Origin of the sequence: Ruminococcus flavefaciens 007c (assembly GCF_000571935.1) — a bacterium.
Classification (GTDB): domain Bacteria; phylum Bacillota; class Clostridia; order Oscillospirales; family Ruminococcaceae; genus Ruminococcus; species Ruminococcus flavefaciens_F.
Window position 1 is genome coordinate 1 of record NZ_ATAX01000025.1, and the last position, 115,343, is coordinate 115,343.

The 115,343-nt window shown below is 41.7% G+C and carries 105 protein-coding genes, 10 tRNA genes and 2 riboswitches (1 of these 117 running past the window's edge); of the genes, 25 read left to right on the forward strand and 90 right to left on the reverse strand.

The features are described 5' to 3' along the window. Window positions 1-27: 27 nt before the first annotated feature. Window positions 28-103 (reverse strand) — tRNA-Pro (locus RF007C_RS08855). 241 nt (window positions 104-344) lie between these two features. Between RF007C_RS08855 and RF007C_RS08860 the strand changes: the two genes are divergently transcribed. The 8 genes from RF007C_RS08860 (at window position 345) to RF007C_RS08895 (ending at window position 6,811) form a co-directional block, all read left to right on the forward strand. Continuing rightward, entirely contained in the window at window positions 345-620 is a 276-nt protein-coding gene (locus RF007C_RS08860) for a hypothetical protein (RefSeq protein ID WP_037299217.1), read from the forward strand. 5 nt (window positions 621-625) lie between these two features. Then, window positions 626-904 carry a hypothetical protein gene (locus RF007C_RS08865; RefSeq protein ID WP_019678736.1) on the forward strand — a complete coding sequence of 93 codons (279 nt, stop codon included), beginning with the start codon at window positions 626-628 and terminating at the stop codon, window positions 902-904. Window positions 905-912: 8 nt separating this feature from the next. After that, on the forward strand, window positions 913-1,890 hold the full coding sequence (locus tag RF007C_RS08870; protein ID WP_037299219.1) for a dockerin type I domain-containing protein: 978 nt from the start codon (window positions 913-915) through the stop codon (window positions 1,888-1,890). 142 nt (window positions 1,891-2,032) lie between these two features. After that, window positions 2,033-3,289 (forward strand): serine hydroxymethyltransferase, encoded by a 1,257-nt coding sequence (gene glyA, locus RF007C_RS08875; protein WP_037299221.1) that lies wholly within the window; start codon window positions 2,033-2,035, stop codon window positions 3,287-3,289. 58 nt (window positions 3,290-3,347) lie between these two features. Beyond that, the gene (locus RF007C_RS08880; RefSeq protein WP_037299223.1) at window positions 3,348-3,668 is read left to right on the forward strand and encodes a hypothetical protein; all 321 of its coding nucleotides are present in this window, start codon (window positions 3,348-3,350) and stop codon (window positions 3,666-3,668) included. Between the two features lie 40 nt (window positions 3,669-3,708). After that, window positions 3,709-4,983, forward strand: coding sequence for a replication-associated recombination protein A (locus RF007C_RS08885; RefSeq protein ID WP_037299225.1), 1,275 nt, complete (start codon window positions 3,709-3,711; stop codon window positions 4,981-4,983). A gap of 170 nt (window positions 4,984-5,153) precedes the next feature. Next, window positions 5,154-5,597, forward strand: coding sequence for an ACT domain-containing protein (locus tag RF007C_RS08890; RefSeq protein WP_019678741.1), 444 nt, complete (start codon window positions 5,154-5,156; stop codon window positions 5,595-5,597). A 20-nt stretch (window positions 5,598-5,617) separates the two neighbouring features. Next, window positions 5,618-6,811, forward strand: a complete 1,194-nt coding sequence (locus tag RF007C_RS08895) for a homoserine dehydrogenase (protein WP_037299227.1) — start codon at window positions 5,618-5,620, stop codon at window positions 6,809-6,811. Between the two features lie 46 nt (window positions 6,812-6,857). Here RF007C_RS08895 and RF007C_RS08900 read toward each other — a convergent pair whose 3' ends face one another. The 15 genes from RF007C_RS08900 to RF007C_RS08970 form a co-directional block, all read right to left on the reverse strand. After that, window positions 6,858-7,415 (reverse strand): HD domain-containing protein, encoded by a 558-nt coding sequence (locus RF007C_RS08900; protein ID WP_037299229.1) that lies wholly within the window; start codon window positions 7,413-7,415, stop codon window positions 6,858-6,860. 60 nt (window positions 7,416-7,475) lie between these two features. Beyond that, on the reverse strand, window positions 7,476-9,014 hold the full coding sequence (locus RF007C_RS08905; RefSeq protein WP_037299231.1) for an asparagine synthetase B family protein: 1,539 nt from the start codon (window positions 9,012-9,014) through the stop codon (window positions 7,476-7,478). Window positions 9,015-9,040: 26 nt separating this feature from the next. After that, window positions 9,041-10,033, reverse strand: coding sequence for an NAD(P)H-dependent glycerol-3-phosphate dehydrogenase (locus tag RF007C_RS08910; RefSeq protein ID WP_037299233.1), 993 nt, complete (start codon window positions 10,031-10,033; stop codon window positions 9,041-9,043). A 29-nt stretch (window positions 10,034-10,062) separates the two neighbouring features. Continuing rightward, window positions 10,063-10,737: a glycerol-3-phosphate 1-O-acyltransferase PlsY gene (plsY, locus tag RF007C_RS08915; protein ID WP_037299235.1), complete on the reverse strand. Its 675-nt coding sequence runs from the start codon at window positions 10,735-10,737 to the stop codon at window positions 10,063-10,065. Then, window positions 10,737-12,065 (reverse strand): ribosome biogenesis GTPase Der, encoded by a 1,329-nt coding sequence (gene der, locus RF007C_RS08920; RefSeq protein ID WP_019678747.1) that lies wholly within the window; start codon window positions 12,063-12,065, stop codon window positions 10,737-10,739. Before der ends, plsY begins: the two co-directional genes overlap by 1 nt. 66 nt (window positions 12,066-12,131) lie before the next feature. Beyond that, complete coding sequence (locus tag RF007C_RS08925; protein WP_037299236.1) at window positions 12,132-13,433, reverse strand: radical SAM protein; 1,302 nt, start codon at window positions 13,431-13,433, stop codon at window positions 12,132-12,134. A gap of 74 nt (window positions 13,434-13,507) precedes the next feature. Then, window positions 13,508-13,693, reverse strand: coding sequence for a 50S ribosomal protein L32 (gene rpmF, locus RF007C_RS08930; protein ID WP_019678749.1), 186 nt, complete (start codon window positions 13,691-13,693; stop codon window positions 13,508-13,510). Window positions 13,694-13,727: 34 nt separating this feature from the next. Next, window positions 13,728-14,177, reverse strand: a complete 450-nt coding sequence (locus tag RF007C_RS08935; RefSeq protein WP_019678750.1) for a YceD family protein — start codon at window positions 14,175-14,177, stop codon at window positions 13,728-13,730. A 95-nt stretch (window positions 14,178-14,272) separates the two neighbouring features. Next, a complete protein-coding gene (locus RF007C_RS08940) occupies window positions 14,273-14,680 on the reverse strand; it encodes a hypothetical protein (RefSeq protein WP_037299237.1) in 408 nt (135 codons plus the stop codon). 70 nt (window positions 14,681-14,750) lie between these two features. Continuing rightward, window positions 14,751-16,085, reverse strand: coding sequence for a glucose-6-phosphate isomerase (locus tag RF007C_RS08945; protein ID WP_037299238.1), 1,335 nt, complete (start codon window positions 16,083-16,085; stop codon window positions 14,751-14,753). 135 nt (window positions 16,086-16,220) lie between these two features. Continuing rightward, on the reverse strand, window positions 16,221-17,360 hold the full coding sequence (locus tag RF007C_RS08950) for a D-alanyl-D-alanine carboxypeptidase family protein (RefSeq protein ID WP_037299239.1): 1,140 nt from the start codon (window positions 17,358-17,360) through the stop codon (window positions 16,221-16,223). A 146-nt stretch (window positions 17,361-17,506) separates the two neighbouring features. After that, complete coding sequence (locus RF007C_RS16495) at window positions 17,507-18,478, reverse strand: M15 family metallopeptidase (protein ID WP_051456605.1); 972 nt, start codon at window positions 18,476-18,478, stop codon at window positions 17,507-17,509. A gap of 587 nt (window positions 18,479-19,065) precedes the next feature. Further along, window positions 19,066-22,719: a helicase-exonuclease AddAB subunit AddA gene (gene addA / locus RF007C_RS08960; RefSeq protein ID WP_037299240.1), complete on the reverse strand. Its 3,654-nt coding sequence runs from the start codon at window positions 22,717-22,719 to the stop codon at window positions 19,066-19,068. Further along, entirely contained in the window at window positions 22,716-26,054 is a 3,339-nt protein-coding gene (locus tag RF007C_RS08965; protein WP_037299241.1) for a PD-(D/E)XK nuclease family protein, read from the reverse strand. The genes addA and RF007C_RS08965 overlap by 4 nt, the downstream gene beginning before the upstream one ends. A gap of 58 nt (window positions 26,055-26,112) precedes the next feature. Beyond that, window positions 26,113-27,735: a glycoside hydrolase family 25 protein gene (locus tag RF007C_RS08970; RefSeq protein WP_242836292.1), complete on the reverse strand. Its 1,623-nt coding sequence runs from the start codon at window positions 27,733-27,735 to the stop codon at window positions 26,113-26,115. Window positions 27,736-27,941: 206 nt separating this feature from the next. On the opposite strand from RF007C_RS08970, the gene RF007C_RS08975 reads away from it, so the two are divergent. Then, complete coding sequence (locus tag RF007C_RS08975; protein ID WP_037299243.1) at window positions 27,942-28,892, forward strand: RluA family pseudouridine synthase; 951 nt, start codon at window positions 27,942-27,944, stop codon at window positions 28,890-28,892. Here the strand turns inward: RF007C_RS08975 and RF007C_RS08980 are convergent. After that, window positions 28,885-29,736 (reverse strand): prephenate dehydrogenase, encoded by an 852-nt coding sequence (locus RF007C_RS08980; RefSeq protein ID WP_037299245.1) that lies wholly within the window; start codon window positions 29,734-29,736, stop codon window positions 28,885-28,887. The two genes, RF007C_RS08975 and RF007C_RS08980, sit on opposite strands and share 8 nt — an antisense overlap. 152 nt (window positions 29,737-29,888) lie before the next feature. Between RF007C_RS08980 and RF007C_RS08985 the strand changes: the two genes are divergently transcribed. Further along, window positions 29,889-30,626 carry an SH3 domain-containing protein gene (locus tag RF007C_RS08985; protein ID WP_037299247.1) on the forward strand — a complete coding sequence of 246 codons (738 nt, stop codon included), beginning with the start codon at window positions 29,889-29,891 and terminating at the stop codon, window positions 30,624-30,626. 91 nt (window positions 30,627-30,717) lie between these two features. Here the strand turns inward: RF007C_RS08985 and RF007C_RS08990 are convergent, their stop codons facing one another. After that, complete coding sequence (locus tag RF007C_RS08990) at window positions 30,718-32,133, reverse strand: D-alanyl-D-alanine carboxypeptidase family protein (protein ID WP_037299248.1); 1,416 nt, start codon at window positions 32,131-32,133, stop codon at window positions 30,718-30,720. A gap of 236 nt (window positions 32,134-32,369) precedes the next feature. On the opposite strand from RF007C_RS08990, the gene RF007C_RS08995 reads away from it, so the two are divergent. Continuing rightward, complete coding sequence (locus RF007C_RS08995) at window positions 32,370-33,032, forward strand: metallophosphoesterase family protein (protein WP_019678762.1); 663 nt, start codon at window positions 32,370-32,372, stop codon at window positions 33,030-33,032. Between the two features lie 87 nt (window positions 33,033-33,119). Here the strand turns inward: RF007C_RS08995 and RF007C_RS09000 are convergent, their stop codons facing one another. The 14 genes from RF007C_RS09000 to RF007C_RS09065 all read right to left on the reverse strand — a co-directional run bounded on the left by RF007C_RS09000 (window position 33,120) and on the right by RF007C_RS09065 (window position 43,936). Then, complete coding sequence (locus RF007C_RS09000; protein WP_037299249.1) at window positions 33,120-33,893, reverse strand: TatD family hydrolase; 774 nt, start codon at window positions 33,891-33,893, stop codon at window positions 33,120-33,122. Between the two features lie 10 nt (window positions 33,894-33,903). Further along, a complete protein-coding gene (thiE, locus tag RF007C_RS09005) occupies window positions 33,904-34,539 on the reverse strand; it encodes a thiamine phosphate synthase (protein WP_037299251.1) in 636 nt (211 codons plus the stop codon). A gap of 5 nt (window positions 34,540-34,544) precedes the next feature. After that, window positions 34,545-35,141, reverse strand: a complete 597-nt coding sequence (locus RF007C_RS09010) for a thiamine phosphate synthase (protein ID WP_037299253.1) — start codon at window positions 35,139-35,141, stop codon at window positions 34,545-34,547. Beyond that, window positions 35,134-36,387 (reverse strand): 2-iminoacetate synthase ThiH, encoded by a 1,254-nt coding sequence (thiH, locus tag RF007C_RS09015; RefSeq protein WP_037299255.1) that lies wholly within the window; start codon window positions 36,385-36,387, stop codon window positions 35,134-35,136. Before thiH ends, RF007C_RS09010 begins: the two co-directional genes overlap by 8 nt. 13 nt (window positions 36,388-36,400) lie before the next feature. Continuing rightward, window positions 36,401-36,883 carry a GNAT family N-acetyltransferase gene (locus RF007C_RS09020; RefSeq protein WP_037299256.1) on the reverse strand — a complete coding sequence of 161 codons (483 nt, stop codon included), beginning with the start codon at window positions 36,881-36,883 and terminating at the stop codon, window positions 36,401-36,403. Between the two features lies 1 nt (window position 36,884). Further along, window positions 36,885-37,655 carry a thiazole synthase gene (locus RF007C_RS09025; protein ID WP_037299258.1) on the reverse strand — a complete coding sequence of 257 codons (771 nt, stop codon included), beginning with the start codon at window positions 37,653-37,655 and terminating at the stop codon, window positions 36,885-36,887. A gap of 12 nt (window positions 37,656-37,667) precedes the next feature. Continuing rightward, window positions 37,668-38,306, reverse strand: coding sequence for a sulfur carrier protein ThiS adenylyltransferase ThiF (gene thiF, locus RF007C_RS09030; RefSeq protein WP_037299260.1), 639 nt, complete (start codon window positions 38,304-38,306; stop codon window positions 37,668-37,670). Window position 38,307: 1 nt separating this feature from the next. After that, window positions 38,308-38,502, reverse strand: a complete 195-nt coding sequence (gene thiS / locus RF007C_RS09035) for a sulfur carrier protein ThiS (protein ID WP_037299261.1) — start codon at window positions 38,500-38,502, stop codon at window positions 38,308-38,310. Window positions 38,503-38,554: 52 nt separating this feature from the next. After that, window positions 38,555-38,661: riboswitch (TPP riboswitch) on the reverse strand. A gap of 113 nt (window positions 38,662-38,774) precedes the next feature. After that, window positions 38,775-39,647, reverse strand: coding sequence for a sensor histidine kinase (locus tag RF007C_RS09040; RefSeq protein ID WP_037299263.1), 873 nt, complete (start codon window positions 39,645-39,647; stop codon window positions 38,775-38,777). 31 nt (window positions 39,648-39,678) lie between these two features. Beyond that, the gene (locus tag RF007C_RS09045) at window positions 39,679-40,524 is read right to left on the reverse strand and encodes an ABC transporter permease subunit (protein ID WP_037299265.1); all 846 of its coding nucleotides are present in this window, start codon (window positions 40,522-40,524) and stop codon (window positions 39,679-39,681) included. Between the two features lie 9 nt (window positions 40,525-40,533). Beyond that, window positions 40,534-41,397, reverse strand: coding sequence for an ABC transporter permease (locus RF007C_RS09050; protein ID WP_037299267.1), 864 nt, complete (start codon window positions 41,395-41,397; stop codon window positions 40,534-40,536). Beyond that, a complete protein-coding gene (locus RF007C_RS09055; protein ID WP_037299269.1) occupies window positions 41,375-42,304 on the reverse strand; it encodes an ABC transporter ATP-binding protein in 930 nt (309 codons plus the stop codon). Before RF007C_RS09055 ends, RF007C_RS09050 begins: the two co-directional genes overlap by 23 nt. A 91-nt stretch (window positions 42,305-42,395) precedes the next feature. Further along, complete coding sequence (locus RF007C_RS09060; RefSeq protein ID WP_037299271.1) at window positions 42,396-43,058, reverse strand: response regulator transcription factor; 663 nt, start codon at window positions 43,056-43,058, stop codon at window positions 42,396-42,398. Between the two features lie 14 nt (window positions 43,059-43,072). After that, complete coding sequence (locus RF007C_RS09065) at window positions 43,073-43,936, reverse strand: SPL family radical SAM protein (RefSeq protein ID WP_037299274.1); 864 nt, start codon at window positions 43,934-43,936, stop codon at window positions 43,073-43,075. A 382-nt stretch (window positions 43,937-44,318) separates the two neighbouring features. Here RF007C_RS09065 and RF007C_RS09070 point away from each other — a divergent pair. From RF007C_RS09070 to RF007C_RS16500, 3 genes are all read left to right on the forward strand, one after another. Next, a tRNA-Leu gene (locus tag RF007C_RS09070) sits at window positions 44,319-44,405 on the forward strand. Window positions 44,406-44,692: 287 nt separating this feature from the next. Continuing rightward, window positions 44,693-45,178 (forward strand): RNA polymerase sigma factor, encoded by a 486-nt coding sequence (locus RF007C_RS09075; RefSeq protein ID WP_019678775.1) that lies wholly within the window; start codon window positions 44,693-44,695, stop codon window positions 45,176-45,178. Window positions 45,179-45,182: 4 nt separating this feature from the next. Beyond that, window positions 45,183-45,962: a zf-HC2 domain-containing protein gene (locus RF007C_RS16500; RefSeq protein WP_051456606.1), complete on the forward strand. Its 780-nt coding sequence runs from the start codon at window positions 45,183-45,185 to the stop codon at window positions 45,960-45,962. Between the two features lie 38 nt (window positions 45,963-46,000). On the opposite strand, the gene RF007C_RS09085 is transcribed toward RF007C_RS16500, so the two are convergent. The 13 genes from RF007C_RS09085 to epsC form a co-directional block, all read right to left on the reverse strand. After that, entirely contained in the window at window positions 46,001-46,801 is an 801-nt protein-coding gene (locus tag RF007C_RS09085; RefSeq protein ID WP_037299276.1) for an RnfABCDGE type electron transport complex subunit B, read from the reverse strand. A gap of 12 nt (window positions 46,802-46,813) precedes the next feature. After that, the gene (locus RF007C_RS09090) at window positions 46,814-47,392 is read right to left on the reverse strand and encodes an electron transport complex protein RnfA (protein ID WP_037299279.1); all 579 of its coding nucleotides are present in this window, start codon (window positions 47,390-47,392) and stop codon (window positions 46,814-46,816) included. Further along, entirely contained in the window at window positions 47,389-48,063 is a 675-nt protein-coding gene (rsxE, locus tag RF007C_RS09095; protein ID WP_019678779.1) for an electron transport complex subunit RsxE, read from the reverse strand. The genes RF007C_RS09090 and rsxE overlap by 4 nt, the downstream gene beginning before the upstream one ends. Beyond that, window positions 48,056-48,583 carry an FMN-binding protein gene (locus tag RF007C_RS09100; protein WP_037299281.1) on the reverse strand — a complete coding sequence of 176 codons (528 nt, stop codon included), beginning with the start codon at window positions 48,581-48,583 and terminating at the stop codon, window positions 48,056-48,058. The genes rsxE and RF007C_RS09100 overlap by 8 nt, the downstream gene beginning before the upstream one ends. Further along, window positions 48,573-49,514 (reverse strand): RnfABCDGE type electron transport complex subunit D, encoded by a 942-nt coding sequence (locus tag RF007C_RS09105; RefSeq protein WP_037299284.1) that lies wholly within the window; start codon window positions 49,512-49,514, stop codon window positions 48,573-48,575. The genes RF007C_RS09100 and RF007C_RS09105 overlap by 11 nt, the downstream gene beginning before the upstream one ends. A 15-nt stretch (window positions 49,515-49,529) precedes the next feature. After that, window positions 49,530-50,807, reverse strand: a complete 1,278-nt coding sequence (gene rsxC, locus RF007C_RS09110; RefSeq protein WP_037299286.1) for an electron transport complex subunit RsxC — start codon at window positions 50,805-50,807, stop codon at window positions 49,530-49,532. 204 nt (window positions 50,808-51,011) lie between these two features. Further along, a complete protein-coding gene (locus tag RF007C_RS09115; protein WP_037299287.1) occupies window positions 51,012-52,424 on the reverse strand; it encodes a choice-of-anchor A family protein in 1,413 nt (470 codons plus the stop codon). A 193-nt stretch (window positions 52,425-52,617) separates the two neighbouring features. After that, window positions 52,618-52,691, reverse strand: a tRNA-Cys gene (locus RF007C_RS09120). 5 nt (window positions 52,692-52,696) lie between these two features. After that, window positions 52,697-52,772 (reverse strand) — tRNA-Gly (locus RF007C_RS09125). 4 nt (window positions 52,773-52,776) lie between these two features. Next, window positions 52,777-52,853, reverse strand: a tRNA-Asp gene (locus RF007C_RS09130). Window positions 52,854-52,860: 7 nt separating this feature from the next. Then, window positions 52,861-52,936 (reverse strand) — tRNA-Val (locus tag RF007C_RS09135). 151 nt (window positions 52,937-53,087) lie between these two features. After that, window positions 53,088-53,324: an ACT domain-containing protein gene (locus tag RF007C_RS18315; protein ID WP_037299288.1), complete on the reverse strand. Its 237-nt coding sequence runs from the start codon at window positions 53,322-53,324 to the stop codon at window positions 53,088-53,090. After that, a complete protein-coding gene (gene epsC / locus RF007C_RS09145) occupies window positions 53,321-54,280 on the reverse strand; it encodes a serine O-acetyltransferase EpsC (protein WP_019678785.1) in 960 nt (319 codons plus the stop codon). The genes RF007C_RS18315 and epsC overlap by 4 nt, the downstream gene beginning before the upstream one ends. 159 nt (window positions 54,281-54,439) lie before the next feature. On the opposite strand from epsC, the gene RF007C_RS09150 reads away from it, so the two are divergent. Both RF007C_RS09150 and RF007C_RS09155 read left to right on the forward strand, forming a co-directional pair. Beyond that, complete coding sequence (locus RF007C_RS09150; RefSeq protein WP_037299289.1) at window positions 54,440-55,279, forward strand: tRNA lysidine(34) synthetase; 840 nt, start codon at window positions 54,440-54,442, stop codon at window positions 55,277-55,279. Window positions 55,280-55,354: 75 nt separating this feature from the next. Then, window positions 55,355-56,251 carry a DMT family transporter gene (locus RF007C_RS09155; protein ID WP_037299290.1) on the forward strand — a complete coding sequence of 299 codons (897 nt, stop codon included), beginning with the start codon at window positions 55,355-55,357 and terminating at the stop codon, window positions 56,249-56,251. Window positions 56,252-56,305: 54 nt separating this feature from the next. Here RF007C_RS09155 and RF007C_RS09160 read toward each other — a convergent pair whose 3' ends face one another. The 13 genes from RF007C_RS09160 to RF007C_RS09220 form a co-directional block, all read right to left on the reverse strand. Next, window positions 56,306-57,262, reverse strand: a complete 957-nt coding sequence (locus tag RF007C_RS09160) for a TIGR03943 family putative permease subunit (RefSeq protein WP_037299291.1) — start codon at window positions 57,260-57,262, stop codon at window positions 56,306-56,308. Between the two features lie 18 nt (window positions 57,263-57,280). Then, a complete protein-coding gene (locus RF007C_RS09165) occupies window positions 57,281-58,453 on the reverse strand; it encodes a CobW family GTP-binding protein (protein ID WP_037299292.1) in 1,173 nt (390 codons plus the stop codon). A gap of 117 nt (window positions 58,454-58,570) precedes the next feature. After that, on the reverse strand, window positions 58,571-60,652 hold the full coding sequence (locus RF007C_RS09170) for an elongation factor G (protein WP_037299293.1): 2,082 nt from the start codon (window positions 60,650-60,652) through the stop codon (window positions 58,571-58,573). A gap of 107 nt (window positions 60,653-60,759) precedes the next feature. Then, the gene (locus RF007C_RS09175) at window positions 60,760-62,304 is read right to left on the reverse strand and encodes a polysaccharide biosynthesis C-terminal domain-containing protein (protein WP_037299295.1); all 1,545 of its coding nucleotides are present in this window, start codon (window positions 62,302-62,304) and stop codon (window positions 60,760-60,762) included. A 117-nt stretch (window positions 62,305-62,421) separates the two neighbouring features. Then, the gene (locus RF007C_RS09180; RefSeq protein ID WP_037292045.1) at window positions 62,422-62,892 is read right to left on the reverse strand and encodes a zinc ribbon domain-containing protein; all 471 of its coding nucleotides are present in this window, start codon (window positions 62,890-62,892) and stop codon (window positions 62,422-62,424) included. A 126-nt stretch (window positions 62,893-63,018) separates the two neighbouring features. Continuing rightward, a complete protein-coding gene (locus RF007C_RS09185) occupies window positions 63,019-63,762 on the reverse strand; it encodes a type 1 glutamine amidotransferase (protein WP_019678793.1) in 744 nt (247 codons plus the stop codon). Then, window positions 63,759-64,973: a Mur ligase family protein gene (locus RF007C_RS09190; RefSeq protein WP_242836293.1), complete on the reverse strand. Its 1,215-nt coding sequence runs from the start codon at window positions 64,971-64,973 to the stop codon at window positions 63,759-63,761. Before RF007C_RS09190 ends, RF007C_RS09185 begins: the two co-directional genes overlap by 4 nt. A 140-nt stretch (window positions 64,974-65,113) precedes the next feature. Next, window positions 65,114-70,882 carry a DUF3320 domain-containing protein gene (locus RF007C_RS09195; RefSeq protein WP_037299297.1) on the reverse strand — a complete coding sequence of 1,923 codons (5,769 nt, stop codon included), beginning with the start codon at window positions 70,880-70,882 and terminating at the stop codon, window positions 65,114-65,116. Between the two features lie 205 nt (window positions 70,883-71,087). Then, complete coding sequence (locus RF007C_RS09200) at window positions 71,088-71,888, reverse strand: MIP/aquaporin family protein (RefSeq protein ID WP_037299298.1); 801 nt, start codon at window positions 71,886-71,888, stop codon at window positions 71,088-71,090. Window positions 71,889-72,098: 210 nt separating this feature from the next. Further along, on the reverse strand, window positions 72,099-72,995 hold the full coding sequence (locus tag RF007C_RS09205) for a hypothetical protein (protein ID WP_019678797.1): 897 nt from the start codon (window positions 72,993-72,995) through the stop codon (window positions 72,099-72,101). Further along, window positions 72,992-73,681, reverse strand: a complete 690-nt coding sequence (locus tag RF007C_RS09210) for a class D sortase (RefSeq protein WP_019678798.1) — start codon at window positions 73,679-73,681, stop codon at window positions 72,992-72,994. Before RF007C_RS09210 ends, RF007C_RS09205 begins: the two co-directional genes overlap by 4 nt. Next, the gene (locus tag RF007C_RS09215; RefSeq protein ID WP_019678799.1) at window positions 73,682-74,473 is read right to left on the reverse strand and encodes a hypothetical protein; all 792 of its coding nucleotides are present in this window, start codon (window positions 74,471-74,473) and stop codon (window positions 73,682-73,684) included. Between the two features lie 107 nt (window positions 74,474-74,580). Beyond that, window positions 74,581-74,657, reverse strand: a tRNA-Arg gene (locus RF007C_RS09220). 176 nt (window positions 74,658-74,833) lie between these two features. Here RF007C_RS09220 and RF007C_RS09225 point away from each other — a divergent pair. Further along, a tRNA-Lys gene (locus RF007C_RS09225) sits at window positions 74,834-74,909 on the forward strand. A gap of 164 nt (window positions 74,910-75,073) precedes the next feature. On the opposite strand, the gene RF007C_RS18320 is transcribed toward RF007C_RS09225, so the two are convergent. The 8 genes from RF007C_RS18320 to RF007C_RS09260 all read right to left on the reverse strand — a co-directional run bounded on the left by RF007C_RS18320 (window position 75,074) and on the right by RF007C_RS09260 (window position 80,467). Next, window positions 75,074-75,247, reverse strand: a complete 174-nt coding sequence (locus RF007C_RS18320; protein ID WP_082316741.1) for a sporulation initiation factor Spo0A C-terminal domain-containing protein — start codon at window positions 75,245-75,247, stop codon at window positions 75,074-75,076. 331 nt (window positions 75,248-75,578) lie between these two features. Beyond that, on the reverse strand, window positions 75,579-77,213 hold the full coding sequence (locus RF007C_RS09230) for a class I adenylate-forming enzyme family protein (protein ID WP_037299299.1): 1,635 nt from the start codon (window positions 77,211-77,213) through the stop codon (window positions 75,579-75,581). A 204-nt stretch (window positions 77,214-77,417) separates the two neighbouring features. Further along, window positions 77,418-77,876, reverse strand: coding sequence for a zinc-ribbon domain-containing protein (locus tag RF007C_RS09235; RefSeq protein WP_019678801.1), 459 nt, complete (start codon window positions 77,874-77,876; stop codon window positions 77,418-77,420). Window positions 77,877-77,927: 51 nt separating this feature from the next. After that, window positions 77,928-79,202 carry a thymidine phosphorylase gene (locus RF007C_RS09240; protein WP_037299300.1) on the reverse strand — a complete coding sequence of 425 codons (1,275 nt, stop codon included), beginning with the start codon at window positions 79,200-79,202 and terminating at the stop codon, window positions 77,928-77,930. A 76-nt stretch (window positions 79,203-79,278) separates the two neighbouring features. Further along, window positions 79,279-79,533, reverse strand: a complete 255-nt coding sequence (locus RF007C_RS09245; RefSeq protein WP_037299301.1) for a pro-sigmaK processing inhibitor BofA family protein — start codon at window positions 79,531-79,533, stop codon at window positions 79,279-79,281. A gap of 10 nt (window positions 79,534-79,543) precedes the next feature. Further along, window positions 79,544-79,837, reverse strand: coding sequence for a hypothetical protein (locus tag RF007C_RS09250; protein WP_037299302.1), 294 nt, complete (start codon window positions 79,835-79,837; stop codon window positions 79,544-79,546). Window positions 79,838-79,855: 18 nt separating this feature from the next. Beyond that, a complete protein-coding gene (locus tag RF007C_RS09255; protein ID WP_037299303.1) occupies window positions 79,856-80,203 on the reverse strand; it encodes a hypothetical protein in 348 nt (115 codons plus the stop codon). A gap of 12 nt (window positions 80,204-80,215) precedes the next feature. Further along, window positions 80,216-80,467, reverse strand: coding sequence for a hypothetical protein (locus RF007C_RS09260; RefSeq protein ID WP_037299304.1), 252 nt, complete (start codon window positions 80,465-80,467; stop codon window positions 80,216-80,218). A gap of 93 nt (window positions 80,468-80,560) precedes the next feature. Between RF007C_RS09260 and RF007C_RS09265 the strand changes: the two genes are divergently transcribed. Further along, complete coding sequence (locus tag RF007C_RS09265; RefSeq protein WP_037299305.1) at window positions 80,561-81,043, forward strand: metallophosphoesterase family protein; 483 nt, start codon at window positions 80,561-80,563, stop codon at window positions 81,041-81,043. Window positions 81,044-81,161: 118 nt separating this feature from the next. On the opposite strand, the gene RF007C_RS09270 is transcribed toward RF007C_RS09265, so the two are convergent. The 3 genes from RF007C_RS09270 to proC are packed head-to-tail and all read right to left on the reverse strand — an operon-like array spanning window position 81,162 to window position 83,552. Further along, window positions 81,162-82,085: a YesL family protein gene (locus RF007C_RS09270; protein WP_037299306.1), complete on the reverse strand. Its 924-nt coding sequence runs from the start codon at window positions 82,083-82,085 to the stop codon at window positions 81,162-81,164. Window positions 82,086-82,100: 15 nt separating this feature from the next. Next, window positions 82,101-82,700, reverse strand: coding sequence for a hypothetical protein (locus RF007C_RS09275; protein ID WP_152537163.1), 600 nt, complete (start codon window positions 82,698-82,700; stop codon window positions 82,101-82,103). Window positions 82,701-82,751: 51 nt separating this feature from the next. Then, the gene (gene proC, locus RF007C_RS09280; RefSeq protein WP_037299309.1) at window positions 82,752-83,552 is read right to left on the reverse strand and encodes a pyrroline-5-carboxylate reductase; all 801 of its coding nucleotides are present in this window, start codon (window positions 83,550-83,552) and stop codon (window positions 82,752-82,754) included. A gap of 161 nt (window positions 83,553-83,713) precedes the next feature. Between proC and RF007C_RS09285 the strand changes: the two genes are divergently transcribed. Both RF007C_RS09285 and RF007C_RS09290 read left to right on the forward strand, forming a co-directional pair. Beyond that, entirely contained in the window at window positions 83,714-83,986 is a 273-nt protein-coding gene (locus tag RF007C_RS09285; RefSeq protein ID WP_037299310.1) for a hypothetical protein, read from the forward strand. Beyond that, window positions 83,976-84,863 (forward strand): radical SAM protein, encoded by an 888-nt coding sequence (locus tag RF007C_RS09290; RefSeq protein ID WP_193385754.1) that lies wholly within the window; start codon window positions 83,976-83,978, stop codon window positions 84,861-84,863. Before RF007C_RS09285 ends, RF007C_RS09290 begins: the two co-directional genes overlap by 11 nt. Window positions 84,864-84,941: 78 nt before the next feature. Here the strand turns inward: RF007C_RS09290 and RF007C_RS09295 are convergent, their stop codons facing one another. The 11 genes from RF007C_RS09295 to RF007C_RS09345 all read right to left on the reverse strand — a co-directional run bounded on the left by RF007C_RS09295 (window position 84,942) and on the right by RF007C_RS09345 (window position 96,741). Beyond that, complete coding sequence (locus RF007C_RS09295) at window positions 84,942-87,707, reverse strand: ABC transporter permease (protein WP_037299313.1); 2,766 nt, start codon at window positions 87,705-87,707, stop codon at window positions 84,942-84,944. Further along, window positions 87,704-88,387: an ABC transporter ATP-binding protein gene (locus tag RF007C_RS09300; RefSeq protein WP_019678814.1), complete on the reverse strand. Its 684-nt coding sequence runs from the start codon at window positions 88,385-88,387 to the stop codon at window positions 87,704-87,706. Before RF007C_RS09300 ends, RF007C_RS09295 begins: the two co-directional genes overlap by 4 nt. Window positions 88,388-88,500: 113 nt before the next feature. Continuing rightward, window positions 88,501-89,505: a sensor histidine kinase gene (locus tag RF007C_RS09305; RefSeq protein WP_037299315.1), complete on the reverse strand. Its 1,005-nt coding sequence runs from the start codon at window positions 89,503-89,505 to the stop codon at window positions 88,501-88,503. 2 nt (window positions 89,506-89,507) lie between these two features. Further along, window positions 89,508-90,176: a response regulator transcription factor gene (locus RF007C_RS09310; protein ID WP_019678816.1), complete on the reverse strand. Its 669-nt coding sequence runs from the start codon at window positions 90,174-90,176 to the stop codon at window positions 89,508-89,510. A 104-nt stretch (window positions 90,177-90,280) separates the two neighbouring features. Further along, window positions 90,281-90,499, reverse strand: a complete 219-nt coding sequence (locus RF007C_RS09315; protein WP_037299316.1) for a hypothetical protein — start codon at window positions 90,497-90,499, stop codon at window positions 90,281-90,283. A 71-nt stretch (window positions 90,500-90,570) separates the two neighbouring features. After that, on the reverse strand, window positions 90,571-91,503 hold the full coding sequence (locus tag RF007C_RS09320) for a DMT family transporter (protein ID WP_037299318.1): 933 nt from the start codon (window positions 91,501-91,503) through the stop codon (window positions 90,571-90,573). Next, window positions 91,503-92,609: an ABC transporter ATP-binding protein gene (locus RF007C_RS09325; protein ID WP_037299319.1), complete on the reverse strand. Its 1,107-nt coding sequence runs from the start codon at window positions 92,607-92,609 to the stop codon at window positions 91,503-91,505. Before RF007C_RS09325 ends, RF007C_RS09320 begins: the two co-directional genes overlap by 1 nt. Beyond that, window positions 92,602-93,624 carry a FecCD family ABC transporter permease gene (locus RF007C_RS09330; RefSeq protein ID WP_037299321.1) on the reverse strand — a complete coding sequence of 341 codons (1,023 nt, stop codon included), beginning with the start codon at window positions 93,622-93,624 and terminating at the stop codon, window positions 92,602-92,604. Before RF007C_RS09330 ends, RF007C_RS09325 begins: the two co-directional genes overlap by 8 nt. 2 nt (window positions 93,625-93,626) lie before the next feature. Then, window positions 93,627-94,745 (reverse strand): ABC transporter substrate-binding protein, encoded by a 1,119-nt coding sequence (locus RF007C_RS09335; RefSeq protein WP_037299322.1) that lies wholly within the window; start codon window positions 94,743-94,745, stop codon window positions 93,627-93,629. 1 nt (window position 94,746) lies between these two features. Then, a complete protein-coding gene (locus RF007C_RS09340; protein WP_037299324.1) occupies window positions 94,747-95,661 on the reverse strand; it encodes a hypothetical protein in 915 nt (304 codons plus the stop codon). A gap of 51 nt (window positions 95,662-95,712) precedes the next feature. After that, entirely contained in the window at window positions 95,713-96,741 is a 1,029-nt protein-coding gene (locus RF007C_RS09345) for a sirohydrochlorin cobaltochelatase (protein ID WP_037299325.1), read from the reverse strand. Window positions 96,742-96,870: 129 nt separating this feature from the next. Beyond that, window positions 96,871-97,080: riboswitch (cobalamin riboswitch) on the reverse strand. 235 nt (window positions 97,081-97,315) lie between these two features. Between RF007C_RS09345 and RF007C_RS09350 the strand changes: the two genes are divergently transcribed. The 4 genes from RF007C_RS09350 (at window position 97,316) to RF007C_RS09365 (ending at window position 102,911) form a co-directional block, all read left to right on the forward strand. Next, a complete protein-coding gene (locus tag RF007C_RS09350) occupies window positions 97,316-100,069 on the forward strand; it encodes an RICIN domain-containing protein (RefSeq protein ID WP_037299327.1) in 2,754 nt (917 codons plus the stop codon). 161 nt (window positions 100,070-100,230) lie between these two features. Continuing rightward, window positions 100,231-102,591 carry a clostripain-related cysteine peptidase gene (locus RF007C_RS09355; protein ID WP_037299329.1) on the forward strand — a complete coding sequence of 787 codons (2,361 nt, stop codon included), beginning with the start codon at window positions 100,231-100,233 and terminating at the stop codon, window positions 102,589-102,591. Between the two features lie 116 nt (window positions 102,592-102,707). After that, a tRNA-Pro gene (locus tag RF007C_RS09360) sits at window positions 102,708-102,784 on the forward strand. Between the two features lie 43 nt (window positions 102,785-102,827). Further along, window positions 102,828-102,911, forward strand: a tRNA-Leu gene (locus RF007C_RS09365). Between the two features lie 74 nt (window positions 102,912-102,985). On the opposite strand, the gene RF007C_RS09370 is transcribed toward RF007C_RS09365, so the two are convergent. Then, window positions 102,986-104,809: a glycoside hydrolase family 11 protein gene (locus RF007C_RS09370; protein ID WP_037299331.1), complete on the reverse strand. Its 1,824-nt coding sequence runs from the start codon at window positions 104,807-104,809 to the stop codon at window positions 102,986-102,988. 358 nt (window positions 104,810-105,167) lie between these two features. Here RF007C_RS09370 and RF007C_RS09375 point away from each other — a divergent pair, with 358 nt between their 5' ends. Further along, window positions 105,168-106,757 carry a sodium:solute symporter family protein gene (locus tag RF007C_RS09375; RefSeq protein WP_037299332.1) on the forward strand — a complete coding sequence of 530 codons (1,590 nt, stop codon included), beginning with the start codon at window positions 105,168-105,170 and terminating at the stop codon, window positions 106,755-106,757. A gap of 177 nt (window positions 106,758-106,934) precedes the next feature. Here the strand turns inward: RF007C_RS09375 and RF007C_RS16505 are convergent, their stop codons facing one another. From RF007C_RS16505 to RF007C_RS09420, 9 genes are all read right to left on the reverse strand, one after another. Next, window positions 106,935-107,837: a dockerin type I domain-containing protein gene (locus tag RF007C_RS16505; RefSeq protein WP_051456607.1), complete on the reverse strand. Its 903-nt coding sequence runs from the start codon at window positions 107,835-107,837 to the stop codon at window positions 106,935-106,937. 15 nt (window positions 107,838-107,852) lie between these two features. Then, the gene (locus RF007C_RS09385) at window positions 107,853-108,530 is read right to left on the reverse strand and encodes a 5'-methylthioadenosine/adenosylhomocysteine nucleosidase (protein WP_019678830.1); all 678 of its coding nucleotides are present in this window, start codon (window positions 108,528-108,530) and stop codon (window positions 107,853-107,855) included. A gap of 106 nt (window positions 108,531-108,636) precedes the next feature. Then, window positions 108,637-109,176 carry a hypothetical protein gene (locus RF007C_RS09390; protein ID WP_037299334.1) on the reverse strand — a complete coding sequence of 180 codons (540 nt, stop codon included), beginning with the start codon at window positions 109,174-109,176 and terminating at the stop codon, window positions 108,637-108,639. Further along, on the reverse strand, window positions 109,173-109,955 hold the full coding sequence (locus tag RF007C_RS09395; protein ID WP_037299336.1) for an SDR family NAD(P)-dependent oxidoreductase: 783 nt from the start codon (window positions 109,953-109,955) through the stop codon (window positions 109,173-109,175). Before RF007C_RS09395 ends, RF007C_RS09390 begins: the two co-directional genes overlap by 4 nt. Before the next feature lie 37 nt (window positions 109,956-109,992). Next, complete coding sequence (locus tag RF007C_RS09400) at window positions 109,993-111,144, reverse strand: DHHW family protein (protein WP_037299337.1); 1,152 nt, start codon at window positions 111,142-111,144, stop codon at window positions 109,993-109,995. 10 nt (window positions 111,145-111,154) lie between these two features. Beyond that, window positions 111,155-112,534, reverse strand: a complete 1,380-nt coding sequence (locus RF007C_RS09405; protein ID WP_037299338.1) for an MBOAT family O-acyltransferase — start codon at window positions 112,532-112,534, stop codon at window positions 111,155-111,157. Further along, entirely contained in the window at window positions 112,524-113,123 is a 600-nt protein-coding gene (locus tag RF007C_RS09410; RefSeq protein ID WP_037299339.1) for a toprim domain-containing protein, read from the reverse strand. The genes RF007C_RS09405 and RF007C_RS09410 overlap by 11 nt, the downstream gene beginning before the upstream one ends. An 11-nt stretch (window positions 113,124-113,134) precedes the next feature. Then, complete coding sequence (gene holA, locus RF007C_RS09415) at window positions 113,135-114,217, reverse strand: DNA polymerase III subunit delta (protein WP_037299340.1); 1,083 nt, start codon at window positions 114,215-114,217, stop codon at window positions 113,135-113,137. Further along, window positions 114,217-115,343: the 3' portion of a ComEC/Rec2 family competence protein gene (locus RF007C_RS09420; protein WP_037299341.1), read on the reverse strand. The gene runs 925 nt beyond the window's last position; the window shows 1,127 of its 2,052 coding nt (coding positions 926-2,052); its start codon lies off the right edge, out of view; its stop codon occupies window positions 114,217-114,219. Before RF007C_RS09420 ends, holA begins: the two co-directional genes overlap by 1 nt.

The window sequence follows — 115,343 nt, forward strand, 5'->3', positions numbered from 1 at the left end:
GATTTTTGGGGTAATGCTGATTGCATCTGGTCTGAGTGACGGGACTTGAACCCACGGCCTCTACCACCCCAAGGTAGCGCGCTACCAACTGCGCCACACCCAGACGAATTGTTTACCGCAATCAACGATATATATTATATCACTATAATTCCGGTTTGTCAACCCTTTTTCAAAAAAAATTTTAGATTATTTCAAAAAAGTTGCTGTTTGCCTGTTTTACAGCTTTTTTATATTCTCAACATCTATATTCCCTGTGAAGTTTGTTCATTCTTTCTGCCATAATTAATAATTGTTGCTTTTTCTGATCATATGTGGTATAATACTATTCAAAAGGAGCTGATATTATGCCCTCTGTTTTAAAAAAGATCTCATCTCTTACAGCAGTTTGGCTTTTTATACATTCTTCCCTTTTTATCTCATTAACAACAGCCTATGCTGCGGGAGACGGTGAAAAAAGCTCTGGTATTTCCAAAGCCGTCTTTATTTTAATAATGATAGCTGTTTTTATTGTTTCAACTGTTATCACGGGATTTATGACTTATAAATCCCGTATCAAAAAAATCAAAAACTTGTCTGAAGAATCATCAGCTGAGAAAACGGAACAAATGGACAGGAGCTGAATCATATGGATATTGATCTTTATATCGACTTCATATACCACGGCTTTTACAGACTTGATGACATTGAAGAAAGATTTGATGAATATGAGGCCATGGCTGAAGACGCAGCAAAAGATCTGAACGATGATGAAGTTATCCTTTTTGCCATTTATGCCTTTGATGAAGATACACAGCGTTTCATATATGCAAATTTTATGCTGAAACGCCTAAAACTCGACCATTACGCACGTGTGTGCGAAAGGCTCTCAAAATTTTGCAGATTATTCTGTATCGGAAACGGTTAGGTGAATATATGATTATTAAAAAAATTACTGCTTCTGCTTCAGCTGTTGCGCTTTTATCTGTTGCAACGATTGCAGCAGTTTCAGCAGCTTCTGGAAATATTTCTGATAGCAATATTGTTTCGGACAAGGCAAATACCGAAACTACCTCCAAAACTGCATCTACATCTTCTTCCGGAGAAGACTCTTCACAACCTGTCACGACCGAACCAACTACTTTAAGGACATATCATATCACTTTTCTTGATTTTGACTCAAAGCCTCTTAAAGTTCTTGAGATCGAGGAAGGTGATCCCATAGATTATACCGCAGTTGATACAAAATCTCTTCATAAGCATATAGATACACATACAGAACAGGAATTCGTAGCATGGGACATAAAGCCTGATTTTGCAGATGCAGATTATACTATCCATGCTCTTTCAAAAACCGCTTCAATATACTTTACTCAAAAATCTCCCGAAAAAACAAGATATTTTTCTACAAAAGGAAATGTTTCTTTAAAAGGAATACAGGCTTCCATAAAAATGTCAGTACAAACCCCTCAGAAGGATAAAGACGGAAAATACATTACAGAAGACAGCGTAGTTGATATTTCAGAGAGCTGTTTAGCAACCCCCTCCTCTCTGAAAGAGGCTTTTTCCAAGAGCGACAAGGCTACAATAACGGTTTATCCCGCAGGCGATCAGAAGCCCATAGGCACATTCGAAATTGTTTGCTTCCGTGATCTCGGAGATGTTGATCAAAATGGCATGATCGATTCCACAGATGCATCACAAGTCCTTAATACCTACGCGAGAATGGCAGCTTCCGCTAACTATGCTCCGGAAGCTGATTTCAAAAAGCGTGCCGATGTGAATATGGATAATAAACTGGACGCTCGCGATGCATCACATATACTGAAGTATTATGCAGTTTCATCTACAGCTTCCGATCCCATCGACTGGGAATATTTCTTTGACTTTGACAAAATACACAATGAAAAGTGACTGTTTCCCCTGCATTTGCAGGGGATTTTTTTCTTGAAAATAACTTTTTTTCTTTTTCCTATTGAAATTGATTGATTTTTAATGTATAATTATAAAGTAATGCATTTGCGCAAATTCACTAATTTTTAAAGGAGTGCTAACAATGTACAACGATCTTATGGATTCAATCGGTTTCGTAAGCAGCTATGATCCGGCTGTAGGTGCAGCTATGGGCAAGGAGCTTGCTCGTCAGCAGAGGAACCTCGAGCTCATCGCAAGCGAAAACATCGTATCGCCTGCTGTTATGGCTGCTATGGGAAGCGTTCTTACAAATAAGTATGCTGAGGGTTATCCCGGAAAGCGTTACTACGGCGGCTGCCAGTGTGTAGACGAAGTTGAAGCTATCGCTATCGAGAGAGCCTGCAAGCTTTTCGGTGCAAAGTATGCAAACGTTCAGCCTCACTCAGGCGCACAGGCAAATACAGCTGCTTATTTTGCAGTTCTTCAGCCAGGTGATACAGTTCTTGGTATGAGCCTTGCAGATGGTGGTCACCTTACACACGGTTCACCTGTAAACCTTTCAGGTAAATACTTCAACTTTGTTTCATACGGTCTTGACGATGAAACTGAGATGATAAACTATGATACAGTTCAGGCTCTTGCAAACGAGCACAAGCCCAAGCTCATCGTTGCAGGTGCAAGCGCATATCCAAGAGCTATCGACTTCAAGAAGCTTCGTGAGATCGCTGATTCAGTAGGAGCTCTCCTCATGGTAGATATGGCACATATCGCAGGTCTTGTTGCAGCCGGCTGCCACGAGTCACCTGTTCCCTATGCTGATATTACAACAACTACTACACATAAAACTCTCCGCGGACCAAGAGGCGGTCTTATTCTCACAAATGACGAGGCTCTCGCAAAAAAGATCAACTCTGCTATCTTCCCCGGTACACAGGGCGGTCCTCTTATGCACACTATCGCTGCTAAGGCTGTATGTTTCGGAGAAGCTCTCAAGCCTGAATTCAAGGACTATCAGCAGAGAATAGTCAAGAACGCTAAGGCTCTTGCTGACGGTCTCGTAAAGAGAGGCTTCAATCTCGTATCTGGCGGTACTGACAATCACCTCATGCTCGTTGATCTCCGTCCCTTCAATATCACAGGTAAGGAGCTTGAGCACAGACTTGACGAGGTTTACATCACAGTAAACAAAAACGCTATCCACAACGATCCTGAGAAGCCATTCGTAACAAGTGGTATTCGTATCGGTACACCTGCTGTTACAACAAGAGGACTCGGCGTCGAGGAAATGGAAAAGATCGCTGAGTACATCTACCTCTGCGCTACTGATTTCGAGAATAAGGCTGACGAGATCCGTGCAGGTGTAAACGCAATCTGCGAGAAGTTCCCGCTTTACAAGTAATCAATAATCATCAAGGGACGGACAGCCTGTCCGTCCCTTTGTTTTTTGGGAGGATAATATGGGATATTCTAAATTAGTTCGCAAATTAGAGAAGATAATTGCTCAAAACTGTTATAATACTAAGTTTGAAGGTGGAAAATTCTACCGTTATCCTGTACATTATAAAAAAAATGGTACACACTATATTGCAAAAGGAATTGCAGACGTACCTTATGAATCAATAAAAACGATGTATTATGAGTTTGGAACTAATAGATTATATATAGGAAATGCACTTCTTGAAATAATAAGCTTTTTAGAAGAAGCTTTTGGCGTATATTTAGATCCAGATAGTTTTGATGATGCTTATTGGGAGGATATGGAAGAAGATTTTAAATAATTTTAATTATAAAATACTATATATCGAAAGGAGAACTGCCATGTCCGCACCGTTAGCTGATAAAATACGTCCGAAAACTCTTGCCGATGTGGTCGGTCAGGAGCATATCCTCGCAGAGGACAAGCCTCTCCGCCGCATAATCGAAAGCGGAACTGTTCCCAATATGATATTCTACGGTCCCTCGGGCGTGGGCAAGACCACTGTTGCACGTATCATCGCCGAAAACTGTGGAATGTCACTGTACAAGCTCAACGGCACTAACGCTTCCCTGTCCGATATCAAGGACGTTGTTGCAGATATCGGCACCTTCGGCAGTGAGAACGGTATTCTGCTATATCTTGACGAGATACAGTATCTCAACAAGAAGCAGCAGCAAAGTCTTCTTGAATACATTGAAAACGGTGATATAACGCTTATCGCTTCAACTACGGAGAATCCTTATTTTGCAGTATACAATGCCGTTATAAGCCGTAGCACAGTATTTGAGTTCAAGCCTGTTACCGCCGAACAGCTGAAACCGGCTATAAAACGCGCCTTAAAAATTATGTCCGAGGAAAACGGCTATAAAGTTGCGGCGTCGGATGAAATAGTAGAAAAAATTGCTTACAGCTGCGGCGGCGACGTCCGCAAAGCTATGAATACTGCCGAGCTTGCTGTTATCTGCGGCGAAGCATCTGACGGCATGGTGACTATAACAAATGATTCCCTTGAAGTTCTTGCTCAGCGCAGCAATATGCGCTATGACCGCGATGGCGACCAGCATTATGACATACTGTCGGCGTTCCATAAGTCTGTACGCGGTTCGGACGAAAATGCAGCTCTCCATTATGCTGCACGTCTTATTGCAGCAGGCGACATAATTTCTCTTTGCAGACGTATGCTTTGCATAGCTTCTGAGGACGTAGGTCTCGCCTATCCTATGGCTGTACCCATAGTAAAAGCCTGTGTGGACTCAGCCTTGCAGCTTGGACTTCCCGAGGCAAAGCTACCTATTGCAGAAGCTATAATACTTATGGCAACTGCTCCTAAGTCAAACAGTGCCTGTATGGCTATTGATGCGGCTTTGGAGGATATAAAAAGCTGTGATGCTCTTGATTTTCCACGCCACTTGCAGAATGTTCACTTTGATGGCAAAGGAGCAAAAGTCGTAGGACAGCATTATCTCTATCCCCACGATTTCCCGAATCATTACGTAAAGCAGCAATACCTTCCGGACGCATTAAAGAACCGTATTTATTATCATTTCGGAGAAAACAAACAGGAACAGTCGGCATATTTATACAGACAAAAACTATTAAATGAATTAGATAAATAAAGCTCTGCAAATTATTGCAGAGCTTTTTAGCAATATCAATAGTTTTCGCCTGTAATCCTTCAATTTTTTAGTCTTGACAAAATTATAAAAAAATGTTATAGTAATTATGTAGAGTACAATTGTTCATCACTGGCGGACGATTTTTACAAAAATTCAAAAGGTGATTTACTATGGATACAAAATCACAGCTGATTGTTGCCGATGCAAGAATACTTCCGGAAGTCTTCACGAAAGTTCTGGAAGTAAAAAAATTAATGGCTCAGAAAGGCGAAAAAAGCTTTGCTTCAGCCTGCAAACGTATCGGTATTTCACGAAGCGCTTATTATAAGTACAAGGACAGCGTGTTCTCCTATGAGGAGCTCTTTAACAGAAAGATCGTAAATATCTATCTGCTTCTCAGCGACAGTCCTGGAATTCTTTCAAGTGCTCTCGTTTTTCTTCATAACCTGAATGCTAATATTTTGACCGTGAATCAGAGTATCCCCGTAGACGGTGCTGCCGCTGTCAATATTTCACTCAGGCTTACCGGCGAGTATGATTCTGAACTTGCCGCATTAAATTCAATTACTGAACTCGACGGCGTTTTAGAGGTCAAGATCCTTTCAGCCGAGTAGTTTACGGAGGTTTTCTTTTTATGTCAGTTAAATTTGCAGTTTTAGGTCATGGTGTAGTTGGTTCGGGCGTTGTTGAGCTTTTCTATAAGAACAAGAAAAGCATTGAAAAACACGCCGGAAACGAAATGGATATCAAGTATATCCTTGATCTGAGAGATTTCCCGGATTCACCTTACAAAGATAAATTCACAAAGAACTTTGACGATATCCTCAATGATGATGAAGTCGTTTCTGTTGCAGAATGTTTGGGCGGTGTTGAACCTGCTTACACATATGTTAAAGCCTGCCTCGAAAAAGGCAAGAGCGTTTCAACTTCAAATAAGGAGCTCGTTGCTGAAAAAGGTGATATTCTCTTAAAAACAGCAAAAGAAAATAACTGCAATTTCTTTTTTGAAGCAAGTGTCGGCGGAGCTATTCCGATAATCAGACCTCTCCACCGTTGTCTCGCTGCAAATGATATTACAAAAGTTGCAGGTATTCTTAATGGTACAACAAACTTTATACTCACAAAAATGTATAATGATAATATGCCTTTTGATGAAGCTCTTAAGCTTGCTCAGCAGCTCGGATACGCAGAAAAGGATCCGACAGCTGACATTGAAGGTCATGATGCCTGCCGCAAGATATGTATTATTTCTTCACTTGTATTCGGTAAGCACGTATATCCCAAGAGCGTATTCACAAAGGGTATAAAGGATATCCAGCTTTGTGACGTTGAAGCTTCTGATGTTCTCGGATATTCCATAAAGCTCATTGCATCCGTTGTTAAACTCGAAAACGGAAAGATACTCCCCTCTGTTATGCCTACACTTGTTTCGTATGACAGTGTAATGGCAGGAGTCAATGATGTATTCAATGCAGTTCTTGTATACGGTGACGGTATCGACCAGGCTATGTTCTATGGCAGAGGTGCCGGAAAGCTTCCTACTGCAAGTGCTGTGCTTGGTGACGTTATAGAGGCTGTAAAACATCGTGTAACTGTATTCTCTCAGTCATGGGAACCCGCTGCTGATGACTCATTTATTGAAAAAATCGAGAATTTCAAGTCAAAATGGTATTTCAGATTGCCTGGCGGTTCGGCAATTGAAGGCGTTGAAGTTTACAATAATGATAATGGACTTTCATATATCACTTCTGAAGAATTAACTTTTGCAGAGGCTGAAGCTAAAGCCAAGGAATGCAGTGCTCTTGCATATCTTCCTGTTCTTGAATAAAAAAGTATCCCCGGAACTGTTTTATCACTATGGTTCCGGGGATGTTTTATGCTTCTGTTTTATCAATCGTATCCTTCAATATCTCTTTCCTGAGATCTGTAAGCCAGTCTGAAAAAGCTACCGTATCAAAAGCGTATGTCTTATTCAGTTCAAATTCATTTTCAGACCAGGTATCAACAGGAGATTCGTTATGCTGAATGAGAGCTTCAAGCTTATCTAAAGCTTTGTATATCTTCGATTCTGTTGTTTGCTGGGCGTTCATCTCTGCATATAGATTAAAGATCTCGTTTCTTATCTCGGAAGGAAGAGTATTTATCCAGTCATAAAACAATTTATCTTCTTTCTCTCTATCCTCGGTTGTTTTTGAAAAAGTCGGTATATCTCCTGTAAAGCATTCTCCAAGATCGTGTATAAGGCACATTTCCATTACTTTATTCATATCTGCTTCTGGAAACTCATTCTTTAGCAGAAACGCCATAAGTGCCACACGCCAGCTATGCTCGGCCACACTTTCCTGGCGCCTCTTTGTTGTCGTACAGTGCCTCACAGTATCCTTCAATCTCTCTGCAATATGAAGTATATTGAGAAATTCCCTTGTTTGCATTAATTTCCTCCTCAAAAATCACAGCACCTTCAGCTATTTAAGCCAAAGGTGCTTTTTCTGTTATCTCTTTACAAAATACTCCTCATACCATACAAGGAATGTATAAATCGTCCATACCTTGCGCCAGTTATCGGAGTTGCCGCCTATATAGTCCTTATATATAGCGTTTATCTCGTCGATATTAAAGAACTGTGCAGCCATATCACTGTTGAACTTATCACGTACATCTGCGTTGTAGCGCTCGTCGGCAAGCCATATTCTTACGGGAACTATAAAGCCCAGCTTCTTTCTGAAGGCTATCTCCTCAGGAAGAACCTTTGCAGCTGCTGTTCTGAAGGCTACCTTGTTCTGCTCCTCGTTCACCTTATACTTTGAAGGCATACGTGAAGCGATGTCGAAAATTCTTCTGTCTGTGAGAGGCATACGTATCTCAAGACCACAGGCAGTGCTCATCTTGTCTACATTGAGGTAAATATCTCCCTCAAGCCATATCTGTATATCAACATCTGACATCTTAGTGAGTGGATCAAGTCCCTCTGTCTCATCGTAGATGTACTTTACAAGGTTTATAGGAAGCACATTTGGATCATAGTGCTTGAGTATCTTCTGCTTTTCCTCTTCCTTCATGATGTTGGTATTGCCCACATAGAAGGTCTTGAGGTTATCGCCGTAACGCTCGGCATTGCGGTACATATTATAGCCGCCGAAGAACTCGTCAGCGCCCTCGCCTGAGTAGCAGAGCTTTGTATGCTCGGCAGTTGCTTTGCAGCCGAGAGTAAACACGATAGCAGAAGCATCACCCAGAGGCTGCTCCATATTGTACATTACGAAAGGAACTATGTCAAAGAAATCCTTTGGCTGTATATTGGCAACGCTGTGCTCAACATTCAGAAGCTCCGCAGTCTTGGCAGCAACACGGGATTCATCGAAACGCTCCTCGTCGTATCCGCAGGAATCTGCTCTCTTTGCGTCGGACATTGCCAGAACATAAGAGGAGTCAACACCGCCCGAGAGAAACGACTCCGCAACTTCATCATCGTCCTTGACCTCGGGGAAGATATTGGTCAGTGTAGTGTGTATCTCATCAGCCCAGTCCTCAAGTGACTTGCTCTCGTCGGGCTTGAATGTGGGAGTCCAGTAGCGCTCAACTGTGAGCTTTCCGTTCTCAAACTCCAGCCAGTGGCCTGGCATGAGCTTCATTACGCCCTTGAAGAATGTATCCTCACCTGCAACATAGGTAAGTGTCATATATATCTGGAGCATATCCACATTGAGCTCCTTGACAAAACCGTCCTGATCAATTATTTTGCTGATATTTGTTCCGCAGAGAAGTCTGTTGTCGGAAGTAATATAATAATAGAAAGGCTTTGTTCCAAACTGGTCTCTCAGGCAGAAATACTTGTCTTTATCGGAATCATAGAGTGCAAATGCAAACATACCGTAGAAATGGTCTGCCATTTCCCTGCCCCATTTTTCATATGCCTTGACGATGATAGCCTTCTCACGCTCCTCACGTGAAAGAGTATTGTCAATGCCAAGCTCGTAGCACAGACCTCTCCAGTTTCTGATATGACCTCTGTAATCGCAGATATTTATCAATTTAATTCACCTCGTAATAGTGTTGCTTATATTTCTTCATAGTTCTGCGGACGATTCATCAGAGCGCCAAGTGCAAGTCTGACATCTCCGCCATTGAAAAGCACGTGATTGAGCTGTTCTGTTATGGGCATTTCAACTCCAAGACGTCTTGATAGATCATATGCAGCCTTACAGCAGAAATAACCTTCAACAGTTCCGACTCTCTCAACAGCTTCCTCGGGAGAAACTCCCTGACCGATAAGTATACCTGCTCGTCTGTTACGGCTGTGCATACTTGTACAAGTAACGATTAGATCTCCTATTCCGGTAAGTCCACTGAAGGTTATAGGATCAGCGCCGCAGGCTTTTCCGAGCCTTGCAATCTCATGTATACCGCGAGTCATAAGTGCTGCTTTGGTATTATCTCCGTAACCAAGACCGTCGCATATACCGACACAGAGTGCTATGATATTCTTAAGCGCTCCTCCTATTTCGCAGCCTTTTACATCATCGTTGAGATATATTCTCATAAAGTTATTGCCAAATTCACGCTGAACGTATTCAGCAGCATCGTGATTTTCAGAGGCTGCAACAACAGTTGTAGGGACACATCTTGCTACTTCTTCAGCATGAGAAGGACCTGAGAGAACAACCATTTTTTGAGTAGGAATCTCCTCGCGTATGACCTCACTGAGAGTTTTAAGACTACCTTCTTCAAGGCCCTTTCCTGTATTAACTATGACCATATGATCATCAACATATGGAGCTGCAAGTTTAGCCACATCACGAACGAATGATGACGGAATGCCGAAAACAAGCATATCACAGCCCTTGACACATGATATATCACTGGTCATTGCAATACTTTCCGAGACAGGAACGCCCGGGAGCTTCTGAACGTGCTCTCCATGAGAACGTATATCGTCGATCTCAGACTGAAATTTTGACCATACAGTAACATCATGTTTGCCGCAGTGTTCTGCCATTATAGCAAGACTAAGGCCGAAACCTCCTGAACCGAGTATAACTATTTTAGCCATAAGAAATCACTCCTTCCGCATAATACGTGTCAATTCATATCTATGGTATGGAAAGAGAATTTATTCTCATTTCCATCTATTAACCTCTGAATATTGGAACGATGCATCCAGATAACCATTGCGGCCATAGGAAGCGACAGAATCATATACAGAAAGCTTCGGCCAAATGTATAACCGTCTATAAGCCATGACATAAGAAGAGTTGCCAGCGGACAATAGGCAGTTGATATTATCGAAGCAAGTGAAACATATTTTGAAAGTGCAAGCATAACTACAAAAATAGCAAGCAGGGCAAGGAAGACCTTGAAATCAACTGCAAGAAACGAAGCTGCACCTACAAGAACGCCTTTTCCGCCCTTAAAACCGTAATAAATAGGGAAAACATGACCAATAATCGCAAAAAAGCCTGCAATATATCCTATATAATGAGTGTCATTTCCCGGCATCAAGCCTGCATGAAGCAGATGACATAATCCCCTTGCAAGAGCAACAGCGATTATGCCTTTAGAAAGATCACCGAGCAAAGTCAAAAGAGCGCAGCTCTTTCCCGCACATCTGAGTGTATTTGTAAGCCCTGCATTTTTACTGCCCATATCACGAATATCTCTTCCGGTCATCATTCTGACAACAATTATCGAGAAATTTAGACTGCCAAGAAAATATCCAAGTCCTGCCGCAGCAATAATAGAAAGGAACAGTTTCATTATTTATCATTGCCTCCCCTCTCGCGCACTATGAATCTCACAGGAGTACCTTCCAGTCCAAATGTTGAACGGATCTGATTTTCAATATATCTCCTGTAAGAAAAATGGAACAAGTCTGCTCTGTTGACAAAAGTAACAAATGTCGGAGGCTTTGTAGAAGGCTGCGTCATATAATAAATCTTCAGTCTTCTGCCCTTATCAGAGGGAGGCTGAACTCTTGTTGTAGCATATGCAAGCACATCATTAAGCATACCTGTAGAAATTCTCATGCTGTTTTGCTCATAGGTATACTTGATAAGCTCATAGAGCTTATTTATGCGCTGACCGGTCTTAGCAGAAATAAACACAAACGGAACATATGACATAAAACTGAAATCATTTTCCAGCTTTGTTCTGTATTCCTGCATAGTCTTATCATCTTTTTCGATAAGATCCCACTTATTGACAGCTACAACACAAGCTTTTCCCTGCTCGTGAGCATAACCTGCTACCTTAGAATCCTGCTCTGTAAAGCCTTCGGAAGCATCGAGCATAATAACACATACATCAGCACGGTCAACAGCCATATAAGCTCTCAAAACACTGTAATGCTCGACTTTTTCCGTTACTTTTGACTTTTTACGTATTCCTGCCGTATCAATAAATACAAATTTTCCGAATTCGTTTTCGATAACAGTATCTGTTGAATCACGTGTAGTACCTGCAATATCAGATACAATAACACGTTCCTCTCCGGCAATTTTGTTTATAAGTGAAGATTTACCCGCATTAGGCTTACCTATAACAGCTACCTTGATATGATCCTCATCATATTCGGTCTCCTTGCAGTCAGGCAGACTTTCATAAACCTTATCAAGCATATCGCCCGTACCATGACCATGTACCGAAGAAATAGGATAAGGATCGCCCAATCCGAGATTATAAAACTCATAAAGCTCCATCGGAGGCTCACCGAGATTATCAACCTTATTAACAGCGAGAACTATAGGTTTACCGCTCTTCAGAAGCATCTGAGCTACCGCATAATCATCTGCTGTAACTCCGCAGCGAATATCGGTAACAAAAACGATAACATCTGCTTTTTCGATGGCGAGTTCGGATTGCCTTCTCATCTGAGCAAGGATAACATCATTGCTGTCAGGCTCAATACCGCCTGTATCGACCACCATAAACTCTTTACCACGCCATTCACATTTAGAATATATACGATCGCGTGTTACGCCCGGAGTATCCTCAACTATTGACAGACGCTGACCGATCAGTTTGTTAAAAAGTGTGGATTTACCTACATTAGGCCTTCCTACAACTGCAACGATAGGTAATGACATTTCCCACACTCCTTTCTATAAAGAGGGATTTATCAGTTTTTTATTATTTCACCCGATATCTACCTTTTACCATGTTACTCCCATAATAGCATCAAGGAGCTCATATCCATCGCTTTGGGTAGATTTTATCTTAACATTCAGAACTTTTTCTACTTCAGGAACTGTTATATCATCAAGAAAAACATCTGAATCACGTCTGAGCATAGCAGCTGAAATGAGCAGTTCTGTACCAAGATCCTGATCCTTAAGCTGAGCTATCAGATCCTGAGCTGTTATCAATCCTGTAACAGTAATGGTTTCACCAAAAAAATCATTTCTTATACGGTAAACATTGCATTTTAGCTCGGGAAAACGTTCTTCAGCCTGTTTTGCAAGATAGCTGATAGTATTATAAGGCGAATATCCAGTAGCGATGGAAATATGTCTTTCCCCGCCTTCCCACTCTGCCATATCGAGTGCTTTTTCAAACTCATCTATCAGAGAGCGAAGCATCCCAACTCCGTTCTCATACTGAGAAAAGTCTTCATAAGCTTCCATAGGCGGAAGTTCACGTTCAGCAATAAGATAAAACTCATCAGACGGAAAAACAGTTCTTGTACCGAATTTTTCGAGGAACACCTGCTGGAATTCTTCGATAATATCAATAGTTTCGCCTGCTGTTTTCTTATTAAAGCTGGTAAGCGGATATAGTCCTTCCCTGAATTTGGTAAGACCAACAGGAACAACAGCCATACTCGTGATGTTTGGCATTAATGTGCCGAGGTCTGTAAGAGATCTTCTCAGCTCGTCGCCGTCATTCAGTCCCGGACAGCAAACGATCTGACAGTTCAGTTTGATGCCGCTTTCCGCAAGCTGCCAGATGTATTTCAGCTTTTCGCCCGCAAAGCGATTATGCATCATTTTGACTCTAAGTTCAGGATTTGTTGTATGAACAGAAACATTTATATTAAGTTTCATCTCTATAATGCGGTCGACATCTTCCTGTTTCATGTTTGTAAGAGTAACATAATTACCCTGAAGGAAAGAAAGTCTGGCATCATCGTCCTTAAAGTAGAGAGTTTCTCTCATGCCCGGAGGCATCTGATCAATAAAGCAGAAAACGCATTTGTTACTGCATGACTGCTTGTTGTCCATAAGAAACGTCTCAAATTCCAGACCGAGATCGTCATATTCATCCTTACTGATTTTTATAGTCAACGGAACTCCGTCCCGTTTTATTTCAAGTTCAATTTCAGTATCTGCAGCATAATACATATAGTCCAGGACATCTTTTATGCCATGACCGTTTATTTTAACGAGAATATCGTCTTTCTTTACTCCATGCCTGTCCGATGGAGAGCCATGCATAACGCTGTTGATCTTAACCATAACATTACTCCAAACACTTAAAAAGGAGAGAAGGATCTCTCCTCCTCTCCTTCTCTTTTATCGGATCAAGCCGATTATTCAGCGTCGATCTTAAGGACCTCAACGCCCTTATAGAATCCGCAGTTTTTGCAAACCTTGTGCGGAGCCTTATATGCGCCGCAGTTATCACACTTGGACATTGCGGGTGCTTCAAGCTTCCATACTGCAGAACGTCTCTTATCACGTCTTGCCTTGGAAGTTTTTCTCTTCGGTACAGCCATTCTGGCACCTCCTTACAGAGCTTCACAGCTCAGATTAATTAAGATGATCACACTGAGATTCATTCAGATCACATCCGCAAACCATACATAAGCCCTTGCAATCGTCCTTGCATAGAACCTTGGTAGGCAGACTCAGAAGCATATCTGTCAGCGCGATTTCATTCAATTCAATGCTCTCACCGTCAGCAACAATATAATCATCATTATCGCTGTTGCTTACGGAAGGAACAACAATATGCTCGAAGCTAAGGTCGTATGATCTTGAAAACTCCTTAAGGCATCTGTCACATACATGACATATCTCAAACGAAGCCTTATAATCAAGATATACAACTCCGGCCCTGTTATAGAGCCTGCCTTCAAGACTTACAGGAGAAATAAAAGCATAACCTTTGATACCTTCAAGCTCGTCCAAGCCGATCTCACAGGCAAAAGATTTTGATTCTCCAACGATATCAAATATCTGTTTTAAATTGATTTTCATATCATAATCCTTCAGAGCACTATAAAATATATTATACACCAGATGACAAGATATGTCAATAGTCAGGCGTAATAATTTTCATTTTTCTCGCAGAATTACTTGATAAACTGCTTTACACTCTCAGGAAGCTCGGAATCATCAGCAGAAACTGTGAATACGATAGTAGCCTCATCGCCTGTAAGCTTGTCAAGCTTCTCGAAAAGTGCGCCGAGAGCATCATAATCACGGCCAACTATCTTGAGAATGCCGTCAACAAAAACATCCTTTATATCATAGTTTCCGGCAAGCATACCTGCAACGAAGCCGTAGAATGCCTCAGCACCCTCGATAGCAAAGCTCTCTGTATCGCACCATCTTACTCTGAAGCTAATAGAACGTCTGATGTTATCACCTTTTTCGATACAAACGAGATTGCCGTTTGTTGATCTTACAGCATCGTTGATCTGATCGATGAGTATCTTAGTTTTTCCTGTACCCTTTTTACCAGTAATAAGTTTAATCATAATTTACTCCTTCCGTGCCTTGCGGCATTTGTAACGTATTATATTTTGTATTGTGAGCCAAGTACAGCTATCAGCCGAGCTTAGCTTCAAGAGCAGCCTTTGCGCCCTCATATCCGGGCTTGCCAAGAAGCGCGAACATATTTGACTTGTAGCTTTCAACACCAGGCTGGTTGAAAGGATTAACTCCAAGGACATAGCCTGAAATAGCACAAGCCTTCTCGAAGAAGTAGATCATGTAACCTACATTTTCCTCAGTAGTATCGTCAAGTTCAAGGATAATATTAGGAACTCCGCCCTCAGTATGTGCGAGAACTGTTCCTTCAAAAGCCTTCCTGTTAACAACAGACATATTCTGGTTTGTAAGGAAGTTAAGTCCGTCAAGATTCTCAGCATCCGGCTCAAGGAAAAGGTCTGTCTTGGGCTTCTTTATATCAACAACTGTTTCAAAAAGGATTCTTGCACCGTCCTGGATATACTGTCCCATTGAGTGAAGATCCGTAGAGAAAACAGCAGCTGACGGGAATATTCCCTTGTTATCCTTTCCTTCGCTCTCTCCAAAGAGCTGCTTGTACCACTCAGACATCATTACAAAGCTGGGGTCATAAGAAACAAGCATTTCAACAGACTTGCCTTTTCTGTAAAGAATATTTCGAAGTGCAGCATACTTATAGCAGTCATTATTATCAAAATCAGCTTCAAAATCAGCCTGTGCCTTAGCAGCTCCCTTCATAAGAGCATCTATATCACAGCCTGCAACTGCGATTGGAAGAAGACCAACAGCTGTAAGAACAGAGAAACGTCCTCCTACATCATCAGGGATAACAAAGGTCTCATATCCCTCAGCGTCAGAGAGATTCTTAAGGGTTCCTCTCGCCTTGTCTGTTGTAGCAAAAATACGGTTCTTAGCTTCTTCCTTGCCGTATTTATCCTCAACCATCTTCTTGAAGATACGGAAAGCAAGAGCGGGCTCTGTTGTAGTACCTGACTTAGAAATAACATTTACAGAAAAGTCCTTGCCGTCGCAAAGTGAAATGATCTCATTAAGATAAGCAGGATTGATACTATTGCCGACATAATAGATATCGGGGGTATCCTTTTTTATGTTATTATAAAGGGGCGACTTAAGAAGCTCGATAGCAGCTCTCGCGCCAAGATATGAACCGCCTATACCAATAACAATAAGAATATCGGAATTAGCCTTTATTCTCTCGGCTGCAGCCTTGATACGTGCAAATTCTTCCTTATCGTAGGCAGTGGGAAGCTCTACCCAACCTAAAAAGTCATTGCCAAGACCATTCTTGCTGTGAAGTGACTGTGCAGCAGCTTCGACCTGAGCCTTGATACCAGCAATTTCGTCCTCGTTGACGAAATCCTTCAAGTATTTGGTGTTGAGTTTCAAAGACATTAGAATTTACCTCCAATATGTATGACAAGCCATACAAATATAATTTACCATCTTTATGATACTATATTTTCGGATTTTTTTCAAGTCCCTTTACGTAACATTTTCAACATTTGTATATTTGCTACTATTTCAACATTATTTTTCTGTAAGTTTCGTCAAGAGTCTATAAAAAGCATATCGCAAGGAAAGAACGCTAACATCGCATTCTGCTACTATTTCAGTTTCAAACGCAAGTGTATCTTCATTGTAAAATGAGGCTGTTCCGACGGCCTGACCTTTTCTGACCGGTGCAGCTATATATTCAGGTATAATGACTCTTGTTCTTAACCCTTGTGTATTATTTGACACGACAGCGTTTTTCTGAATTTTCGCACGGATTATCACAGCAGGATCAGTTCCGTTCACGACCTTTAAAGGCGCCATCATTTCATCAGGAAACATCGAAGGAATCACTTTATAATCTCTGAAGCTCATTTTCAGCTCTTTTTTTACATACTTAAACATTTCCTCCTTATCTTCATTTCCGAGGACAACGCTAATAAATACTGTCCCCTCTTCATCTTTACCGCCTTCAGCAATACAGTTTCGAGATACATCTGAACTGCATACCTTAAAGCCAATATGCTGCGAAAAAGAATTTGAAAGAGTATTTTCGTTCACAAGCTCAACCGAATCATTCTTCACAAAATCTCTCCATATCCTGAAGTACGGCTCAAGAAAGCCATATTTTGTCAGCTCGGAACATATTACTGCCACATCATAAGCTGTAGAATACTCATTTGGTGAATAATAACCGTAGGGAGAAACAAATTTTGAATTTCTCAAACCAATATCAAAGGCTTTGGCATTCATATCCATTACAAAATTCTCAACACTTCCGGATGATCTTTCTGCCAGCACCGTCATAGCATCATTTGCATTTCCGACAATGATACTTTTCAGAAGCTCGTCGACAGTCAGTTTATCACCGCTTTCAAGCCAGATGACAGCGCCTTTTGTATTCGTAACATTGTCAGAAGCGGTTATTTCGTCAGTAAGATTGTATTTTCCGTTTGAAATATCGTCCGCTATGACAAGTATGCTCATAAGCTTTGACAGGTATCCAACATTCAGGTGTGTATCAATGTTTTTCTGCCCGATCACTGTATGAGTTTTAGCTTCCATCAGAATATATGCCTTGCCATCAATCTCTTCTTTTTCACCTGCACCAATAAAAAAAAGCGAACAAACAAGCGCAAATATTGTCAATACAGCACTTAAAGCCAGATATTTCATTCAAATCACCTCATGTAATTATATGCCCTTAAAAAACAACAAATGAAACACCATAACAATAATATTATAAAAACAAAAGTCCGAAAGCATTGGTTTTTACCAGCTTTCGGACTTTTGCCCGGAATAATTCCGTTTTTATTTTCGGATCATACTTTATGAACGGTGATAATAAAAGAATCTCTGTTATCACCTGAAATCTCATAATTACCTGAAACAGGAACTCTTGTAGTAAATGTATCTTCTGTTCCGGTTACAGCATATACCTGATATGAGGAACCGTTGAACGCAAAAGAATACGGCTCTTCAAAAGTATACTGCTCAAGGAACTCAACATATTCCTCAAGGCACATATTTTTATTAGCCATAATAGCAGCATGGTTCTCTCCTACATATCTGAGATGCCATGGACAGTAATCATTGCCTGTCTGCTGCTTCTTGCCTTCGGGATATCTTACGATAAAGCCATACTTCCAACAATTCTCAACAATCCATCCTTCTGCATCATATCCGTCATATGTAAGAACAGAACCATATGCGTTCAGAGCAAGATCAACACAATAGCCGTTTTTTGACTCTGGAAAAGCCTTCGGGCAGAAAGAATCCTCGCCTGTATATGTATCAGTTGTTCCGTATACTATAAAATCAGCCAGAGAAGTGGCATTTGCATAATCCTCCATCATACGATCGAGTGCATCTGCGGCCTTTTTATTCAGATAGACCTTTTCATCCACAAGGCTGTAAAATTCATTTTTCTCGTCAGCGAGATTTACCATTGGCCCCTGATTTTTTCCGTTTGCAGGAGAAGATTCCGTATAGATAGCAAGAATTCCGTCCGAAACGTCCTTCTTTGAAAGTTCATATTCGGAATAACCGAGATACTCAACTCCCGCAAAAGCAGTTGTACATTCATCCGATGTGCTAAAAGCAAGACTGTTGCCTGTGGAAGCTTCTGTCTGATCTTCGGAATTGCGAAAATCTCCTTTTATAGTAAGATTATAAGGCTGCTGTGTAGCGAGACTCCTTCTAAGGGTGTCAGCGCCAAAAAGAGTGCTGACGATCAAACCCATAGCAAGGAGAACGCGCCCCACTCTGAGCTTGTTTTTCTTTGTCTCCTTCATTATACATATCCTCCGATATTTTTTGTTCTACATTTTATATCTTTTAATTTATATCTTATCGGGCTCTATTTTTCTGTTATCCCCGACCAAATTCTCTATTCTTTGAATAATAAACAAAAAACAGATCGATAACTCAGGCTTTTTTATTTTTCTAAGGCTTGTCCGTCTAAAAAACAAAAAAGCACTGCTGTTTCCAATGATTGTTCTCTGATTGTTCGGCGATCCGTCATACGACGCTATGCGATCAGCAAAATATGAACCCGCAGATACTGTACGCCCGCATATGCTCATATTATTCGTACTAAAACAGCCGATAAATATTAGAACCAAAGGAAAACTGCTGTGCCTGTATTTTTATTTATATGGCATTAATTTCTTGTTTCCTTCTTTTGTTCATTCTACACTTTTTATATTATATATCTCTGTATATTTTATTATAATACAAATTCCATTTATTGTCAACAAAATTTTCGAAATACACTTATTTCTACGTATTGCACAAACGAGGTTGAAAATATTATCCTGTTATAACAAAATGCACTGTTGAAATTAATTTCAAAAAATAAGGAAGGCATCTGCCTTCCCTATCAAATAACTATCATTATATACTTTTTCAGCTCAAATGAGTACAATAAAGCCTCTTTGACTTTTTTTCCTGTCGTCAGCTCAACAGCAGCTTTATATAGCTTTAGCTGCATAGAATAACGTTCTTTAAGCTGGTTCAATGTAATACCTCTGTCGGATTTATAATCCACAATAACTATACCATCTTTTTCTTCAAACATCAGATCTATGATTCCTTTAATCATTCCGTCCGAATGTTTGAGCTTTTCAAGGCTTTCGTCCTCAATTTCAAGATCTGAGACAGCTACCATAAACTTTTTCTCTCTTGTATACGATATCGCCTCTTTGATTCTTGCATAAAGTTCACCCTTAAAGAACGCGCTAACATTCTCTTTGTCTACAGAATCGGCCTCTGCACGACTTATATATCCTTTTTTTACAACCTCCTCTATCTCTCCCGAAACATCAGAGATCGCTCTTTCAAAATCACAGTACTGAAAAAAGGTATGTATTGCTGTTCCGCGTTCCGCTCCTGTAAGCTTTCCAGTATCTTTGGATTTGAATCTCGGGCGTTTTAATCTGAAATCAAAAAACTCATCTTTTTCTTTAAGTTTTTTTGTGATCTGTGTGACGCTCAGCTTTGCAGGAGTTTCGGATAACGTTCTGTCATAATGAAATGAAATAATATCGTTCATTCTATCGATAAGTGCATCATCAGGTTCAGACTCCTCAACACTTTCTTCCACAGCTTCTTCCATACATACATTCTTTGCATATGCCGCAGTAAACTGTTTCTGAACAGACACATCCCCTGAAAATGATATATTGGTTACGTCCAGACCAATGCGTTCAGCAATGTTTTTAAAATCAGGATGATTGATAATGCTTGTCCAGAGCCAGTCGGAAAAGCTCTTAGCTCCATTTACGGCTTCATTGACATTACCATTATGCAATATTATGCTTTCTATTATGGAATTGACACGTTTCAATGCCTTTTCACCGCATTTAAGATTGATAAAAAGCTTTTGTCTGGCTCTTGTGAGTCCTACATAAAGCAGCCTCATTTCTTCGCTTCGCGTATCGGCTTCCTCTTCGGAAGTAAGCATTATATGCTGAAATGTCTTGTATTTTCTGTAAAGCACCGGATCATACAGTATATAGCCTATTCTTCCGTCTGCACTGCACACAACGGTGTTCGACTCGGATCTGAACTTAGTTGAAGTCTCTGCAATAAATACGAACGGATATTCAAGTCCTTTTGAACGGTGAAAAGTCTGAACAGAAACATAGTCTCCGGCCGCAGATGATACCTTTCCTTGAGCATAATCACCGTTTTCTATAACTCTGTCAATATGACGAAGGAATCCGTTTAAGCCGCCTGAACCGTCAAAAGCTGCCGAATTCTCAAAATTCTGGGCATATTGTATCAATGCTCTGAGATTAGCGCGTTTCTGATCTCCGTCATTATAAAGCTGCATAACAGAAATAAAGTCCGTAGTATCATATATCTCGCCTATAAGCTCACCAATAGTCATAGTTACCGAATCAAGTCTGAAACGATCCAGCGAATCAAGAAAATCCATGCATCTCTCTCGCAGAAACATATCGGTATATTCAGGATATTCACCATCGGCAAATCCGCGGATTATCGGAAAAAGAGGCTTTTTATTGTCCAGAGATTTTATTATAGCCACATCAGATATACTAAACATATACATAGGTGATGTCATTACGGCGGCCATCGGAATATCCTGCAAAGGATTACTGATGATCCTGAGAAGATCAATAAGAACAGCTATTTCTCTTGATTTCAGATAACCTGTCTCTTCATTTCCCTTTGCCGGTATTCCTACTCTGTTGAGCTCATCAGCGTATATATTTATATATGCGTTTTTTCTGACAAGTATACAAAAATCAGAAGGTCTGCATGGTCTTACCTCACCGTTTTTATCCGTAACAGGAGCTCCTTCGCTTAGGAGTTCAGCGATTCTTGATGCAGTATATACCGCCTCGTGATTAATCACGGCAGTTGTTTCCTGTTCCTCTTCTTTTTCATCCGGATCTTCATTTATAAACGCTATCTCTGTAACTCTGTCATCCTGATTTCCTGCTGTAAACTGCTGAGCACCAAAATACAGCATTTCGTCAGCCGTATAATCAATATCACCGCATTTTTCCGACATTATCTGCGAAAAGACATAATTAACAAAATCTATTATCTGCGGAGAACTTCGGAAATTCATATTTAGAGTTATAGCCTGATTTTTATTTTTGCTGTCTTTCATATACGGTACAGAATTGTGAAGCGTATTTATAAAATTTTTGGGATTTGCAAGCCTGAAGCGATAAATAGACTGTTTTGCATCTCCAACAAGAAAAACATTGTCACCATAAAGTGCTTCTCCGGCCTGGTTTGTTTTGTAATTCTTAGAAATAAGTTTAAAAATAATATCCTGTTTATTATTTGAGTCCTGATACTCGTCTATCATAATTATATCATAGTACTCAGAGATCTTTCTTGCAATCTCTGACTGAATGATATTCCCGCTTGAGTCCTCATCTGCAAGGAGTTCAAGCGCTATTCGTTCGCCGTCATCAAAACTGAGCGCATTTTTTTCACATTTCTTCTCCCATACGAACTCTTCAAACTTTTTAAGCATCTCCGCCAATATCACTGTGACCTCTCCGCTTTCACGATAATCGCTCTCAACAGAGATCATGCTTTCCATGGCTTTAACAGCCTTTTTCTTAATTATATCACGTTTTTTCTTGTATATTTCCCTGAGAGCCTTATCATGCACAGCTTTTCCTACTCTTACAAGATCCGAAAAAGTACTGTACTGTTCTGCTTCTGCGTTATCATTGAACCTTCTGCTTTGGAATATAGCCAGCAACGAGCTTATTTTGTCATAATCCTCCTCGGCCTGAGCATAGGATTTTACAGCTTTTTCATCAGACATATCCGGAAATATCCTGCTTATCATGCCGATATTATCATCGGCTATCTGCTGAGCTTCTTCAAGATCATTTATGACAGAATCAAATAACCCCGCATAGTATGCCGAATCCTTAAAATCACTGCTATACATATCTGCAGCGCGTTTAAGCCATTTATCCCTGAAAGGTACAGAAGCAAGAAAACTATCTGCACGCTCTATAACATCAATAAGCCTTTTTTCGTCCTTAATACAAAAACGGTCATACATAAACGAGATCTTATCATATTCATTCTCGCTGTAATAGTTTATAAGCTCATCCATAGCTTTGACTTTAAGGACCTTATTATCGGTATCATCAAGAACACTGAATCCCGATGTGATACCATTATCAGGGATATTATCCCTGATAAGATCAAAACAGAAAGAGTTTATGGTTGAAATTTTTGCGCTCTGAAGTAATATCTGCTGCTTCAGAAGATGTCTGTCATCAGGCTTTTCATTTATAAGGAGTCTAAGCTTGCTGTCAAGACGATTCTTTAGTTCGGCTGCCGCATCATTTGTAAATGTTACGACAACTATCCTGTCTGCTCTTACCCCTGAACTGCTGTCAGCTATGAGCTGAACAAGCCTCTCTGTAAGCACCGCTGTTTTACCGCTTCCTGCCGCTGCGGAGACTATAAGTGATGTATCTCTCGCATCTATAGCATCCTGCTGCTGTTTTGTCCAGCTCACGATCATTCCTCCTTTTCCTGATAATACTTCATTCCCAATATAGAAGCTGCTTCGGCAACAGCATCCATATCAGCAGTTCTCTGATTAGTAAGTTCAGAGTTATCGCATATATTGATATAATCGCAGTAGGTACAAGGAACCTTTCCTTCAAGCACAAGCGGAGAGGCTTCTGCGTCACCATCCAGAAGAGAATCTGCCATAGCGATTAGTTTGCTGTACGAATAATTTCTGAGGAGCGTCATTCCCTCCGAAGAAATACAATCCGAGTTTTTGTCCGGGGCGCCGTTTTTATCAAGCTTTACGGGAATAAACTCACCGCGTACATCGCGTTCCATAGCCTTCAGAATGTCAATATCACCAAGGACAATACCACTTGTACGAAGTGATGAAGTTAACGCACCGCTGTTCTTAGACACAATTTTATAAGAATCAAGGCGGATGTCTGAAATACGTACGGGAGAATAAAGCACTCCTGCAGGCTCATAGCCCTCATAAAGCCCCCCCTTGTCCGTAGAAGCAAACAAATAAAGTAGCATCTGCATATTGATACCGCAGGCCAGTGTTTCGGGAGTTATATTCTTACGGCTGCTTTTATAGTCTATAATACGCAGATAATCTCTGTCATCTATCCTGCATATATCTGCTCTGTCAACTATTCCGCCAAAGCTGAGCTGTTCACCGCTGCCAAAAGGCAGAACAACATTATGTGATTCCCTGAGATCAAGTTCAAAATCATGGGGTACAAAATCCGAAACCATTAAGGCCTGCTGCGTATACATAAAGACCTCAGACATTCTTTCGGTAAGCTTATTGAATATGAGCTCAAATCTTGCATCCTTTCCGAAATCTCCTGCAAGAGCCGTATTGCGGTATTCTTCAGCACAGCTGCCTATAGCATCTTTGACCTCTTCATAAGACATATTCACGAATTCCGACTTAGACCGCGAACCCAAGATACCAAAAAAGCACCTGTGAGTAAGTTCACCTGCTATCCTTGCATCAAGCTCAACTTTTTCGTTCACATGAAGTCTCAGGCACTTATCGCAGAAATACTTGAAATGGCAAAGATTATACTCCTCAAGGCATGTGGAAGAAAGTCTCAGAGGTTCAAAATTCTGAAGCTTCCTCATTATATCCTTATCGATATGATAATCATGTTTCATATTGCTTCTGCTGATAACATAGGAAAGACGTCTTCGGTATTCTGGTCTGTCCATAAGAAGCTTCTTTATAGAGACGACCTCAACCGATCCGTTGCTTCTCTCCTGCATATAATGATAAAAAGCGGAATGAAGTGTAACCGAATAAAAATCCACAGAAATATCTTCATCTGTCTTGCGCAGACTATTATCTCTAAACATTCCAATTATCCTGTCAACTATCTGTGCAGGATACTTAGCCTGACCGCTGAGATCAGAAAGAGGATATGAAATAAAAAGCCTATGGGAAGCGGCAGACAAAGCCTTATACACTACAAGTCTTTCGGAAGCTATAAGTTCTGCAATAGGTGTCGATAACTCTATACCGTTTTCTGCAAGCTTTGAACGGTCAGCGTCTGAAAACAAGCCGTGAACGCTTATCTGATTCGGGAAATTTCCGTCATTTGCTCCCATAATAAAAACTATTTTTGGTGAATCGAGTCTTGCCATTCTGGCAGAAGCAGCTGTAACCGCATCAAGAGTCTGAGGAGGAACGGAATACTGTATCTGACCTATCATAGAGCGGATTATTCTCGAAAATTCCGCAAAATCAATTTCTTTTTCGCCAAGGGTCTCGTATATACTGTCAAGTATGTCAATAAGGCATCCCCACATACGCTTTATCTCGGCAGCCTCATAGTCCTTGTTTTCGTCAATTAGTTTTCCCATGAGAACTGCTGTATTTCGTTCTGCGCCACATTCAGCAAGATGATCGTACAGCATAGAGCATATGCCTGAGGCGGTTTTATTGCGCTTTATTTTCCTTTTTAGCTTTAAAAGAGGATCAATAATACAGCTTCTTATCTTTTCAAGCTTTTCAAGCTCATTATCCTCGGCTGTAAAAGACTCGTTCCACATATCACCGTCAACGCCCCATTTATAGCAATAGTTCTCCAGAAGAGACGTTTCGGTAAGATCAATATCAAGCAGACCGCTTTTTATCATTCTGAATATCTGCTCCGAACGGAATTTTCTGCTTCCGAGTATATCCAGAAGTGTAGTAAAGAAAACCATTACAGCTGTATGACCTACAGATTTTTCAATGCTGAGGAAAAACGGTATATCATAACGCTTGAAGGCTGCTTTCAAAACATCGGAATAGGAAGCGATATCATTTGAAATAATGGCAATATCCCGATATTTAAGCTCTTTGTCTTCGTATATAAGGTGCTTTATTGCTGCACATACATATTCAGCCTCACTGTACATATCTCTCGCTTCAAAAATACGAACATTACAAGCGCAAGGAGCGCTCTGAGGAGCAGGAGCTGTGTTTTTCAGTACATATCTGCTTATATATTCAAGATCAGGACTTCTGAAACGGTGGTTTTCACCGCATACGGTCATTCTGGTCTCCTTGCCAAGTTCATGGCATATATTCATTATTTTTCTGTAAGTATCATTTACAGTTTCAAAAAGCGTATACTTGCCTGCATTTACGTCATCGGTTCTGAGAGTTATGCAGACATTTTCAGCATATGCGATCATAACCTTAATCATTTCATACTGATCGGCAGTAAAGCTCTCAAACTCGTCAAGAAAAACTGTCTTTCCGCAAAAATACCTGTTCAGATTAGCTGCTTTAGCAGCTTCACGGATATTATCAAGCTCATCTTTAAAGCCGTATTCCTCCATAAAGCGCTGATATTCAACGTATATCGCCGCAAGATCATTTGTCTTTTCTCTCAGTCTTTTATCGAGGAGCTGTGTTTTCTGCAATAATACAGAAGGATCTATGCCGCCACGCTTCATATCACGTATGAGTTTCATGATATCCTCTGCAAAACCATTCTGACGGCTCTGCTTCCGCAAACTGCTTACCGCTTCAGGACGTGAAAGAGCCGATGTTACAGCCTGGTATATGATTATCATTTTTGCCATATTATCGGCAAATCCGCCGCTGCGTCCCGGATCACCGTAAAGCTGGAAAAGCTGTCTTGCCAAAGCAGTAAAGCTCAGCGAGAAAAGCTCGTTGAAGTTTTCAGCTCCGAGATAGAAATACAGCTTTTTATCAAAATCCTGTGAAAACTGCTCGGGAACAAGGATACAAAGCTTCTCAGCCTGAGAACAGCATTCTTTTATTCTTCCGAACATGCAGGTGGTCTTGCCGTTTCCGGCAGGGCCTGTAATAAATTCTATCATACTAACTCCTGTAATATAAAATACGCATACCGATCTTTACGGTATGCGTATAATATCTTTAATTAAAGCCGTTTAATTTATTCTTTTTCATTACTTCAGGGAAATTGATATAAGCATAATCCAGATTAACATATCCGTTTATACCGTTTATCTTACCATCATTACCAAACTGCCACATATTAAATCCGTTCTTGAAGGCAGGTCTTGAAACACCGTAATGAGACACCCATACATCATACTTTGAATAAACTGAGGAATCTATCCTTGTATTAAGGAAATTAGCATAGCTCTTTATTCCGACATAATAACCCTTTTTTTCAAAATACGAACAGAATGCTTTTACAATATCTGTTATCTCCTGGTTGCTCAGTGAAGAGAACATCGTGTCCTCGATGGCATAATAAACAGGATAACTGAATTTATAATCCTTTATTACTTCGTAACAAGCTTCTGCTTCACGCAATGCATCTTCAGCATCTTCAGCATAACTGTACCAATAAACGCCGCAGTCTATTCCTGCTTTTTCAGCACCTTCTACATTTGCTTCAAAATACTTATCGGTCTGACTTGCAAGATTACCGTATCCCGCACGGATTATAGCATAATTCACACCTGATGACTTTACCTTGTCCCAATCGATCTTTCCCTGCCATACAGAAACATCAATACCGCTCGCAACTCCCTTATTAACGCTTATAGGGAAGATCTGCTCGCTTGAATCTGTCTCGCTTCCGTCAGGAACATATGTATCCGGGGATATGATATATGGATAATTGATATAGCAGTGGTCGATGTCAACCTCAGTAGTTATGCCATTGACTCTTCCCTTTGCGTTATACTGCCACATTCCGTAATCATTATAAAAACCGGGAGCAGGCACATCCCAATGTGCTACCCAGATCGCGTATTTATCAAGCACTTGCTGATATACCTTTGAATTGAGCAGACTTGCAAAGCTGTAAACACCAGCGTGATAGCCCCTTGACTCTATAGTAGAGCAGAAGCCTTCAATTATAGCTGATACCTCCGCAGCAGAGAGCAACTTGTGCTTGGGCTCTTCAATATCAAAATAAACAGGATATGTAATATTATAATCCTTTATGACCTGATAACACGATTCTGCTTCATTACGAGCACCTTCAGCATTATCAGCATAGCTGTACCAGTATATACCGACATCGATACCGACCTTCTGTGCTTCTTCAATATTATACTTGAACCATGTATCGACCTGATTCGGATACTTATTGGCATTACCGAAGCCAGCTCTTATGATAGCGAATTCTACGCCGCTGTCCTTTACAGCCTTCCAGTCGATCTTTCCCTGTGCATAAGATACGTCAATACCTTCCGTCTTGCGGTATATCATACTCTTATCGCCTGAATGAAGCTTTAAATAAGTCTGATGTGCATTATATATATTGAAAACGTTATATGGTATCTCTGTGGTAACTGAAGGAGCATCTCCTACTTCCGTCTGAGTAGTAAGCTCTACATCAGAAGCAACACTTCCGACCTTTCTTGACAGATCAGGAACTCCAATTTCATCCTGCTCTTTACATTCGGATGAATATGTGTTATCATATAAATCGGAGTCGGCTGCCGATACAGACATAACAACCCCTGAACTTATGATGCAACAAGCAGTCAAAAGTGATACCAAAGCTTTGCAGATCTTCATAGCTTATCGAACTCCTTTTCGTTAAGATTACAAAAAGCGAACTTTTACAATGTCCCTTTTTGTAAATTATAACATATCATATGAGATATTTCAACCTCTATTTCACAAAAAATTCAAACTTGGTTTATTTTTTGTAAAGTTTGAGGAATTTCACGCAATTTTTTTGTAACTAATAGATACTTTTCTGTAACATTTAGGAGGAGCAGATGAAAGAGTTTATCATAAATGAAAATGACAGCGGGCAAAGAATAGACAAATTCATAACAAAGGCACTTCCCGAGCTCCCTAAAAGCATGATGTACCGCCTTATACGCAAGAAAGACATAAAAATAAACGGTAAACGCTGTGAAATATCTTCAAGATTAAATACGGGAGATAAGGTTACAGTATATGTAAAAGATGATGTTTCTGCCGAAAAAAAGCACGATATGAGCTTTCTCGAACAGTCTGCGGAAATTGATGTTGTTTATGAAGACGAAAACATAATTATCGTTAATAAGCCTGCAGGTCTTGACTCTCATTCAAACGGAAGTCATATGACAGACACACTTATAGACAGAATAAAACATTATTTATATAATAAGAAAGAATATCAGCCTCAGCTAGAAAGCTCATTTGCACCTGCGCTTTGCAGCAGACTTGACCGAAACACCTGTGGATTGGTTACAGCAACCAAAAATGCAGCTGCCCTGCGTGAATTGAACGAAGCAATACGAAATGGCAATGTAAATAAAATATATCACTGTATAACCACAGCGCCTCCACCGCAAAAAGAAGAGATAATATCTGCATATCACCAAAAAGACGAGTCAAGAAATCTTGTTAAGATCTCCGACTCGCCTGTTGAAGGATACAAGCCTATAAAAACGGGATACCGTATTCTATCTGTGCAAAAGTCTCTCTCTCTTGTAGAGGTCACTCTTTATACCGGACGAACCCATCAGATAAGAGCTCACCTCGCCCACATAGGCGCTCCGGTTCTTGGAGACGGCAAATACGGGAATACTACGGCAAACAAAAGGTACGGAATATTCAGGCAAGCTCTCTGTGCATACCGGCTGAAATTCGATATGCCACAAAATTCCGCATTAAACTACCTGAACAGCATGGATATAACAGCACCTCAGCCTGATTTCGAGAAAAAATTCTTCAGTTAGGCTGACCGACTCTGTGACGAAGATTTTCTTCTTTAAGCTCTCTGCCCTCGGCGATGAGAGCTTTCATTTTTTCTGCATCACCATCTTTCAGCGCACTGCTGTACTTTTTTAGGTTTTCTATGAGAGTATCCAGCTCATATTGGAGATGTTCCCTGTTCTGCATAAACAGATCGGTCCACATTTTCTCATTCATAGTAGCAATACGAGTCATATCCTGAAAGCTTCCTCCGCTGAAACCGCATTCCAGTCCAAGCTCGGGACTTTTTACATATGCACTTGATACTATATGTGCCAACTGTGAGGTATATGCAATCATTTTATCGTGGTTTTCGGGAGTGGTGACAACTATCTTACCCGCACCTATCTCTTTAGCAAGCTCCTGTAACAGAAGAACGTCATATTCTGTACTGTCATCAAAAGGAGCAATTATGAAATTTGCTTTTACGAACAGATCAGCTGTACTGTTATAGTATCCTCCGAACTCCTTTCCTGCCATAGGATGAATTCCAAGGTACCTGAGACTATTTTCGTTTGCAATCTTTTTCATTCTCTCGGAGAACTTCCCTTTTATACCGCATACATCGGTAATAAGAGTGTTCTCTCCGATCTCGGCAGCATGATCCGCAAAAAACTTTTCCGACGCTTCCGGGAAAAGAGAAATAATGATCAGGTCAAATCCTTTAAGATTGCCGTCAAAAATATTATCTAAAGCTACATCACGAAGCGCAGCATATTCTATATCGTGATTTATGTCACAGCCTGTAACATTATGATAAGTATACTTCTTAAGCGCTTTACATATTGAACCGCCTATAAGTCCAAGACCAACAACAAGTATTTTCATAAATACAAAACCTCCGTATTCTTTTATCATTTAAAGTATAACGCTTTAAATACAAAAAGTCAAGTGCATATTCTGTTTTTCTGACATTATCTTTCGATTTAGCATAGAATAATATGAGATAAATCTCAAACCCCAGTGAAAGGAATGTTTTTATGCCAAAGGTGTTTCTGAGTCCTTCCACACAGGAATGGAATCAATATGCAACTGACGGAAATGAAGAGCTTTATATGAATCTTCTTGCCGATCGAATAGAACCCTATCTCCGCTCGTGCGGTATAGATTTTGTAAGAAACGATCCCGAACGCAATGTAACAGGAGCTATATCAGACTCAAATTCGGGAAATTACGATATTCATCTCGCACTTCATTCAAATGCTGCTCCCGAAGCTCTTGCAGGAAAACTAAGAGGTATAGATGTTTATTACGCTCCTAAAAGTATACAAAGTGAACGTCTCGCAAACATGATAGCAAACAATTTAAAATTTATATATCCTCTTCCCGATAAAGTCAGAGCACTCCCCACCTATTCTCTCGGTGAAGTACTTCGAACAAGAGCCGTTGCTGTTCTCTGTGAACTCGGTTATCATGACAATTATGCCGATGAAGCCTGGCTGAAAAGCAATCTGGAAAATATTGCTCGAAATATCGTTGATACCCTCTGTGACTACTTCGGTATACCTTTCGTTCAGGCAGGTCCTGTACGCCGCGGAACTGTTACAACTAACGGAAGCGGGCTGAATATCAGAAATTATCCGAGTCTGTCAGCCCCAATAATAGGTTCCATGCCAAACGGCGCTTCAATGACGATCAACGGGGAGACAAACGGCTGGTATGTAGTTAGTTATAACGGTATAACAGGCTATTCAAGCAGTCAATATATAACATTATAGTCTATAAATATAAAGTGCCATAACATCTGGATCCATTTCGGATATGTTATGGCGCTTATTTTTTACTATTTCAAAGATTTTCAGCCTTTAATCACTTATCATCATTCTGCTGCCTGCGTCTGCGACGATCCTTATCATTGACCTTCGGAACAGCATATATAGGTTTCATGGGTTTGGATTTACTCTTGAACACGATATACGAATAAACACAAACGATAATATATATCGCGCAAAGAAGGAATGAGACCATAAGTGCTCTGTTGAACCATCTTGATTTTCTGAACATCTTTGCAACGTACATATTATATTTTGATGTAGAACGCTCAACATTATTAACTGCTACGATCTCAACGGTGCCAAGCTCCTCACCCGAATATTCAAGAGTTACCTCACCAAGAGGCTCTCCTTTGGCAACAGGAGCTTGAAGTGAATTTTTATACCACACGACTTTATCACGGCTGATAGTCGATACGTCCACCTCATTATACCATAAGAGCGTAAATTCTTCCTTCGGGATAGCAAGGACATAATCATTTCCCTCTGCCAGTTCAACGGGAAGCTCACCTACCTCAGCTGTATCCGCAAGTATCACCTGATAAGAAAAATTATCGAAAGCCCAGTCAAAAATGCTTATAGCGTCAGTTATATGATAAAAAGCCGTATCGCCGTCAGCAGTATTAAGAGGTGCTTTCATAAGAACAGCAAGATACTTATTTCCGTCACGGCTCGCCATAGTTATGATATTTCTGCCGGCCGCATCAAGATTAGCAGTCTTTATTCCCTTTGCTCCGCTGTACGCAAGATCATCCTCAGAATCCATCATAATATTTGAATTCGTCCAGATCCATTCCTCAATCTTGGGATGACTCTTGGGATTGGGTACAGTTGGTGTGTACGTAAAAGTTGTCGCAATATTCTCAAAATACGGAAGACTTAAAGCATACATCGTAAGCTTGAGCATATCATTTGCAGTAGTGTACTGATTTGTATCATACATTCCGGTAGCATTGGTAAAATGAGTATTCTCAAGTCCCAGCTCTGCTGCCTTTTTGTTCATCATTTCAACAAAATCAGCTGTTTTTCCATCGCCGATCTTATAAGCGATTGTCTCTGCCGCTTCTACGGACGAAGTCAGCATCATAGCATACAGAAGGTCTGTCATAGTCAGAACGTCACCGTCAAGTATCTCTGCAAAGCGCAGATCATCAGGATACTGTATATTGTAAAGATAGGAGTAAACAGATTCGTCAATAGTAACCTCTTGAGAAAGATCCTGACAATTCTCAAGACATATAACAGCTGTCATAATATTTACAAGAGGTCCCGGCATTTGCTTAGTATCGGCATTTTTCTGGTGAATTACAGTATTTGAGTCAAGATTTATCAAAACAGCCGATTCACTGGCAATGGGTGTTTGGAGCGGAAAACTTACAGCCTTGACCTCGGATATACAGACAAAGGGCAGCAGAGTGCAGACTGCTGCAAGTATACAAAGTAACCTCTTCATACATTCTCCTTTTATTTCAAGCGGAAAGCCGCTGAATTTCTTATAAACTACCAAATTATATTATACCAGATATTTTCTGTTTTTAAAAGGGGTTTTCAAAAAAAATTTCAAAAAAATATTTCTATGCTCTTTACCTTTTCAAAAAAATGTGATACAATAAATATACAAAACGAAAAGCAGCATCAGAAAAATATATAGCTGCATAAAAATTGAACAAAGGAACGGAGGTTTTTAATGTGATCTATGTTACAGGAGACACACACGGAGACATTACACGCTTTAAAAGCCCTGAAATGAAAAAGCTCGGCCGCGGTGACACACTTATTATCGCCGGCGATTTCGGATTTTTATGGAATAATTCCAAAGAAGAAAAAGCTGCGCTCAAAAAACTGGCCGAAAAAGGCTTTACAATCGCATTTCTCGACGGATGCCATGAAAACTTTGATATTCTTGAAAAATATGCTCCCGAAGAATGGCATGGCGGAAAAGCACGCATAATAAAGCCGAATATTGTTCATTTGATGCGTGGCCAGGTTTATACCATTGAAAAGACAAAGATATTTACATTCGGCGGCGGCCACAGTCAGGATATTGAATTCAGACGTGATAATGACTGGTGGGAACGCGAACAGCCTTCTCAGGCTGAAATAAGAGAAGGTATCGCTCATTTGCGCGAAAATCACTATGCTATTGACTATATAATCACTCACGAACCGCCTGCTTCTCTTAAAGAATGCCTTGGAGTAGATGTTCTTGAAAGACTCGAACTTCATGCTTTCTTTGAAGATGTTATCAAAAACTGCAAATACAAGAAATGGTTTTTCGGAAAATGCCATATAGATAAACATATTCCGATCAAGTTCTATGCCGTATTCAACAGTGTACTTCCACTTAAATAATTCTATATCAGCTGAAAATATCAAAAGGCTGCATGGTTATAATATACCATGCAGCCTTTTGATGCTTTCAAAGCTGTCTTTTACCTTCTATATTCCAAAAAATTTCTCGGTATTCTCTTTAAGCGCCGCTGTAAGCTCAGTTTCATCGACCTTCATGTTTTTAGCAATCTCAGCCACAACATACTTAATATTCTGAGGTACATTAGTGCGGTCAAGCCCCTTAATATTTCTCGGAGTAAGGTAAGGAGCATCTGTTTCAGCCATTATCCTGTCTATCGGAACATACTTGACTGCTTCACGCAATGGTCCGCCGCGCCTTTCATCACAGATCCAGCCTGTTATACCGATGTAAAAGCCCATATCAATGTACTTTCTCAATGTATTCCTATCACCTGTAAAGCAATGCACAACAGATCTTTTGCATATTTCGGGATGTTTTCTGAAACGCGCCGCAAAGTCCTCGCTTGCCTCACGCTCATGAAGAAACATAGGTTTTCCGAGCTCTTCTGCTATTTTTATATGATGTTCAAAACACCTTATTTGATTTTCTCGGGTCGAAAACATTCTTTCGTAATCCAGACCGCACTCTCCAACGGCTACGATCTTCTCGTTTGAAGCTGCAATCTCTCTTATACGTTTAAAATCCTCAGCTCTTGCCATGTCTGCACTGTGAGGATGGATACCGCAGGTGCCAAAACAATCATGTTCTGAAACAAAAATGTTAACGCTCTCACTGCTTTTCATATCAGCCCCTGTAAGGATACATTCAACGCCATCATTCAAAGCATCATCAATTACTTTTTCAGGCTCTCTGAACTGCTTGCAGAAAAGGTTAAGACCGATGTCATAATACTTTATCATATTTCCCTCACTATATAGTTCCGTATACTGCTTTTCGGAGCTCTTCGGCAGCTTTTTTTATATCATCAGCACCAAAAACCGCAGAAACAACAGCAATACCGCAATGTCCGCATCCCTTTATTGAATCAACATTTCCGACAGTTATTCCTCCGATAGCTACAGCAGGTATATTTACACACCCGCATATCTCGGAAAGCTTTTCGGGAGTTATCCTTATTGCATTTTTCTTGGTGGGAGAAGGAAAAACAGCTCCTACGCCAAGATAATCGGCTCCTGATTCCTCTGCAATCTTCGCTTGCTCAACTGTCTTGGCAGTTGCACCTATAACAAAATTGTCGCCTGCAATGCGGCGAATCTCGGATACAGGAGAATCCTCGATACCAACATGAACACCATCAGCGCCACACTTCAACGCAGCCTTGTAATCATCGTTTATTATAAGCGGTACATTATATTTATGACAGATTTTAAGAAGCCTTCCCGCCTCTTCAATAAGCTCATCTTCACTTATATTCTTCTCACGCAACTGTACACAGGTCACTCCGCCGAGGATAGCGTGTTCAACAGCGGTTTCAAAATCTTTTGCCTTCATACAGTTTCTGTCAGTAACGGCATATAGAAGCAGATCCTTTTTTTCAATATTCATATTTATCACTTCTTTTCAAATTCTCTGATATACTCAGCCGGATCATCACACTTCATAAGGCCGCTCATAACACAGGCCCCCGCTGCTCCTGCCGCTATGACCTCGCCGATGTTATAGGGTGTAATGCCGCCAATAGCGTAAACAGGAATATCCACACTTTTACAAACAGCTCTGAGGAAGTCAAGTCCGCGCGGTTCAAGACCTTTTTTACAATCAGTCGCAAAGACATGGCCTGCGGTTATATAATCAGCTCCGAGTCTGACCGCTTCAAGAGCATCAGCAACTGAATGGCAGGAAGTACCTATACACTCAAAACACTTTTTGTCCTCCCTGCTCATTTCACGAAGAACATGAAGAGGAAGATGAATATATTTCCATTCCATATCAATTGCTGGTTTATAAAAATTATGAAGTATCAGCCTTGTATTACTTTCCTTGAAAATATCAGCTGTTTTTTTAGCGAGCTCCATGTATTCCGCCTCGGTTAGCTCCTTTTCACGAAGTATCACCGCTCTTGGAGCTCCGTTTGATATAAGCCTGAGCTGCTGCAAAAAATCACGGCAGCACAGATTCCTTGCAGTAATACATATTATATCAGACATAAAGGTAATCATTGAGTACAGGCTGAAGTCCTTCTTCGGACATATCCTTGTACATCTTATCGAAGCTTCTGCCGTCATTAATCTCAAACTGCTCATCCCCCTCGGCAGCTTCGCTCTCCTTGCCGGTATACTTGCTTTCATGATCACCTATGCCCGTAGATACGCCTGCCGAAACTTTCGTAGCAGCGATCTTGACAATACCATTCCTGAAGGACTCGCTTTCGCGTGACGAAACGGTTATACCGCAGAACGGAAGGAAGATCCTGTACGCACAAAGTATCTGACAAAGCTGTTTTTCGTGTACATCGAGCGGATTGATCTCATCATTATTTATGATAGGTCTAAGTCGCGGACAAGAAAGTGATATTTCAGCCTGAGGATACTTTCTCTGTAAGAAATAAACATGAAGAGCACTGGCTAGAGCGTCCTTTCTGAAATCAGAAAGTCCGAGAAGGGCTGAACAGGCTATTCCTCTCATCCCCCCCATAAGAGCACGCTCCTGGGCTTCAAATCTGTAAGGCCATACACGTTTATGTCCCATAAGGTGAAGTTGCTCATAGCAATCGCTGTCATATGTTTCCTGAAAAACCGTAACATAATCCACACCGCACTCATGAAGATACCTGTATTCGTCTGTATTAAGAGGGTAAACCTCTATACCGACCATCCGGAAGTATTTACGCGCAAGCTTACAGGCTTCGCCGATGTATTCCACACTGCTCTGAGCACGGCTCTCTCCTGTAAGCAGAAGTATCTCCTCCATGCCACTGTCAGCAATTACCTTCATCTCATGCTCGATCTGCTCCATATCAAGCCTCATACGCCTGATGTCATTATAACAGTTGAATCCGCAGTAAACACAGTAATTCTCACAGTAATTGGCAATATACAGCGGAGTAAACAGATATACCGTATTGCCGAAGTGCTTCTGTGTCTCGAGCTTAGCACGCTGAGCCATTTTTTCAAGAAAAGGCTCTGCTGCAGGAGACAGCAGCGCCTTGAAGTCTTCAACCGTACAGTTCTCATGATTTAGAGCTGTATTGACGTCACGGGCAGTATACTGAGAATAATCATAGTTTTTCATCTCAGTAATTACCTTATCCATTATATCCGACTTTATCTGTTCCATTCCTTCCATATATTTCATATGATCGGTTCGGGAAGCAGGATTTGTTTCAAGTTCATGCTTTTTCTTCAGCGCAGCCTCGGAGAGCTTATCCGAGTCCACAAAATAATGATTTTCCATTAAATTACCTTCTTTATAGATTCAGAACGGCTACAATTTCGTTGCCGTCTGTTTCGCCGTTCGGCTCAAAACCGAATGAACTGTATAATTTTTCAGCCACAGTATTCTCAGGTTCATATGATATCCAGCATTTATCGGCTTTCCCGCAGGGATATGTCCGTACAAAATCAAGTATAAGCTTCATGGCTGCTCTTCCGAAGCCCTTGTTCTGATACCTGAAATCTATCATAAAACGCCAGATATTATAGTTATCCTCGGCAACGCCGGGATGATCTTCCCAGTATTCGTCTGTACCAAAGCCTATCATTACAAATCCCACCGGAGTATCATCGTCATATATACCAAAGGGAAATACATGACCGCCGCCTGTTACAGCTGCATAAGCTTCTGCAAGACTGGTCTTATTATCAGAAACAAAGCTTTTCTGACTCTCTTCTACATTCAGTGACAAAATATCATAGATATTTCCGCCGTTGACCTTTACAAGATGTATCATTTTAATCGTGTAGGAAGCCTGTAAGCGTATCTGACGGAGCGGCTCCTCTTGTAAGAACACGCCCAAGGCCTGACAAATAAGCTTTTCTGCCCGCTTCTATCGCCTGTTTGAATGCCTCAGCCATAACAGGAAGATCCCCTGCTGTAGCAAGAGCGGTATTGGACATTACAGCAGCAGCTCCCATTTCCATAGCTTCACACGCCTGTGAAGGTCTGCCTATGCCCGCATCAACAATAATGGGCAGGTCGATCTCGTCAATAAGTATCTGTATGAAATCCTTTGTTGCAAGTCCTTTATTCGAGCCTATCGGTGAGGCAAGAGGCATAACGGAAGCTGCACCTGCATTTACAAGATCACGGGCTGTATTCAGATCTGGATACATATACGGCATAACAACAAAGCCTTCCTTTGCAAGTATCTCCGTAGCACGTATAGTCTCCTGATTATCGGGAAGAAGATACTTAGTGTCCCGCATTATCTCGATCTTCACAAAGTCACCGCAGCCGAGTTCACGGGCAAGACGTGCTATACGTACAGCCTCATCAGCATTTCTTGCCCCAGATGTATTCGGCAGAAGAGTTACTTCTTTCGGGATATAGTCAAGAATATTCTCATGCTCTTTGGAATTTGTCCTGCGTACAGCAAGAGTTATAAGTTCAGCTCCTGCATATTTAACAGCAGCCTCAATAAGGCTGAGAGAGTATTTTCCCGAACCAAGAATAAAACGTGAAGAGAACTCATGTCCTCCTATGACAAGCTTATCGTCTTTCATGTGAATTACTCCTTATATATCATATTCGCCTGCAATTATCCTTATAACGGCATGAGCCTGATGACCTGCGCATATAAGAACTCTTGAAGCAACAAGCCCCATACCGTCATCAACATCACTTACGCCGTCACCGCAAAGATAAAAACGTTTTGTTACTTTTTTTGTTATTATCATGTTCGAAGGCGCCAGTCCTGCCATTCCCGAACCTGATACAAGATACTTAAACGGCATTTTCTCAAGAACACCGTTTACCAGCATCGCCTTCTGATCCGCTTTATCAAAAGCCTCTACTATTATATCATCATCGACAAGAAGCTTAGGGATATTACTCTCGTTAAGCATCGTATCATCACTGACTATCTCGCAATACGGAGCTATACGTCTCAGGGTATCACCGAGGGCTCGAGATTTAGGAATTCCGAGCTGATCGGGAAAATACTGCTGCCGATTAAGATTTGAAATATCAACACAGTCAAAATCAATGATATGAAGCCTGCCGATACCAGCTCTTGCAAGAGCAATGGCAATATTCGAACCCAATCCCCCAAGTCCGCAGACAGCAACCGAAGACGCGGCAAGCTTTTTCTGCAGTTCAGTGCCGTGTCGTTCTTCAAGTACACGATACATTTCTTCTCTCGAAGGTACAGACATATCAGCCGCCTCCTACGAAACGTACAACCTCAACATGATCACCGTCCTTTAAAACGGTTTTATCATATTCAGCCTTAGGGACGATCACTTCATTTATCTCAACCGCTACTCTCTGACCGTCTGTTTCCATATCAGCAAGCAGCTCGGTAACGGTTTTTCCGTCTTTTTCACACAGTTCGCCATTTACCTTTACCATTACAGTACCTCCTAAAAAAATTCAGGGAACAGCCTGCGCAGTTCCCTGAATGACATAACAAAATCAGACTCCCTACGCTGGCATTAACCAAATCAGGTCGAAGGGTCGAAGGTTTAACCTTCCTCTCAGCCTGTCCCACAAGCTCCCCTGTAAATTATATTATAACACATCTTTTCAATTAAATCAAGTGCTGTATAAAAAACATTATGATCTCGCAGCACTTTTATTTGAAACATTTATTTAATCATATCATGGCATTTTAATTGTAATAATCAGATCTTTATAGTTATTGAAAGCCTGTTATTATCAAATTGAGCAGATATGCTTCCGTCCATCTGCTCAATTAGCGTTCTAGCTATAGAAAGACCAAGACCTGTTGAATTTCTTGCAGCTTCAACTGTATAAAATCTGTCAAAAAGCTTATCGACCTGCACAGATGTTAATCCTGATGCACTGTTCGAAAATTTAACGATTCCGTCGGTTGAAAGAGATATCGACAGATCTCCGTCACTGTATTTGACGGCATTATTGATGAGATTCGAAAAAACACGGGATAAAGCCGAACGATCAAGATCACGTATGACTTTCTTGTCGGTTATATCTATATCGGGAACAATGCCTTTTTCACTGAGTACCGAGTAATATCCTGCAATACTCTCTTCAAGTGCGTCGTTGACCACGACCTCTTCCCTATTCATTTTTTCTTCTGAAGACATTATGACAGAATAAGAGAAAAGTTCCTCTGTAAGCTGCTTCATCGCCTCAACTCTTCCGCCTATAATTTCAAGGTACCTTCCGACCTCCGGAGTTTTTTCTTCGCTCCTCAGCATCTCAAGATATCCGCTTATTGCCGTAAGAGGAGTTCTCAGATCATGAGAGATATTTGTGACAGCATTTTTTAGTTCCCTGTCTCCCTGTACGAACCTATGATGCTCTTCTCGCAGCAATTCAAGTTCCCCATTCAACTCAGCAACAAGCTTTTTAACCTGTTTATCACTGCTTGAAACAGTTATCCTGTTATTTGTATCGTTTTTAAGGCAGTACGAAAAAGACTCCGCGATCTCTTTTAAAGTTTTTCTGAGGATAGTTACCTTTATTATAAGTAAAGCCGATAAAAAGCCAAGAATAACTGTCAGAACTACCATAGTAAAGCTCCTCTTTTAAACATAATAAACGTTATTTAAGATTCTTTTTCCTGAAGAAGAACACCCCAAGCATTGTTGTTACAGCAATAACAGATATATCTGTCAAGCATAAACGCACTGTTCTCTCATCAGGCGAAAGCTCAGATGCTTCCATGTCATCATCCGAGAAATTATGAACCTCTTCCAACTGAATAGCCTGTCCGACAGGAATAACATTGTATATAAAAGTATAGATCTTCCTCTGATTATCACTTAATATCTCTTTTTCATCATATTCTAATCCTTTATCACGTTTAATGCGATGAAACTCATCACTTGTTATCGTACTGTTCAACATACCTGCCGATACAAATAATACCATACTTAATGTGATCGACCATACAATTGCACTTACTCGTGAGCCTATAAGCATGGAAGATAAAACAAATATTGCGTTGTAAACGATATTAAGAGCAAAACTTACGATCAATATTCTTATAACAGCTCCAATCTCAATATACTGCAAATCTATCTTAAAAAGCAGCAAGCAGATAATGCAAATGTATACTATCTGCAAAATGATTCCCGCGGTCGAGCAAACGATCAGTTCGGTAAGATATATCGATTTTCTTGAGTGTCCTGAGACAATTTTATTTCTTAACGTACCATCGGAGTATTCGTGGCTCACAAACAGACTGTTAAATGCAGCCGAAACAAATCCATAAATCAAAATAAATCCCCATATATACTCTTCAAAGCCATATAAATCTTCATATTCCGGTATCATTACATAATCTTTTATAGTATAAAGAGAATAAATAACATCTAAAATAATTACTATGCGAAACAGCCTTGATCTGAAAAGGCGGCTGAATTCAGCTTTAAGCAGATTTCTCATACGTTCACCTCATTTCAGATTGAGCTTGCGGAACACCAGAACACCTGCTGCTGTCGCTATAACTATTATTGCTATATCGTATATTATCATGTACTGCCAGTGGTAAGGCAGTTCTTTTTCGGCGCTAAATCTGTAAGCCTGCGATACAGGCAAACCGTCGTATAATGCTTCATAAATGAAAAGCTTCGCACCGCCGCATTCCTCACTGTCTACGCCGTAAATATAGCTATGTTCATTAAGCACTTCATACTGCTCATCTGTAAGGTACCCTTCTTCCGTATAAAACAGACATTCGCTGTGCTCTTCAAGAGTATTGATAACACATACGCTCATGGCAAAGGAAAGAATTGCTGCAATCATTCCAACAACCATAGTAACAGCCGCTCCCTTAACTATCATCATTATCAATATTATGATTGCAGTAACAGCTACAACTCCGAGACTTCCTATAAGCTGTAGCTTTATCATTACGCTGAAAGGATGATGAAAAGCACCGAAAAACATATTAGAAAAAACATAGACTGTAAAAAAGAATACATACTGCAATATAACCGAAACAGCAGAACATACAGCCAGATTGCAGAGATAAATCTCTGCCTTCGTATTCCCTGCAATAAGCTTATTGCGGATTGTTCCGCCATCAAATTCCGGACCTGTATAGAACGAAACAAAAACAACCACCAGCAGGCCAGCTATTAAAAGTCCTATATAAAGCATACTGTCATTAAATACTTCTTTTTCTTTTGAAACTCTTACATCTATAAGTCTGATAATATTACAGCTTACAGCAAGAACAAAAGTAAAAAGCACCATAAGCCAGAATACTCGCCCTGAAAAGCAGCGCTTGAATTCAGCTTTTATCAGCTTTACCATTATCGCCACCCCCTACAAGAGAGATAAAGAAGCCTTCAAGTGTCTCGTCATGCTCAATCATTGTGATTGCATCACATTTTTCTTCACTCAGAGCCGAAGCAAGCTTTGAAAAATTCAGCTTTGCATAAATATCAGCCGTATTTTCTGACAGTATCTTATACTCAACGCCCATTCTGTCAAGTGCTCTCGACATAGCAGCTGTATCAGACACCTCCATTCTGATACATTTACGGCAATTGCTTTCAAGTTCCTCTGCGCTCATCTCCTTTATTACCCTGCCGCTTTCCACAAAACCATAATATGTAGCCAGCTTTGCAAGCTCATCAAGGATATGACTTGAAATGATGACCGTTATCTCCTTTTCACGATTGAGTTTGAGTATAAGCTCTCTCACCTCGACTATTCCCTGTGGGTCAAGTCCGTTTATTGGCTCATCAAGTATGAGAAAATCCGGCTCTCCAACGAGAGCAACTGCTATACCGAGCCGCTGTTTCATTCCAAGCGAAAAATTCTTAACACGTTTTTTGCCCGTATTTTCAAGTCCTACAAGCTTCAGCAGCTTGTCTGTACAGCTTTTATCAGTAACTCCAAGCATATTGCACTGATATTTCAGATTCTGCTCCGCTGTCATATCAAGATATATGGCAGGAGTTTCAACAACAGCTCCCATCCTTCGGCGAGCTTTCCCAATCTTGCTGTCATCGTATTTCACGCCGTATATTTCGTAATCACCTGAGGAAGGTTCCTGCAAGCCGCACAGGATACGAAAGAGTGTGGTCTTTCCTGCACCGTTCCTTCCAACAAGCCCGTATATCGAACCCTTTGGCACAGAAAGAGTCAATCCGTCAAGAGCTTTGAACTTTTTATAACTTTTGCCGAGACCGTTTGCTTTGATAACATATTCCATAAAGGGTACCTCCTTTTTATCTTTCTGATACCATTTTACTATCAAATAGTAAAGAAAACGGTAAAGGAAACAGTAAAGATAAAGTAAAGATTTAAGCCATTTTAAATCCAATACCCCAAACCGCCTCTATATAGTCCTTGCCGTCGGCAGAACGAAGTTTCCTCCTGAGATTGCTTATATGCTGTTTAAGTGAATTTTCTGTACAATCGGGAGTATCCTCGCTTATCCTTTCAAGCATCTGTGATTTTGTTATGACTTGTACCGGATTTAGCATAAGAAGCTTTAATATAGCATATTCCGTCCTTGTAAGCTTTATCTGCCTGTCACCGATGGACGCTGCATGAGTATGGGTATTGAGTTTCAGATCACTGTATACGAGCTCCGAAGAAGACAGAATGGTATTCCTTGTGCGAAGCTGTACCTTTATACGTGCCAAAAGTTCCTTTATATTGAAGGGCTTTGTGATATAATCGGCAGCACCGCCGAGAAGCAGCTCCACCTTGTTGTCAATATCAATCTTTGCACTTACTATAATAACAGGAATACCTTCGATATAAGGGAGAAGTTCCTCACCGCTGAGTCCCGGCAGCATAAGGTCAAGCAGTACAAGATCAGGCTTCTTTATCGGGAATAGCATAAGCGCCTCAGTTCCCGAATATGCCCTGGAGACATTATAGTTTTCACGGGAAAGTGCTTCCTCAAGCATATTTCCGATATGAATATCATCATCTATTATCATTATGTGTTCATTCATTATATGATCTCCTGTCAAAAAAGAGTTAGCTGTTCATATTTTTCCGGCAATTCCTGTAAATAGCGGAAACATTCGTCGTTATCATGCATTATGCCGTACTTATCACAGAAATCATCAAGTATAGCCATACGCTTACCGTTATCCGGACTGATTATCTCGTAGGAATTGCCGAATTCACGGCGGTATCTATCGGAAAGCCCTTTGAAGTGCCTGTCAAGCGCCGAATAATAGAATTCCCTGTTTCCTTCTCTCAGAGTAAGTCCTATACCAAAGGTGATAACGCCTTTAACACCCGCCTCGGCACAATATCCAAGAAGTCCGCGAAGATTAGCTTCCGTATCATTTATATATGGAAGAAAAGGTGTAAGCCAGACTATTGTAGGGATATTATTTTTTTTCATATCCGTAAGAACCTCAAAACGTCTGCTCGTTACACAGACAGCGGGTTCAATGATCCTGCACAGATCATCATCATATGTTGTCAATGTCATCTGTACAACTGCCTTCTGTTTTTCGTTTATAGACGCAAGCAGTTCAATATCACGCATTATAAGATCTGATTTTGTCTGTACAGCTGCTCCGAAGCCGTTTTTTTCTATAATTTCGAGACATTCCCGTGTAAGCTTAAGCTCTTTTTCGGCGTGAATATAAGGATCGCTCATGGAACCTGTTCCTATCATACAGCACCTGCGCTTTGAACGCAGAGCTTTTTCAAGAAGCTGCGGAGCATTTTTCTTGACCTCTATATCTTCAAAAGCATGTGGCATATTGTAGCACAAGCTTCGGCTGTCACAGTAAATACAGCCGTGAGAACAGCCTCTGTATATGTTCATTCCGTTTTTGGAGGATAATATCCCTTTTGCTTCGACAAAATGCATGGCTTCTCCTTTCATAAAAGTATATTCTCCCAAAATTATATCATAAATAATAAAAAGCTGCAACATAAGTTTTAAAATACGTATATTAAAAGCATTCAAAAACGTCCTCTCGTTAATATAACATTAGTACCATAATTCTGGTAAACCTCAAATTGATAATAAAAATAATTTATTTTTAACCATTATATCATAATATAAACTACGTTTCAATACATGAATAATTATGGCAAAATCCACATCAAAGAGTAAAAAATCAGAACTTTTTTCAAAAAAAGCTTGACAAATCATTCTATATATGATAAAATATTATGGTACTGCGGAGCTACTGGTTATGCAGTCCGCCTCGGTCAGTCTGAACCGTGTACAATTTATCAGACATTATGCGGATATGGCGGAATTGGCAGACGCGTATGGTTCAGGTCCATATGAACGCAAGTTCATGCAGGTTCAAGTCCTGTTATCCGCACCAAAGTTTAGAGTGCCTTAGCAAATTCATGAGAAAACTCATAAATTTTGCAAGGCACTTTTTGTTTTTCATAAGGCAATTTTTCCCTGCCTAATAATATTATCCCGTATTAATGTTGGTAAAAACTTATAAATAGTTCCGCATATGCGCAGGTTCATATAAATCAAAGTAATGTAAACTTCATTCTTTAAGTCATTCAAAATTACCCCGAACTGATTTTGTAACGTTTTTCTATCTCAGAGTACTAATATACAGAAGCTTCTGAATCATACTGTAAAGGAGGGAGACTGTTGAACAAGAATATCGAAGAATATTATAATCGATACGGCCAGAAAGTCTACGCATATTTGCTGAGCATATGCCGTGAACCTGATACCGCACAGGAACTTACTCAGGAGACCTTCTGTCAGGCAATAAAGTCTCTCGATCGCTTTAAGGGTGATTGCTCTGTATGTACATGGCTGTGTCAGATAGCAAAATATCTCTGGATGAAAGAGCTCAAACGCAGAAAATATCATCCATCCTCTAACACCGAGCCTGATCTTAGCGAGCTCGATATAAGTATAATCCCACCAGATGAAAAGATTGAAAAAACAGATACCAAAATGTACGTAATACGCCAGATACACGAACTTCCCGAACGTGAAAAAGAAATTATACTGCTCAGGGCTACGGGAGCTATGTCTTTTGAGGAAATAGGCCAGCTTTTCGGAAAAAGCGCAAGCTGGGCAAGGGTTACATATTACAGAGCAAAGCAAAAACTCAGAAAGGAGTAATAATATGAGATGTGAAATAATAAAAGACCTCCTCCCGCTGTACTGCGATGACGTTTTGTCCGAAGTAAGTAAGGAAGAGGTGAAAAAACACCTTACAGAATGTGATGATTGTAAAAATGCGTACGAAGAAATGAAAAAAGGCGATATAAAAATTGATAAAGCTCAGAAAGATATTGAGCCGATGAAAAAAGTAAAGAAAAAGATACGCTTTACAAAAGTTTTTTTTGCCGCTTTGGTATCAGCTTTTATTCTTCTCACTATTGCATATGAGCTTCTGTGTGCAAATCCTATGCTTCCGAGTTCTAAAAATGTCAGCTATGAATCATCTATAAGTTATACATTTGACATATACCGTTATTTTGATGATGTTGAAGTTAAATCAAAAGAAATATCCGTCCCCAAGGACTACGATTTTAAGATAGACACCTTTAATAATGCTGTATATATGAACGGAGAAATACTGCTTGACGAAAACGGCGATAAAGTACCTGCCACAGGTGAACTGTTCCCTGCCGGCAATATAAGATTCTATATCTATGTCGATACTAAGCTTACTTGCGTTAAGCGAATTATATCACAGGATATAAAGGACAAAAAAGTATTTGCAACAGTTGAACTGAGGCCATGTCTACCATTCAGGCAGGATGTTTCAAATTTATCCGAAGAACATGGATTTGTTTTAATGGAACCATTATTTGCAGCTGAGGGGTCAACTCTGACTATCCGCTGCCGTGATAAAGATATTATCATAGATCTTTACAAACTCGCACAGGAAAACAAATAAAAATGAAAGCCGCAGGAAATCTGCGGCTTTTTATATTATTATGCTTTTATATCACAGCTGTGGATGACCTTTACAGGACAAGCTTCCATACAGGCTCCACAATTTGTACACTTGTTGTAATCAATGGAGGCGTGGAAGTTATTAACGATTATCGCTTCGTTCGGACATTTTTTCTCGCATATCTTGCAGCCAATACAGCCGTTTTTACATACAAGCTTTGTGGCCTTTCCGTTATCGCCGGATGAACAGAGAACATCGATACGCTTTGATACGGGCTTTATAGATATAAGCTGATTCGGACAGGCAGCTGCACACTGTCCGCAGGCTCCGCAGAGCGCAGGTGTTACTCTTGCAACATCGTTTACAAGCTTTATAGCATCACGCTCACAGACCTTCATACAGTCGCCGAGTCCGATACATCCGTATTTGCACATACCGTTTCCGCCATAAAAACGCTTTACAGCCTTACATGACTGCACACCGTCAAAGTAAAACGCCTGTGATGTAGCATCGCAGTCGCCGCTGCAGTGTACTACCGCAGTCATCGGAACAACCTCTGCTGCAGCAGTTCCGAGTATTGCAGCTATCTTGCCCGCCGCATCTGCTCCGCCTGGACGGCAGAGATTTGTTGCAGCACCTTTCTGAACTATAGCTGCTGCATAGTCAGCACATCCTGCAAATCCGCAAGCTCCGCAGTTTGCCTGCGGAAGAGATTCACTGATCTTTTCTATTCTTTCATCTATTTTTACATAGAATACCTTTGCTGCAATAGTGAGCAGTACTCCCGCGAGAACTCCGCATCCGCCTAGGATAAGTGCAGGGATAAGATAAGTTGTCATTCCTACACCTCCTTAGTTGAACAGTCCCGAAAAGCCCATAAAACTTACGGAAACTATCGAAGCTGCAATGAGAGTTGCGGGAATTCCCTTGAATGTATCGGGAATATCAGCATATTCAAGCTTTTTACGTACACCGGAGAAGATAACAAGTGCAAGCATAAAGCCAAGACCACCGCCAAGTGCGTTGATAATAGACTGTCCAAAGCTGTAATTATTGTCGATATTAAGAACTGTAACACCGAGTACAGCACAGTTTGTGGTTATAAGGGGCAAATATACACCGAGCGAGCTGTAAAGTGACGGTACGCATTTTTTGAGAAAGTTCTCAACGAGCTGTACGAAAAGTGCGATAACAAGAATAAATACAACTGTATCAAAGTACTCCAGTCCGTTAGGTACAAGTATACCATGATGTATAGGATAGGTAACTATTGTTGCACATATCATTACGAAGGTAACTGCAACACCCATTCCCGCAGCACTGTCAAACTTTTTGGATACACCGAGGAAGGGACAAATTCCCATGAATTTGGCCAGAACAAAATTGTCTGTCAGCATAGCCGAAAGAAGTATAACGATCATAGTTTTCACTGACAGTCACCTGCCTTTCCGCACGCTTTTGCATTGGGACAGCCGCTGCATCCCAGTTCCTGAGGCGGCTTTTTATTTTTGAGCTTGTTTACAACTGCGATTATCACACCGAGAGTGAAAAAACCTCCCGCAGGCATGATAAACAGAAGCATCGGACTTTCGTGGATAACAGGAATTGTCATTCCCATCCACTGTCCTGCACCGATGATTTCACGTACAGAGCCCATAAGGAACAGCGCAAGGGTAAATCCTATTCCCATTCCGATAGCGTCAAAAGCAGAAGCGATAATACCATTTTTACTTGCAAACATTTCAGCTCTGCCGAAAATTATACAGTTTACAGTAATAAGTGTAAGGTATATACCGAGGCTGTCATAAAGACTTGGTACGAATCCTTCCAGAAGGAAGCCTATGAGCGTTACAAAGCTTGCAATAACTACGATGAATGCAGGTATTCTTACCTTATCAGGTATAACCTTTCTAAGTGCAGATATTACGATATTTGAACCAAGAAGAACAAACGTAGTCGCAAGTCCCATACCTATTCCGTTCATAGCTTGTGTAGTAACAGCAAGTGTCGGACACATTCCGAGAAGCATTACCAGTGTTGGGTTGTCCTTTATTATGCCCTTGGTAAGTTCTTTAACGAGAGATGTCTTGTTTTCAGCCACCGATTATCGCCTCCTTGTTTTCATTATACGCTTTAAGTGCAGTATCAACTGCGTGCTTCATACCCTTTGATGAAAATGTTGCACCGCTGACAGCGTCAAATGTCTCGGAAGGAGCTGTCAGACCGTAGAACTGCTTGCGGAAATCTTCCTGATCACGCACCTTAGAGCCAAGACCTGGAGTCTCTCCAAGAGAAACGAATTCAATACCGGATACAGCTCCGGTCTTATCAATACCAACAAGTATATTGATACCTTCTTTTGAATAACCGTCTGTACATACCTGAACAACGGTCTTCTTATCCGGAGTTACAGCGATAGTCTTTATCTCATCGTAACCGCATTTCAACGTTACGACCTTGCTTTCTGTCTTACCGAAAAGCGCTTCGACACTGCTGTTGAATTTCTGAGCCTTCTGATCTGCAATACGATCCTTTGTGAGCTCGTATGCATATACAAGGAGCAGAGAAGCTATTACACATATTATTGTAAGTACAATGGTAGGCTTTACCTTATCCTTCATTCTTCTCAGCCTCCTTTGCACCCAGTATCTTAGTTCTTGTGAGCTGCTCGATGTATGGAGTCAGCACGTTCATAAGGAGTATCGAGAATGACACGCCCTCGGGATAGGAACCGAAACGTCTTATTATAAATGTTATGATACCGCAGCCGAGACCAAAAACAATCTTGCCCTTATTAGTTATAGGGGTTGTTGCGTAGTCAGTAGCCATAAAGAAAGCACCGAGGAAAACACCGCCTGCAAGTATCTGATATACAGGATCATCACCGGCTATCCAGCTTAATACAAAAAGGCTGCCGATAAATGAAACAGGTGCGGCAAGTGAAATTATCTTTCTTGCAGCAAGATAAAGTCCTCCGATAAGAAGGCCGAGTGCACATACCTCTCCGAGACAGCCGCCTGTTTTTCCGAGTAAGAGATCAAGATAAGAAGGCAGGCTCTCCCCTTTTTTTGCCAGTACAAGAGGAGTTGCCGAAGAAACAGCATCGTAATCGTATGCGAGAGGCTTTATCCAGTTGGACATAGCCGCAGGGAATGACACCATAATAACTATTCTTGCAGTTATAGCAGGATTTGCAAAGTTCTGTCCGAGACCTCCGAAAAGCTGCTTAACAACGACGATCGCTACAAATGAGCCGATAAGCGCCATCCAGTAAGGAAGAGTAACAGGAAGATTCATTGCAAGAATAAGACCTGTAACAACTGCCGAAAGATCTGTTATTGTATTGTCGCGCTTCATCATACGTCTGCATACATACTCAAAGAATATACAGCTGCCGACGCATACTGCTGTAAGCGGTATAACACGAAGGCCGAAGAAGTATATCGCAGCTCCCCATGCAGGAAGAAGAGCTATTATAACATTCAGCATTATTGTGGATGTTTTAACATAATTTTCGTCGTGGGGTGACGGCGAAACGATAAGTTTATTCATTGTTTGTCCGCCTCCTTACTTTCTTGGTATGAGTGTTTTCGCAAGCTGATTGGTCTCTGCAAGCTTTCTGTTGGCAGGACAGACGTACGTACAGCTTCCGCAGTTCATACAGAGCATTACCTTGAGCTGCCTGAGTTCTTCAACATTGCGTATCTTGTAAGCTCTGTCAATATCAGCAGGCATAAGACCGAGAGGACACACCCTTACACAGCGTCCGCATCTTATACAAGAAGAGGTCTTTCTCTCATCATAATGATTAATAGCAAGAAGTGCGTTTGATGTCTTAACAACAGGCATATCAATATCCGGAATACTCATTCCCATCATAGGACCGCCTGCAATAAGCTTTTTAACAGAGTCAATATCGGTTTTGCAGAACTCAAGTATCTCCCTGAATGAAGTTCCGATAACAGCCTGAACGTTTTTAGGCTCGCCTACTGCATTTCCGTCGATTGTAAGACGGCGTGTCACAAGAGGCATACCTGTCTGCATATAACGGTACAGAAAAGCTATGGTTGATACATTTATAACAATTACACCCGAATCGGCAGGAAGCTCTCCTTCATTCACTATCCTTCCTGTGGAATTATAGATAATTACCTTTTCAGCTCCCTGTGGATACGAGGAAGGCAGAGTTATAATATCAATAGTATCGTCATTTTCAGCCATTGCAGTAAAATTCTTTATTGCTTCCGGCTTGTTCGCTTCAATAGCAAGCTTTGCAGTCTTGATGCCAAGCTTTGACTTTACCATATTTATACCATTGATTATATCGTCCGGGTTTTCCATCATTTCGCGGTAATCCGCTGTAATATAGGGCTCGCACTCCGCCGCATTGATAATGAGAGTATCAATTTCAGCTTTGGGATTGAGCTTTATATGGGTAGGAAATCCTGCACCGCCAAGTCCGCAGGCTCCGCTTTCACGAACAGCCTTAACGAAGCTTTCCTTATCATTGATCTCAGGCGGCTTTACCTCATCGAAAACCGTCTGCTGTCCGTCTGTCTCGATCTCAATCATCTTGCAGACAACGCCGATAGCATTGCGGTAATCCGTTATAGCAGTCACCTTTCCTGATACGCCGGAATGAACAGGAGCACTGAAAGCAGCATCTGTATCGCCTATCTTCTGCCCTACCTTTACTTCATCCCCGACCTTGACAAGAGGCTGACATGGTGCACCCATGGTCATTGACATGGGGATCCTTACCTTCTGAGGAACGGGGAATACTACAGTAGAGCTGTTTTCCGTGTTCTTACGGTGTTTCAGCTTTATACCGTTTAGTTTTTTCATATTCTTCTCCTTAATATCAATACGGTATAAAACCGCAGAATATTTTTACAATAATACAGTCACATATTATAGGCTAAAAAGCCCATACAATAAATATTATATAATATTCAGAGAAAATATTCAAGAGTTTTTTATAAAAAAATATACTTCTTATTAAAAAGATATCTGTATATAATAAAAAGGCACCCGAAGGTGCCTTTTTTATTATTTATCTCTGCGTTTCAATGAAACAGCAAATACCCCCACAGCAATTGTCAAAGCAGCTATAGCGCCGTATCCTGACGAGTCTCCTGTTTTGGGAGAATTATTTTTTGAAGTTGTGGTAGTTACAGGTGCTTTGGACGTAGTTACGGATGTGGTAGTAGAAGTCTTTGAAGCCGCTGTTACCACCTGATTGGTAATTATTGTAGTCGTTGTTGTGGTGGTAGTTGTGGTAGTAGTCGTTGTTGTGGTGGTAGTTGTGGTAGTAGTCATTGTTGTGGTGGTAGTTGTGGTAGTAGTCATTGTTGTGGTGGTAGTAGTCGTTGTCGTGGTGGTAGTTGTGGTAGTAGTTGTACTTGTAGTAGATGTAGTTGTCGGAGTTGTAGTAGTAGTTGTTGTTGTAGAAGTTGTAGTCGTTGTCTCTTCTGTAGCCGAAAGCATCTTGGGATTAAAGGAAGAATAACCAAACTGTATTCCACCGTCAAACGACTTAGCTATCGTAGCTCCAGCTACATGACCGCCCTCATCACCTGAACCGTCTGCATCAGGTGCAAGAGTTGATCCTTGTATCGAACCAGTATATTTGAATTTGGTTGCATCCATTAGATTGTACAGAACAGGCATATCCTCGCCTTTATCCTGAATAAGCTCACCCTTATCGTTATACAGCCTCATATTCGTAAGCGGCAGCTGAATATCATCACCGGGAACATTTATTACAAGATATGAGCCTTCAGGTATATATACATCCATCTGGATGTAGCCATCATTAAAGATCTTAGCCTGATCTTCGGTAAGATCTACGATATTAAGATTATCGTCGTTGCCGGTAATTGTCCAGCCTTTTTCGTAATATTTGTCAATGCCTAAATTAGCATTAGGTTCAAGTTCAGTGAGATACTTGCTCCTTTCACGCAAAAGCTCAAATTCCTTGTCGAAATCAATAAGCTTTCCCACATAAATCTCACATTGTCCATCATCAGCGAAATGCTTTATCTCATCGCTAATAGTGCCTTCACTTCCAACAACGAAACGTTTTCCGTCAGGCTGAAAGCTTTTTAATGTATCGCCGCCAACAACGATCTGAGCGACCTTAGTTCCTTCCTCAAGCTTAGCACCTACCGAATATGAGACAGGATCGCCCATATTAGCATTTCCGCCCGCTGCAAGTCTTCCTTCGCAATCGGAACCATGAGCAGAAAAATCATCATGGAGAAAAACCGAAAACTGTGAAGCAGCACCAAGAAAATATTCATTTTTATCGCTTATGCCAAGTAATTCTGATCTGTTTGCCTCGGTTACCTGCTGAAACCCTTTATCAGCAAAGTCGAATTTGTGAGACAATATAGGAACTGCTCCCACAATGCAAAGTGACGTGAAAATACTCAAAAAGCGCTTGAATTTGATCTTATCCATGCCAGATCCCCCTAACATATTTATTTTTTATTATTTTATCACAAATTTCTCCACGCTTCAATACACATTTTAAACGAATTTGATATTTATATTGCGATATATATTCACATTATCGACACAAATAAAAAAACGTTTCATTCTCAAGGAGAAGAAACGTTAAAAAACTAAAAGCACCTGCATTTGCAAGTGCTTCTGGAGGCGCCACCCAGATTTGAACTGGGGATCAGGGTGTTGCAGACCCACGCCTTACCACTTGGCTATAGCGCCGTCTTTGGAGCGGATTACGAGGCTCGAACTCGCTACCTCCACCTTGGCAAGGTGGCGCTCTACCAGATGAGCTAAATCCGCATAATGGCGACCCCGAACAGATTCGAACTGTCGACCTCCTGCGTGACAGGCAGGCGTTCTAACCAACTGAACTACGAGGCCAAAGAATTGGTGGGGACTACAGGGCTCGAACCTGTGACCCTCTGCTTGTAAGGCAGATGCTCTCCCAGCTGAGCTAAACCCCCACGTTTTCTTCCGTTCATCGGTTAGTGCTTCCGACGACTTTAATATTATATCATACTATTGCTGATGTGTCAACCCTTTTTTTCATTTTTTTCAAAAAAATTTTTCTAAGGAAAATACACAGCGGTATTTCGAGGAATACCGCTGTAATGATTATTTAATTTCCGCTCTGACAATACCTTTGATTTTATTAAGACTCGTTATTAACTTTTCAGATTGGACATTTCCCAAATCTATTTCCGCTGTAAATCTTGACATGGCCGAACCGGATATATCATTGAAGACAGTAGCACTATGACTAATTATATTGACACCGCTGCGGGATATTATACCCGAGATAGCACTTACGAGCCCGACTCTGTCTATTGCAAGCACCTCTAACCTGTTCATATTATGTAAAACCAGTTTTCTTCGGGATCCAGATCAGCCTTTTCCACCTGCTCGATAGGCGAATCAAAATTATACCTCAGCTCCTGATTTTTGATACTTACCTTAGCACCGGCAGGAACCGAACGTGTAATAAAAGCATTACCGCCTATCACAGCATTTTTGCCTACTACCGTTTCACCTCCGAGTATAGAAGCTCCCGAATATATTGTCACATTATCTTCAATAGTAGGATGACGTTTTTTATTACGAAGAGACTGACCGCCTCTTGTTGAAAGAGCACCGAGAGTAACTCCCTGATATACCTTTACATTATCCCCTATCTGGGTTGTTTCACCGATAACAATACCTGTACCGTGGTCTATGAAAAAATTTTTTCCGATAGTTGCTCCCGGATGGATATCTATACCTGTCTTGCTGTGAGCGTGCTCAGTCATAACACGCGGTATAAGCGGTACTCCGAGCAGAAACAGCTCATGTGCAAGACGGTTTACCAGGATAGCATACAGTCCAGGATAAGAATATATTATCTCATCCTTATTGAATGCAGCAGGATCTCCGTCATATGCAGCCTGAACATCGGTCTCTATATACTCTCTTATTTTAGGGAGCTTATCGAGAAATTCAAAGGTTATACGCTCGGCATTGTCATTTATCTCATCATCATTGAGCATGACATACTTTTCATCATACCTCAGAACTATCGAGATCTGTCTTATAAGCTTGAAAATAACGTCTTCCAATATCATTGAGATATTATTCCTTACAGTATAGACTCTGTAACTCTTGTTACGGAAATACCCTGGAAAAACAATTCTTCTGAGCGACTCGATAATATTGATTATATCTTCGTTGTCAGGATGATCGAAGGTCTTTACCTCGTCAATTGTCCTTGTTCCCTCATAATCATTGAGGATAGCTCTTGTTATATTATTTACAGACTTTTCCAACTTATGCATACTGTCACCTCACTTCTTGATTTGAACGTTAGTATATACTTATTATATCTCATTTCACATATATAGTCAATATGTTTTATATGGTTTTTTATTTATCTGCTTGACAATAAGTGCTTTTCGCTGTATATTTATAATTAATAAAGTAAAGCGAGGAATATCATGAATACTGAAATTGACAAGTCGCTTACCGGTGAGTTCAGCAAAAGCATCTGGTCTAAATTCCGCAGCGGCATCGAACAGTACAAACTCATCGAAAATGGAGACAGAATCGCAGTCTGTATATCCGGCGGCAAGGACTCTATGCTTATGGCAAAATGTCTTCAACGACTTCAAAAATACGGAAATATCCGCTTTGAAACAGAATATGTGGCAATGGATCCCGGCTATACCACCGAAAACAGGAATAAAGTAATGGAAAACGCCGAAAAGCTGAAAATTCCGCTAAAAATGATGAATACTCGCATTTTCGAATCCACAGCAAAAGCCGAAAAGCATCCCTGCTTTCTCTGCGCAAGACTGCGCCGCGGCTGGCTCTACAAGACAGCACAGGAACTCGGCTGTAATAAGATCGCCCTTGGACATCATTTCGACGATGTAATCGAAACAATACTAATGGGTATGCTTTACGGTTCACAGATGCAGACAATGATGCCAAAGCTTCACAGTGAAAATTACCGTGGTATACAGCTCATCCGCCCTCTTTACCTTGTAAGGGAAGAAGATATAATAAAATGGGCCGATCATAACGGTCTTGAGTTCATACAGTGCGCCTGCCGCATAACCAGAAGTGAAGGCAGTTCAAAGAGAGCTGAAATAAAGCAGCTTATCAGGCAGCTGCGCGAAACCAATCCGTCAGTTGACATGAATATATTCAGAAGTGCAGAAAACGTCAACCTCCAGACTCTTATCTCTTACCATCTCGGAGAAGAACGCCATCATTTCCTTGATGACTTTGACAAGGGGCTCAGTATCAAGGGAAAAAACAACTTTGCAGAATAAAACGCTGTGTCTCATTTAAACTGCGGATATTCATTGCTTCTTTAATATGTATATGCTCGTTAACGGTGAATTATTATGATAAAAAAACTCCGTGGCAGTATAATGCTGCTGCTTTCTGCAATTATATGGGGCACAGCCTTTGTAGCTCAGAGCGAAGGCATGAATTATGTACAGCCTTTTACATACAATGCCGTCAGGACGTTGTTGGGCGGCATTGTTTTATTGCCTGTTATTTATGTTTTGCGAGAAAAGGAAAGAGAAACGGTTATGGTATGTGCCGACACGAAAGCAACGCTGACAGGCGGCATTATCTGCGGATTTATACTCTTTTGTGCAAGCTCCTTCCAGCAGCTGGGTATAAGTATGACTACCGCAGGAAAAGCAGGCTTCATAACCGCGCTATATGTTGTCATAGTGCCTATAATTGGTATTTTTTTCGGCAAGAAGGTTTCTCTCAGAACTTGGTTGTGCGTTATCACAGCTGTGTTCGGGTTCTATCTGCTGTGTATCAAAAATGATCTGAAGATTTCTAAAGGAGACCTTCTGGTGCTGATGTGCTCGGTATTTTATGCCTTTCATATCATTGTTATAGATCATTTCAACCTTAAAAAAGCAAACGGACTAATTATGTCGTGTATCCAGTTCTTTACGGCAGGTATACTGTTGACAATTTGTATGTTTATCTTTGAAAATCCGACGTTAAGCGGAATATTGGCCGCCAAACATACCATACTCTATACAGGTATCATGTCCTGCGGAGTTGCATATACATTGCAGATAATCGGACAAAAATCGACTCCACCTGCTCTGGCAACAATGATAATGAGTCTTGAATCAGTATTTGCTGCTCTTTCAGGCTGGCTTATTCTTTCCGAAAAGCTGAATACAAAGGAGATCATCGGCTGCATTTTCGTTTTTGCCGCCGTTGTACTTGCCCAGATTAACATTAATCCGGGAAAAGACAATAAATAACACACATATAAGCAAAAAACAGCAGTATGATATAACGTCATACTGCTGTTTTTATCAGTAAAATGTTGCAACAGGCTGGTCGGGAGCCTCTGCCTTTTCGATTTTCTGAACAAAAAGAACCGGTCCCTTTCCCTTATAGAGTTTATGCTTCTGAACGCTTATCTTTCCTGTAACGGTGATCCACTCCTTGTTTTGCGGTTCTGTACCGTTATCAGTCTGAGCCACCATCCAGCAATACTGTATGTCCTCAACACAGCAAGTCATGATATGACGTCCCACCGCATAGGTATTCTCCGGGAATTTACCGTTCTTGGCAGTAAGCGCCTTGAAAGTCATTGTCTTGCCGTCATATTTAAAGGGATCATCCATAATATCACGGTACCACAAAGCAAAGTCCTTGTCCTCAATGATTATCTCATCAGCCTCAACATCAAAAGGAAGAGGATCTTCTATATCGTCATAGGCAATCTGACCGTCAGAGTACTCATATACTATCTCTGCACGCCTTGAAACTCCCCTGACAATTTTATGGAAATCATTGGGATCATAACTTTTTTCAAAGCGATTAAATACGACCATTTCAGTAGAATTGAACTTATCAACTACGAGACTGCGCATATTAGAATTATAATTCATAAATGTCGTCGCATCAACAAAGCACATCACCTGAGCGACAGTCGTTTCATCAGGCATAGCCTTGAGAAAGTCGTCCATTGTCCACATACCGTTATACTCAACTACTATGCGCTCGGCGCCGCTGTCCTCCAGTATCTTCGTGAAGTTCTCCATAGTAAAGTCTTCTTTATTATCTATAACGTGTATGATAATGTTCTTATTTGGCATACGGGAAACATCATACTCTTCGATACCTTCCTCACATATTAGAAGAAGTGTCTTTTCTCCCTTATTGAAGCGCCTGTCCTCTAAGGTCTCCTGAATAAACTTCGTCTTTCCGGACTCAAGGAAGCCGAGAAACAGGTATATCGGTATAACATCATTCTGATCAGGCACGATAAATGCTCCTTTCGATCAAGCCTTGAAAAGCTCGGCGATTGCTTCTTCATTAATTTTTGAACCGATAACACAGAGGCGGCCAATAGTTCCTGCGCTTCCACTGCGGACATCGGGCACGCCGGGCACATAGTCGTAGTGTATCCACTTTCCGTCAGAACCTGCAACAATTCCTTTCGCACGAAGGATCATGCCGTACTTTTCCTCATCGCCGAGCGCATTTAGAGCAGCAGTAATTTCTTCGACAGTGTATGTCCTTGTAGTTTCCCTGCCCCAGCTTGTGAAAATCTCATCGGCGTGGTGGTGATGATCGTGATCATGATCATGGCATCCGCAGGTGCAGTCCGGTCCGTGATCGTGATGATGATGCTCGTGCTCATCGTGGTCATGATCATGGTGATGATGCTCATGCTCATCGTGGTCATGATCATGGTGATGATGCTCATGCTCATCGTGGTCATGATCATGGTGATGATGCTCATGCTCATCGTGGTCATGATCATGGTGATGATGCTCATGCTCATCGTGGTCATGATCATGATGATGATCGTGATGTGCAGCCTCTTCAAGGAGCTCCTTCAACTCTTCATCAAGAGTATTTTTCTGTGTCATAGCATCAACAAGCTGCTGACCTGTGAGCTCATTCCACTCAGTAGTAACGATGGGAGCGGCATGATTCTTCTCACGGAGACTCTTCACACACTCATCAAGCTTCTCCTGAGAGAGGCCGCTTGTATGGCTGAGGATAAGGCAGCTTGCATAGGTTATCTGATTATCGAAAAACTCACCGAAATTCTTCGTGTACATCTTATACTTCTTGGCGTCAACAACAGTTGTGAAGCCGTCCAGCTCAACATCATGCGCATTGATGTTCTGTACTGCGCGAATAACATCGCTGAGCTTGCCAACACCTGACGGCTCAATAAGAATACGGTCGGGAGCATAGTCTTCAAGCACCTTCTCCAGTGCCTTACCGAAATCTCCGACAAGACTGCAGCAGATACAGCCTGAATTCATTTCTGTGATTTCTACTCCTGCATCCTGCAAGAAGCCGCCGTCAATGCCTATCTGTCCGAATTCATTCTCGATAAGCACAAGCTTTTCGCCTTTATAGCCCTCCTGAATGAGCTTTTTTATAAGAGTTGTCTTGCCAGCGCCAAGAAAACCCGAGAAAATAGTGATCTTTGTCATTTAAACAACACTTCTTTCATTTAAATTCAAATTATATTATATCACACTGTTAAAAATAAATCAAGCCCTGTCCGTATACAAAAACGGCTGCCGCAATTGCGACAGCCGCCATATTATTTATTCAACATCACCTACTGCTGAAATAACCTCTGTAAGGAGATTTGCAGGAAGCTGCTCATATCTTACAAAATCAAAGGTGAAGCTTCCCAGTCCTCTTGTTGTCTGACGGAGATACATTGCGAAATCATGCATCTCACGCATAGGAACCTCAGCAAGAATAACAGTATTTCCGCTTCCCACAGGCTCCATGCCGAGAACTCTGCCTCTTCGCTTGTTAAGCTCGCCCATAATATCACCTGTATTGTCATCGGGAGCTGTGACCTTTAGCTCGCCGATAGGCTCGAGCATAACTGGATCAGCCTGTCTGAGGCCTTCCTTATAAGCGATGGAAGCAGCAGTCTTGAATGCCATTTCCGATGAATCAACAGGGTGATAAGAACCGTCAACAAGTATAGCCTTAAGGCCAACTACAGGACAACCTGCCAGCACGCCTTTTCTAACGCTTTCCTCAAGTCCCTTCTGAACAGCCGGGAAGTAGTTCTTAGGTACAGCGCCGCCGAAGATCTTCTCTTCAAATACAAGAGTATCGCTTACACAAGGCTCAAACTCGATCCATACGTCACCGAACTGTCCATGGCCGCCGGACTGTTTCTTGTGTCTTCCCTGAACCTTGACCTTCTTGCGTATCGTTTCTTTGTATGCTATCTTAGGAACAGTTAGATTTACCTCAACGCCGAACTTGCTCTTGAGCTTTGCAGCAGCTACTTCGATATGCTGTTCGCCGAGGCCGCTGAGTATCTGCTCCTTTGTAGTCTCGTCCTGAACATATGTGAGAGTAGGATCCTCCTCGATGAGCCTCTGTATACTTGTTGATATCTTAGCCTCATCTCCCTGAGCCTTAGCCTTGACAGCCATTGAATAGCAAGGCTTCGGGAATTCCATAGCTGCAAACTCAACGACTCTTGAAGGATCAGAAAGTGTACTTCCGGTATTGGCAGAGATCTTTGAAGCTACAACTATATCACCTGCATATGCAGCAGGAATCTCTGTCTGCTTCTTTCCGCAAAGTGAATAGAGCTTACCTATCTTTTCAGAAGTACCCGTTGTAGAATTCATTACTTCGCTGTTTGATGAAAGCTTACCCGACATAACCCTGATGAAGGACATCTTGCCAACGAAGGGATCGGCAACAGTCTTGAAAACAAAGGCTGACAGCGGATCATTCAAATCGCATTTTACATCAACAACATCCTTGGTGGGAGTATATGCCTCTGCAGCGTATACTTCATCGGGAGAAGGAAGCAGAAGCTCAATCTCCTTGAGAAGCATATCTATACCTGCAAGGTCAGAGGCAGATGTGCATACAACAGGAGTAATGATGCCGCGGTTCATGCCGTCATGTATACCGTCGATAAGCTCCTTCTGAGTAAACGCCTCACCCTCAAAGAACTTCTCCATAAGCTCCTCGGATGTCTCTGCGACAGCCTCTGAAACAGCAGCAACAAGACCATCAACACGATACTCGAACTTCTCAGAGATCTCGGCAGTCGGCATTTCAGTCTCAATTGCGTTGCCCTTTGCATCATATTTATAGCACTTCATCTCAATGAGATTAACATATTCAACGATCTTTCCGTTGCTGACAACAGGAACGACAACAGGACACACCGTAGGACCGAAAACAGTTTTCAGCTCAGTGAGTACATTAAAGAAATTTGCGTCCTTATCGTCGATCTTGGTAACAACGAACATTTTTGACTTACCCTGCTTTACAGCTTCCTCGTAAGCCTTTCTTGCGCCGACCTTGACGCCTGATTTAGCTGAAACAGTAATCATTACCGTATCAGCAGCCCTTATACCCTCGATCATTTCGGCTGCAAAGTCGAATAATCCGGGAGTATCTAGCAGATTAACCTTAAATCCGTTATATTCAAAAGAAGCAAGAGCAGTGCTTATTGAAATCTGTCTCTTGATCTCCTCAGGATCGTAATCACAAACAGTTGTGCCGTCAGCAGTCTTGCCGAGACGGTCGGAAGCTCCTGCCTTGTAAAGGATTGCCTCTGCAAGAGAAGTTTTTCCTGAGCCGTTGTGGCCTGCAAATGCTATGTTTTTGACCTTGTTTACATCATATTCTTTCATGGTAAAGTTTCTCCTCTTAAATGGTTTATCCGTTTTCATGTACGGCATACAAATATTATAATTCATTAATAAAAAAATTGCAATACTAACATAAAATTTTCTACATTTCATATTACGCGATGAGTTGTTTGTTGTGCATTATTAACAAATAAACCTTCTCCGCATTTACTAATTAGCTTTACTTTTCCTAAAGCGAAGTAACTTATGAAATAGAAAAGCCCCCATACCACCACATATATGGCGATACCGAAGGTATTGCAGGCCGTAATTCCTGTGAAACGGATTACCAGCTCTGATGCCTTCATGGAAGCGTATAGAACAGCAATCGGCATAATAACAGTCGAAAAAATGGAATATCCTACACCTGCTGTCCTGACAGTTTTTATGTAACGCATAATATTACCAAAGATATTGCTTGCATAATAGGATATAACAATACCACAAAAACCTAAGCGAGGTATAAAGATCAGTACTGCCGCTATCCTTATTGCATATTCAGCAAGATAGTTTGCAGACGAAAATTTTTGCTGTCCAAGCCCCTTGATCATGGCCTCAAGAACTATCTCCATATAAATAAACGGTATAACGGGCGCAATCATTATTATCATTCTTCCTGTAAGCTCTCCCCCGCCGAGAAGCTCTCCGATCTGTTTGCCGAACCGCATGATGACAGCAGCTGCAAAAAATGAAAATACAAGTGTATACCTTCTTATCCTGTCAGTCAGACTTCTTATCCGTTCCGTATTTCTTGCAGCATTTGCTCTGGCGGTCTCGCTGACTATCATACCCGCTACCGAACACAGCACGACCGAAGGGAAAAACAGTGTAGGTATAACAATCGCTTCAAATAAACCAAACTGTCCCAGTGCCTGCCCTGCGGAATCACCGTACAGTCTGAGACATATCGGTATAAGCGCATCATTTGTGCTGCTCAGTACTGCTGTCAATATACTTCCGCCCATAATAGGAAGTGAAAATAAAGTATATTGTCTGAAGCTTATGGAGCATACTCCGCATGATCTGCTTCGGAAGTGCAGATATGCAAAAACGAGAATTGCAACTGAAACTGTATTTCCTGCAATAACACTTCCGATCATTATACCGCATACTTTATGCTCGGATCTTACATCTGTCAGCAAAGCAGCTGCAATAATATATCCGCATCTTGTGACAAATTCGGCGATGTCAACTGCTGCTGCGACAGCGGCTCTACGTGTTGCATTGAAATATCCCTTCAGACAGGCAGCAAACGCACCTGTGATAAGAGCAAGAGGCATCAGCCGCAGCGCTGCTGTCATCTGTGCGCCGCTGAAAAATCTTTGGCTTATAGGCTCGGCAAAAATGATCATCGCCGCAGACACACCGGCACTCAGCAGCAGACATAACCTGAACCCATAAAAAAGAATACCGTTTGGATCACCGTTTTTCCTGCCTATCTCCTCGGAAATAAGACGGCTTGTGCAAAGAAAGGCATTGCCGTTGGAAAGAATACTCGCCAGCCCGAGAAACGAACCCATAAGGCTCAGTATACCAATGGCAGAAGCTCCCATCTGTCTTGTTATGAATGTGTTCAGAAACAATGCCGCTGAATCGAGAAACAGCTGCATTATTGTCAAAAGTGCTGCATCACGTAATATCTTACTTTTAATCAAAATTGCTTCCTCCGGAATTTACTGTTATATTCTATGCAGAAGCTGACATAAAAATGACAAAACGGACAGCAAAGCTGTCCGTTTTGGATTGTTTTATCTTTTTTGTAAAAGCAGCAATTAAGATTCAGCTCCGTCCTGATGTTTCACGTGTTGCTTCCAGTAATCAAGCTTAGGAAGCATATCTTTCATGTAGGAGCGAGCCTGATCTTCGTTAAAGCCTTCCCCGGTCATATGCTTTACACATACATCTATCAGATCATCCATATCATGATATGTATAATTTCCGTCAGCATAGCACCACTTGCAGTAATCCTCATTGAACGAGCCGTCGTTTTCCCTGCTCATAGATACATCTTCAAGCGGCATACCGCAGCACTGGCATATCAGCTTTCTCGGAGAGCCAAGAATAGTGTTTATAGACACATCGAACAACTGCGACAAGAGCTTGAGAGTCTCCGTATTGGGCACAGTTTCACCGTTTTCCCAACGTGAAACAGCCTGTCGCGTTACAAACACCTTTTCGGCAAGCTCTTCCTGTGAAAGACTATTCTTATTTCTGAGTTCAAGTATAATATTTTTTGTTTCCATGATCATCACCTCTAATGCTATTATAACACAGTCTGTCAGAAAATCAAGCAACTGTCTGTTGCCTTATTAGTATCAGTATTTGCGGACGTTACGTAAAAACGGGCAGCAAAGCGCTGCCCGTTGAAACTATTTTTTCAGCAGCCTGTCCAGCATTACCTGTCTGCACTCCTTTTCAAGAGTATCATCAAGAGCTTCAAGAGCGATATGCTCGGCCTCTCCCCTGTTTATGCAATACTCTATCATGTGATCCGAGATCTCGGGGTTTTTTGACAGACACGGGCCATGCAAATAAGTCGCTATAACGTTTTTTTCACAGTAGCCTTCTGCCTCACTTTTGGAGCAGTTTCCGTTACCGAAAAGCACCTTGCCGAAGGGCGTTTTCACACCCTGAGTCTGACCACCGTGATTCTCAAATCCGACGACCTTTACAGTCTTTCCGGTTATCTCGGACTGAATAACGATATTGCCTATGCAACGCTTTCTGCGGCTGCTTGGTGCAACAGTAAAATAATCAAACAATCCGAGACCTTTTATCTCATTGCCGTCTGCGTCGCGGTAATACTTACCCATAAGCTGATAACCGCCACATATCAGAAACAGGAATGTACCGTTCTTATATGCCTTGACGATACCGTCTTTGCATTTCAGCAGATCAGCTGAGATATGCTGCTGTTCAAGGTCAGCGCCTCCGCCGATATAGATAAGATCGTATGAACTGAAATCAGGCATTTCCGAGTCAATGGAGTACTTGTCTATATGACAGTCTATACCTCTCATTTTGCAGCGAAATGATATGACCTCCATGTTGCCGCTGTCGCCGTAAAGGTCAAGCATATCGGCATACATATGAAGAATTCTTATTGTTTTCATTTGTTACCTCCATGCTTTGTGATATAGCGTTTCAGAGCACTTCTTGTAGGCTGAACGGCCGTATAGTTTGCTATAATGAACTTGCGTCCCTTTGTACTTGCGAGCTCCTCAACTGCCTTGTCAAGATCGGGACGAACTACAATTTTTGAAGGGTCATAGCCTGCGGTCTTGATACGTACTGCAATATCATAAGCTCTTGTGCCCGAAGTGACAACTCTGGTAACACGCTCAAAAATGCTGAAATTAATGTCATATATCCACGACACGTCAAGTCCATCTGCAATATTGTCGTTAAGCACGAAAAGAAGCTCCTTCTCTCCCGGCATCTCGTTCATTACACGGAGAGTCATATTGGCTCCAACAGGATTTTTTGCAAGGTTAAGAGTAGCCTTATTTCCGCTGAGCATGAAGTTCTCCATGCGTCCGTTTTTGACGGTATAGCCGTTGATAACTCCGTCAGTTATCTTCTGGTCTATATTGTAGAGCTTTGCCGCTGCTGCAACAGCCGTCATATTGTATACGTTGTATATGCTGTTGAGCTTTGGCGAATAGGTGTGGCCATCGGCTGTGAAAATAGGCTTTTCAAGGTCGATATCCTTTGCGGTTATATATGGCTCATGATTGCCGAAACCGCACTTCTTACAGATGAACTTGCCTATGTGAGAGTACTGATAGTAGTCATATTCCAGTGCTTCACCGCAGAAGGGACAGAAACGTCCCTCGGAAGCCTCAAAAATTTTCTTTGTGGCAAAGGCATACGGCTCCGCGTGGAAATACTTCACATTTTTGTTTTGGGGATTAGCCCTTCCGAGACGCGCTGTGTTCGGATCATCACCGTTAAGAACAAGATTTCCCTCAAAAGTCTTGCAGAATCCGTTTATTTTCTGTATAAGAGTCTCCATTTCACCGTTTCTGTCCAGCTGATCACGGAAGAAGTTCAGCACCACCAAGGTATCCAGTTTCAGCTGCGAATAGACCACTGGTACATGAGACTCGTCGGTCTCAAGAATAAGGTAGTCTGCCTTGACTTTTCCCGACATATCGCAGTATTTCAGCAACATGGAGCATATGCCAGTATCAAGGTTATTTCCTTCTTTGTTAATGATTATTTTCTTACCGCTGCGCTCAAAAAGCTGTGCTATACAGTTTGTAACGGAAGTTTTTCCGTTAGTTCCGGTAACAGCGATTATAGGACAGTCCACCTTAAACATGGATACCGCCTTATGTCTTGACATATGCCACAGCACAATACCCGGAAGATTTCCTGCATTTCGATGCATAAGCTTTAGAAGTTTTACAATGATCTTACCAATTAAAATCAGAAGTCGTTTCAATTTCGTCCTCCGTAGAATTAATTTCCAGTATATGATACTCTTCCGTCCTCGGAAAATCCTACCCAGCCATGCTGCTTAGCAGCCTTTATGCCTAGTGCAACGGAAGTTTCGAGAGTGGGCGTGATTCTGGTAAATCCGAATAGATGAGCAACCTCACGTAACAGATCATCACGAGACATCGCTACCTGACGTGACATTATTTCCTTTATGCCCACAGCTATCTCCTCAGGAGCAACGTCATCAATATCACGCTTATCATCATTTTTATAAACAGTTCTGCACTTGTCATACTCCTCTGGTGTCTGTGAAACAAGCCATACATACTCGTTTTCTCCTGCGGTCGTTACCTTCGCATCAGCATTTTCAAAGGCCTTATCGAAGAGAGCCTTCATATTGGCTCCGGGACGGGATATCCCCCAGCACGAGAAAGTCTTTTTAGCCAGTGTCTTCTTGTTCATCGGAGCCTCGGCAGCAAGAATATCGTTTATACACTTGGTTATCCTGGCAGTACTTGCCTCGTTAAAATTTTCCGAGCTGCCAAGAGCTTTAATTTTAAATGACTTGAAGTCATCAAAGCTTTCAGAAAAACTGCTGACCTCTTCGGTCTCAAAAACAAGCTCCTGCTTTTTCTTTTCCTCGACCTTGGATACAGTTTCGGGATGTCGGTAACGCTCAACAGCACTATCGATCTCCGCCTTTATCTTGCCCAGAACCTTTTCTTTGTTATCAAGCCAGTCAATGATATAAACGCTCATAACGTTCCAGCCAAGCCCCTTCAGTACACTCGGCTGTGAAAGAGTCCTGTCACTGGCTGTACCGTTGTGGAAGTACGCTTCGTTACCGCAGTTTATACCCATGATATAGGTATCGGGCTTGTCAGGATTGATAACAGCCACATCAACCTTGTAATCCGAGCAGCCGACATTGCATTTGCAGTCATAGTCCAACTTCCTGAGCTCATCTGCAACTATTGTCTCAAATCCGTCGGAGCTGTTCTTTGAACCCGCCTTTATGGGAAGAGCACTTCTGCCCTTTGCGGCAAATTCGAGGAAGCCCTTGAGTCCCTCGACACCGTCCGAACGTGTTCTTGACAGGTCTATCATATCCGGAGTAATAACCGAGAATACTATCATCTGACACTTTGAACGCGAAATAGCAACATTCAGTCGTCTCCAGCCACCATCGCGGTTAAGCGGTCCGAAGTTCATAGAAACCTTGCCATCCTTGTCGGGACCATAACCAATAGAAAACATGATGACATCACGCTCATCGCCCTGTACATTTTCGAGATTCTTTATGAGTATTGGCTCATACATCTCGTTGGCGTACTCCTCAAGCTTGGGATCGTCGCGGTAGGCGTCCATGAGAAGATCGTCGATAAGGTTCTGCTGGGGCAGGCTGAATGTAACGACACCAATGCTGAGCTTTCTCAGCTTTTCATCTCTCAGTCTGCGGCATATCTCTGCCACAACAGCTTCAGCTTCAGCTCTGTTCGTTCTTGTGGAGCTCTTATCATAATAGCCCTCAACATGAACCCAACTTACCTCAGACACCTGATCATCAGGCGACGGGAATGTATAGAGCTTGTTTTCGTAGTATTTTGTATTGCTGTATGCAATAAGGCTCTCATGACGCGAACGATAATGCCAGAGCAGATGCTTCTGAGGCATAGAAAGTGCAAGACAATCATCCAGAACGCTTTCCAGATCTTCCTTTTCGTAGTTTTCCTCGTCCACTTGATTTGAAGCAAAGAAACTCGTAGGCGGAAGCTGCTTTGGATCTCCCACAACTATGACGTTCTCGCCTCTTGCAATAGCGCCCACAGCCTCACAGGTAGGAAGCTGGGAAGCCTCGTCGAAGATGACAAGGTCAAATTTCGGATAAGACGGATCAATATACTGCGCTACAGATATAGGGCTCATAAGCATAACGGGACACATTCTGCGGAGCAGATTGGGTATGCTATCGAAAAGCTTACGGATAGACATCATTCTTCCGTTAGATTTGATAGCCTTCTGAAGAATGCCTATCTCGGAGCTGTTGGCAGAACCGCCAGGTGTCGGGATTTTAGCCGAAAGCTCTGCGGCAAGCTCCTTGATGGAAAGTGTTGAGAAGTTGTCAAGTACTTCTCCGAAACGGCGTATAGTATCCTCGAAAAGCGTCCCCTGGAACTTTGCAAGCTCAGGTGTACGTGATATAGTGCTCGTAACCATAGCTTTGCTTATATCGCAGTCGAAGGCTCCGATAAGCTGCTCTGTGGGAACCTCACCGTTCATATAAGTGTCAGCAACATTACCGATGCCAAGCTCTCTAAGCTTGTTGCATATAGTTACGATGCCTGTCCATTCCTTCAGCTGCGGCAGCGCATCAATAACGGCGTCAGCCTTCATCTGAGCGTCACCGCCCCAGCTCTCACCCGTTATGAGCTTATCGGTATTTATACCGAAGGAGCTTCGGAGCTGCGCAGCAACATTTTCAAGTGCAGCATAATCGGCCGTTATCTTGGAAATATCACTGTTTATCCCCTTTGTAAGGCTATCGCATAGCTTCTGCTTTATGTCCGGACTGAATGTAGAAGCCGAAACCTTCTCTCCCAGTTCGGACGAACGTGCAACGATACTCTCAATTGCATTCCAGTCGGCATTCTCGTCAAGGTTCAGTGTGCCGAAGTACTTCATAAGTTCAGGCTGCGCAGAAGCAATCTGGCTTTTCAGAGCGTTAAAATGGTTTATCTTGTCATAATATTGTGTGATATTCTCCTTGGTGACCGATGAAGCCGTTTTTGCATGTGCAGCAAGCTCCTTTACCAGCTTTTTGCTGCCAATGCTCTTGCCAAGGAACCACTTTCCCTGTGCAGTTTTCCATCTTATCAATGCGTCACAGGCATTATAACCGAGCACAGAAGGTTCAAACTTTTCGATCAGCTCATTTTTTATCTGGGAAAGCTCCTTGCCTGTGCCGATAAGGGACTGTGCCTTTTCTTTATAGCCGTTCCAGCGACTGTCACCGATAACATCGGGAAGCAGCTGCTCACCCTTTGCAGAAGCTGTCATTATCTCCGCAGCAAGCTTGCATTCCTCAAACGTCATCTCACTGCTGCCGGTAAACTGAGCTATCTGCTGAGTATCACTCTGTGCAGCTGACAAGGCAGTTTTCAGCTCGCGCAGCTTCGACTCCATAGCTCCTCTTGTTTCGGGAGTGCATGATGTAAGCTCGCAAACTCCAAGTGCCGTAGTAGTGACGTCACCGAATTCTCTTCCTGCCGCAGCAAGACTTTCAAGAGTCTCACGCCATACCGAATAAGAGGTATCACTCATAGCGTCAAGCTGCTCGTTAGTGAATGTGAACTTTCCGCCTGAAGAGCTATTCTTTTCATATCTCACAGCTGCATCATACATTGAGCAACCGAAATTGCGCTTTTTATGTATCTCCTCCATTGTGCCGTTGAGCTCTTTCCTCATTTCGGCTATCTTGTCAGCCTGAGCCTTGTACTCAGCAGGCTTCTTTATGCGCCCAACGTTAAGTGTCTCTTCCAGCTGCTTGAGAACCGCACGTTTCTGAGCCTTATTGGAATGGAGCTCAATACAGAAAGGCCCCAGGCCGACCTTGTTGAGACGTTTTTCAACAACTGAAAGTGCAGCCATCTTTTCAGCTACGAAAAGCACAGATTTCCCCTGATAAAGAGCACTTGCTATCATATTCGTGATAGTCTGGGATTTACCGCTTCCGGGAGGCCCATGAAGCACGAAACTCTTTCCCTGAGCAGCTGCGTAAACAGCTGCAAGCTGTGATGAATCCGCACTGAGAGGAACCACCAGATCAGTAGGAGCTACCTTATTATCCAGATCAAGAGGAGATATGTACAGATCATCGCCTGCCCATTCCGTCTTGCCCGAGATAAGACTTGCAACAACCTTATTCTTGGCAAGCTCGTCCGCGCGGTTCCTGATATCGTTCCACATGATAAAACGATTGAAGGAAAATTGTCCTATAAATGCATAATCAACTATATCCCAGCGAGGCTGCGACATTATGCCCTGGCGTACAGTGTTGAATATGATCTGAAGGTTAACACCGTTTTCGTCCTCCGGAACAGGGTCAAGTCCTTTTATATCGATACCGAAAGTCTGGCGGATATGCTCCAGCATGGTTATGTTGATCTGCGTATCCTCATCACGCATACGAATTACATATGTCTTTTCCTGTACCTTGCGTATAATATCTATAGGAACGAGTACAAGCGGAGCATATCGCGGCTTGTCACTTTTTTCAGTCTCGTACCAGCGCAGGAAGCCAAGAGCAAGATATATTGTATTGACACCATTTTCTTCTATGCTGACCTTTGCCTGCCTGTGAAGCTTTTTCATTATCTTTTCAAGCTCCACATCCTTCATAAAAGTTCTCAAACGATGGTTTTTGAACTCTGATTCGGATATAGAAGTTATCAGATCACGGTCGTTTTCCACATCATAGATCTTACTGTCGGACATCTGCAATGTCATATCATTCGGCATAGACATTACCTTGAAGTCCTCGCCCTTTGAGATCTCGTCTTCAAGCACTCCAAGATCGCTTATCATAAGCTGGACACTCATAGCTGTGGGACGGAAATTAAGCAGACTGTTCCTGAGACTAAGATCAAGGAGCTTTCTCTCCCACATTACCTGTTTTGTAACTTCTCTGCCTTCACCGTAGGCAACCGCCTGATCTGCAATGGCATTCGGAGCAGAAGTTATCTCGGACTTCTTACGCTCACCGTAATCTACAGCCTTGAAGGTTCCGTTCTCACTGACTCTTGAAGGAACAGGACGTATGCCGCTTGAACGTGTACGGCTTATATCTATAGCAAAATAGAAACCTGATTCGTCATCAAGATGTGCTGCTGCATGTTTTTCAGCGTCATCAAAATCTATATTCTTGCCTGCTACAAAATCAGTACACTCGACCACGCTGACTGTATCTATGCCATGCGCTATCCGCTTTGTTATGGCAGACATATCGTACTGAAGGCAATCGGAGAATGTCTCGTCTTCCAGCCAGCAGCCTGAAAAAGCGTGTCCTTTTACAATTATAAGCATGGGGCTGAGTCCAACTGCTTCAAGGCATGAAGCATACAGAACAGCAAGATCCAGGCAGGTTCCCTGCTTTCCGTCAAGCACTTCATCGGGCATACGCACACGCTGCGATTCCTCAAAGCTTGCAGGAGGCATGGTATAAGCGATATTCTGTTCCTGAAGAGCTGCATATATCGCACCCATCTGCTGTTTTACGATATTGGGATTCTTTGACTGATAGCCCGTAAATGAAGGATCTCCGCACCATTTTTTCAGATATGTACCTGCTGAGGCGACTATTTCACGGACTTTCGGATGATTTGGCGTAATAAAAGCTGCTATGGTCTCTGGCATAAAATTGATGCCTGACCACTGATCGTAAGCGAGAAGCTCTATACTGCGACATTCTTCAGCTATTACCTCTTCTCCCTGAATAGCCTCTATAGTAACGCTTCCCACAAGTTTTTCGGTAAGTGAGAAAAGCTGTTCGGACAAAAGGATTATATTTACCGGAGATACCTCAACAGGTTCTCCAGGTCTAAGATCAAAGGGCACAGACTCGAAAGTCTTTGCAAACTCTGGCTCAAAGCTTATCCTTAGTCTTACGTTTTTAAGTTCATCTTTAGTATTGTTTGACATAACTATATTCCTGAAAACCGGAACATAGTTCTGCTGCATCGCGAAATTGATCTGTGCGGTCATATTTCCGCTGAATGTAACCTTATTATCCATACAGTCCTCCATTCTGCCCTTAGCGAAAAAAATACTACTTCTATGATACCACATTCCGAGTAATTTTACAATACAATCATCAAAAAAAGTCAAAAGTACTATACACTGACCACACTCCACAAAACATAACATAAAAATATCCCCCGTTTCTGACGGGGGATATACTGATACATAATAGTATAACTAAATATTAGAAAAGATCCGATCACTTTTTCTTCTTTTTATTTGGATGATTATTGCTCTTTGTAACATTAGCCTTGACAGGTGCGGCTGTCTTTACAGCAGCTGCTGCCTTTTCAGCCACAGGTTTTACATTCTTGCTTGGATCCTCAAGGAACTTATAAACAACTGCTGCCAGTGCTGCTCCTACAAAAGGTCCTACAATGAATACCCAGAGGTCACCGAGAGCATCTCCGCCTGCCAAAAGAGCAGGTCCGAGGCTTCTTGCAGGATTTATGGATGTACCTGTAAGTCCTATTCCGAAGATATGAACGAGTGTAAGTGTGAGACCAATAATAAGACCGCCGAATGAACCGTGATTAGCCTTCTTTGAAGTTACTCCCAGTATAGTCATCACAAAGATAAATGTAAGGATTATCTCTACGAGTAAGCCTGCACCTGCACTGCCGTTAACATTTGCAAGTCCGTTTGCGCCATATCCGCCGGTCTTGTCAACTACATCTCCGAGATTGAATATAGCCTTGAGCATTCCTGCGCCTGCGATTGCTCCAAGACACTGTGATACAACATAACCGACAAAATCGGTAAATGTCATTCCGCCGCTGAGAAGAACTCCCAGTGAAACAGCCGGATTGATATGACATCCCGAAATATTGCCGATACAGTATGCCATACCAACAATAACAAGTCCGAAAGCAAGAGCTGTAAGGATATAGCCTCCGCCGAAATCAGCGCCGCAACCTACAAGCATTGCCGTACCGCAGCCAAGAAGAACGAGCACAAAAGTGCCGATAACTTCAGCTACATATTTTCTGATTGATTCCATGTTTTTTGCCTCCTTATTCTGATTGTTTTGTCGGAAATCCGATAAAACTATTATATCATCGTTTTCTCTGATTTGTCAATAACTAACAATAAAAAATATAAACAATTCTTAATATATTAATACAGCGCTTTTCACAATACGTCCCGAAATAAAAAACCATAGCTTTTCCAATAAACGGAATCACTATGGTTAATTTGGTTTTATATTTGTTCACTTTATATCAGTAGGCTTGGTATTGGGATACTTTTTCTTCTCATGTGTTACCCCGTATATGACCGAAAGCGTAATGCCAATGACTATAAAAGCTATCATTACAGCTGTAAAGGCTTCAGTAAGCTTGTACATAACGCTGGTAAATGCGGTAAATACAGGTGCCTGCTTTATTATAAAAGAGTCAAAATACTTCGTAGCTATAAGATATATACTTGGTGTTCCGCCCATAACTCCGGCAATAATTGCAGATATACCGCACCAGTACACAGCTGTTATCCTCTTTTTGTGATTGACAGCTATAAGAAGCAGGATCAGTAGCAGCGTTGCTCCGAGAAGAGCGACAGTTGCAATAATCCTATTAGAATAAAGCAGTGCCAGCTTTTTCAGTACACCGCGATCATTCATAGCCGAAAACTTATAAACATCACAGAAAGAGCCAATTGCTGCATAAGCATTATCCTTGGTGTTTTGCAGCTTCTGTTCAAATTTATCGTCCTTCTCGTAATTGTTCTCTTCTGCAAAATCGTTGAAGAATTTCTCAATATTCTCCTCAAGCGCCTTATTAGAAGGAGGAGTCATAACCATTCTGCCGTTACCCTTAAGAGCATTGAACGCCGAATCAATATACGCCATCTCAAAAGATCTGATATATTCATTATCAATAGCATCGGTATATACATCCGCCGGGATTCCTGATGTATTGTACTTATCGGCATAGTATTTTCCAACTTCGCTGATTATCATGGGTTCAAGCTCTTTTTTTGAAACAAGTCCTTTTAGTTTTTCGGAAGAGATGTTTATATCCACCAGCATAGCCGCGGAACTGATTATAAAAACAAACACCAGCAGCACGGATATAATAAGTGAAGGAAGATAAGTACTTATTTTTTTCATCTGGAGCTCCCCTCCCCGTTGTTATTATAGAATTTCTTCTCGGTAAGCTCGCATACAACACCTGCACGTTCATCGGCGCTTCCTAAAATATTGCGCTTGCAGGTATATAGCGTCAACTTACAATCGTCGGAAGGAGCTACGTATTTGCCGTCTTTCTTATTAAAGGTAATAACTTCCTTGACTTTATAGACAAATACACCGTAATTGGTCTTTAGTGTTACCTTATCCTTCTCCTTGAGCTTGTGGAGCTCAGCAAAGAAAGTGTCCTCATGTGCACTGATAACGGTATTTCCTTTATCACCGATTATAACAGAGCCGGATGACTGGCAAGCTCCGTGCTCGTAAAGCTCTGAATTGCTTCCCCAATAAACAGGTATGGAAATATCAAAAGCCGAGCTTGTAAGCACAGCATACAACTCTCCGAATTTTGGGCGGATAAACTCCCCTTCCTCGGATGTGGCACCATTATAATCATCTATTATCTCATTATCGCGGACTACAAGCCCCGAGCCTGCCGACTCCGGAGTGACCTTCAGGTCATCCATAAAGGCAAGATTAAGGTATACTTTCAGCTTATCTGATGGCTTTATCATTGCTATCATAAAAATACCTACACAAAGAGCAAGCAGCACAAACGGGGTCGCAACATGAATAAGAACACTGTTTTTTTTATTATTTTTTTCCATTTAGTTCTCCGATCCCTCTGCTCTGAAACGGCGCATAAGAATATATACAGCACCGATGCTTAAACTGATTAGCGCACCTGCCGCAGCTAAAATTCCTCTTCTGTCATAGCCGGTATCTTCAACAGAAGCACCTGCCGTAGATACATTCACCAATTCGCCATTATCATTTCTGACAGCAAGTGTAAGCGTATCATCACTTACCTCATCAACGGATATATTCAGTCCCATTTCCTTTGCTGCATCTGAAAGCGTTCCAACGATCTGAAGCTTCTGGTCTGCCGGAGACTGCTTCATAAGACTTCTGTACTCCTCAGGACTGAGATTATCTATCAGCGCCTGCTGCTGAGCCGGCGTAAAGCTTCTGACATAAGCCATCTTTTCATCGTATGACATTTTTATAAATGCTTCCTTGCTTATCCTTGTAAATGTAGTACCGTCACTTGCTGTAATGGTTATACTGTCATCAGCAACAGGCTCAGAACCTTCATTCACTGAAGGAGCAGCGGTTGTGGTAGTAGTGGGAGTTTCAGTTACCTGAGGACCTGCGGTAATGATCATATTCCCGGCTTCATGAAGCTTTTCGATTGCTTTATCAAGTCTCTCGGAAGGATAATCCTCTGGATGAGAATAGTACTCATTATATCCAGTCTGAATATCCTCTTCGGAATATCCGTATGCCCTTGCAACAGCTGCTACATCGTCAGCCGTGGTAGCATGAGCAGAAAGCGGCAGAGCACAAAGCAGAGACATGACTGCCGTCCCCACAAATGAAGCAATAATCCTCTTTGACATAAATAGTCCCTCCTATCATTTATACTAAATATTATAACTGTTTTACCCTATAATGTCAAGGTGAAAAAATAAAACCCCACGGTAATGCCGTGAGGTTTTACGCCGTATGGCGTGCCTGGAGGGATTCGAACCCCCGACCTACTGGTTCGTAGCCAGTCACTCTATCCAGCTGAGCTACAAGCACATCATTTGACGACTTAAATATTATATCATGTTAATCATAAAAAGTCAACCACATAACGTAAAAACGTCATTTTGCACTAAATAGAATATAAAAGGTTAGCAGAATAGATAATTATATAAAAAGATAAAAAACACCTTGACATTCTATCTGAAATTTGATATAATTAATTTTGTTGTGAGACATTAGCTCAGTCGGTAGAGCATACGCCTTTTAAGCGTAGGGTCGAGGGTTCAAATCCCTCATGTCTCACCACTTTTATTTATGCCGGTATTTCAGAATACCGGCATTTTTTATAATCTGCCCCGGCCGAGCGGAGATTTTCAGATAAAAAAAGCATTCGTGAATAACCGGAATGCTTTTCTTATTATGCGTATTCTAATTATGTCAAATAACAGCTCACTGCTGTCTAAACTTTATTACAGCAAATCTGAGTGATTTACACGTATCCATTCTGCAACAGTCGATATAAATACTGAATTAGTCGGTATGTCCTTCTCACTCTGAAGAGTATTCATGAAGATGTTATCTGCAATCTTTGTGTTGTGACGGTACCAACCTGATTTGATCACGTGCCTAACCGCTCTTTCGATTTAACATTCCGACGTATGATAGCTTTCTGCAAGCTTAGCATACAGCTCCTTACTAAAAACCGTGGCGTTCCCGTTTGACATCACACAGATCATTATGCCATCCTTCAGTTAATGATAGACTTTTGTGTTAGGCGAAATGCCAAGATCAAGCAAAGTTGTTACGATAATTGCTGCAACGTTGTTTTTCATTTCTTATTCACTCCTTCTATATATGAAACATATTATAACACATTTCGCAGGAAATTGTAATGATCGATTTCGTCGTATTTTGACGAGGTTTGCCGAATAATGTCGTATAAAAAAGAGAGCAGAAGAATCTGCTCTCTTTTTATCAGTTTTTGATCTGCTTAGCAACGAGGCTCTCACCGCAGTATATAGCGCGAAGCTTCGGCTTTTCAATCTTTCCTGTGGGATTTCTCGGAACATCTGCAAAAATGATCTTATGAGGTCTCTTATACCTTGGAAGCTTCTGGCAGAAAGCCGTAATATCTTCTTCCGTACAGGTATGATCTTCCTTAATAGAAATGATAGCAGCTGCGATCTCTCCGAGTCTCTTGTCCGGAAGTCCTATAACAGCAACATCCTTTACGGCAGGATTACTTCTGAGGAAGTCCTCGATCTGAACAGGATAAAGATTCTCGCCTCCGCTGATGATAACATCTTTTTTACGGTCAACAAGGTAAATAAATCCGTCTTCGTCCTCCTGTGCCATATCTCCCGTATAAAGCCAGCCGTCCTTTAGAGTCTCGGCAGTAGCTTTTTCATCACGGTAATAACACTTCATAACACCGGGGCCCTTTACGAGAAGCTCTCCTACCTGACCGCGTTCAACAGCATTGCCGTCCTCATCGGCAATCTTTACTTCCCATCCATAGCCTGCCTTACCGATAGCACCTACTTTGTGAATATTCTCAACTCCAAGATGAACACAGCCGGGACCGATGGATTCACTGAGTCCGTAATTAGTGTCATACTGATGCTTTGGGAATACCTTCTTCCAGCGAGTAATAAGCGAAGGAGGTACAGGCTGAGCGCCGATATGCATAAGTCTCCACTGATCAAGATCATAATTTGAAAGATCAATATCTCCTCTATCAATAGCATCGAGAATATCCTGTGCCCACGGTACAAGAAGCCATACTATGGTACATCCCTCTTCTGATACAGTCTCTATTATCGACTTCGGCTTTACTCCCTTGAGGAGAACTGCCTTGCTGCCGGAATAAAGGCTGCCAAACCAGTGCATCTTTGCTCCTGTATGATAAAGAGGAGGTATGCAAAGGAAAATATCATCCTTTGTCTGGCCGTGGTGGTTCTGTTCAACCTTAGCCGAGTGCATAAGGCTTGTATGATCATGAAGAATAGCCTTCGGGAAGCCTGTTGTTCCAGAAGAGAAATAGATAGCCGCATTGTCATCATCGGTTATCTTTATATCAGGCGCAGAGCTTCCGCAGTTAGCTACAAGACTGTCATAGTGTTCCGCAAATGAGGGACAGCCCTCACCTACATAGAAAAGAAGCCTGTTCTTGCTGATCTCGTCAGCAATCTCTTCGATCCTTCCGATAAACTCCGGGCCAAACATAAGTACATCAACTTCAGCGAGATCGAGACAATACTTTATCTCATCGGCTGTATATCTGAAATTAAGCGGTACAGCAAGAGCTCCCGTCTTTAATATACCGAAATAGATAGGCAGCCACTCCAGGCAATTCATAAGAAGTATACCTACCTTATCACCCTTATGTACGCCTCTTTCGATAAGCATATTAGCAAAACGGTTAGCCTTTTCGTCAAAGACCTTCCATGTTATCTCTCTTCTGTAATGACATTCCGGATCAGGCTCTATGAGCTCATACTCCTTCCATGTTATGCGGCGGACTTCAGTTATTTCGGGATTTACCTCCACGATAGCAACATCATTTCCGTATATCTTGGCATTTCTTTCAAGTAATTCTGTAATAGGCATTATGTTAATCCTTTCTGCAAAAGCAACTTCACTTTTACGTGTAAAAGCCCAAAAGCTGCAAAGCGATAAACTATTTTTATTTTATCACAAAAAAGCGAAAAAGTAAAGAGATATTTTCCGTTTTATCCAACAAATTGACCATCTGTTTTTGCAGCATATTGCATAAAGTAAGGCACATCATATACATATGATGTGCCTTAAAAATCATTCGGTTTCGTCTGAGCTGTAAACAACTTCAGCAGTGACTTCTTCCTTTTCTTCCTCACCCTCAGCAGGCTCTGGAGCAATAATGATGACCTTAGCTCCGCATTTGTCGCAGTAAGCCTGTTCCTTTCTGATATTCGCACCGCAGCTGCTGCAGGTTATCCTGTCCTCAAGGTTCATCAGAAGAGCTCTGAGTTCCTCAAGCTTACCGTTTTTCTCTTTTATATCAGCTATTGTTACAGCAAATTCGCTATCGGTATCATCACATACCTTTTCGTACATTGCCTTGCCGAGCTCTATGTAATCTGTATCAATATCTGATTCAATATGTGAGATTTCACGCTTCAGCCTTGTCTTTTCCGCAAACTTCTTCGAACTGTTGGAAACCGATTTTGCACCGCGCTCAACAGACTCTCCGAATTTTCCTGCAATGTCTTTTACTGAATCAACAAATCCCATTTTAACTACCTCCATTTTTTTATTAATATTCAAGCTGAATATACAACTTTTTCACGTGTAGGCCGGCTTTTCGGTGATCTCGAATTTCACAGCATTCAGCGCTCTTACAGCTGCATCGGAAAAATCGCTGCATACAGTTGAATAAAGCGTCATTATAATATCGTCTGCCGCCAGCTGAGCTCCTATTTCGCAGTTCATAACAATACCTGCGCTCATATCAAGCTTATCCTCCTTGGACAAACGCCCGGCACCGAGGAGCAGAGATGTCATGCCAAGCTCTTCGCAGTTAAATCCAAGGATCTTCATATCCTTTGTGGCTCTGATCTCATATCTGAGCAGAGGCTGCGGAAGAAGTGAAGTATCGTCGCAGATCTTTTCGTTTCCGCCGTGAAGCCTAATAGTTTCACGCAGAACATCAAGAGCCTTCTTCGAGGACACTGCATCTTCAGCATACTTTCTGCATTCATCATTGGTACCTTTTCCTGCGAGCTCGAGCATATCAGCTGCAAGCTCAATACAGGTATCATAAAGTCTGCCTTTGACCTTTCCCTGAAGTACTTCCACAGCTTCCTTGACTTCAAGAGCGTTACCGATATTTCTGCCAAGAGGTGAATCCATATCAGTAACTACAGCTTTACACTTCTTTCCGGCTGATCTTCCTGCACGTTCCATAAGAACAGCAAGCTTTTCAGCGTCTTCCTTGGTTTTCATAAATGCTCCCGAGCCATACTTGACATCAAGTACAAGGCAATCGGCGTTCGTAGCAAGCTTCTTGCTCATAATGCTCGCACAGATAAGCGAAATACTGTCAACAGTACCTGTTGCGTTCCTGAGAGCATACATCTTCTTATCAGCAGGACACAGCTCGCCTGTCTGGGAGATTATTGAAAAGCCCGTCCTGCGAAGTATCCTTTCAAATTCGTCAAGAGGCAGATCAGTTCTGTAGCCTTCGATGCTTTCGAGCTTATCAATGGTTCCTCCTGTATGACCAAGCCCTCTTCCCGACATTTTTGCAACGCATACTCCACAGGCTGCAACAATAGGTCCTATGATAAGTGATGTCTTATCGCCGACACCGCCTGTACTATGCTTATCAGCAGTAAAAGGCAAATGCAGTTTCAGAATATCACCGCTGTCACGCATTGCAGCTGTCAGTGCAAAGGTCTCCTTTTCCGTAAGTCCGTTAAGACACACAGCCATAAGCCATGCAGACATCTGATAATCCGGAATATCACCGTTGGTATAGCCCTTTACGAGCCAGGCGATCTCATCTTCGTTGAGCTCTTGTGATTTTTTAGTTTTATTAATAATATCAATAATGTTCATGATCCACCTCCTATACATACATTTTACCATAAATGCGATAATAATTCAATAGTTTTTGTGAAATCAGTCTCTATTTTTACAAAAAATTCATTATTACAAGAAAAACAACAAAGGGAGCTCCGAGAACAGCACTGCCAAGAAAATTGAAAAGATTAAGCGGTATATCAATATCTATCATATTACCATATTTATTAACTATGAAAAGGGCGGCTTCTCCGGTAAGAGCTCCCACAATAGCCGATATGATCTTCTTTTCTCTTTTAAGATAATATATAAGCATTATAAATGTAACTGCGACGCATATTCCACTGAAAATCCATTCTGTATCCATTTTCGACCTCTTACATCAATATATATCCAAGTGCGATAATAAGCTTTATATCAGCCCCTTCTTTTATAAGAAGATATAAAAGAGCAGCTATAAGCAGTTTATCACTGTCAATCCCGCCATCAAACAGATCATCGGCCAGAGAAGCAATAAATCCGCCTTTACTTGTTTTGTTCTGTTTTTCATCTTTAGATCCGCATAGCGTGTCAGGAGGCTCGTCGGCGGCTATATTACGTGGTTTTCTCTGGTATATTTTCGTATTATATTTTTCACAGCATCCGTTACGTTCACCCTTATAAACCGCCATCATATACCTCCCTTCCACTCAAATAAGCTCCTGTAGCAATCCGCTGTCCTTAGCTATATTCCATACTGCCATAAGTTTGATAAGCTTTACAGCTTTATCTACCCTCTTTTGCTTTTCAGCCCCGAGATGAGGCTTCAAAGCAAGAAGTAATTCTGTATTTCTGTCCTCATTGGCAGCTGAACCGATCAGGCTCGTCAGCTTAAGAACAGAACTTATATCGGGAGATACACTATCACCGGATTCATCTCCACTATTGCTGCTGTCACTGCTCTCAGCGGACGAAAGCATATCAGCAAGCTCTGATAACCGCTTAATACTCTCCTCGTCCGAAAGCAGTTCGTTTATCCTGCTCATTATGTCGTCCATATGCCTGACCCGTTATTTTTTACCGCCTGACAGCTTTTCGTACAAAGCTTTTGCTTGCGGTGTGCTCATCATCTTTTCAACAATTTCCGGATTGTTAACAGCCTGTTGAAATCTTGCTGCTTCATTTTTGTTCATTGCGGCCAGAGCACTGTCAAACTTTCCGGCTTCAAGCTCGGATCTGAGCTGTTCGGGCGGTACTCCGATCTTCCTGCTTACGGCATTAAGAAGCCCCGTAAGCTTCTTAGTATCAAAATTATTGTTCATATTTGCCTCCATTCAATAATGTATACAATATTATATTGATTTTTCATATAAAATATGTTATAATACTGTATAAACTTCTCAGGAGGGATCAACTTGCGTATTGTTGTCTTATCAGATACACATGGTAATTACTTCAATCTTGAAAGTATTATTCTAAGAAATACAGATGCAGACTGGATAATTCACCTCGGCGACGGTGAGCACGAGCTCGATAATTTTATCCTCTCCCATCAGAAATTAGCTCCTAAGATAATCCATGTTGCAGGTAACTGCGACTTTGACAGTCTCAGTGAGGATGTTTTTATTCTGCCTGCATTGGAACATAAAATACTCGCTACTCACGGCCATCACTACGGAGTCGGCGGTTCACTTGAAAGACTCAAAGCCCTTGCTCTGACCAACGGCTGTGATATTGTCCTCTTCGGACATACACACGCACGCTATCAGAGCTTTGAAGACGGCCTTTACATATTGAATCCCGGAAGCGCTTCTATTCCACGCGACGGCAACAAGCCTTCTTTCGGCCATATCGACATCTCTCCCGCAGGTATCGTCACCAATATCGTTGACGTCTGATCCCCTTCTTATCTTATGCAGAACAGCTTATGATGTTACAAAGCTCCTGCGGATCTGTGTCCGTAGGAGCTTTTTCATTAAGTATAAGAGAAAAACGGTGCATATGCACCGTTTATTATTATGATATTCTTCTGCCCTTGCCCTTGACACGCTTTTCGATAGGCGTTTCCTTACCGCCCATATCCTCAAAAATGCGCTCATCTTCATCGGGAGAATCGTCTACAAGCTCGGGATTGATCTCACCGATACTTGTATAATACGGATTTATTACGTATTTCTGGATGACAGGATAACTGATGAAACAATTGAGCAGACAAAGGAAAGCAGCAGGAAAAAATGGTATCAGTAAAAGGAATACAGGCAACAGGTACATTCTAAGTATGACCATTACCGCTATCACCAATAAAGTCAGAATAAATGTGAGCAGGTTCTGCTTCAGGGCTACAAAAGAAAGAGCGAATGAATTCTTGAAAAGATTCTTCATTGAAAGATTTGTTGCCGTCATCATAAGGAATATATAATTATTCATTATAATTACCACAAGAAACAGACTGAAGGTTATTACCATAGGTATGTATATCGCCTTAGAGCCTGTCTGTACCGCAAGAGCGGGATAGACCATCAGCGAGGAAATCGCCGATATGAATATCAGGCAATCAAAAAATCCGACAATGGCTGCCCTTTTGAAGTTTGATTTAAAAGACTTGAAAAAATCGCTGACAATAAATGAATGTTTTCCTATAACAAAAGCTCTTATGACCTTTGTCATTCCCGCAGTGGCAGGTCCTATAAGTATCATAAATATGACCAACAGTATACAGGTAACTATTATCGAAGCGGTATCACTGTTTTTTAAAATGCTTACGACTGGCAGCATCATTACAAGAGGCAGGAAAAAAAGCATATAAAGCAGATTAAGTTCCATCAGCTTCCACAGCTTTCTTCCGACTATGTCAAAAAACAACGCTGCTCCCTTTTTCTTAGGAGCATTTTTCGCTATTCCAACTCCTGCAGTTTCATAATTCTTTGAAAAAAGACCCAATTATAATTCCTCCGTTTATCCTCTCTCAGCAGAATTATAAATGAACCATACAGCTCCATCTGCGAAAGATATGATTAATGACAGCAACATAACGACAATAAACCTTATACAATACAGCCTGAAACTGTATTTTTCGGCATAATTCTCCTCTTTTCTGAGGCCGCACCGAAAAAGCGTTGCTGAGTAGCTGACAGTCTCTCTTACAGCAAGTGCTGCAAGAAAAGCAAATGCAGCTGCCTTAGGCATTAAAACAAAAATAACAGTTACAAACGCTCCCGCTCCCATAGATAAATATGCCGCAGCCGCTGCAGCGCCTATGCCAATCCCTCTGTATATAAGTAGAGCAATTCCGAAAGGCTGTCCAATAGCACAAAGGCCGAAGAAAAAAGCAGCAAAGCAAAACACAGTTGCAAAAGCAATATCTCCTAAAACAAGTGCAGGTATCTGAGTTCCCCCAGAAGGCAGAAAACACTGATTTATGTAAACAAGCTCTGCCGCATCATACCTGACTGCAGCCCATGAACCCACAGCTACACCTGCCACAACAAAGAAAAGATATATCCAGATGCTTGTCCTGCCGTGTTTTCTTATGTTTATTGTACTTATATGTTTCATATGCATCATCCCTTCCTAAGATAGGATATGCACATATATCGTGTTTTAGACTTATTTTGAAAGCTCGTATGCTCTCTTGGTGCAGCTTTCGCAGCAGTTTTTTACAACATCGGTTAGATTTCCTTCGTAAAGTCTTTCAAGACCTGCAAGCGTAGTGCCTCCGGGTGAGGATACCATCTTAATAAGATCGTCAATGGTATTACCTGAGTCGGTTATCATTTTTGCCGAACCGATAAGGCTCTGTGTAAACAGTTCTTCAGCTGCCTTTGAGTCGATACCGACAGAAGCGGCATAATCGATAAAGCCCTTTGCAAAAAGGTATATAAAAGCAGGACTGCTTCCGTTTATAGCAATTATCTCCTTCATTTTATCCTTAGGTATAACTGCTGCCTTACCGCAGATTCTGAAGATATTGAGAACTACGTCAAATTCTTCATCACTGACCTTGTCATTTCTTGAAAGTGCTGAAGCGCCTTCTCCAAGAAGAAGGGGCGTATTCGGCATTACAAGTATTACCTTGGCATCTGGAATGGTTTTCTTTGCGATAAACTCATCACCGATACCAGCGGCAATGGAAATGATGACAGTATCCTTTGTAGTATATGCAGATATAGCTTCAAGGACACCCTCTATGATCTGTGGCTTAACAGCAAGAAAAACATACTTGCTGTTCTCCATGATCTCCTTTTCCGATGAACAAGGGGTTACACCATATTCTTCAAGTGCCTTGACCTTTTCTGTGCTCGGATCAAACGCAGAGAGCTTTACATCCTTTCCAAGACTGCTTGTGGAAATGCCTTTCATAATAGCAGTGCCCATATTTCCGGCACCGATAAAACCTATATTTACCATAATGATTGCTCCTTAAAATTTTATGCACTATTAATTATACATCATTATATACAAAAAAGCAAGTGAAATTTTTGCAATATTTAATGAGAGAAAGTTTTTTATGCTTTTATTGACTTTTCGATGCTTCAATGATAAAATTAAGAGTAATAAGGGGGATGGATATGAGCAGAAAAAAGTCTAAAAGCGTAAATATAACGCGCTATTCCAACAGCGTTATCAAGTATAAAAGCCTTTCATGCAAAGCAAGTCTTTACGAAGACAAGCTGATCACTCAATACTGCATTAAGAACAGGCTTTCAAAAAGCATATTTCTAACTACGGCAGCAATGTACTGCATAAAGAATAATGTGACTGCCAATGAGCTGCTTGACAGTACAACAACTTCTGCAAATTTTGATTTCAGGGATTATATGGACGATGAATATGATGAATGAATGCAGACTGTGCCCGCGCAACTGCGGTGCGGACAGAACAGTAACCACAGGCTTCTGCGGTGCAGGAGCTGATACTATTGTAGCAAGAGCTTCCCTTCACAGATGGGAAGAACCCTGTATCTCCTACAAAAACGGCGCAGGTACAGTTTTCTTTTCCGGCTGCAATCTTCATTGCTGCTTCTGTCAGAACGACCAGATAAGCAACCGCCTCTTCGGAAAGGTCATAACTACTGACGAACTTGCCGATATATTTCTCAGATTGCAGGATAAAGGCGCAGACAACATCGACCTTGTAACTCCTACTCATTTTGTTCCGAATATAATAAAAGCACTTGATAAAGTTAAAAACAAGCTCAGTATCCCTGTGGTATACAACTGCGGAGGATATGAGCTTAAAGAAACCATAAAAGACCTTAATGGATATATAGACATATATCTTCCCGATATAAAATACTTTTCACCGGAAATATCCGCTATGTATTCAAAGGCTCCTGATTATTTTGAAAAGGCCTCAGAGGCTGTTGCCACTATGATCAAACAAACAGGAAAGCTTATCTACAATAACAAGGGAGGTCTGATCAGAGGCACTATAATAAGACATATGGTACTCCCATCCCACAGACATGACTCCATGAAAATTATTGACTGGATCGCTGAAAATACTTCGCCTGACGAGGTGCTTGTAAGTATTATGAACCAATACACGCCTTTCGGCTTTATACCCGATGAATACAAAGAACTGAAACGCCGCGCAACTAAAATGGAGTACAACAGTGTGGCAGATCATGCTGCCGAGCTTGGAATAAACGGATTTACACAGCAGAAAAGCTCCGCCTCCGAAAAATATGTGCCTGATTTTGATCTCACAGGTATCTGAATAGGTCACGGCAATATATTATAAATCAAGAAAGGTCACTCCTCATATTGAGTCTGTGACCTTTTCTTATTTATATAATCAGAGGTTCTCATTTTTTAAGCTGTCGATAGGATTATCCTTCTTTATTTTGCTCATTGAGAACATCATGGTAACAAAAACAACAATAAATACGCTCATTACAGCAATTATTACCGACTTCCAAGGAATAAAGAACACCGTGTCAAAACCTTCGTTTATAGAGCGGTATATAAAATATGTAACGATAAATGAAGTCGGCAGTCCGTATATAAGTGCCTTCGTTCCGTAAAGTATACATTCAAAGTTAAGCATTTTCCGCATTCCCTTTGCAGTCATACCAACAGATTTCAACATAGCAAACTCTCTTCTGCGAAGATTTATATTAGTCGTGATCGTATTGAATACATTTGCAGCCGCAATAAGTGATATAAGCACGATAAATCCATAAGCGAAAACCTTGATGATTATTATCATGCTGCGCTGTGAATCGGCCTGAGCTGCGTAGTTGAAAAGATCATAATCAGAATATCCGCATTCTTTCATCATACCTGAAAGTGCATCATAACCTGCTGCCTTGTCGCTTGATTTAATAGCATATTCAATCACATTGATATTCTCCTGTTCGTCTTCAGGGAAAAATCCTTTCGCACTGTAAGGATAAATAACAGCATTATAGAAAAATGGTGTAAAATAAGGTCTTTCTTCAATTACCTTGCCAATTTTAAGCACTATATCGTAAACGCACTCATCAGCAGGAATAGATATACTATTCTCAGGCTCTTCCATATTAAAATATACTGCATTATTATCATCAATATATGAGAAATAATAACTGTCAATTTGCTTTACCTGAGAAAAAATCATGTCAAATCTGTCAGCATCATATGCTTTTCTTCGTACCATTCTTCCTGAAACATCATCAAATGACATTATATTATCCACAGCAATTCCAAGGGGACTCTCTTTATTCATGAATTCGTCCTCGGAAAGATTATACTTAGCCAGAAGATGTCTGTAGGTGTCATCGTCAACATAGAAAATTGTCATATCAGCTGTGATGTACCCCTCGCGCTCTGCATAAAACCGACTATTAGTATTATTATTGTTATTATTTAGAAATTCCTCGCTGAGACAATCTTTTTTCAGATAAGCCCCCATTGAGTACTGCGAAGAGAAATATGCCACATCAGTAATATTTTCAGTACTGAGTATCCTGTTTTTAAGCTCATTTGCCTCTGTCGGATTATTGTAATTATTTTCATCATATAAAGTAAGTACATAATCCATCCCTAAATTATCGTTGGAATCCGAAGCTGCTCCAACAAGATATGCGGTAAAGGAAGAAGCTGAAATAAACAGTACAATGCTCATAAAAAGACTTATTATAGTAGATCGATACTTCTTCTTGCTGCGCTTGAAGTATTTATGTGCAAGTACGCCGGACAAACCAAAAAACTTGTATATGATCTGCGGTGTACGAATATGTTTTTTCTGCTTTATATCACTGTTCTGGCGTATAGCTTCCACTGCCGATATTTTAGTCGCTCTTCTTGACGGTATCCAGGCCGAAAGCATTATAGTTATAAATGCGATTATACAGGCAGCTGCTATTGCCTTGAACGAAATGCAAATACGCATAGGTTTTCTGTATTCGTCTCCGATAAAAGCAGAAAACCTGTTTCCGATAGCCAGAAATGTTATCCACATTCCGACAATACCAAGAAGTATACCCAGCGGTATACCTATAAAACTTACAGAAGCAGCTTCAAAGCGTACCATTTTTCTCAGCTGTCTTTTTGTAGCTCCAACCGAAGAAAGAAGTCCGAACTGCTTCGTTCTCTCCGATACAGATATTGAAAAAGCATTATATATCAGCATTACCGAACCGAACATTATAAGTACTATTACCACGCCCATAAGTCCGTATATCATGCTGTAAAAGCTTGAATACATCGATATTCCCTTGAACATCAGAAGTGTGCTGTGAGTTTCGCCGTTCAGACCGTTATTATTTATAAAATCATAAACTTCACTTGCATCATTCATACAGTAGTACACTGTTAACTGCGTATCATCGGTATACTCATCAGCAACTGTAAGAGCAGTATATCCCGGCGCGGTAAAATCCTCAAATGCAGGTCTCTGGTAAATGCCTACAACAGTATAACTTCGTATCTCCTTGATATCCAGATCTTCTGCGGATATGACATTTTCATCATCATTATCAGACATGGCTGCATAAGGAACATCCTGTCCAAGTACATATTTATCAATAACACTGCCGTACATCTCAGCAGCTTTCTCTAAATCATCTATGCCAATTTCCTGGAGCTTCTTCTTATTGATTTTTCTATCACCTATTTCAAGAGTAAGCTCGTCACCTACACCATAGTCGACGTCACCATTGAAATTAAGATGATCAGGCAGGATTATCTCGTTCTCGTTCTCCGGCATACGTCCTGAAGTAAGATGTATAGGTATTATCCTGTCCTCGTCCTCACGAAAACCCGAAACGCATATATAAGGCTTGAACTTATTTGAACTGCCTATCTTGGCGTAGCCTATAAGGCTTATCTCTCCTGTCTCTTTTACTTTCCCTGAACATGCAATGAGATCATATGTGGATTTTGAGGCATTTTTCTCCATTGCGTGCCATTTTCCGTCAGTAAACTCTAAATAATCGATCGCATACTGTCTTACAGAAGCAAAAGAGGTCGTAACGGCACAGATAAGAGCCGTTGAAAGCATGATGCCTATTATAGTGACCAATGTCCTTACCCTGTTCTTTTTCAGGGACTGTAAAGTAACTTTATGAAAAACATTCATCTGTTTATCACCTCATCACGGGTAATTTTACCGTCCTCGATCGCTATGATACGATCAGCCTGAAGAGCAATATTCTCATCATGCGTGATTATGATAAGTGTCTGATTATACTTCTGATTTGATAATTTAAGAAGATCTATTATCTCCTGACTGTTTTTGCTGTCAAGATTTCCTGTCGGTTCATCTGCAAGCACTACAGCAGGAGCGTTCATAAGAGCTCTGCCTATGGATACTCTCTGCTGCTGACCGCCTGAGAGCTGATTTGGAAGATGATTTTCCCTTCCCTTTAGCTTTAGTGTATCCAGAAGCTCATTAAGTCTGCTTTCATTTATCTCCTGTCCGTCCATAAGAACAGGGAGAGTGATATTTTCCGTCACATTCAGCACAGGTATAAGATTGTAAAACTGATAAATGAGTCCAACCTGTCTGCGGCGGAATATAGCAAGCTGTTCATCATTCTGTTTATAAACGTCATTTCCGTCCATGTAAACTTTTCCGGATGTCGGCTTGTCCACACCGCCTAAAATATGTAAAAGAGTAGATTTTCCGGAACCGGAAGGGCCTATTATTGCTATAAATTCGCCTTTCTGAACAGTAAAACTAACATTATCAAGAGCTTTGACCTCATTTTCACCGCTCCCGTAGGTCTTGCATAAATTCTCTACCTTCAATATTTCCATAGTATTACTCCCTTTTTGAATTTATGATATGATTATACCATTTCAATATGACTTTATGGTGACTCGCATATTACAAATCTGTCACTAAATAAAAAAGGCAGGATCAACCTGCCTTATACCGCACCTTTATAAAATCTGACAGTAAAGACTGCCCCGCCGTTCTGGCCGTTTTCAGCTTTAACTGTACCATTCTGCTCCGTAACAATCATTCTTGCCAGAGCAAGTCCGATGCCGAAGCCGCTCTTTTCACCTGAATCCGCGCCTTTGTAGAAACGTTCGAAAATATGGGGAAGATCTTCTTCGGAAATACCGCTTCCGCTGTCGGTTATAATTATCTCGGAATAAAGAGGATTACATGAGCCGCTGACAGTTATGGTTCCTCCGTCCGGAGTATGCTCCATACAGTTTTTAACAATATTTCCTATTGCCTCACAGCTCCACGCAATATCACAGCTGAATTCGCCGTCGGAAACGAGTATAAGCTCCTGTCCGTGGAGCTCTATGGGCACACGCACAGGCATACAGGCTTTTTCAAGCAGCTCCTTCATAGTCACGTCCTCTCTGTGGAATCTGACCGTGCCTGCGTCAAGCTTGGACATTTTAAGTAGAGTGGTTATCAGCCAGTCAATGCGTGAAAGGAGTCCGTATAGCTTATGGATCGTCTGTTCACGCTTTTCATAAGTCATATCAGGATCCGAAAGCATCGAAACAAGAATATTAATAGATGTGAGCGGAGTCCTGATCTGATGAGATATATCCGCAAGAAGATCAGCAAGAAAGATCTTGTCCTGTGTAAGCTTATACTGCTGTTCTCGCAGCCTGACCGTCATTTTGTGCACCTCACTCTGAAGCACGCCAAGATCACCTTCATTATAGTTTTCGAGATTTATATTCTCTTCTCCGTGAAGGATCTTGTCAATATCGGCGGAAAGCTTTTTTATCTCTCTGTATTTTATATAGGAAGGTACTATATGCAAAATAATAAATAAAGCACAAAGCACCAGTACAGGCAGAACAAGCTCTCTGTAAAATAAATATGTACATAAAGCCGCAACACATGAAATAAAGCTCATCAGCATAAGCGATATATACATTTCTCTATTTCTGAGCAGCTTCATGATCAATCCACCCTGTATCCAAGGCCTCTTACGGTCTTGATTATATTAGGACTTGCTGGATCGTCCTCTATCTTCTCACGAAGGCGCTTTATATATACCGTAAGCGTATTATCGTTTACAAATTCGCCTGCAATATCCCAAATAGACTCGAGCAGCTTTGTTCTCGTCATCACTGCGCCTCTGTTATTGATGAAAACAAGAAGAAGCCTGTATTCAAGTGCCGAAAGGAAAAGATCCTTGCCGTTCTTGCTTGCAGTACCCTTGACTGTATCAACGGTAACGTCTCCCAGCTGTGTGACAGAACCAGTACTGCCTGTAAGTCTTAAAATATTTTTTATCCTTGAAACAAGCTCTCTCGGGCGGAAAGGCTTGGCTATATAATCGTCTGCACCGAGATCAAATCCAGTAACTGTACTGAATTCGTCTCCCGAAGCAGTAAGAAAAATAACAGGTATACAGGTATTCGCCTTTATTGCGGAACAGACTGCAAATCCGTTTCCCTCAGCAAGAGAAACATCAAGCAGTACAAGGTCAAATGTATCATTTTCGATAAGCTCAAGCGCCTTTGTTTGACCATTGGCATTCTTTACACTGAAGCCCTCGGCAGTAAGAAATTCCGTAAGATTTGCAATTATCTCTTTATCATCTTCTACAAGCAATATTCTGTTCAATTATTTTCAGCTCCATTCAATGTTTCTCGTACATTATATAATAGCACATAAACTGATAAAATGCAACGAAAAAAATAAAGAGCAGTTCAATGAACTGCTTTTTATCAATTAAAAGTTATAATAAACCTTTTATCTGCCTTTGACTCGGCAGGCTTCTTTTCCGCCGTAGTCGTCTCACGAGCTTCAGAATCCGCAGGCGAAACATATAATACCGAACCATGCTCATCATTGCTGTTGTCCTGTATAGTAATAGCATCTGTGCCGCAAGCGGTCACGATTGCAGCTACTCCTGCAATTAAAAGAAATACGGCAATTTTCTTCATACCTATACCCCCAGATAATTTATATCACTATTATAATAATCGACAATTCTTAAACGAACCTTAAATTAGTCTTAAAAAACACGATTTTTTCTTGGAAAATTTACAATTATTATACCTGCAGCTACAAGAATCAATGCAGCCGTTACCTTAATAGGTCCTGCTGCGCTTCTCTCGGAAAGCAGGACAAATGAGAGTATAACCCCGAAAACCGGGTTCATAAAGCCGAAAACAGACACAGTAGATACCGGATTATGCTTGAGCAGAGTGCTCCATATCGAAAAAGCTGCTGCAGAAACTATTGCAAGATATATAAGCATAAATACTCCGGAAGGATTTACAACAGGCATACAGCCTCCTAAGGCAGCTCCGAAAGCAGTCATCCCCACCCCGCCAAATATAAACTGCCATCCGCTCAGCATAACAGGATCCTCTTTTGCTGAAAAACGTTTTGTCAGTGCAGCGGAAAAGGCATAGGACAGCGCAGAAAGAAAAACAAAGCCTTCACCTGTTATACGGAAACCGCCGCCGATTCCTCCGAGATTAATAAGGACAACTCCGGAAAAACCAACGATACAACCGGCTATCTTGCGCACCGTTAGCTTCTCAGTCCTGAAAACAAGAGAAGCAACGATGATCGACAAAAACACATTTGAAGCTGTTATGACTGAACTTTTCATGCCTGTACTTCTGGCAAGTCCGATATAAAAGAAGGTATATTGCAGCACAGTCTGGAAAAGAGAAAGGGCAAAAACCTTTGTCAGTGAAGTTTTTTTAGGTAAAAGCGGCCTGCCGGCTACAAGGCTGCCTATTATAACAGCAAATATGCCAGCCAAAGTAAATCTGAGTCCGGCATAGAATATCTGGGAATATGTATCAGCCGAACTTATCTGTGAATAGCCGTAACCAAGCTTTATACATGGAAAAGCACTCCCCCACAGAAGACAGCATAGTAATGTAAGCGGCAGGACAACCGTTTTTTTAGTCAATAAAGACTTTTCACTCATCAGGTCTCTCCTTTTTCAAGTATACAAAGCTTTTTTGCTTCTTCAAGAAGCCTTCTGCAGCCATCATTCATTGTACCGAAATGACTGATTGCACATATGACACTGCGGCATGAACCCATAATTTCAATTGCTTTTCTGACATTAGCCTCCGAAACAGGTTCAAATGCCCTTTCTGTTATAACATCTGCAGCAAGAGCCGCTGCAACAGGATACTCTATATCATTTTCATGAATAATTCCAGCTGTAAAGGGTATTCCCCAACGCCGAAGTTTTCTATATACCGATATCCCGCTTCCTCCGCCTCCGATTACAAATACTTCCGGCTTGCCCTCAAGCTTTTCAAGCTCCGAGGAGCCGTAGGCTTCACAGAAGCTGCTCTCTGAAACTCCGTAAAGCCTGCTTATATAGCCTCCCGAAAAAATCTCCTCGGGAGTTCCGTATCTGTCAGGAGAATTTTCTCTGATACAAAGTATATTATCAGATACTCGCTGTGCAAGCTCCAGTTCATGAAGAGACATGATAACAGCAACGTTTTTTTCTGCTACAAGGCGCTTCAGCAGAGTCATCAGGCTGAGTTTATACCTTATATCGAGGAATGTGGTCGGTTCGTCCAGAATAAGTATCTCGGGCTCGCGGCATATGGCTCCTGCCAGAAGCACTCTCTGACGCTGTCCGTCACTTATACTGTCGAAATCACAGTCAGCAAGTCCGGCGACTCCCACAATTGCCATTGCCTCGTCGGCTTTTTTTCTGTCATCAGATGAAAGAATGCCAAGCTTGCCGGTATATGGGTATCGTCCCATTTCCACTACATCGCGGCAGCGCATGAACTCAGTCTTTACCCTGCCGGTCAGAAGCACAGATACAGATTTGGCCAGCGTATCCACCTTCAGTTCATCAAGTCTGTTTTTTCCGATATATACAGCTCCGCCGAGAGGTTCCAGCTGGCGGCATATCGTTTTGAGAACAGTTGATTTGCCGGCTCCGTTTGGACCGATAAGAGTAAGTATCTTTCCACGTTCAGCAGAAATATCAATACCGCTCAAAATGATCCTCTTGCCGTAGCCCACAGATAGTTTTTCTGTATTAAGTATGATCTCAGCCATTAACGCTCCTCCCCTCTCTTCCGAGAAGCATATATATTACTACAGGAGCTCCGAATACAGCAGTAACCGTGCTTATACTCAGTTCTGTCGGTGCAAACAGCGTCCTCGTTATAAGATCGCAAAGCAGACAAAATATGGCTCCGCCAAGAAAGCAGGCAGGAAGAATACGTATCGGCTTCGCGGTTCTGAAAAAGCTCTTGATAATATGCGGAACTGCCACGCCGACAAAGGAAACAGGTCCTGCAAAGGCTGTAACACAGGCTGAAAGAACGCTTGACAGAATTATCAGAGACGCTCTGAAGGCTCGGATATGAACGCCTGAACTTGCCGCATAGCTTTCACCAAGCTGATAAGCATTCATAGGCTTTGACAGAAGAAAAGCGCATATACAGGCAGGAAATACAACTGCAGCTGCTGTCAGCACGTCACCGCGGCCAATGCCCGAAAAGCTTCCCATGGACCAGTTATGTAAATTAACAATATTAGAATCATCTGACAGATTCACAACCAGCTCTGTGATCGACGAGCAGATATAACCTATCATAACTCCGCAGACTATAAGTACCGACATACGTCTTACCTTGCCGGAAATAAGAAGGATAAGCGCCATTGAAGCCATAGAACCGATAAATGCAGCAAATATCATTCCAAACGAACTCACAGCAAAGCCTCGTGAAAGCGAAAACACCATTAGCAGTGCGACCATGAGCTTCGCTCCCGAGGATATACCGAGTATGTATGGTCCTGCTATGGGATTTGCGAAGAAATTCTGGAGCAGAAAGCCTGATACAGCCAGTGCTCCGCCCAGTATAATCGCCGCAGCTGTTCTGGGAAGCCTAAGCTCTGTTATTATCTTATAAGCTACCCTATCGGATTCAGGCGATCTTACAGCATTCCAGAGTCTTGATGGTGATATATCCGCACTGCCTGCGCAGATATTTAAAACAACAAGAACAATAAGAAGTGCTGTAAGTACAGAATAGCCGCATATAATCCGAACTCGCTGTGATCTCATAGTTAAGCCTCCAGACGATAAATGTATTTCATTTTGGTATCTGCTTTCCCTGTAAGAATGCTATGCAGCTCTTCTATCATGTCAGCCGCGCCAGTGGTCTGCTGGAACATATTCTTTTCGGTACACCATACTTCTCCGTTTTTTACTGCCTTGAAATCGCTGAGAAAAGGGTATTTGTCAATAAGCACCTTAAGATCCCCAACTGTTCCTGTAATATCCGAATTATAAATAAGTATATCTGCATCCCATGCTTTTTCACAGAAGGTCTCCGACTGTATTGTCATAGTAGAAAGAGCGTTTTCATCTGTTCCCAGGTCATCAGCGGTAAAAATGTATTCTCCCCCTGCCATTCGTATCATTTCGGGAACATAGTCGGCAGGCTTGCGTATGACCACTCCACCTGCCGAATTGATATAGAAAAAAGCAACTGTTCTGTCAGTTATTTCATCGGAAAGAATGTCGGCGATCTGCTGTGTCTTTTCATCAAACAGCTTCTGTGCTTGCTCCTCATAGCCGAAGATCAGTCCGTAAAGCTTGACCCACTCCATTCTTCCGAGAGGATCAGTCTCGTAGCTGGATCTTTCCACAAGAACAGGTATGCCAAGTGCTTCAAGCTGCTCTCTTACCTCCGGACTGTGATAGATCATCGTTGATTCAATGGCCAGACCGCATTCTTCCTCAAGAAGAGCTTCATAGTCGGGAGCACTGTATTTTCCTATATAAGTTAGTTTGTCGCCGTCAATGGCATTTCTTATATTTGGAAGACACCAGTCATCATATTTTGTGGAAGTCATTACAACTTTATCAAGTGCTCCCACTGAATCTATAAGATCCATAGCAGATGAGGCTGCATTATACACATTTTTAACAGGCTGACGTATTATCACAGCTCCGTCAGTTTTTTCGGGTATATCTGCTTTTTCCGGAACAATTACATAACTGTCATCTCCGATAGTTACATAAGTGCAGCCATCAGAATCGTATTCTGCCGTAAACTGCTTTGCATAACTTAGTTCAAGCTTTTTCCTTACATGGCTTTCATAGCCTGTATCAGCTTTTTTTCCTGCACAGCACGTAAACAGAATAAATACAGAAGCTGCTGCGAATAATCGTTTCAGCATATCACTTTATTGAAGAAAAGTCAAAATACAGCGTATAGCTTATCTCATGCGGAGTGCTCATGGCTGTTGTATCCGCAGAAACACTCAATTTATAGTCAAAATAAGCAACAGGGATATCAAATACAGAAAATTCTTCCGTGCTCGAAGGAAGTATCTTCTCACCGTCTACAATCATATAATCATATTTATTGCTGCTCCATATGATCTCTGCGGTTGCCTTTCCATCCTTTACGGTCAGCTTTGCAGGTGACTGAACGGATGCTTTTCCTGAGCCTCCTTCAAGAATAACATCAACGGTATACTCACCATCTGTAATGCCGATATCTTCAACTTTCTTTAAAGCACCGTCAGCAAGAGCCTCAACAGGAAGTGAATCAGCTCTGAAAACCAGCTTTCTGTCATACCATTGCTGCTTTCTCTTGCTGAAAGCAGCACAGTCAATCTCCTTATCAAGTGCTTCAACAGGGACGGTGAACTTAACCTTTCCGTCAGAATCCTCTGACTTTATATAATCCGCCTCATCTGCCTTCTGTGCATCGTCGCCTGTACCCATATAAAGATACTCATAGCCTGTGCCGCTCATAATCATCTCGGCAGTCATCTTTCCGTCAGATACATTAAGTCTGCACTCTGTAATCTTGAACATAGTGGAGCTGGAATCCACAGATATATCATACTCTCCGTCATTTATACCGTCAGCACCGACAGCTGTCATGCCATCATATCCAACCTTCTGCTGCGGAGCAGTAACCTGTTCGGTAGTTTCTTCTGCGGTAGCTGCCTCTGTTGCAGTTTCGCTTGGAGCTTGTGTTACTGCCTCTGTCTCAGAAAAAACGGAACTTCCGTTATCCGAGCACGAAAACATTGATATTGCGGAAATAAGTACAGCCGTAACAAAAATAATTGTTTTTTTCATATTATCATCCTTTACAGAAGCAGCCGACACAAGGTCGGCTGCATATTATTTTCAGTTGAGTGAATCGATCGCATTCTGTGCATGCTCAATGTAGAGCTTGCGGATCTCTTCGTTTTCGCCAAGTCCTCTGAGCAGACACTTTACTTCATAGCCTTCGGCCTCGAATACCGACTTCCATGAATCCTCTTCATCGCCTGCCATATCATTGTTTGCATGATCACCTGCAACTACCATAAGGGGCTCAAGTATAACTCGCTTGTAATTGCCTTCCTTTACCTTTGCAAGAACATCTTCAACAGAGGGCGAAGCTTCGACTGTACCAACATAGTAATTTGCAAAACCGTCCTTTGTAAGGAGATCCTGCATCTTCTGGTATACAGCATTTGAATCAGCTTCTGTACCGTGTCCCATGAAACAGATAGCTGTCTCACCGTCGTCATACTCCGAAGTCCAGTCTGTTACAGCCTTTTCAACTCTTGCAAAATCATCATCACTTGTGAGAAGAGGCTCACCGATAACCACCTTATCAAATGCGTCGGAGTATTCAGCAATCTTTCCTGTAAGCTCATCATACTCTAATCCGTTCATAAGATGAGTAGGCTGAACAACAAGATTCTTGACGCCGTTATCAACAGCACGCTTAAGTGAAGCGTCAAGATCATCAATGAGAATACCATCACGATTGTTTACGTGATTGATAATTATATTTGCAGTAAATCCACGGCGAACGGAATACTCAGGGAAAGCCTTTTCCAGAGCATCCTCGATAGCCCCGATAGTAAGTCGGCGGCTGTCATTGAAGCTTGTACCGAAACTTACGACAAGCAGCTCATTTTCGCCTATTCCGTCCTGATTGCGGACATTATCGAGCGAAGCGTCGCCTGTTTCGTAGTTTTCATCATCTGCTTCCTCTTCAGCCTCAGTAGTCTCTGCTTTTGTTGTTTCGGCTTCTGTATCAGCCTCAACTGTTGTAGCCTCTGTTGCCTTCTCGGGACTGCTGTCCTTCTTCTCGCTTCCGCATGAAGCGAAGCAAGCTGCTGTCAGTGTGATTGCAGAAATAGCTGCGATTAACTTTTTCATATTTTCCTCCTGTTTTTCAGGAGACATAGGTCGTGCGCAAAAAATACCTTCCGCAAGGCAGAAGGCATGACAAAAAGCTCTTTCTCAAGAGCGAACGGTACGATCAATGCCTCGTGATCCTGGGACTATGCCCTGTACCAATAAGCGGCAGGTCTCCTGACTTCTGCCCAATAGCACATTTCTCCGCCTTCCCGCCTGAGCAGTGACTGCACCTTTTACGGCACATGGATAATGCTGGACAATTACAGTGACGAGATCGTACAGGCCTTTCACCTGTTTCCCTTTTACCCTTCTGCACCGCTCATCGCAGTAGAAGGCACCGTTTATCTTATAAATGTTTATGAATACCTGTACATTATATCACAGTTCTCCCCTGTTTTCCAATAGTTTGCCGAAAAATCGGAATATTCAACAAAATAGATCTGTTTTTTACATATATTTATGTTTAACAGTCGTTATACCCGTTAAAATAATATGTAATATTAAAGATACATTTCTGCACTGTCCTATCATTGACAAAGCTCTTTTATAATTGGTATAATTAATGCAAGGATAACCCGAAGGAGGAAATGATATGAAACTAAAGAAGATTATAGCCTCAGCCATTTCATGCTGTCTGATGCTTTCATCACTTGCAATGACGCCTTCATCTGCCGCAGGAGATCGTGTTTCTGTCCATGATCCGTCAATAGTCAAGGATAAAGATACTTATTATGTTTTCGGTTCTCATATAGAAGCTGCAAGATCCGCCGATCTTTGCAGCTGGAAACGTTTCTCCAACGGATATGCTACTGCCAATAATGTCGAATTCGGCAATCTGTCGCAAAACCTGAAAAAAGCTTTCGACTGGGCAGGAGAAGACCTTGAAGACTGCGCAGGAGGATTTGCTGTATGGGCTCCCGATGTAGTCTGGGACGCAGATTATATAAACAGCGACGGTAGCAGAGGCGCCTATCTTATGTACTTCTGTACCTCTTCGACATATATGCGCTCCGTTATAGCCTTTGCGGTATCTAAGAATATCGAAGGCCCCTATATATTTGGCGATACACTTATATACTCAGGGTTCACCAATAATGACGCCTATGTTAAAAGCAACACCAAAAATGTAAATAAAAAATACACTTCAACCAATATAGATGAACTTATTTCCGCAGGTCAGGTCACATTTAACAACAGCTGGTTCAAGAACAACGACTTCAATAACCAACTCTTTCCCAACGCCATAGATCCAACCATATATTATGGAGCAGACGGCAGGATGTATATGTGCTACGGTTCATGGTCGGGCGGTATATTCACCCTTGAGATAGATCCAGCGACCGGAAAATGTATACATCCAAAATCCGGTCAGACATCCGACGGAAGAATGGTCGACAGCTATTTCGGTACAAAGATCTCAGGCGGCTATGGAAAATCTGGAGAAGGACCTTTCATCGAATATAATAAGGATACAGGCTATTACTATTTGTGGGTGACCTACGGAGGGCTCACTTCAACAGGCGGATATAATATGCGTGTTTTCCGTTCAACATCTCCCATCGGCCCGTTCACAGACCCTGCCGGCAGGCAGGCTGTCCTGCCTGCCAATCCTGATCTCGACTCAAGAGGCCTCAAAGTAATGGGAAATTATAAGTTCAGCTCACTGAACAAGGCATATATGGCCTGCGGCCATAATTCCGTTCTCCGTGACGATAACGGCAAATGGTATCTCGTATACCACACACGATTTGACGACGGTGCCGAATTCCATGAGGTGCGTGTACACTCAATGTACTTCAATGAAAAAGGCTGGCCGGTTGTTGCTCCCTTTGAGTATGCAAAAGACGATATTTCAGAACGAGGCTATGAAGAAAACAGTATAATCGGAGAATATGAATTCATCAACCATGGAAGCTCCACAGACGGCAAGATCATAAACTATACAACTGTAAAACTCAATGCCGACGGTACCGTCAGCGGCAACGTTAACGGCAGATGGTCTCAGGCAAAAGACAGCTCTGCAGCTGAGATCACTATAAACGGACAGGAGTATTACGGATATTTCCTTGCCGCCAAAGATGAAACAGGCAAAAATGTCATGTCCTTCACAGCGGTCGGAAGCAATAATCAGACCATATGGGGTTCTCAGACCAAACAGTTCACAGGAAATATAAGGAGCGGAGGTGCAGACTTTACTGACAGAAACTCTCAGCTCATAATAAAAGCTGAAACTGTTTCCGGCTCGGGCTCTAACACTTATCTCAGCAATACAGAGCTGCTCAGCGGTGCTGCATATTATATCGTCAATCAGAACAGTTCAATGGCAATAGATCTTCCAAATGGTAAGCTCGGCGAAGGCACCAATATCCAGCAATGGGAACAAAATGACAGCTGGGCACAGCAGTGGCGCATAATATCTGTTGACAGAGACTATTGCAGGATAGTTTCAATAGGCGATGAGTCCATGTGTATTGCCGTTGCGGAAAACTCATCGGCGGACGGCGTAAACATCGAGCTCCAGAAATATAGCGGCACTGATAATCAGCTTTTCAAAATAGTAAAATGTGGTATTGACTATGGTATAGTTTCAAAATGTTCAAAGGGCAAAAGCGGACTTGATGTATACGATTGGTCAGTTGATAACGGCGGCAATATCAATCAGTGGAACTACTGGGAGGGTGGCTGCCAGCTATGGAGCATTACTCCCGTTCATCCTATCATCACCGAAGGAAGTTACACTGTACGCAATGTCAGCAGCGGCCTTTTTATGTTCAGCATGAATGACAGGATAGTACAGTCCGACTTCAAAAAAATGGAATTTGATCAGAATCCCGATGGGTTAAGGCCCAAATATTCGGTTAATGATCAGATTTGGAGCTTCACAAGACTAACAGACGGAAAATACATTATAAGAAATCAGCAAGACAAGGCTTTAACATTCAACGATAGCCTTGATCTCGAATTATCCGATTACAGCGGATCCAATGAACAAAAATTCAACATTGTATGCAATAAGGACGGAAGCTACTCCATAACAAATGGCAGTAACTGTGCAGACATTCCCAACGGCAGCACAAAGTATAACGAAGCGCTCTGCATAGCTCCGTTTACAGGTGCCGACAGCCAGAAATTCGTGCTTGAACCTGCTATTCCCGAAGAATGCAGTTATACCGAAGGAGATATAAACAATGACGGAGAATTATCCGTTGCAGATCTTATTTTGCTCCAGAAATACCTCCTGAAAGCTGAATCATTTATCAACAATGAAGCAGCCGATCTTAATGAAGACGGTATCATAGATGTTTTTGACAATATCCGACTCAGAAAGCTTCTTATAAACAAATGACAGGATACAGTGCAGCCGCATTTTTTTACATACGGCTGCACATATTTTATACCTTATCTTTAATTTGTAACCGTTTTTAACTTGACATTCTATGTGAAAGTGTGTAAAATATACTTAAACAGGATTTGTCCTGATAAAGAGAAAATAATACGGAGGTTAATATGGATCCTAATCAGAACAGACCGCAGGGCAGACGTAAGAATGTCACATCAGGCGGCAGTGGAGCACATAGACGAGGCGAAGGCCTCGGCACAGGTCCCGTTGGTTCAGGCAGCTATTCAGGAGGCCAGACAGGCGGAGGCGGCGGAGCAAAAAGAGCAGCTGCCGGAGGCGGCGGACTCATCACTCTGCTTATTATCGGTTTTATTATTTTTAAACTGATGAGCGGAAGCGGCGGAGGCGGAGATCTTCTTGGTTCGCTCACAGGCGGCAGCGGCGGAACAGATATCGGTTCTGTACCTTCGGGCTTCGGCTTCAGCACAGAAGATACTGCTCAGGGAGACCTGACCAGTGATGCAGCTGTTGATACAAACGTTGCCACAGGTTCGCGTGAAAAAAGAACCATTATCAAAGGCAATAACCAGGATGTTATTACACTGATGGTATATATGTGCGGTACCGACCTTGAATCAAAGTACGGTATGGCTTCCTCTGATATGGAGGAAATGAGATCAGCTTCCTTCGGCGACAACGTTAATGTTATTGTATTCACAGGCGGCTGCTCAAAGTGGAAGCTCAGCGGTATCAGCAACAAGGTAAACCAGATCTATCAGATAAAGAACGGTCAGATAGTACGACTCGTTGAAGATGCCGGAAGCAAGGCCATGACAGATTCTAACAATCTGGCTTCATTTATACAGTTCTGTGCAAAGAATTTCCCTGCTAACAGGAACGAACTCATCCTCTGGGATCACGGCGGCGGATCGGTAACCGGTTACGGTTACGACGAAAAGAACAAGAGCAGCGGTTCCATGAGCCTCGCCGGCATAAAGCAGGCTCTCAAGAGCGGCGGCGTTCAGTTCGACTTCATCGGCTTTGACGCATGCCTTATGGCAACAGCTGAAACAGCTCTTATGCTTAATGATTACGCAGACTACCTCATCGCATCAGAGGAAACAGAGCCCGGTATCGGTTGGTACTACACAAACTGGCTCACAAGTCTCGGCAAGAACACTTCTATGCCTACTCTCGACATCGGCAAGAACATAGTTGATGATTTCGTTAGAGAGTGCGGCAAAAAGTGCAGAGGTCAGAAGACAACTCTTTCTGTGATCGATCTTGCCGAATTCTCAAATACAGTTCCTGCAAAGCTTTCATCCTTCGCAAAATCGGTAAGCACAAAGATTTCAAATGATGAGTACAAAGACATTTCCAATGCAAGATACTCTACAAGAGAATTTGCCGAGAGTACACGCATAGATCAGGTCGATCTCGTTAATCTGGCTGAAAACATCGGTACTCCCGAGGCAAAGGAACTCGCTGAAGCTCTCAGAGGCGCAGTAAAGTATAATCTTACTTCCTCAAATATGACAAACGCATACGGCGTTTCAATTTATTTCCCGTACCAGCGTACTTCTTACGTTGACTCTGCCTGCAATACATACGACAAGATCGGTATGGATTCTGAGTACTCAAAGTGTATCAAGCAGTTTGCAAAGCTTGAAACAGGCGGTCAGATCGCAGCAGGCGGCACAGGCTCTGCTCTTGGTTCACTTTTTGGTCTCGGCGGCTCATCAAGCTCGTCGGGCAGCTCTGATATGATCGGTTCCCTTCTCTCCAGCTTCCTCGGAGGCGGCGGAAGAAGCATCGACGGTCTTGATAGCTCAAATATTGACTTCATGAAGGATACCGACGTCGATAATACCGCAAATTACCTTTCTACCCACTATTTCGACGCTTCCAAGCTCACATGGGACGAAAAGAACGGCAAATACACCATGACTCTCGAAGACTCTCAGTGGGAAATGGTACACAAACTCGACCTCAATATGTTCTACGACGACGGTTCGGGATATATTGATCTCGGCCTTGATAACATCTTCACTTTTGATGATCACGGAAATCTTGTAGCAGACACCGATAAGAACTGGCTCTCGATCAACGGAAACGTTGTTGCATACTATCATACAGATACTACCAACAACGGTACAGAACAGATCATCAGAGGCTATGTTCCTGCTCTCCTCAACGGCGAAAGAGTTAATCTCATAATCGTTTTCGATGATTCTCACCCTGACGGATATATCGCAGGTGCTTCAACAGATTATGTAGGTGGTGAAACCCAGACAGTAGCCAAGAACCTGACTGAACTCAATCCCGGAGATAAGCTTGACTTTATATGCGATTACTACACATATGATATGGAGTATCAGGACAGCTACTTTATCGGCGACCAGATTACTGTTACTGACAATATGACTATCAGCAACACTGATGTAGGCAGCGGCGCCTGCCATATCCTTTATCGTTTCTCGGATATATACAATCAGGATTACTGGTCAGAGCCAATTGTTATTAAATAATACTCAGGAGCAGCCTTTGGGCTGCTCTTCTTTTATAGTAAAAAAATAAAAATAATTAGGTGTAAAATATTTACGCTTGACTTTTCTTCCCATTTGTTGTATAATATTAATGCTGTCGAGGTGTGGCTCAGTTTGGTAGAGTACTACGTTCGGGACGTAGGGGCCGCAGGTTCAAATCCTGTCACCTCGACCAGATAAGACGGTATATCCGTTAAGGTATACCGTCTTTTATAAACGCCGCTGTGGTGGAATTGGCAGACACAAGGGACTTAAAATCCCTCGGTAGCAATATCGTACCGGTTCAAGTCCGGTCAGCGGCACTTAAAAAGGGACTTCATTATGAAGTCCCTTTGATTTTTGCAAAATAAAGCCCTGCATTTGCAGGGCTTTATTTTTATTTAACTTTGTGCGGCCTTGTCTTAGGAACAGCTACCTCATCTCCAAGAGCCAGTCTTGTTACAAGAATAAGATCATTTATCTTTGTAGCCCCGCTGCAGTCCACATCAGCTTCTGCTACTGTATCGTTTCCGTCCACGGCTTTTATAAGTTCCCTTCTTGCGATGATAAGGTCAAAAGAGTTTACCTCAAGATCGTTATTTAGATCTCCGGGGATATATATATCTTCCTCCTCTGTAGGAACATCAGTTTTCTCCTGAGACTCAAAGCCCGCTGATACTGCAATATCAACTCCGTCGATCCTTACTATATTCTTTTTCACTACTGCAGAACCCGTGCTGTACTCACGCGGTTCAATGCAGAATGAAACATAATCAGGATCTGCAACTTCAAGGCCATATTTGACAAAGGCATAAAGATGCTTTGATACAGGTATAGTTCCTTCTATCTTGCCGTTATCGGAAAGCTTGTTTTCTCTTCGGACGCTAAGATACTCTTTGAAGAACCATCTGTCTTTCATGTAAAGATCATAAACACCGTCATCTATACTTACTGAACCGAGAGCAGTATATTCATCTGAAACACTGAAATCCTTCCATCCGTCTATTATATAATACTCGACGCTGATCTGATTTAGCCATCCGTGAGCGCCGGCTAAAACTGTTCCGTCCGATTCAATATCTGCCTCATAATCAATGGAAAGATCTTCACCGTTATAATATCTTTCAACTGATCTTGTAGTATTCGAAGAATTATAGTATTCAATTCCTCTTTCAAAAGTAACCCGGCTCGGAGCAGTCCATTCACCGTCGAACTTGCCGCCTTCATGAATATCAAATTTAACATATCCCGGACCATCTAAAACCTGATCCTGAAACATATGGAAATAATAACCGCCTCTTTCATCGGTGACGTCCTGATAGAATGACTCATCATTCAGAGTATCCGGGAAATCATCTTCACCAAATAAATTGGTATTTTCGTTATTATCATTATTCCAATCAAATTCAACAGGATCATCGTTGAAATAGAATATATCATTTGAAAGTATATGCACAGTACCATTTGACTTGTAGCTCTGTACATCAAGCATTATACTTTCCGGCAACAGCTGCTTGTTGGATAGTTCCCTGATTTTCTCAATATGTTCCGAAATATTCGTAAAGGATGAAAATGCTTTGGTGTTTTCCGACTTCTTTACACGGGAGAGACACCAGTATCTGTATATAATATCATCAGTACCTGCAATGCCGCCGTTGTTCAAAGGCTGAAGATACACATCAAATGTCTCGTCATTATTTTCATAACTCATTACAGGATCAGCAGAAGAAAACATACTGAGATCATCAGCATCCCAGTCATCAACTATATATATCTGATCACCGCTCTCAAAGCCGCAAAGAGCACCAATAAAATAGTCCTTTTCCGCATCAACAACAGCTCTGTATGATATATACAGCTCAGAACGGGCTAAAACACTTCGCTCGCTCTCATCTTTGTATATATGTCCCGACATAAACGCAGTATCATAGGTATTCTTCCATGTGCAGTCGAAAGCACCTCTTCTTTTATATGTCATATCAGTAGTGCCAAGGCTCTTATAATTATACTGATAAAAATCATATAAATTGTTGTTTTCGGTGATTTCAAAGTCTTCACGCTGCACATCGTTTTCACCTGTTTCAAGAATATCTAAGTATTCAGTGCAGGTCATGGTTTCAGGCTGCCCGTCATCAGCTATCGCATTGCCTAAAAGCGAGCACGAAAAGCAAACGGCTGCTGACATTACAGCAGAAAAAATACGTTTCAGTGTTGGTTTCATGGTAGTTCCTCCCATCATCATAAAAAATATTATGAGATAATTATAGCACTTTATTTTTAATAATTCAAGTATAAATTTGTCAAAAATAGCTATTTTACGCAGTTTAACTGTGCATTAATTGCTATTTCAGATCAAAAACGGCAATTTCAGCCAATAATTGCTGTTTTTAATTAATCAGTTTATCAATGTTATAATGCATTAACCACTTTACATGTAATATATATGGATTTTTTCAAAATCCTATTGACTTTATTATAATAATATAGTATAATTAGTCTCAGTCAGCAACTTTATTCATTTAAAGCTTTACAAGTTTATCACTCAACACTGTAAAGCATTCAGAAAGGTCTTGATAACAATGGGCTCAAAAGCCGCAACATTCGTGATACTTGCCATATATGTCGTTATAATGGTCGGTATCGGACTCTATATGTCCAGAAGAACTAAGTCCACCGAAGACTTTATGCTCGGCGGAAGAAGCGTAGGATCATGGCTCACAGCTTTTTCTTACGGTACAACTTATTTTTCGGCTGTCGTTTTCATAGGATATGCCGGACAATTCGGCTGGATGTACGGTACTTCCTCAACATGGGTAGGTATAGGAAATGCTATTATAGGAAGCCTTATACCATTCTTCCTTATAGGAAAGAGAACCCGTCTTATGTCCAATCACCTTGGCGCAAAGACAATGCCAGAATTCTTTGAGCACAGATTTGACTCAAAGGGGCTTAAAACAGCAGCAGCACTTATTGTTTTCATCTTCCTTATCCCCTATACAGCTTCTGTATACAACGGACTTTCACGTCTTTTCGGCATGGTATTCGACCTTGGTGAAAACGGCGGTACTATCATAATCATTGCAATGGCTGTCCTTTCGGCTATTTATGTAACTCTCGGCGGTTACAAGGCAACTGCCCTCAACGACTTCTTCCAGGGAATCATAATGCTCATCGGTATCGGCACTGTTGTTGCTCTTACAGTTCAGAAGAAAGACGGCCTCTCAGCTGCTCTTGATGCTCTTAATGCTATTTCCGACAGCAAGACAGAAACAGGTACTCTCGGTTCACTCTTCGGACCTGATCCTATCAACCTCCTTGGCGTTGTTATCCTTACATCACTTGGTACATGGGGACTCCCTCAGATGGTACAGAAATTCTACGCTATCAAGGACGAGCAGGCTATCAAGAAAGGCGCTATCATCTCCACATTCTTCGCTATCGTTGTAGCTGGAGGTTCTTACTTCATGGGCGGATTTGTAAGACTTTACTGTACTCTTGATCCTTCAGATAACTCAGGAAAGGCATTCATTGAAACAGTAAACGGCAAACCTGTTTACGATACAATGGTTCCTTCACTCATTCATCAGGCTCTTCCTAATATTCTTATCGGACTTGTCGTTGTACTTGTTCTTTCAGCTTCACTGTCCACACTTTCCTCACTGGTACTTACATCAAGCTCAACACTTACAAACGACCTTATCAAGCCGCGTATCAAGAATTTTGATGATAAGCATCAGGTTATGTTCATGCGAATACTCATTGCTGTATTCCTTGTTATTTCCGTATTAATTGCCTGTCACAAGAACGCTTCTATCTCAACTCTCATGTCCTACTCATGGGGCGCACTTTCAGGCGCATTCCTCGGACCATTCCTCTATGGTCTGTTCATGAAAAAGGCTTCAAAGGCAGCTGTTGCTGCAAGTATGATAACTGGTGTAGGCATCAGCGTAATTCATATGCTATTATTCAGCCTTAACATTGAAGCATTCAGCGGTATCAAGCAGGCTGTGATAGATCTCAACTGTCCGCTCCAGCTTCTCTCTCCTATCAATGCAGGTGCATTTTCAATGATAGTTTCACTTATAATTGTTCCGATCATAAGTGCAGTTACGAAATCTCCTGACAAGAAGGTAGTAGATAACGCTTTCAGCAGTCTTGCTGCAAAGTAATCTTTCAAAATAGCCGGACAATATAAAATACAAAATGAAAAGCCATAGTATTTCCGATAGAGAGTTTGAAATACTATGGCTTTAATACTTGTATAAGAGTAAAAAAATTACATTCTTGAGTCTTTTCATCATAAAGAAAAGCAGCCGTAGCTATAAGCCCAGCTGCTTTGTATTTTATTACGACTTTACATATTCATTAAGTGTCTTTACTGTAGAATCCTTATTTGAAGAAAGGTATACATAGTAACCAAGAATACTGCTGGCATCAACCGAGTCAACCTTTCTGTTACCGTCTACGTCAGCAGCAGCAAGCTCTTCGGCTGAAGCCTCGGGATCCTTGCTTGATGAAAGCTTTGCGTAGATTGAAAGTGTCAAAGAAGCATCAACAGAATCGATATGGCCGTCATTATTAACATCGCCAAGCAGTCTGTCTGAAGCATTTACAAGAAGTCCCTCACTGTACTCAGCAGGATAAACTTCCTCAAGCTTCTGAAGATCATTGACGTAACGAGGAACTACACTTGTAACATAAGCGCCTTCATCATAGAAGTTGATATCGTAGCTTCCGCCCTTAGCCCCCTGTTCAAACTTTGCCTCAAAACATGCAAGAGGATAAGCGTCAGAAGTTTCGCCTGTAAGCTGTAAAGGCTTTTTAGCATCAGTCTCTGTATAGCTTACAGCCATAACATTGAGCTCCTTGAAAGTCTTTAAAGTTCCTCCGAGATCAGCATCAGATGAGATACCTGAGATCTTGAAAGGACAGCCGCCCGTCTTTTCAAAAGGTCCTGTAAGATTTTCAAGAACAAGTGACTTGTCAGGTGAGATCCACTTTACAAATACCTGTCCTGCGATCTTTTGATCGTCCTTGAAGTATACGGAAACAGGAACAGAAGCATCATCGCCAGCCACTTTCTTATTTACGTAAACTGCACCGTACTTCAGTATCTCGACACCCTTGCCCTCATCAGCCTTGAAATAGAGTGTAGGTTTATAAGTTGAATCAGCAGCATTTACTGCCAAAGCCGATGTCATACCTGCAGCAAGTACAAGTGAAGAAATAAGCGAAATAATTTTTTTCATTGTAAGTTACTCCCTTCATAGCAGCTCGGTCATACGCAGAACTATCTCTGCAACACGTTTAGCTGCAATTTTTTCAAATTCGTCAAACGACATTGCTCCCTCGTCATCAGCATTATCTGAAATGCAGCGCACACTGACATAAGGAAGCTCATTGAGATAGCAGCAATGTCCTACTGCTGCGCTCTCCATATCAACGGCATACGGATCGAATTTTTCCTGTATAGCTTTCTTTACCTCATTGCTCGAGATAAAAGCCTCACCCGAAACGATCCTGCCTCTGAAGGAGCTTACACCAAACTCTCCGCAAACCTTTTCAGCCGTATCCATAAGCACGCCATCAGCCTTGAATATTCCGCAATAGGGCGGATAGTCCTTGAGGAAATGAAGATCCAGATCATGTGGAAGGACCTCTGTGGATATTACAATATCGCAGACTTTAACTGCACTGTTCATTCCGCCTGCTATACCAGTATTGATCACACAGTCAGGGTGGAAATTATCTATCATAACCTGTGTACAAAGCGCCGCGTTAACTTTAGCGATACCGCAGCAGGCATTGATCACAGTTTTGCCGTTTCGATCATTAATGTAAAAATCGAAGCCAGAAATGCGTCTGATCTCACCTTTTCCGAGCATTTCTCTTATATCTGCCAGTTCTGAGGGCATTGCTCCGATTATAGCTATACACTTCATCATTATCACTCCATAAATAATATTACTTTTTCATTATATCATATATTTATTAATAAATCAAGTACAATGAAAAGAACGCACCGAATAAAGCAATTTTCAGTGCGTTCTATCTTTTTTTGCGAAATATCGGAAGTATTCTTTTCAAATATCCCCTGTACATAAGATCAAGATCAAGATCATAGATAAGAAAGATAAAATTTGCTATACCAAGCATTATGTACGAGCCGTATCTGCCAAAGTCGTCAAACTCCTCAAGCATTTCGTCAAGTCCGAAAATATAAACTGTAACATAGAAATAAGCAATTATACAGATATTGAATAACAGGAACTTCACGATGAGCCTTGCTACCCTCAGGGGTATCTTCTGTATGTAAAACCTCAGGATAGGATAATGTCCGAAAAACATAATAAAAATAAGTGCTGCTTCCTTATCAAAGGTTATAATTATGGAAAGCATACTTACTGCAATATAGGTAAGAAATGCCCAGGGAGTATTGACCTCGACCGCAATTATCATGAGAAGGATACCGGCAATTCCCGGCAGAAGCAGATACAGCGCAGGGATCACTCCGGCAAGAAACATCGTAACAAGGCATAATGCCGAAACGATGCCTCCAAGCGCCACTCTGTAGCTTATATCTCTCATTTTTTTAATGCCTTTTCCTTTCCGTCAGCTGTCTTTTTGGCCTTCTGTATATTATAAACAATGGCAGAGAGCATCTTATGAGGCATAAATCGCGAGCCCCATGTACCAAGCCATACTGTAAAGCCGGGAACTGCAAGCAATCTGCCCGAAAATGCCTTTTTAAGTGCAAATTCAGCCGCATAATCAGCAGAAATAGGCTTTACGGAGAAGCTTACTCCTGCACGGTTATTGAAATTAGTGTCAACAGGTCCCGGACAAAGCACCGTTATGCTGACTTTCGATCTGTCTCTCCGCAACTCTTCATATATAGCCAGTGAAAGCCTTAAAACATAGTTCTTTGAAGCGTAATATCCTGCCATGAGCGGTCCTGTCATAAATCCCGCCGCAGAGGCAACATTAAGGATAATACCGCTGTCTCTTTTCTTGAACTCACGCAGAAACAGCTTTGTAAGAATATGAAGAGCAGTAATATTGACATTTATCATATTGACCTCGTCATCAAGATCTGTTTCATCAAATTTACCGAAAAGGCCGTATCCTGCATTGTTAACAAGCATATCTATGTTTTTTCCTTTACAGAAATCATATACCTTGTAAACGTCCTCTCGCTTTGAAAGATTTGCGGTAATAATCTCTGTACCGCTGCCAAGAGACTCCTTGAGCTCATTGAGCTTTTTTTCATTACGTCCCGTAAGGATAACATCCCAGCCTTTTTTTGAAAGTTTTTCCGCAATACTCTGTCCTATTCCTGAGGTAGCGCCTGTTATCAATGCCTTCATATGACTTCAATTCCTTTCAATTCTAACTTTGGTTCTACTATGAAAAATACAATTCGCCGAACTTACTTACAGGGTCAGCTTCACCGCCAAGACTGTCAATGCCGAACAGGAACAATGTCTGACCATATTCGCCAACGTTTATATAGTCTGAAATATCGCCTTCCATTTCCAAGGGGGAGATCACAGTTATCTCACTGTAATGCTGTGTAAGGAAGGGTATAAAGCAGTCAGCAAAACTGTCCCTGACAACAAGCAGTTTCATATCATTTTTGGCTGATGTCCTTATTTTCATTACAGGTACAGGCTTGCCGAGATACATAGAGTACATATCACCTGTTTTCAGCATATCCCTGTTGTAGATACTTCCTTCAGCGACACTGCCGTCCTCCAGGATACAGCTGCACGAAACTATTCCAGCACCGTCCGGATAATAGAATATATCCATAATATCTGCCTGCGGTCTTTTAGAAAGAGTTCTGTTGTAGAGATTTCCGCGGAACTCATTTGTAACGTGTTCGATATTGAATTTGTCATAAGACGTCGGCTGGAATCCCAGCTTCTGGATGACAGTCTTATATACACAGTATGCCCCGTAAACTGTCCATTTAGTGTCATTTCTGTAATAAATATAACTGTCTTTGAGCATTTTAAGTATATTATATGTATCTATCCTGCGTATATCATTTCCGAACATATCATAAAGCTCGGTTATACGCTGACTCTCCGTCTTTCTGACATAATGAGAAGGTATAATATCACCATAGATCCCTGCCGAAGTCGGAACAGCAGCAAAATATACCATTCCGTCATACTCCTTTGAAAAACTGTTTATGATATCTGCGTCGGAAGAAACATTACCTGCTTCCGTATATCCGGGATCAGCAGTGAGAAGTCTTTCGCTGCTGACATATACTCCGTTCACTATGCTCTCGGAAAGCTCTGTTTGCATGGCAGCTTTGGCGATCATCCATCTGCTTCTTCCCCAGAAATGATCTGCCATATATTTTTCAAGCTGTCTTGACGTACTTCCGTCATACATTTCTTCGGCAGAAATCTCATGCAATCCTTCAAGATGACGGTTCTCATCAACAGAATACTCTTTCTTGCTTCCGAGAAATGTCAGCAAACCAAACAGGAATATGAATGACAGTGTTACAACTGCTGTTATCTTACTTATAAGCTTATTCATTTTCCCCTCCTTACAGCTTCATAAGAAGCATTTCAGAGCTTCCGTTATATGAGATCAGCGATGTACATATCAAAAGCAGTGCCATTAGTACAACAGGAGAAACGATCACTATCACTGTCTTGACCTTGTTCCTGTGCGAACGCATCATAAGATTTCTGAAAAGATCCGTTGACGCATACATCGACACAAGAAGAAGCACGATATATGACTTGAAAAGGTACAGTGCCTGTGAATCCACAAACACACCGTTTCCGCCGATCATAGCCAAAAGATACCTTAATGAAGCTGAAGGGCTGCTGCCCGAAAGGAATACAGCACAAACCACAACTACAAGGAAAGTGTATACCATACCTGTAAAGTTCATGATCTTGTTATTAAGAAGATGGTTCTCTATAATAAGAACTATGCCCATCAACGCACCACATATGATACCGTTCAGACTTACTGTATACCAGAAACAGAACAATGCCCAGCCAAATACGAATATTATCTCCCTCATCCATTTTCTTGGACATATGCTGTATAAAGGCTTGGTAACATACCTTCTTATCCACTGTACAAACTGTGAATGCCATCTTGAAGCAAAGTACCTAATCCTCGTGCTGAGCAGCGGATAATTGAAGCTCTGAGGGAATTTCAGTCCAAAGCAATAGGCAATGCCCGTACCCATATCCGCAAAACCCGAAAGAGTGAAATAAAGGCAGAAAACGTATGCTGTGATGCCGAGCCATGCGGTTGCAGCAGATATACTGCCTTCATTATCGGCATGAGCAGCTGCAAATAGCATATAAAGATTATCAGCGGCTATCACCTTTTTGGCGAGACCTTTGATAAATACAGTCATACCGACACCTGTTGCAGTAAAGCTCTCTCTGCGGTTGTCAAGAATCTTTGTAAATACACCGTATCGGAGAAGCGGTCCCATGATAAGTCGCGGAAAGAACATGATATAAAGCAAAAATCGGATAATATGCTTTCCTGGCCTGATCTTTCCCTTGTAAACATCGATAAGTGTGCCGACAGCAGACAGAGTAAAGAAAGCTATACCCACAGGATAGAAGCTTTCAGGAGCCTTCAGAATTCTGTGGAGCCAGGAAAAATACTCTGTACGGAATGCAAAAGCAGCCGTAAGATCAATAATTATACCGGCTGCAAGAGGTACAGCCGCAAGCTTTTCGTTTTTATGAAGCTTTTCAATAATATTGGCAAAAGAATAGTTTATAAGCGAATATACTGATATGAAAATGAAAAAATACAGGCTGGTCATGCCGCAGAAAACCATACTCAGCATAAGAAGCACAGCCTCTCGGAACTTCACGGGAGTCAGATGATAGATCAGCAGTGAAGCAGGCAAAAAGCCGTATATAAACAGCAGACTGCTATATACCATTATCTTCCTCCTTTATCTCCTCTGTAATCTTTTTTAGCTCGGCACTGTCCATCATAGTACACAAAACCTCCATTAGAGCTCCTGCTGACAGATGCCTCGGCAATCCAAGTCTGAGCTGAAGCCTTTCGCGAAGAGCTACGCTGTTTGCACCGCCGCTAAGTCCGAGTTCGTATAGTGTAAACTTTGAAATATCAGATGTTTTCTTCGCATCGGAAGCTGTTATCCCTGATTTTCTGAAAGCTTCAAGAAGGATCTTAACATCTACGCCTTCCACACCGAGAGTACCCTCGGCAGAAGGCTTGGTCTTACGCTTTTCCTTGCCAAGTATCTCAGGTATGTAAACATTCGTGATCTTTCCGCATCCGACAGCGCCTTTTATATATCCGCGTATCTTCCTGCCTGCCGCGTCTGAATCAGTGAGAATGATTATACCGGTTTTATGCGCATAGTAACGTATAAGCTCAAGCTTTTCATCGTCCTTGAATATTCTGAAACCATTGGTGACTATTATAACAGCATCAACGATCGAAGAGAGTTTTATCTTATCATATTTTCCTTCAACGATTATTGCTTCATCTATCTTTATCATAGCTCCCTCCGCTATTGTTTCGTCATAAGCATCGCGGTAACGGCTTGTTCAAGTATGGTTTTTTCGTCTCCGCTGCCTGAATTGAGAGCAATATTGGTATCGCGGAGTATCACGATGCACTTTCTCAATCTCCTTATACTCATTCTTGAACTGTCACGAAATGCGTTCTTTACCTTGAACTCCCAGACATAAGAGAAATCTTCTTTTACATCCTGTACCTGCTTACCGCTTTTTCTCGCACAAGCCGCACGATACATATCTATAAATGAAGCGGTTATATTCGACAGTACCGCTCCCCTGTTCTCTCGATCCTGCATCAGCTCGTCCAGAGCATCATATGCAGAACGTTTATTGAATGCCGCAACCGCGTCCGCAAGCTTAAAAAAGGTAACATCGCTCTGTCTGTGGACAAGATTGTGAAGTATATCCGAAGTTATCTCATTTTTGCCGGCATAAGAACACAGCTTGTCAATTTCATTGCGTATAGTCAGTGTATCGGACTGACACATTATCGCCAGCTCTCTTGCATTATCAAGGGAGATAAGCCCGCCTCTGGCAGATACGCTGGCAGCAATATCCTTTGCCAGTTCGTTTTCGGTCTTTATGGGACACTCGACCAGTTCACCGATTTTTGCAGCATAATCTGCAATTTTCTTGTTTTTATCCTTTATGATGCTCCTGCCTGTGCGGTAATCCGTCTTTGCACTTATTTCAAAGCCGGTAACATTGAATATCACCACAGTCTGCTGAGGTATCTCCTTCAGTGCCTCCATAAGCTTCTTATTGAGATCATCTGCTCTGAGACCTGCCATATTCTCCCGGGGCTTTTCGCAGTTATAATCATTGATAAGAATACAGTTATAGTCTGTCATCATCGGCATCATCTGTATCATATCATACAGTTCGGAAAAATCAAGATATCTGCCATCAAGCTTATTGAGGGCAAAATCTTCATTATCCCCAACAGCAGCCTTTATTATCTGCTTTGTGAGCTTTTCGACCTCGGGAATATTTTTACCGAAAATATAATACAGATTCTTTATCTCACCTTTTTTCAGCTGAGCTTTAATAGTCTTGGAATCAGTCTGCGGCATCAGAGCCTCCTTATTCTAAAGCTGCCTCTGTCTGACAGCACTATCTCAATATTATTATTATCATCAAGGTATAAAACGTTATTATCGTCGTCGGTTGCTTCCTTCGGAGCTTTTCCGTACCAAACACAGAGCGAATCATCAGGCAGTGACTTAGTATTTCTGTCCACAAAGCTGATTTTATCGTTATCACCGCAGATACTCATACACTCCTCTGACATAATAACTGAAAAACCGCCTTCATCCAAAAAGAAGCCACTGCTGCCAAAGTAAGAAATATCATCAGTTTCTCCGAGAAGAGGGGTATCGCATTCAACAAGCCATTTTCCAACTTCATTGAATTCAAGCTCTTTGAGAAAAGCCGCATATTCAGACGGAGCTCTTTCCGTAAGAACTACAGTATTTACACGTTCAATACAATTCTGCATAAGATATTTCCTTACATACTGCGCTGATCTGTAGTGTCCGCTAATATCAATTATATCGGCTGTATCGCCGCAGCTTACAACAACAGCTGCATTGCTGCCGCTACCGAGCACTGCCACAGTCACGTTCTTTCTGCGTTCCATACGGCTTATTCCTGAGCCTGCAAACAGAAACACAAATGCGGCTGCAATCGACAAACAAGTAAACTTTCTGCTCTTCAGTACAGCAGAATTAAATACAATGACTATCATTATTATGATGATACCGTTTACAATCACCTTGTCGCTGCACGAAAAATGTGTAAATCCAAGCCTTGAAAGTGAGTCGGATATTCGCAGTATTATACCATTTATAAACTCAGCCACAAACAGAAGATCAACCACACCGCCTGTAAGAGCATAAAGGAGTCCAATGATCATGGATACCGAACATAGCGGAACGATTATTATATTTGTAAGCGGTGAGATGAGAGAGATCTCATCAAAAAACAACAGTGAAAACGGAAATACACAAAGCGTTGTGCAGAGCATATATGCTGCGTACAGAACAAATTTTTGCAGCATACTCTCCGACGGCATATTCTTAGTCATGTACGGTGCAAAAACGCCAATGCCAAATGTTCCGGAAACGGAAAGGATAAAACCTTCATCGTATATAACGTATGGCCGGAAAATACAAATAAGCAAAACTGCTCCTGCCAGTG

What these genes read in the sequence shown, in the direction of transcription:
- RF007C_RS08860 (WP_037299217.1), top strand. Translation starts at nt 345, where the DNA reads ATGCCCTCTGTTTTAAAAAAGATCTCATCTCTTACAGCAGTTTGGCTT.
- RF007C_RS08865 (WP_019678736.1), top strand. Translation starts at nt 626, where the DNA reads ATGGATATTGATCTTTATATCGACTTCATATACCACGGCTTTTACAGA.
- RF007C_RS08870 (WP_037299219.1), top strand. Translation starts at nt 913, where the DNA reads ATGATTATTAAAAAAATTACTGCTTCTGCTTCAGCTGTTGCGCTTTTA.
- glyA (WP_037299221.1), top strand. Translation starts at nt 2,033, where the DNA reads ATGTACAACGATCTTATGGATTCAATCGGTTTCGTAAGCAGCTATGAT.
- RF007C_RS08880 (WP_037299223.1), top strand. Translation starts at nt 3,348, where the DNA reads ATGGGATATTCTAAATTAGTTCGCAAATTAGAGAAGATAATTGCTCAA.
- RF007C_RS08885 (WP_037299225.1), top strand. Translation starts at nt 3,709, where the DNA reads ATGTCCGCACCGTTAGCTGATAAAATACGTCCGAAAACTCTTGCCGAT.
- RF007C_RS08890 (WP_019678741.1), top strand. Translation starts at nt 5,154, where the DNA reads ATGGATACAAAATCACAGCTGATTGTTGCCGATGCAAGAATACTTCCG.
- RF007C_RS08895 (WP_037299227.1), top strand. Translation starts at nt 5,618, where the DNA reads ATGTCAGTTAAATTTGCAGTTTTAGGTCATGGTGTAGTTGGTTCGGGC.
- RF007C_RS08900 (WP_037299229.1), bottom strand. Translation starts at nt 7,415, where the DNA reads ATGCAAACAAGGGAATTTCTCAATATACTTCATATTGCAGAGAGATTG.
- RF007C_RS08910 (WP_037299233.1), bottom strand. Translation starts at nt 10,033, where the DNA reads ATGGCTAAAATAGTTATACTCGGTTCAGGAGGTTTCGGCCTTAGTCTT.
- plsY (WP_037299235.1), bottom strand. Translation starts at nt 10,737, where the DNA reads ATGAAACTGTTCCTTTCTATTATTGCTGCGGCAGGACTTGGATATTTT.
- der (WP_019678747.1), bottom strand. Translation starts at nt 12,065, where the DNA reads ATGTCATTACCTATCGTTGCAGTTGTAGGAAGGCCTAATGTAGGTAAA.
- RF007C_RS08925 (WP_037299236.1), bottom strand. Translation starts at nt 13,433, where the DNA reads ATGGTTAAGATCAACAGCGTTATGCATGGCTCTCCATCGGACAGGCAT.
- rpmF (WP_019678749.1), bottom strand. Translation starts at nt 13,693, where the DNA reads ATGGCTGTACCGAAGAGAAAAACTTCCAAGGCAAGACGTGATAAGAGA.
- RF007C_RS08935 (WP_019678750.1), bottom strand. Translation starts at nt 14,177, where the DNA reads ATGAAAATCAATTTAAAACAGATATTTGATATCGTTGGAGAATCAAAA.
- RF007C_RS08940 (WP_037299237.1), bottom strand. Translation starts at nt 14,680, where the DNA reads ATGATTAAACTTATTACTGGTAAAAAGGGTACAGGAAAAACTAAGATA.
- RF007C_RS08945 (WP_037299238.1), bottom strand. Translation starts at nt 16,085, where the DNA reads ATGTCTTTGAAACTCAACACCAAATACTTGAAGGATTTCGTCAACGAG.
- RF007C_RS08950 (WP_037299239.1), bottom strand. Translation starts at nt 17,360, where the DNA reads ATGAAATATCTGGCTTTAAGTGCTGTATTGACAATATTTGCGCTTGTT.
- RF007C_RS16495 (WP_051456605.1), bottom strand. Translation starts at nt 18,478, where the DNA reads ATGAAGGAGACAAAGAAAAACAAGCTCAGAGTGGGGCGCGTTCTCCTT.
- addA (WP_037299240.1), bottom strand. Translation starts at nt 22,719, where the DNA reads ATGATCGTGAGCTGGACAAAACAGCAGCAGGATGCTATAGATGCGAGA.
- RF007C_RS08965 (WP_037299241.1), bottom strand. Translation starts at nt 26,054, where the DNA reads ATGATAGAATTTATTACAGGCCCTGCCGGAAACGGCAAGACCACCTGC.
- RF007C_RS08970 (WP_242836292.1), bottom strand. Translation starts at nt 27,735, where the DNA reads ATGAAGATCTGCAAAGCTTTGGTATCACTTTTGACTGCTTGTTGCATC.
- RF007C_RS08975 (WP_037299243.1), top strand. Translation starts at nt 27,942, where the DNA reads ATGAAAGAGTTTATCATAAATGAAAATGACAGCGGGCAAAGAATAGAC.
- RF007C_RS08980 (WP_037299245.1), bottom strand. Translation starts at nt 29,736, where the DNA reads ATGAAAATACTTGTTGTTGGTCTTGGACTTATAGGCGGTTCAATATGT.
- RF007C_RS08985 (WP_037299247.1), top strand. Translation starts at nt 29,889, where the DNA reads ATGCCAAAGGTGTTTCTGAGTCCTTCCACACAGGAATGGAATCAATAT.
- RF007C_RS08990 (WP_037299248.1), bottom strand. Translation starts at nt 32,133, where the DNA reads ATGAAGAGGTTACTTTGTATACTTGCAGCAGTCTGCACTCTGCTGCCC.
- RF007C_RS09000 (WP_037299249.1), bottom strand. Translation starts at nt 33,893, where the DNA reads ATGATAAAGTATTATGACATCGGTCTTAACCTTTTCTGCAAGCAGTTC.
- thiE (WP_037299251.1), bottom strand. Translation starts at nt 34,539, where the DNA reads ATGAATATTGAAAAAAAGGATCTGCTTCTATATGCCGTTACTGACAGA.
- RF007C_RS09010 (WP_037299253.1), bottom strand. Translation starts at nt 35,141, where the DNA reads ATGTCTGATATAATATGTATTACTGCAAGGAATCTGTGCTGCCGTGAT.
- thiH (WP_037299255.1), bottom strand. Translation starts at nt 36,387, where the DNA reads ATGGAAAATCATTATTTTGTGGACTCGGATAAGCTCTCCGAGGCTGCG.
- RF007C_RS09020 (WP_037299256.1), bottom strand. Translation starts at nt 36,883, where the DNA reads ATGATACATCTTGTAAAGGTCAACGGCGGAAATATCTATGATATTTTG.
- RF007C_RS09025 (WP_037299258.1), bottom strand. Translation starts at nt 37,655, where the DNA reads ATGAAAGACGATAAGCTTGTCATAGGAGGACATGAGTTCTCTTCACGT.
- thiF (WP_037299260.1), bottom strand. Translation starts at nt 38,306, where the DNA reads ATGTCTGTACCTTCGAGAGAAGAAATGTATCGTGTACTTGAAGAACGA.
- thiS (WP_037299261.1), bottom strand. Translation starts at nt 38,502, where the DNA reads ATGGTAAAGGTAAATGGCGAACTGTGTGAAAAAGACGGAAAAACCGTT.
- RF007C_RS09040 (WP_037299263.1), bottom strand. Translation starts at nt 39,647, where the DNA reads ATGGTAGTTCTGACAGTTATTCTTGGCTTTTTATCGGCTTTACTTATA.
- RF007C_RS09045 (WP_037299265.1), bottom strand. Translation starts at nt 40,524, where the DNA reads ATGAGAAATCTGCTTAAAGCTGAATTCAGCCGCCTTTTCAGATCAAGG.
- RF007C_RS09050 (WP_037299267.1), bottom strand. Translation starts at nt 41,397, where the DNA reads ATGGTAAAGCTGATAAAAGCTGAATTCAAGCGCTGCTTTTCAGGGCGA.
- RF007C_RS09055 (WP_037299269.1), bottom strand. Translation starts at nt 42,304, where the DNA reads ATGGAATATGTTATCAAAGCAAACGGTCTCGGCAAAAGTTATAAAAAG.
- RF007C_RS09060 (WP_037299271.1), bottom strand. Translation starts at nt 43,058, where the DNA reads ATGAATGAACACATAATGATAATAGATGATGATATTCATATCGGAAAT.
- RF007C_RS09065 (WP_037299274.1), bottom strand. Translation starts at nt 43,936, where the DNA reads ATGCATTTTGTCGAAGCAAAAGGGATATTATCCTCCAAAAACGGAATG.
- RF007C_RS16500 (WP_051456606.1), top strand. Translation starts at nt 45,183, where the DNA reads ATGAGATGTGAAATAATAAAAGACCTCCTCCCGCTGTACTGCGATGAC.
- RF007C_RS09085 (WP_037299276.1), bottom strand. Translation starts at nt 46,801, where the DNA reads ATGACAACTTATCTTATCCCTGCACTTATCCTAGGCGGATGCGGAGTT.
- RF007C_RS09100 (WP_037299281.1), bottom strand. Translation starts at nt 48,583, where the DNA reads ATGAAGGATAAGGTAAAGCCTACCATTGTACTTACAATAATATGTGTA.
- RF007C_RS09105 (WP_037299284.1), bottom strand. Translation starts at nt 49,514, where the DNA reads ATGAATAAACTTATCGTTTCGCCGTCACCCCACGACGAAAATTATGTT.
- rsxC (WP_037299286.1), bottom strand. Translation starts at nt 50,807, where the DNA reads ATGAAAAAACTAAACGGTATAAAGCTGAAACACCGTAAGAACACGGAA.
- RF007C_RS09115 (WP_037299287.1), bottom strand. Translation starts at nt 52,424, where the DNA reads ATGGATAAGATCAAATTCAAGCGCTTTTTGAGTATTTTCACGTCACTT.
- RF007C_RS18315 (WP_037299288.1), bottom strand. Translation starts at nt 53,324, where the DNA reads ATGAACAGGTTAGAGGTGCTTGCAATAGACAGAGTCGGGCTCGTAAGT.
- epsC (WP_019678785.1), bottom strand. Translation starts at nt 54,280, where the DNA reads ATGCATAAGTTGGAAAAGTCTGTAAATAATATAACAAGAGCTATCCTC.
- RF007C_RS09150 (WP_037299289.1), top strand. Translation starts at nt 54,440, where the DNA reads ATGAATACTGAAATTGACAAGTCGCTTACCGGTGAGTTCAGCAAAAGC.
- RF007C_RS09155 (WP_037299290.1), top strand. Translation starts at nt 55,355, where the DNA reads ATGATAAAAAAACTCCGTGGCAGTATAATGCTGCTGCTTTCTGCAATT.
- RF007C_RS09165 (WP_037299292.1), bottom strand. Translation starts at nt 58,453, where the DNA reads ATGACAAAGATCACTATTTTCTCGGGTTTTCTTGGCGCTGGCAAGACA.
- RF007C_RS09170 (WP_037299293.1), bottom strand. Translation starts at nt 60,652, where the DNA reads ATGAAAGAATATGATGTAAACAAGGTCAAAAACATAGCATTTGCAGGC.
- RF007C_RS09180 (WP_037292045.1), bottom strand. Translation starts at nt 62,892, where the DNA reads ATGGAAACAAAAAATATTATACTTGAACTCAGAAATAAGAATAGTCTT.
- RF007C_RS09185 (WP_019678793.1), bottom strand. Translation starts at nt 63,762, where the DNA reads ATGAAAACAATAAGAATTCTTCATATGTATGCCGATATGCTTGACCTT.
- RF007C_RS09190 (WP_242836293.1), bottom strand. Translation starts at nt 64,973, where the DNA reads ATGTTTAAGGTGGACTGTCCTATAATCGCTGTTACCGGAACTAACGGA.
- RF007C_RS09195 (WP_037299297.1), bottom strand. Translation starts at nt 70,882, where the DNA reads ATGGATAATAAGGTTACATTCAGCGGAAATATGACCGCACAGATCAAT.
- RF007C_RS09200 (WP_037299298.1), bottom strand. Translation starts at nt 71,888, where the DNA reads ATGGAATCAATCAGAAAATATGTAGCTGAAGTTATCGGCACTTTTGTG.
- RF007C_RS09205 (WP_019678797.1), bottom strand. Translation starts at nt 72,995, where the DNA reads ATGAAAAAAATAAGTACTTATCTTCCTTCACTTATTATATCCGTGCTG.
- RF007C_RS09210 (WP_019678798.1), bottom strand. Translation starts at nt 73,681, where the DNA reads ATGGAAAAAAATAATAAAAAAAACAGTGTTCTTATTCATGTTGCGACC.
- RF007C_RS09215 (WP_019678799.1), bottom strand. Translation starts at nt 74,473, where the DNA reads ATGTCAAAGAGGATTATTGCTTCATTTGTGGGGACGGCAGTCATGTCT.
- RF007C_RS09230 (WP_037299299.1), bottom strand. Translation starts at nt 77,213, where the DNA reads ATGCCTATTACAGAATTACTTGAAAGAAATGCCAAGATATACGGAAAT.
- RF007C_RS09235 (WP_019678801.1), bottom strand. Translation starts at nt 77,876, where the DNA reads ATGGGATTTGTTGATTCAGTAAAAGACATTGCAGGAAAATTCGGAGAG.
- RF007C_RS09240 (WP_037299300.1), bottom strand. Translation starts at nt 79,202, where the DNA reads ATGAACATTATTGATATTATTAATAAAACTAAAAAATCACAAGAGCTC.
- RF007C_RS09245 (WP_037299301.1), bottom strand. Translation starts at nt 79,533, where the DNA reads ATGGATACAGAATGGATTTTCAGTGGAATATGCGTCGCAGTTACATTT.
- RF007C_RS09250 (WP_037299302.1), bottom strand. Translation starts at nt 79,837, where the DNA reads ATGGCGGTTTATAAGGGTGAACGTAACGGATGCTGTGAAAAATATAAT.
- RF007C_RS09255 (WP_037299303.1), bottom strand. Translation starts at nt 80,203, where the DNA reads ATGGACGACATAATGAGCAGGATAAACGAACTGCTTTCGGACGAGGAG.
- RF007C_RS09260 (WP_037299304.1), bottom strand. Translation starts at nt 80,467, where the DNA reads ATGAACAATAATTTTGATACTAAGAAGCTTACGGGGCTTCTTAATGCC.
- RF007C_RS09275 (WP_152537163.1), bottom strand. Translation starts at nt 82,700, where the DNA reads ATGAAACATATAAGTACAATAAACATAAGAAAACACGGCAGGACAAGC.
- proC (WP_037299309.1), bottom strand. Translation starts at nt 83,552, where the DNA reads ATGGTAAATATAGGTTTTATCGGTGCCGGAAATATGGGCACTGCTATT.
- RF007C_RS09285 (WP_037299310.1), top strand. Translation starts at nt 83,714, where the DNA reads ATGAGCAGAAAAAAGTCTAAAAGCGTAAATATAACGCGCTATTCCAAC.
- RF007C_RS09290 (WP_193385754.1), top strand. Translation starts at nt 83,976, where the DNA reads ATGATGAATGAATGCAGACTGTGCCCGCGCAACTGCGGTGCGGACAGA.
- RF007C_RS09295 (WP_037299313.1), bottom strand. Translation starts at nt 87,707, where the DNA reads ATGAATGTTTTTCATAAAGTTACTTTACAGTCCCTGAAAAAGAACAGG.
- RF007C_RS09300 (WP_019678814.1), bottom strand. Translation starts at nt 88,387, where the DNA reads ATGGAAATATTGAAGGTAGAGAATTTATGCAAGACCTACGGGAGCGGT.
- RF007C_RS09305 (WP_037299315.1), bottom strand. Translation starts at nt 89,505, where the DNA reads ATGAAGCTGCTCAGAAATAGAGAAATGTATATATCGCTTATGCTGATG.
- RF007C_RS09315 (WP_037299316.1), bottom strand. Translation starts at nt 90,499, where the DNA reads ATGAAGAAAATTGCCGTATTTCTTTTAATTGCAGGAGTAGCTGCAATC.
- RF007C_RS09320 (WP_037299318.1), bottom strand. Translation starts at nt 91,503, where the DNA reads ATGAGTGAAAAGTCTTTATTGACTAAAAAAACGGTTGTCCTGCCGCTT.
- RF007C_RS09325 (WP_037299319.1), bottom strand. Translation starts at nt 92,609, where the DNA reads ATGGCTGAGATCATACTTAATACAGAAAAACTATCTGTGGGCTACGGC.
- RF007C_RS09330 (WP_037299321.1), bottom strand. Translation starts at nt 93,624, where the DNA reads ATGAGATCACAGCGAGTTCGGATTATATGCGGCTATTCTGTACTTACA.
- RF007C_RS09335 (WP_037299322.1), bottom strand. Translation starts at nt 94,745, where the DNA reads ATGCTGAAACGATTATTCGCAGCAGCTTCTGTATTTATTCTGTTTACG.
- RF007C_RS09340 (WP_037299324.1), bottom strand. Translation starts at nt 95,661, where the DNA reads ATGAAAAAAACAATTATTTTTGTTACGGCTGTACTTATTTCCGCAATA.
- RF007C_RS09345 (WP_037299325.1), bottom strand. Translation starts at nt 96,741, where the DNA reads ATGAAAAAGTTAATCGCAGCTATTTCTGCAATCACACTGACAGCAGCT.
- RF007C_RS09350 (WP_037299327.1), top strand. Translation starts at nt 97,316, where the DNA reads ATGAAACTAAAGAAGATTATAGCCTCAGCCATTTCATGCTGTCTGATG.
- RF007C_RS09355 (WP_037299329.1), top strand. Translation starts at nt 100,231, where the DNA reads ATGGATCCTAATCAGAACAGACCGCAGGGCAGACGTAAGAATGTCACA.
- RF007C_RS09370 (WP_037299331.1), bottom strand. Translation starts at nt 104,809, where the DNA reads ATGAAACCAACACTGAAACGTATTTTTTCTGCTGTAATGTCAGCAGCC.
- RF007C_RS09375 (WP_037299332.1), top strand. Translation starts at nt 105,168, where the DNA reads ATGGGCTCAAAAGCCGCAACATTCGTGATACTTGCCATATATGTCGTT.
- RF007C_RS16505 (WP_051456607.1), bottom strand. Translation starts at nt 107,837, where the DNA reads ATGAAAAAAATTATTTCGCTTATTTCTTCACTTGTACTTGCTGCAGGT.
- RF007C_RS09385 (WP_019678830.1), bottom strand. Translation starts at nt 108,530, where the DNA reads ATGAAGTGTATAGCTATAATCGGAGCAATGCCCTCAGAACTGGCAGAT.
- RF007C_RS09390 (WP_037299334.1), bottom strand. Translation starts at nt 109,176, where the DNA reads ATGAGAGATATAAGCTACAGAGTGGCGCTTGGAGGCATCGTTTCGGCA.
- RF007C_RS09395 (WP_037299336.1), bottom strand. Translation starts at nt 109,955, where the DNA reads ATGAAGGCATTGATAACAGGCGCTACCTCAGGAATAGGACAGAGTATT.
- RF007C_RS09400 (WP_037299337.1), bottom strand. Translation starts at nt 111,144, where the DNA reads ATGAATAAGCTTATAAGTAAGATAACAGCAGTTGTAACACTGTCATTC.
- RF007C_RS09405 (WP_037299338.1), bottom strand. Translation starts at nt 112,534, where the DNA reads ATGGTATATAGCAGTCTGCTGTTTATATACGGCTTTTTGCCTGCTTCA.
- RF007C_RS09410 (WP_037299339.1), bottom strand. Translation starts at nt 113,123, where the DNA reads ATGATAAAGATAGATGAAGCAATAATCGTTGAAGGAAAATATGATAAG.
- holA (WP_037299340.1), bottom strand. Translation starts at nt 114,217, where the DNA reads ATGCCGCAGACTGATTCCAAGACTATTAAAGCTCAGCTGAAAAAAGGT.